74 protein-coding genes, 1 tRNA gene, 1 rRNA gene and 4 pseudogenes are annotated in these 109,697 nt (G+C 71.1%); 28 read left to right on the top strand and 52 right to left on the bottom strand.

What is annotated here, in order from left to right; all coding sequences use genetic code 11:
* Nucleotides 1-75 precede the first annotated feature (75 nt).
* Nucleotides 76-498: pseudogene (locus BKD26_RS33650) on the top strand (DEAD/DEAH box helicase); the annotation flags it as partial.
* 84 nt (nt 499-582) lie between these two features.
* Here the strand turns inward: BKD26_RS33650 and BKD26_RS33645 are convergent.
* The 5 genes from BKD26_RS33645 to BKD26_RS33625 form a co-directional block, all read right to left on the bottom strand.
* Nucleotides 583-2,610: a recombinase family protein gene (locus BKD26_RS33645; protein WP_084906114.1), complete on the bottom strand. Its 2,028-nt coding sequence runs from the start codon at nt 2,608-2,610 to the stop codon at nt 583-585.
* A gap of 310 nt (nt 2,611-2,920) precedes the next feature.
* Nucleotides 2,921-6,025, bottom strand: coding sequence for a DUF3962 domain-containing protein (locus BKD26_RS33640; protein WP_084906112.1), 3,105 nt, complete (start codon nt 6,023-6,025; stop codon nt 2,921-2,923).
* Between the two features lie 31 nt (nt 6,026-6,056).
* Nucleotides 6,057-9,722: a hypothetical protein gene (locus BKD26_RS33635; protein WP_084906110.1), complete on the bottom strand. Its 3,666-nt coding sequence runs from the start codon at nt 9,720-9,722 to the stop codon at nt 6,057-6,059.
* Nucleotides 9,715-10,908 (bottom strand): HU-CCDC81 and SPOR domain-containing protein, encoded by a 1,194-nt coding sequence (locus BKD26_RS33630; RefSeq protein WP_084906108.1) that lies wholly within the window; start codon nt 10,906-10,908, stop codon nt 9,715-9,717. The genes BKD26_RS33635 and BKD26_RS33630 overlap by 8 nt, the downstream gene beginning before the upstream one ends.
* Entirely contained in the window at nt 10,905-12,572 is a 1,668-nt protein-coding gene (locus BKD26_RS33625) for a PD-(D/E)XK nuclease family protein (RefSeq protein WP_179166800.1), read from the bottom strand. The genes BKD26_RS33630 and BKD26_RS33625 overlap by 4 nt, the downstream gene beginning before the upstream one ends.
* Nucleotides 12,573-12,868: 296 nt before the next feature.
* On the opposite strand from BKD26_RS33625, the gene BKD26_RS33620 reads away from it, so the two are divergent.
* Nucleotides 12,869-14,314: a serine/threonine-protein kinase gene (locus BKD26_RS33620; RefSeq protein ID WP_084906106.1), complete on the top strand. Its 1,446-nt coding sequence runs from the start codon at nt 12,869-12,871 to the stop codon at nt 14,312-14,314.
* Nucleotides 14,315-14,385: 71 nt separating this feature from the next.
* On the opposite strand, the gene BKD26_RS33615 is transcribed toward BKD26_RS33620, so the two are convergent.
* Nucleotides 14,386-16,467 carry an N-6 DNA methylase gene (locus tag BKD26_RS33615; protein ID WP_084906104.1) on the bottom strand — a complete coding sequence of 694 codons (2,082 nt, stop codon included), beginning with the start codon at nt 16,465-16,467 and terminating at the stop codon, nt 14,386-14,388.
* A gap of 397 nt (nt 16,468-16,864) precedes the next feature.
* Nucleotides 16,865-19,024 carry a RecQ family ATP-dependent DNA helicase gene (locus BKD26_RS33610; protein ID WP_084906130.1) on the bottom strand — a complete coding sequence of 720 codons (2,160 nt, stop codon included), beginning with the start codon at nt 19,022-19,024 and terminating at the stop codon, nt 16,865-16,867.
* Between the two features lie 198 nt (nt 19,025-19,222).
* On the opposite strand from BKD26_RS33610, the pseudogene BKD26_RS33605 reads away from it, so the two are divergent.
* Together BKD26_RS33605 and BKD26_RS33600 are read left to right on the top strand one after the other, a co-directional pair.
* Nucleotides 19,223-21,007, top strand: a pseudogene (locus BKD26_RS33605) (helicase-related protein); the annotation flags it as partial.
* A gap of 217 nt (nt 21,008-21,224) precedes the next feature.
* The gene (locus tag BKD26_RS33600; RefSeq protein ID WP_084906102.1) at nt 21,225-21,854 is read left to right on the top strand and encodes a hypothetical protein; all 630 of its coding nucleotides are present in this window, start codon (nt 21,225-21,227) and stop codon (nt 21,852-21,854) included.
* 540 nt (nt 21,855-22,394) lie between these two features.
* Here the strand turns inward: BKD26_RS33600 and BKD26_RS33595 are convergent.
* From BKD26_RS33595 to BKD26_RS33585, 3 genes are all read right to left on the bottom strand, one after another.
* Nucleotides 22,395-23,042: a hypothetical protein gene (locus BKD26_RS33595; RefSeq protein ID WP_084906100.1), complete on the bottom strand. Its 648-nt coding sequence runs from the start codon at nt 23,040-23,042 to the stop codon at nt 22,395-22,397.
* Nucleotides 23,043-23,170: 128 nt separating this feature from the next.
* Nucleotides 23,171-23,881, bottom strand: coding sequence for a ribonuclease HII (locus BKD26_RS33590; RefSeq protein ID WP_084906098.1), 711 nt, complete (start codon nt 23,879-23,881; stop codon nt 23,171-23,173).
* Nucleotides 23,882-24,024: 143 nt separating this feature from the next.
* Complete coding sequence (locus BKD26_RS33585) at nt 24,025-24,651, bottom strand: TetR/AcrR family transcriptional regulator (protein WP_084906096.1); 627 nt, start codon at nt 24,649-24,651, stop codon at nt 24,025-24,027.
* A 136-nt stretch (nt 24,652-24,787) separates the two neighbouring features.
* Here BKD26_RS33585 and BKD26_RS33580 point away from each other — a divergent pair, with 136 nt between their 5' ends.
* A complete protein-coding gene (locus BKD26_RS33580; protein ID WP_084906094.1) occupies nt 24,788-26,350 on the top strand; it encodes an MFS transporter in 1,563 nt (520 codons plus the stop codon).
* Between the two features lie 49 nt (nt 26,351-26,399).
* On the opposite strand, the gene BKD26_RS33575 is transcribed toward BKD26_RS33580, so the two are convergent.
* The 4 genes from BKD26_RS33575 to BKD26_RS33560 form a co-directional block, all read right to left on the bottom strand.
* Nucleotides 26,400-28,037 (bottom strand): DUF4173 domain-containing protein, encoded by a 1,638-nt coding sequence (locus BKD26_RS33575; protein ID WP_084906091.1) that lies wholly within the window; start codon nt 28,035-28,037, stop codon nt 26,400-26,402.
* 328 nt (nt 28,038-28,365) lie between these two features.
* Entirely contained in the window at nt 28,366-29,280 is a 915-nt protein-coding gene (locus BKD26_RS33570) for an ADP-ribosylglycohydrolase family protein (RefSeq protein ID WP_084906089.1), read from the bottom strand.
* Nucleotides 29,281-29,293: 13 nt separating this feature from the next.
* Complete coding sequence (locus BKD26_RS33565) at nt 29,294-29,953, bottom strand: histidine phosphatase family protein (protein ID WP_084906087.1); 660 nt, start codon at nt 29,951-29,953, stop codon at nt 29,294-29,296.
* A 108-nt stretch (nt 29,954-30,061) separates the two neighbouring features.
* A complete protein-coding gene (locus tag BKD26_RS33560; RefSeq protein ID WP_084906084.1) occupies nt 30,062-30,667 on the bottom strand; it encodes a YdbC family protein in 606 nt (201 codons plus the stop codon).
* Nucleotides 30,668-30,789: 122 nt separating this feature from the next.
* Here BKD26_RS33560 and BKD26_RS33555 point away from each other — a divergent pair, with 122 nt between their 5' ends.
* Complete coding sequence (locus BKD26_RS33555; RefSeq protein ID WP_084906083.1) at nt 30,790-31,749, top strand: DUF1152 domain-containing protein; 960 nt, start codon at nt 30,790-30,792, stop codon at nt 31,747-31,749.
* A gap of 75 nt (nt 31,750-31,824) precedes the next feature.
* Nucleotides 31,825-32,355: a TerD family protein gene (locus BKD26_RS33550; RefSeq protein WP_084906081.1), complete on the top strand. Its 531-nt coding sequence runs from the start codon at nt 31,825-31,827 to the stop codon at nt 32,353-32,355.
* Between the two features lie 83 nt (nt 32,356-32,438).
* Here BKD26_RS33550 and BKD26_RS33545 read toward each other — a convergent pair whose 3' ends face one another.
* Nucleotides 32,439-35,327 carry a vitamin B12-dependent ribonucleotide reductase gene (locus BKD26_RS33545; protein ID WP_084906079.1) on the bottom strand — a complete coding sequence of 963 codons (2,889 nt, stop codon included), beginning with the start codon at nt 35,325-35,327 and terminating at the stop codon, nt 32,439-32,441.
* Between the two features lie 153 nt (nt 35,328-35,480).
* Nucleotides 35,481-35,993 carry a transcriptional regulator NrdR gene (gene nrdR, locus BKD26_RS33540; protein ID WP_073755433.1) on the bottom strand — a complete coding sequence of 171 codons (513 nt, stop codon included), beginning with the start codon at nt 35,991-35,993 and terminating at the stop codon, nt 35,481-35,483.
* Nucleotides 35,994-37,232: 1,239 nt separating this feature from the next.
* Here nrdR and lexA point away from each other — a divergent pair.
* Nucleotides 37,233-38,018, top strand: coding sequence for a transcriptional repressor LexA (lexA, locus tag BKD26_RS33535; protein WP_073755434.1), 786 nt, complete (start codon nt 37,233-37,235; stop codon nt 38,016-38,018).
* 141 nt (nt 38,019-38,159) lie between these two features.
* Here lexA and BKD26_RS33530 read toward each other — a convergent pair whose 3' ends face one another.
* From BKD26_RS33530 to BKD26_RS33510, 5 genes are all read right to left on the bottom strand, one after another.
* Nucleotides 38,160-40,139, bottom strand: coding sequence for an ATP-dependent DNA helicase (locus tag BKD26_RS33530; protein WP_084906077.1), 1,980 nt, complete (start codon nt 40,137-40,139; stop codon nt 38,160-38,162).
* 37 nt (nt 40,140-40,176) lie between these two features.
* The gene (locus BKD26_RS33525; protein ID WP_084906128.1) at nt 40,177-41,955 is read right to left on the bottom strand and encodes an IucA/IucC family protein; all 1,779 of its coding nucleotides are present in this window, start codon (nt 41,953-41,955) and stop codon (nt 40,177-40,179) included.
* A gap of 270 nt (nt 41,956-42,225) precedes the next feature.
* Entirely contained in the window at nt 42,226-42,969 is a 744-nt protein-coding gene (locus BKD26_RS33520; protein WP_084906075.1) for a GNAT family N-acetyltransferase, read from the bottom strand.
* A gap of 41 nt (nt 42,970-43,010) precedes the next feature.
* Entirely contained in the window at nt 43,011-44,897 is a 1,887-nt protein-coding gene (locus tag BKD26_RS33515; protein ID WP_084906073.1) for an IucA/IucC family protein, read from the bottom strand.
* A gap of 31 nt (nt 44,898-44,928) precedes the next feature.
* Nucleotides 44,929-46,296 (bottom strand): diaminobutyrate--2-oxoglutarate transaminase family protein, encoded by a 1,368-nt coding sequence (locus BKD26_RS33510; protein WP_084906071.1) that lies wholly within the window; start codon nt 46,294-46,296, stop codon nt 44,929-44,931.
* Between the two features lie 276 nt (nt 46,297-46,572).
* Here BKD26_RS33510 and BKD26_RS33505 point away from each other — a divergent pair, with 276 nt between their 5' ends.
* The gene (locus BKD26_RS33505) at nt 46,573-47,748 is read left to right on the top strand and encodes a hypothetical protein (protein WP_084906069.1); all 1,176 of its coding nucleotides are present in this window, start codon (nt 46,573-46,575) and stop codon (nt 47,746-47,748) included.
* Nucleotides 47,749-48,002: 254 nt separating this feature from the next.
* Nucleotides 48,003-49,187, top strand: a complete 1,185-nt coding sequence (locus BKD26_RS33500; RefSeq protein WP_084906067.1) for a hypothetical protein — start codon at nt 48,003-48,005, stop codon at nt 49,185-49,187.
* 69 nt (nt 49,188-49,256) lie between these two features.
* On the opposite strand, the gene hflX is transcribed toward BKD26_RS33500, so the two are convergent.
* The 6 genes from hflX to miaA all read right to left on the bottom strand — a co-directional run bounded on the left by hflX (nt 49,257) and on the right by miaA (nt 58,354).
* Complete coding sequence (hflX, locus tag BKD26_RS33495) at nt 49,257-50,750, bottom strand: GTPase HflX (RefSeq protein ID WP_084906065.1); 1,494 nt, start codon at nt 50,748-50,750, stop codon at nt 49,257-49,259.
* Between the two features lie 188 nt (nt 50,751-50,938).
* Nucleotides 50,939-52,453 (bottom strand): M1 family metallopeptidase, encoded by a 1,515-nt coding sequence (locus BKD26_RS33490; RefSeq protein ID WP_084906063.1) that lies wholly within the window; start codon nt 52,451-52,453, stop codon nt 50,939-50,941.
* An 81-nt stretch (nt 52,454-52,534) separates the two neighbouring features.
* A complete protein-coding gene (locus tag BKD26_RS33485; RefSeq protein ID WP_241518974.1) occupies nt 52,535-55,141 on the bottom strand; it encodes an HD domain-containing protein in 2,607 nt (868 codons plus the stop codon).
* A 163-nt stretch (nt 55,142-55,304) separates the two neighbouring features.
* Nucleotides 55,305-56,177, bottom strand: a complete 873-nt coding sequence (gene dapF, locus BKD26_RS33480; protein WP_107418090.1) for a diaminopimelate epimerase — start codon at nt 56,175-56,177, stop codon at nt 55,305-55,307.
* A 664-nt stretch (nt 56,178-56,841) separates the two neighbouring features.
* A complete protein-coding gene (locus BKD26_RS33470) occupies nt 56,842-57,408 on the bottom strand; it encodes a DUF1129 domain-containing protein (RefSeq protein ID WP_241518973.1) in 567 nt (188 codons plus the stop codon).
* Between the two features lie 7 nt (nt 57,409-57,415).
* Nucleotides 57,416-58,354 carry a tRNA (adenosine(37)-N6)-dimethylallyltransferase MiaA gene (miaA, locus tag BKD26_RS33465; protein ID WP_084906055.1) on the bottom strand — a complete coding sequence of 313 codons (939 nt, stop codon included), beginning with the start codon at nt 58,352-58,354 and terminating at the stop codon, nt 57,416-57,418.
* 251 nt (nt 58,355-58,605) lie between these two features.
* Between miaA and BKD26_RS33460 the strand changes: the two genes are divergently transcribed.
* Entirely contained in the window at nt 58,606-58,779 is a 174-nt protein-coding gene (locus tag BKD26_RS33460) for a gliding motility protein (protein WP_347106070.1), read from the top strand.
* 36 nt (nt 58,780-58,815) lie between these two features.
* Entirely contained in the window at nt 58,816-59,070 is a 255-nt protein-coding gene (locus BKD26_RS33455) for an antitoxin (RefSeq protein ID WP_073755447.1), read from the top strand.
* Between the two features lie 78 nt (nt 59,071-59,148).
* On the opposite strand, the gene BKD26_RS33450 is transcribed toward BKD26_RS33455, so the two are convergent.
* The 3 genes from BKD26_RS33450 to BKD26_RS33440 all read right to left on the bottom strand — a co-directional run bounded on the left by BKD26_RS33450 (nt 59,149) and on the right by BKD26_RS33440 (nt 62,206).
* Entirely contained in the window at nt 59,149-59,874 is a 726-nt protein-coding gene (locus BKD26_RS33450) for a class III extradiol dioxygenase subunit B-like domain-containing protein (RefSeq protein ID WP_084906051.1), read from the bottom strand.
* Between the two features lie 152 nt (nt 59,875-60,026).
* Complete coding sequence (gene miaB / locus BKD26_RS33445) at nt 60,027-61,517, bottom strand: tRNA (N6-isopentenyl adenosine(37)-C2)-methylthiotransferase MiaB (protein WP_179166803.1); 1,491 nt, start codon at nt 61,515-61,517, stop codon at nt 60,027-60,029.
* A gap of 50 nt (nt 61,518-61,567) precedes the next feature.
* On the bottom strand, nt 61,568-62,206 hold the full coding sequence (locus BKD26_RS33440) for a TetR/AcrR family transcriptional regulator C-terminal domain-containing protein (RefSeq protein ID WP_084906047.1): 639 nt from the start codon (nt 62,204-62,206) through the stop codon (nt 61,568-61,570).
* A 136-nt stretch (nt 62,207-62,342) separates the two neighbouring features.
* On the opposite strand from BKD26_RS33440, the gene BKD26_RS33435 reads away from it, so the two are divergent.
* Nucleotides 62,343-63,887, top strand: a complete 1,545-nt coding sequence (locus BKD26_RS33435; RefSeq protein WP_084906045.1) for an APC family permease — start codon at nt 62,343-62,345, stop codon at nt 63,885-63,887.
* A gap of 401 nt (nt 63,888-64,288) precedes the next feature.
* Nucleotides 64,289-65,443, top strand: a complete 1,155-nt coding sequence (locus tag BKD26_RS33430; RefSeq protein WP_084906043.1) for an agmatine deiminase family protein — start codon at nt 64,289-64,291, stop codon at nt 65,441-65,443.
* Here the strand turns inward: BKD26_RS33430 and BKD26_RS33425 are convergent.
* Entirely contained in the window at nt 65,415-66,824 is a 1,410-nt protein-coding gene (locus BKD26_RS33425; RefSeq protein WP_084906041.1) for a cytochrome P450, read from the bottom strand. The genes BKD26_RS33430 and BKD26_RS33425 overlap by 29 nt on opposite strands.
* 216 nt (nt 66,825-67,040) lie before the next feature.
* On the opposite strand from BKD26_RS33425, the gene BKD26_RS41750 reads away from it, so the two are divergent.
* Both BKD26_RS41750 and BKD26_RS33415 read left to right on the top strand, forming a co-directional pair.
* Complete coding sequence (locus BKD26_RS41750) at nt 67,041-67,880, top strand: hypothetical protein (RefSeq protein WP_084906124.1); 840 nt, start codon at nt 67,041-67,043, stop codon at nt 67,878-67,880.
* Between the two features lie 78 nt (nt 67,881-67,958).
* Entirely contained in the window at nt 67,959-68,957 is a 999-nt protein-coding gene (locus BKD26_RS33415) for a TAXI family TRAP transporter solute-binding subunit (protein ID WP_084906039.1), read from the top strand.
* On the opposite strand, the gene BKD26_RS33410 is transcribed toward BKD26_RS33415, so the two are convergent.
* Both BKD26_RS33410 and BKD26_RS33405 read right to left on the bottom strand, forming a co-directional pair.
* Entirely contained in the window at nt 68,947-70,350 is a 1,404-nt protein-coding gene (locus BKD26_RS33410; RefSeq protein ID WP_084906037.1) for a HAMP domain-containing sensor histidine kinase, read from the bottom strand. The genes BKD26_RS33415 and BKD26_RS33410 overlap by 11 nt on opposite strands.
* Before the next feature lie 15 nt (nt 70,351-70,365).
* Nucleotides 70,366-71,112: a response regulator transcription factor gene (locus tag BKD26_RS33405; protein ID WP_084906035.1), complete on the bottom strand. Its 747-nt coding sequence runs from the start codon at nt 71,110-71,112 to the stop codon at nt 70,366-70,368.
* Between the two features lie 284 nt (nt 71,113-71,396).
* Here BKD26_RS33405 and BKD26_RS33400 point away from each other — a divergent pair, with 284 nt between their 5' ends.
* From BKD26_RS33400 to BKD26_RS33370, 7 genes are all read left to right on the top strand, one after another.
* On the top strand, nt 71,397-72,182 hold the full coding sequence (locus BKD26_RS33400) for an amino acid ABC transporter ATP-binding protein (protein ID WP_073755456.1): 786 nt from the start codon (nt 71,397-71,399) through the stop codon (nt 72,180-72,182).
* A gap of 65 nt (nt 72,183-72,247) precedes the next feature.
* Nucleotides 72,248-73,171: a glutamate ABC transporter substrate-binding protein gene (locus tag BKD26_RS33395; RefSeq protein WP_084906122.1), complete on the top strand. Its 924-nt coding sequence runs from the start codon at nt 72,248-72,250 to the stop codon at nt 73,169-73,171.
* Between the two features lie 268 nt (nt 73,172-73,439).
* Nucleotides 73,440-74,087 carry an amino acid ABC transporter permease gene (locus BKD26_RS33390; RefSeq protein ID WP_084906033.1) on the top strand — a complete coding sequence of 216 codons (648 nt, stop codon included), beginning with the start codon at nt 73,440-73,442 and terminating at the stop codon, nt 74,085-74,087.
* Nucleotides 74,084-74,998 carry an amino acid ABC transporter permease gene (locus BKD26_RS33385; protein WP_084906031.1) on the top strand — a complete coding sequence of 305 codons (915 nt, stop codon included), beginning with the start codon at nt 74,084-74,086 and terminating at the stop codon, nt 74,996-74,998. Before BKD26_RS33390 ends, BKD26_RS33385 begins: the two co-directional genes overlap by 4 nt.
* Before the next feature lie 195 nt (nt 74,999-75,193).
* Complete coding sequence (locus BKD26_RS33380) at nt 75,194-76,792, top strand: FAD-dependent monooxygenase (protein ID WP_084906028.1); 1,599 nt, start codon at nt 75,194-75,196, stop codon at nt 76,790-76,792.
* Nucleotides 76,793-76,989: 197 nt separating this feature from the next.
* The gene (locus tag BKD26_RS33375; RefSeq protein ID WP_084906026.1) at nt 76,990-77,535 is read left to right on the top strand and encodes a cysteine dioxygenase; all 546 of its coding nucleotides are present in this window, start codon (nt 76,990-76,992) and stop codon (nt 77,533-77,535) included.
* The gene (locus tag BKD26_RS33370) at nt 77,532-77,912 is read left to right on the top strand and encodes a rhodanese-like domain-containing protein (RefSeq protein ID WP_347106064.1); all 381 of its coding nucleotides are present in this window, start codon (nt 77,532-77,534) and stop codon (nt 77,910-77,912) included. The genes BKD26_RS33375 and BKD26_RS33370 overlap by 4 nt, the downstream gene beginning before the upstream one ends.
* Nucleotides 77,913-78,397: 485 nt before the next feature.
* On the opposite strand, the pseudogene recX reads toward BKD26_RS33370, so the two are convergent.
* The 4 genes and pseudogenes from recX to BKD26_RS33350 form a co-directional block, all read right to left on the bottom strand.
* Nucleotides 78,398-79,108 (bottom strand): annotated as a pseudogene (recX, locus tag BKD26_RS33365) (recombination regulator RecX); the annotation flags it as partial.
* 16 nt (nt 79,109-79,124) lie between these two features.
* A pseudogene (recA, locus tag BKD26_RS33360) lies at nt 79,125-80,111 on the bottom strand (recombinase RecA); the annotation flags it as partial.
* A gap of 208 nt (nt 80,112-80,319) precedes the next feature.
* Entirely contained in the window at nt 80,320-81,492 is a 1,173-nt protein-coding gene (locus tag BKD26_RS33355; protein WP_107418088.1) for an AI-2E family transporter, read from the bottom strand.
* Between the two features lie 225 nt (nt 81,493-81,717).
* Entirely contained in the window at nt 81,718-81,912 is a 195-nt protein-coding gene (locus BKD26_RS33350; RefSeq protein WP_084906019.1) for a DUF3046 domain-containing protein, read from the bottom strand.
* Nucleotides 81,913-81,991: 79 nt separating this feature from the next.
* Between BKD26_RS33350 and BKD26_RS33345 the strand changes: the two genes are divergently transcribed.
* Nucleotides 81,992-82,900 (top strand): hypothetical protein, encoded by a 909-nt coding sequence (locus BKD26_RS33345; RefSeq protein ID WP_084906017.1) that lies wholly within the window; start codon nt 81,992-81,994, stop codon nt 82,898-82,900.
* A 40-nt stretch (nt 82,901-82,940) separates the two neighbouring features.
* Here the strand turns inward: BKD26_RS33345 and BKD26_RS33340 are convergent, their stop codons facing one another.
* The 3 genes from BKD26_RS33340 to BKD26_RS33330 are packed head-to-tail and all read right to left on the bottom strand — an operon-like array spanning nt 82,941 to nt 84,856.
* Nucleotides 82,941-83,249: an AzlD domain-containing protein gene (locus tag BKD26_RS33340; RefSeq protein ID WP_084906015.1), complete on the bottom strand. Its 309-nt coding sequence runs from the start codon at nt 83,247-83,249 to the stop codon at nt 82,941-82,943.
* Nucleotides 83,246-83,959 (bottom strand): AzlC family ABC transporter permease, encoded by a 714-nt coding sequence (locus BKD26_RS33335; RefSeq protein ID WP_084906013.1) that lies wholly within the window; start codon nt 83,957-83,959, stop codon nt 83,246-83,248. The genes BKD26_RS33340 and BKD26_RS33335 overlap by 4 nt, the downstream gene beginning before the upstream one ends.
* A gap of 36 nt (nt 83,960-83,995) precedes the next feature.
* On the bottom strand, nt 83,996-84,856 hold the full coding sequence (locus BKD26_RS33330; protein ID WP_084906011.1) for an AraC family transcriptional regulator: 861 nt from the start codon (nt 84,854-84,856) through the stop codon (nt 83,996-83,998).
* Between the two features lie 135 nt (nt 84,857-84,991).
* Here BKD26_RS33330 and BKD26_RS33325 point away from each other — a divergent pair, with 135 nt between their 5' ends.
* From BKD26_RS33325 to BKD26_RS33315, 3 genes are all read left to right on the top strand, one after another.
* Complete coding sequence (locus BKD26_RS33325) at nt 84,992-89,611, top strand: ATP-dependent helicase (RefSeq protein WP_084906118.1); 4,620 nt, start codon at nt 84,992-84,994, stop codon at nt 89,609-89,611.
* A 74-nt stretch (nt 89,612-89,685) separates the two neighbouring features.
* Nucleotides 89,686-90,489: a DNA-formamidopyrimidine glycosylase family protein gene (locus tag BKD26_RS33320; protein ID WP_084906009.1), complete on the top strand. Its 804-nt coding sequence runs from the start codon at nt 89,686-89,688 to the stop codon at nt 90,487-90,489.
* 31 nt (nt 90,490-90,520) lie between these two features.
* A complete protein-coding gene (locus BKD26_RS33315; RefSeq protein WP_084906007.1) occupies nt 90,521-91,288 on the top strand; it encodes an SDR family NAD(P)-dependent oxidoreductase in 768 nt (255 codons plus the stop codon).
* Here the strand turns inward: BKD26_RS33315 and BKD26_RS41745 are convergent.
* From BKD26_RS41745 to BKD26_RS33265, 10 genes are all read right to left on the bottom strand, one after another.
* The gene (locus tag BKD26_RS41745) at nt 91,236-91,490 is read right to left on the bottom strand and encodes a hypothetical protein (RefSeq protein ID WP_084906005.1); all 255 of its coding nucleotides are present in this window, start codon (nt 91,488-91,490) and stop codon (nt 91,236-91,238) included. The genes BKD26_RS33315 and BKD26_RS41745 overlap by 53 nt on opposite strands.
* A 115-nt stretch (nt 91,491-91,605) precedes the next feature.
* Nucleotides 91,606-92,091 (bottom strand): DNA starvation/stationary phase protection protein, encoded by a 486-nt coding sequence (locus tag BKD26_RS33305; RefSeq protein WP_084906003.1) that lies wholly within the window; start codon nt 92,089-92,091, stop codon nt 91,606-91,608.
* 162 nt (nt 92,092-92,253) lie between these two features.
* The gene (locus tag BKD26_RS33300) at nt 92,254-92,637 is read right to left on the bottom strand and encodes a helix-turn-helix transcriptional regulator (protein WP_019889909.1); all 384 of its coding nucleotides are present in this window, start codon (nt 92,635-92,637) and stop codon (nt 92,254-92,256) included.
* Nucleotides 92,638-92,746: 109 nt separating this feature from the next.
* Nucleotides 92,747-93,268 (bottom strand): CinA family protein, encoded by a 522-nt coding sequence (locus BKD26_RS33295; RefSeq protein WP_084906001.1) that lies wholly within the window; start codon nt 93,266-93,268, stop codon nt 92,747-92,749.
* Nucleotides 93,265-93,972, bottom strand: coding sequence for a CDP-diacylglycerol--glycerol-3-phosphate 3-phosphatidyltransferase (gene pgsA / locus BKD26_RS33290; protein WP_084905999.1), 708 nt, complete (start codon nt 93,970-93,972; stop codon nt 93,265-93,267). The genes BKD26_RS33295 and pgsA overlap by 4 nt, the downstream gene beginning before the upstream one ends.
* Nucleotides 93,969-95,447, bottom strand: coding sequence for a 30S ribosomal protein S12 methylthiotransferase RimO (rimO, locus tag BKD26_RS33285; RefSeq protein WP_084905997.1), 1,479 nt, complete (start codon nt 95,445-95,447; stop codon nt 93,969-93,971). The genes pgsA and rimO overlap by 4 nt, the downstream gene beginning before the upstream one ends.
* A 262-nt stretch (nt 95,448-95,709) precedes the next feature.
* Nucleotides 95,710-96,522 carry a helix-turn-helix domain-containing protein gene (locus tag BKD26_RS33280; RefSeq protein WP_084906116.1) on the bottom strand — a complete coding sequence of 271 codons (813 nt, stop codon included), beginning with the start codon at nt 96,520-96,522 and terminating at the stop codon, nt 95,710-95,712.
* Nucleotides 96,523-96,809: 287 nt separating this feature from the next.
* Nucleotides 96,810-99,614 (bottom strand): DNA translocase FtsK, encoded by a 2,805-nt coding sequence (locus tag BKD26_RS33275; RefSeq protein ID WP_241518972.1) that lies wholly within the window; start codon nt 99,612-99,614, stop codon nt 96,810-96,812.
* Between the two features lie 137 nt (nt 99,615-99,751).
* Complete coding sequence (locus BKD26_RS33270) at nt 99,752-100,435, bottom strand: response regulator (RefSeq protein WP_073755476.1); 684 nt, start codon at nt 100,433-100,435, stop codon at nt 99,752-99,754.
* A gap of 244 nt (nt 100,436-100,679) precedes the next feature.
* The gene (locus tag BKD26_RS33265; RefSeq protein WP_241518971.1) at nt 100,680-106,220 is read right to left on the bottom strand and encodes a HAMP domain-containing protein; all 5,541 of its coding nucleotides are present in this window, start codon (nt 106,218-106,220) and stop codon (nt 100,680-100,682) included.
* A gap of 283 nt (nt 106,221-106,503) precedes the next feature.
* On the opposite strand from BKD26_RS33265, the gene BKD26_RS33255 reads away from it, so the two are divergent.
* Nucleotides 106,504-109,155, top strand: a complete 2,652-nt coding sequence (locus BKD26_RS33255; RefSeq protein WP_084905991.1) for a SpoIIE family protein phosphatase — start codon at nt 106,504-106,506, stop codon at nt 109,153-109,155.
* A gap of 59 nt (nt 109,156-109,214) precedes the next feature.
* Here BKD26_RS33255 and BKD26_RS33250 read toward each other — a convergent pair.
* Both BKD26_RS33250 and rrf read right to left on the bottom strand, forming a co-directional pair.
* Nucleotides 109,215-109,287 (bottom strand) — tRNA-Thr (locus BKD26_RS33250).
* Between the two features lie 203 nt (nt 109,288-109,490).
* A 5S ribosomal RNA gene (rrf, locus tag BKD26_RS33245) occupies nt 109,491-109,607 on the bottom strand.
* Between the last annotated feature and the right edge of the window lie 90 nt (nt 109,608-109,697).

Genomic DNA, 109,697 nt, shown 5'->3' with positions numbered 1-109,697 from the left:
CAGTCAGACCCTGAGCCACGACCACCGGAACCCGCTACGAGTATCAATGTCAGACCCGTGCTGTTGCATGGAGGCATGGAGCACACGAGCAACGCAGGACCCAGCACGCTTCGCGCGGCCGCCGATGCCGTGCTCGCCCGTCTCGTCGGGGACGCCGGCGGTGCCGCACGGCTGCGCGAGGACCAGTGGCGTGCGATCGAGGCTCTGGTGGCGGACAAGCGGCGAGCGCTCGTCGTGCAGCGCACGGGCTGGGGGAAGTCGGCCGTGTACTTCGTCGCGACCTCACTGCTGCGTGAGCGGGGAAGCGGTCCGACGGTGATCGTCTCGCCACTGCTCGCGCTCATGCGCAATCAGGTGGAGGCGGCGGCCCGGGCCGGTATCCACGCCCGGACGATCAACTCCTCCAACACCGAGGAGTGGGAGACGATCCAGCAGGGGGTGGCCGAGGGCACGGTGGATGTGCTGCTGGTCAGCCCTGACGAACTGCCTTCTCCAAACTCGGGCTCTGCACACTCTTCAGCGGGCTCGGCCGGAACCCAGCACGCTGGGCCCCGCTCCAGCCGCACAACGCATTTTCACAGGTCAACACTCCAGTATCACCGGCAAGTTGAACACCTTGGCCGTGGTGTCACCCCAAGACGTTTCCGTCCCCGTGCTCACGCTCTGCCTGTTGTTCAATAGGTGCTGCGGCTCGAAGATGCACTCGATCCGCATGGTCAGCTCGGACAGCGCAGGCAGTGCTGTGCTCTCGACTGCCGCGAGGTCCTGTATCGCGTTCGCCCAGAAGCCGGATTGGCGCCAACGGGCCGAGTAGGTCCGCAGAGTCGCTGGTTCACCAAAGAGCGCCGGGAGGTCGCTCCGGGGGGTGCCCGTGCGAACCTTGTAGAGGATTCCTGCCATCACCAGCCGGGGGCTGACGCTCCGGGGCTTATGGGTGATCATTGGCTCGATCCTTGCCCATCCCTCGTCGGTCAGTAGCGGGACTGGTAGCTGTCTCTCGACAAACCATGCCGCCAGCGCGCACGGTTGCCCCTTACGTCCGCGTCGAGGAGGCTTCAGGAGGGTCACCTTGGCGTCGACCGCGGCCAGGAACTTCTTCTGCTCCTCTAGCGGAAGATGGTGCAGAGTCCGGCGCGCCATCGCCGCCAGCTCAATCAGCTGGGCAGACCTCACCTGTGCCGTCCCTGCTTCCGCCAGCTGGGCGGTCATCTTGCTCCTCGACGCGAGCAGGACGTCGAGTTCGGCCTGCAGAGGTGCGATCGCACGCTCCACCGCCTTCTCCGACTCCGCCAGAGACAGGTCACGCGCGGCGACATCCTTCGCGGCTACGCCGATGGCAATGGCGACAGCCCGCCTCTGGTTCCTAACCTGTCGGTCGAGTTCCGTTCTGCGTTCCTCAAGTCCTTCACGCTGACCAGCGCGCATCCCGGTCCGGTCTCCCGCTGCGGCCTTGAGTCTCTCGGCGTCACTGAGGAACGTCCTCACCTGTCGCCACGTCTGTTCTTCGACCGGGTCGGCGGCCAGGTAGGGGCACGAGCAGGTGGGCGCGCCGACGTATGCCTCGCTCCGCCCTTGACACCTGTACGCCGGAACCCGGCCGATCGTTCCGCCACCGATGTAGCGCTTGCCACAGGGGCTGACGATGCGGCCGGTGAGGGGGTAGACACGGGCCTTCTGCGGCGTGCGGACCGGATGCCTGCTGGCGGCCCTGACCTCCGCGACCTCGGCGGGGGTGAAGACAGGTGGCAGAGGAATGACCACTGGATCTCCGTTCGCAGGCCGGCCGTCGTGATCGCGCTTCACCCCGTTTGAGCCCCGGAACGCCTGCCGCGCCTCCAGCACAATGGGGCTGAGCACCTGTTGACGCAGACTGTGGCCAGCCCACGGCCGGCCGTCCCGCTTCGCAGAGCCCTCGCCGTTCAGCGCGACCGCCGCCTTGCCCCAGTCACGCAGCGCAACGAACAACGACTGCCCTCGGCGCAGGGCACATGCCTCATGCTTCGCCCCGCAGTCTCTGCTGTCGGGGCACTCGTCGAGGACCAGACGGCCGCCGACGACGCGGTACCCGTAGGGCACCTTGCCGCCGACGTATCCTCCAGCCTCTGCCTTCTCCTGGATCCCGCCCTGGGTGCGCTCGCGGATGATGTCCCGCTCGTCCTCGGCGTAGTCGGCATCCTTGCGCATCTTGCTCTCCCCTTCGGGAGTGCTGTTGTCGTAGTCTCGCTTGACCACGGCAACGAAGACGCCGATCTCCTGGAGTTCCCAGACCCACTTCCAAAACGCGCGCCCGGTATGACCGATAGCACGGCCTTCGTTGACGACGACGATGTCGAAGGGACGCGGCGCCTTCCGCGCATCCTCCATCAGCCGCCGCAGAGCCGGACGTTCATAGGCTTCCAGCGCCCCTGAGACGCCCTCATCTACGAAGGTTCCAACGTGTTCCCAGCCCCTTTGACCGATGTACGCGCCCGTCTTCTTACCCGAGTACGCGATGCCGTAGCCCTTGGCCTGCTCCTCCGTGGACACGCGCAGGTAGTCCACAACCCTCAGCGCTCTCCGGTCCAAACGCAGGCGGGCCGCCACAACGGCCGTTGCATCAGGGTTTTGCACGTCAGATCCGTTACCCCGATGAGTACGTCACGAAAACCTCGGCAGGCGAGCAGCTGGCAGGCCGCTCTAAGGGCTCACAGGGAATCAACCAGCTGTTTCCATTCGGTCGCTCGTGGTGCGAACTGGGCACATCAAAGGAAGCCCGCGATGAACTCGCGGCGGAGTACGCGGTGTTGCTCCCGAATCCGGATGAACGGCAGCAGAGTCTGCTGACGTGGGCGGGTGATGGTACCCGAAGCCTGCCGCACGTATTCTGAATCGATGTCACCGGGCAGAGCACGGTCCTCTGATTCCGACTCTGCCCGTTCCTTCATGAGAACAGCGCGAGTTGCTCGTCCTCAGGGGCTTGCGCGAGACCGGGGTCCTCCGCGTATTCCGGATCCACGTCTGCCGGTTCGGTGTCTGCCTCCTCAGTGATCAAACCCAGCGCCGCGACTACACGCTGCCCATCGACGATGCTCTCCGCCTTGTCAGCAGCTGACTCCTCCAGAGAGGTCTCATCGACCTCGCCCTCTCCCTCGGCGACCGTTGGCAGAACGTAGTGCTGGGCGAGGCTCGCCAGGTGCAGGGGTAGTGGCAGTGAGAGTGCGTCCAGGTAGTCGGGAGCCTGGCGGAGCTGGTGCACAGCAAGGGCAAGGGCTTCGGGCGAGTCGCCGGCGTCCGGGTGGCAGCCCAAGACCGCGATTTCCACCAGCCCGGGGTTCCAGGCGGGGATGTGCGTGTCGATGGTGGGTTTGCCCTTGTTGGGGCCCTGACGCAGAGGCCGGGGAGCGATCTTGTCGGCCTCGACGGCGGAGTCCCGGAAGGTGCCCGCCTTGGGAGTGGTGCTGTAGAAGATCCGCCCCGAGGACCGGATCGCGTCTTCGTCTTCCGTCCACAGCCCCTGGGGCAGGCCGTTAACCTCGCCAGGAGCCGCGTTACCCCACCATTGAGGGGTCTCCCGACCCGCTGCGGTGCGTACGCGGACCAGCCGGAGGTCGGGGTCGAGCCCAACCGGCTGCGCGTGCCCGGTCTTGATCAGGTCTCGTTCGGTTTGGCTGTCCTGAAGCCACGGCCAGTGCAGCCGACTGTTCTGGGAATGAGTCAGCAGGACGGTCGGTCGGCCGCGGAGGGACCTGATCATCTTCTGGAGGTAGCGGGCGGTGGCCTTGCGCTGCTGGTCCATGTTCTGGTGCCAGATGCGGTACTTCGAACGCTGTCGGGGTACGAAGACGGAGGCTTCGGAGACCGGGGCGGTGTCGGCCTCGGCGGGTTCGCTCACCTCAGGAATCTCGGCCGTCTTGACCAGGCCGAGGAGGAAGCGTGGGTAGGGAATCCAGCGTCCCGTCCGCTCGTCCCAGCCAGCGACCGCGGCCAGGCCGCTGCCCGGTGCGAGCGGGGTCACCATGACGGCGACCGGGGTGTGGAGGGGAAGCCGTGTGGGTCCGTCCTTGCGTCGCTTGACCATGTATGTGGCGACGTAGCGCAGGTCCGCGGGAAGCGCCTCGCCGAGCGTGTGCTCGGGCAGGACGCGCACGCCGTACTGGCGCAGGGCGTCCTCCCATCCTGAGTGGACCCGGTGCAAGAGGTTCTTCTCGGTGTTGTGCCCCTTGGCCTTCTTGGGGACGAGAGCGAACTGTGTGAGCACGCCCGCATCCGCGCAGCCCAGGCGGAGGGCGTACTTGGGGTCGTCCAGGCGGTGGGCGAAGTCCTGACGGCGGTCGATCTCCACGAGTGCGAAGCTAGGGCAGAGCGGGTCGGCGCCATCCTTGGTGAGGAACTCCTCGGCCGCCTTCCGCCGAGTGTTGATGCCCGTCTCCAGGGCCTTGCCCCTTGGGCGCGCCTTGGGGTCGATGCCCAGGGTGTCGGTGATGCCACCTGTGGTGCGCAGGCAGCGAAGGCGAAGGGTCAGTTCCGGGGACTTCCATTCGAGGACGACCGGGCTTCCGGGCGCAGCCAGCTCGTATGCCTCCTCGGCGTTGGCGGGCGCCGGTCGGCCGCCGTCACCGTCCAGCCCGAGGACATCGGCGACGGCCTCGATGGCCGCGTCCCGGAAGGAGGGGCTCTGCCACAACAGTCGAGCCTCGACGACCGCCGCGTCTCCGCTCCCCTCAACCGCTTCAGAGAGGTCCTGGCCCTCGTTGATCCTGGCTGCCACCGCCAGTGCAGTCCGGCGAGCAAGGGCTTCACGTTCAGCCTCGGCGGCCTTCTCGGTCGCCTTGGGCTTGGGCCGGGCGTTGGCGGGGGCGCTGGAGCCGGCGCTCGCCCGGCTGAGGGAGGAGACCCGGCGCATCTGCTCGGGCAGCGCTTGTTCGGCCCATTCGACGATCTGTGAACGCTGGTGCGACATGAGGCCGGTGCCGATGCCATGGGCACCCATGTGTGTGCTGTGGACAACCGAGGCTCGGGTGCCTTCCCCGTCGCCGATCCATTCCTCGGGTTCGGTGAGCAGGCTGTCCGGGTCGGGGAAGGGGCGGTTGAGTGCCAGCCTGCCCAGGATCTGGGCGGGTCCGTTGTTCTTCCAGGCGTAGTCCTGAGTCCCGCGGTCCCAAGTCAGACGCGCCACCGCGTAGCGGTCGCTGCTGGGTGTGCCGGGCAGCCAGGGGATGCCCGGCAGCAGATATACGGAGGTGTCGCGGCCGTACGGCAGCCGCAGCCGCTGCTTCTTCGCATCGAGGCGAGTCGCCCAGCGGCGCACTCCGGTGTGCAGGTGGAGGCGCGGGCGAGGGTCGAGGGGGACGGAGTGCAGCGAAATGTTGATCACGATGGAGAACCACCACTCGCGCCCCTTGACCACGTGCGAGAGGGGCTGCGAGAGGAGCTCCGCCCCTTGCTGGCGCGGTCCTCGTGGCACGGCTCGGAAGTGCAGGCTGCCGGCGCTGTGCTCGTAGGGGCCGAGAGCGAGGATGCGCCGGGCCAGAGCATCGGTCGCGAGCTGGTACTGCCGGTCGCGCGGGGCTGCGGTTCCGCCGTCGGTCGTGGGGCAGCCGAGTAGGTCGACGGTGACGTCCTGCCACTGCGGCGGGCAGGCGCGCAGTGCCGTGTGCGTGTCCAGGACGGCGCGGTAGTGCTCGGGCTCGGCACGGATGTCCTGGAGCCAGGAGCCATTCAGCCGGTCAAGGGTGTCTCCCGGCAGGGGGTGGGGGACGTCGTGCGGGGCGTACAGCCAGAAGTCCTCGGCCTGCTGGAGCGGGTCGCGGGGGCGTCCCCGGACGATCAGTTCGGGGGCAAGGCTCTGTAGTACTCCGTTGAAGCGGGCGACGGGCGCGGTTCGGTAAGGGTCGGCTTCGGGGTCGCGTCCGAGGTTGCAGAGCTCCAGGATGCTCGAGTGCCACTGTTCGGGAAAGGGCAGCGCGCGGTATCGGGCGGTCCAGGGGGTGGCGTCGGGCTTGAGGAGGTAGGCGGCCCGGCTGGTGTCACGGTATTTGGCGGCCATGGGACTCCACGGTCTCCTTCGGTTCTCGGGGTCAGTTTCCGGCGCTCAGGCCGCACAGGGCGTCGTAGAGGGGGTGGTAGAGCGTGCGTACCAGGGCGGGGTCGGCGGGGTCGGGGAACGATTCGGGTGCGGTCTCGTCGTCGAAGTAGGGCGCGAGGACGTCGCGGAGCTTGATCAGCAGTCCGTCGTCGTTGCGCCGGCGTCCGCTCCGGGTCGCCGCGGCGGGCGGAGCCCCGGCCTCGGCAAGGGCGGGGGCGAAGGCCGCGTCGACAAATACGACACGGGCGGGCACTCCGCCTCGCACCAGTCGGCCGATGACCTGCCAGATGGTGACGAGTTGGTCCCAGGCGAAGGACGTCTTCTCCGCGTCGCTGAGCCGGGAGTAGATGTAGCGTCGGGAGAGCAGGCGGCGCCATTCCTTCCGGGCGGCGAGGCGGAAGCCGAGCCCAGCGGCGTCCAGATCCGCAGCGTCGGCTACGAGCTTGCCAAAGGTTCCCGCTTCGGGATCCGGCTGGTCGCGGACGAACCTGGTGACCCAGTCGTTGACGGCGAAGACAGCCAGAGAGAGGTCGTCGGGGCGCGGGTGGGGGCGGGCGAGGAAGAGCACGGTCCCGAAGGCGGCCTTGTGGCTCTGGTTGAGGATGTTGTGACCGCGCTCGATCGCCATCAAGGGGGCGACCAGGACTTCGGCGTCCTCGTCCTTGGCGAAGGCTGCCAGGTCGCCTCGTCGTACGGCGGAGGCACTGGTGAAGTCGTCCGTGGCCGAGTCACCGGGGCCGGTGTGGTCGAGCTCTGCCTTGTCGGAGGCAAGTACGCGGACTTTGCCACGCCAGCGGGGCATGCGTTCAAGGAGGTCGGCAGCGGTCCTGGCGTCGTGGTAGCTGCCGACCAGGAGCAATGCCCGCCGGCGTTCGCCGTCCTCGATCTGCCGGAGTTCCCGGTCCAGGAGCGATGTGCTGCCTGGGGCCGACTTCCCGAGTTGGGTGACCATCTGGGCCAGAACCCGTTCGCGGGTGTCGAGTTTGGCTCCGGAGAGGGTGAGCGGGGTTCCTTCGCCGTCGTAGAGGAACAGCGTGCTGAAGCGGGTCTGCCGGATGGAGTCGACGGCGGCCTGGTGGGGTTTGAGGATCGCCTTGACGGGCGCCATGACGTGTGCGCGGGTCGATGTACCGGCCCAGCTGGTGCCTGACATGAGCACCACGTGTGGTCCGGGTCGGCCCGCGGCGGGGTCGGCCCCCAGTGCGGGAAGGGTGAGCAGGAGTTCCCGGCCGACGCCGGCGCACCGGAAGAAGCGGAGGGTGCCGCTGCGGTGTTCGTCGCCTTCCGGCCCTCGCTCCGGGTCTTCGGGCAGGTACTGGAATCCGAGGACGTTACCCATGGGGGCTTCCGGCACGACCGGTGCGTAGTCCAGGGGCGGTCTGCGGGAGAGTTCGTTGTCGGCGGTGTCCAGGTGGAGGGCCGCCTCGGCCTGCGGCCACAGGAAAGTGACGCGTTCGAGGCGCTGATGCAGTGCGGCCAGTACCAGGGTGAACTCGAGGCGCCGTGTCGCCCGTTCCAGCCAGGGCTCGGTCCCCCAGGAATCCACGGGGTCCCGGTCGGGCTTCCCCGGCCCCGGCGCCTCTTGTCGCAGTGAACCGTCCATGATGGGCGACCCTGTGAGCAAGACATCGAGGACGGAGCGGACACGCTGGCTGGTCGCCGTCTGGTCGAGGTTGTGCAGGAGATCTCCGGCCCTGCGGATCAGGGTGTCGGTGAGTTCACCGTGCGGGCCGCGATCACCGAGTGGGTCGTCGCGGAAGGCATCGAGGGCCTGGGTCACCTCGCTGCGGCGTGCGTCCCATGCCTCCGTGCCCGGGGTGCGCGGTGAGGCGAGACCGTCGGAGTCGCCGTCGGAGTCGTACACCTCGGTGTCGGAGGAGATCCCGTCTAGGACGGATCCATCGACGTGCGGCCGCGGGTACCACTCATTGATCAGTTTCTCCTGGAGGGTCCAGGCGCTGAAGTATTCGATGTCCGCCCACTCACGGAGGTCGTCCTCGGTGATCAGCCTGCGGTAAAGGCGGTTGGCGGCGATGTGCACGAGGTCCAGGGAGGCCGACCATCGTTCGACGTCGCGTGCCGAGAGGGGAAGTCGGCCCTGCCGGGCCAATTCATCGATCTTGTGAATGCCGAGCCGGTCGAGCCAGGATTCCGGGCCTCGCACGATCAGCGTCGCGGACGGGGCAAAGGCGGTGTCGAGCTGCATCTGTACGCGGTCCGCTTCGTCGACGATGACGATGTCGCTGCGTAGGCAGGCGAGTTCGAGGTGCCTCAAACGTTCCGCATTGAGGTGGTTCGGGACGGCGCTCTGCAGCAAGCTGGCGGGGTTGGCCACCCAGATCAGGGCGTCGACCAGCTCTCGGTCGGTGGCGTGTCGGGGGCAGACGCTCCACACCGGACAGCCGTGGTCGGACCGGGAGGTCTCAGGGTCCGTCCCCCCTGCGCCTTTCTCTATCTGCCGCGCGGATTCATCGTGCCGGTACACGGGCATCGGGATGTCCTCAGCGGCGGTTGGACCGGGCGTCTTGACCGGGCGCAGTTCCGTACAGGGGGCGTCGACGTAGCGTAGGGGTTCGGCCGCTTCCAGTCCGCGCTGTGCGTCGAGGACGCACACCGTGCTCAGGTCGTCGAAGGCCGGATCGTCGTGCTGGAGCAGGGAGGCTTGGCCGCGTGCGGCGAGTCGGCGGTGCAGCCGGGACGCGTGCTGCTCGCGGGTGGTGCCACCAATGACGGGGGCGGCCTTCAGCCCCAAGTCCCGGAACTGGCCGACCAGGGTGAGCTGTTCGGCGACATCGCCGACGACGAGAGTCGTACGCAACCCCTTGCGCGCACCCCAGACGGCGATGAGATTCATCAGGGTGCTCTTCCCCGCGCCCACCATGCCGACCAGATGGAGCAGCTGGTCCAGGCGCAGTGTTGTCGTCTTCTCGAAGTGCAGCCCGTCGGTGGAGAGGACATCGAGCTGCAGATCCTCCAGGCGTCGCACCCATTTCCCGGAGGGGAGACCGCCGGCGGTCTCGGACTCCTCCATCCAGCGTGCCGTTTCCGCGAGTTCGGCCAGTGGGATGTCCAGGGGCCGACCTGCGGTGTCCGGGACCCGGCCCAGGTCGTGGCCGGCGGGCGGAGGGAAGCACAACTGCTCGGGGATGGTCACGGAGGCCGGCCGGTGTCGCTCGGTGAAGCGGGCCTGGCCCGCCGGGGCAGGCGGCAGCAGGCGCTGGTCGAAATCCGGAAGCCTGGACAGCGCACGCTCGAACTTGCCGAAGCGGTCGCCTGCGACCGTCGGCTCGACCCGCCGCGCCGGCCCTCCCCCCTCGGGCAGTCGGTATCCACGGAGCCGTTCGGGTAGCTGGGCATACGTCTCCAGGCACTGGTGCCACATGCGTCGGCGGCGCAACTTCCACAGAAGGTGGCGCGCCACGTCCAGCCGGTCGCGCTGGGCCGGCGTGGTCACGAGGCCCGCGGCTACGGCGAAGGGGTAGCCGCCCAAGAGGGTGTAGACGCCTCGGGCGTCGCGGGACGGGTCGAGGGTCTCCATCAGGTAGAGGCCGAGCTCCACCTGGCAGAGCAGGGAGGGGTTCACATCCTGATGTTCCTGGGGCCAGACCGGCTCCAGGGCTTTGGCCAGTGGCTGGTACCACTCGCTGCTGTTACGCACGGGGCGATCCGTTCGTCGGTGTGGAGTCCATCAGGTGAGGGCCGCCTTCCCCTCGGAGCCGGGCGGAGGCGAGTGCGACGAGCCGATCGTCGGTGAGCAAGAGCAGGCCCTCGGCCGTGGCAGGCCGGTTTCGCCGGTACGTGCCGAGGTAGTCGCGATGGGCTTCGGCCTGTTCTCGGGGGACCACCCAGCACGACTCGTCGTAGGGCGGCTCCGGGCGGACGGGTTTCGCGGCACGGCCGAGCAGACCGGGATGTTTCCAGTCCTTGACATCGATGGCCCAGACGTGCCCGTCGGGGAAAGTCACGCGCAAGTCGTAGGCGTCGAAGCCCGGCCAGAGCTGGACTTCGAGTCCGAGCGCGCTCAGCCTGGCCTCCAGTTCGACCTCGGCGCGCCCGGGGCTGGTGACGAACTGCCTGAGCGGCCGCACGAGCTGCAGCAGCCCAGCCGCGTCCGCCCCGGCCAAGGTCCGCCCGTGCGGCGGCGCGCCTCGTCGGCGGCACCGGTCACGTTCGCACCACCATGATGCGCCGCCCGCGACCGGAGTGAGCAGGGTCAGGCAGCGACCGCAGGTGACGTAGGTTCCCTCGTCTTCGTAGGAGGCCGGAACCGCCGCGTAGCACTGGTCCAGGAGTTCTTGCACGGGGGCAAGGAACAGGTCGGTCTCGGTCTCGAACCGTTCCACTCCAGTGAGCACCGGGCGTTCCACCAGGAGCTTCCGGAAGGCTACGTAGGACTCGGGCGACGACGCCTTGCGGCACAGGCGCATCGCCGTGTGGATGACCTCTCGGTCGAATTGGGCGGCACCGGCGTCCTTGCCTCTGATCCACCACTCGTGGCACAACTGGGTGGGAACTAGCGCCTCGGGGTCCACCAGGTAGTCATCCGGCCCGAAGGCATCCGGCGGCAGGTCGAGGGGCCAGTCCTCCAGGGGACGGCTGTGGCACCAGAAAAGCAGTTCCGGGAGGCTGCGGGGGATCTCCTCGACACCTCTGAGGAGGCAGGCGAGGACGGTCCGGTCGAGGGCGCGCTGGGCTTCGGCCGGGTAGGGCAGCCTGAAGGAGGAGAGCGATCCGAGGTCGGCGAGCTGGATTACCGCGCCGGCCAGAGTACGGACGAGCCGTACGTCGGGGAAGTCGAGCCAGTCGCCGCGCTGGGCTGTGTGGGTATCAGAGGCCGTGGTCATCGAGGCTCCTGCTCCGTCGTGGCGAGATGTTCGATTCCCGGGTGACACCATTCGAGGGCTTCGCAGCTGCCGCAGTGCCGGCCTGGAGTGGTCGGGTAGTCCTGATCCTGGGCCCAGGGCTGGGCGAGTTGCGCGACCACTTCTCTCGCTTCGTCGACGGTCCCCGGGCGCGAGGGATCCAGCTCTTCAAAGGTCACGTCGTCGGTGTGCAGCAGTTCGAGCTCCACCCTGGAGCGCGCCACGTCACCGCCCAGGACCCCGGCGGCCAGCATCAACACGCCGAGCGCCAGCTGGGGATAGCGCTTCAACAGCGGCTCCCCTTCATAGAGGTACCCGCTCGCGGTCTTGGTCTCCCGCCAGATCCAGCCCCCGCGACGGGTGTGAAGCAGATCGGGGGTGGCTATCAGAACGAGATCGAGTTCGGGGTCATAACAGACCGCCTGGTACTGCACACGCACCTCTTCGTACGCGGCAAGGCCATCTAGCGGGCAGTAGAAGGCGTGCTGTTCGAGCATGGCGGCGCCGTCGAGTGCTTCCTGACCGCTCAGGTGCAGGCCGCCCGCGCCCCAGGATGCCGGGTCCGCCGGACCGGAGAGCGCCTCACAGCTCCGGTAGGGCTTGCTGCCGTGCCGTTGGTTCAGGATGTCGTCAACCACGCGGCCGCGTCGTACCTCCGGGCTCTCGGGTTTCGAGGAGCGCAGTTTGAGCTGCCGGGTCATGTGGTATTTCGCCGGACAGTCCCGGTAGGCGCGCAGATCAGTGACCGAGGCGCTGCGTCGTGGCCGCTGGGGTTTCGGTAGTGTGATCCGCAGCAGTTCCGGAGTGCGCGGGAGTGTCTCGCAGCCGGTCATCGCCTTGCAGTCGACGCAGCCGGATCCGGGGCGAGCCCCGGTGCCGTCGATGGCTTGGAGGAGCGCGGGCCACCCCTCCGCCGTAAAGTGCTGCCGTGCCTGCTGCCTGTTCCAGTCGAGTAGCTCCTTGCGCTTTCCATCTCCACAGCCGAATTCGATGACCCTGACCTGTGTGGGCAGGTTGGTGCGGAACGGCGGAAGCTTGTCGAAGGGGACCGGAGTGTGTCGCTTCCGCCAGCCCCCGCCCGCGGGACGCCCCCGGGCCGCGACGTACGCGGCTACAGCTTTCTCCCCCTCAGGGCGATCGTCCTTGGCAGCGCCAAAGGTGAGCAGCCACAGATCCCTGGTGGAGCCGTCGACGGCCGCGTAGCGGCGTCCCCAGGCGGCCATCTCATAGGTGTCCGCGCCCCGGGCGTCGACCGGCCCAGGGTCCTTGCCAACCACCCAGGTGTCACGGACCGGGACGGTGAGCGTGAGGCCGGCTGCCTGGCGGGCGTGTTGGTCCGCCGCCCTGGCCTCCAGATAACGCCGGACCGCCTCGACCGACCAGGACAGGAGCAGAGGGTGCGACGCGCGACGACGGTAGAGCCCGAACGTTCCCTTCGTACGCCAGAGTTCTCCGATTACCCACTCCGGATCGTTACGCTCGTGTTCAATCAGGTCGAGCGCATCCATAAAGACCTTGAGAGTGAAGTCCTGAAATTTTGCGACGAGTTCGGGCGGTTCCGGATCTGCGATCAACATCGGGCGGGCGTCGCTGCTGCGCTTCGTCGGGCAGTCTCGTGGGTCGAGCCGCGCAGCGCCGAGGTTCATACGTACCAGCCTGGTGTCACCACTGGTTCCGGCGGGGCGCGGCCAGTTACTCATGTGCTCCTCCAAGCGGTACGGCAGGGCGGCCCGACGCGACACCATCGAGAGCGGCTTGCCGGGTGTCGGGCGACTCCAGCATGACACACGACAGCTGTGAACTCAGTCCATGCACGAAATCGTTCTCGATCGCTTTACACTGGGCGCATCCGCCACGCAACGGTCCGGCGGAACCGGAAACCCCATCACCGTCGCGCCTCTCTTCGTGACGGACGAGGGACGCTTCGGAGGCAAGGGGCGGCATGAAGAAGGACGACGTGCTGGGCGGCCGGTACAAGCTGCGCAAGCACCTGGGCAGCGGCGGCATGGCCGTGGTCTGGCAGGCGGAGGACCTGCGGGACGAGAGGCTAGTGGCCGTCAAGTGCCTGCGCACGAACAGCGATCTTCTGGACTCACTGGACGAAGACGAGGCGCACGACGAGCTGGGGCGCATGCGTGGCCGGTTCCGGCGCGAGGGCGCACTTCTCGGACGCATGCGCAACAGGAGCATTCCCGAGCTGTACGACCAGGGATCCCACGGCACCGAGCCCTACCTCGTCATGCGCTTCGTCGACGGCAAGCCCCTGCACCGCTTCCTGGACCAGTACACCCCCACCGTCGGCGTCGCCGCAGCCATCGGAGTCCAGATCGCCGAGGCGCTGGCCTGCGCCCATGACGTTCCGGTCGTGCACCGTGATCTCAAGCCGTACAACTTGATCATCGACGAGAGCGGTGTGGTCGTCCTCATCGACTTCGGCATCGCCAAGCCACTCTGGCCCGGCGTCACGGACTACACCCAGCACGGTTCCACTGTGGGCAGTAGGGGGTACGAGGCCCCGGAACAGATCCTGGAACGCCAGATCACCCCGAAGACCGACCTATACGCGCTGGGTTGCATCCTTTACCACCTGCTGACCGGCCACCCGCCGTTCTCCGGGGACGGCTTGAAGCACCAGCACGTGAAGGACGCTCCGATCCCGCCGACCTGCCACGTCGGGCACATCCCGGCGGAGCTGGAGGCTCTGGTGCTGAAGTTGCTGGCGAAGGAGCCGGAGGACCGGCCGGTTGACGCCCGCGCGGTCGCGGAGGTGCTGCGGAAGTACGCGCCGCGCCCGGGGGACGCCGCCCCTTCCCCTCGGTTGGAGCCGGACCCTACGCGTCCGTTGCGCCTGCCGGCTGAGTACGACCTGCCCGCCGCGCCTGCGGCACCGGCGATCGCGACCAGGCCAAACAGGAGGCACCGCGCTTCCGGGTTCCTCAGCCGCAGGGTGTTTCAGGAGCTCACCGCCGAGGCCGAGACCGAGATCGATGTCGGTGAGCCCGCGAGCGCGGTCGACAGACTGGCGGAGCTGCTGCCGGCCGCCCGCCGGGACTGGGGCGCCTTCGACCCAGGGGTCCGGGCGGCCCTCCGCGTGGCCGCGAACGGCATGCGCATTGCCGGGCGCTGCAAGGAGGCGATCGCGCTCTACGAGGATCTGGCCGTGCGGGCGGAGGGCAGCGTGAGCCCGAACGATTTGGCCGACTACCTGGAAGGCACGCTCGGCGCGGCGGAGTGCCGTATCCCGTTCGGCGACCTGCTCCCTGCGGCATCGGCGCTGGCCCTGGTGCTTGAAGAGCTGCCCCGCGTCACCGGCCCTCGCGCCCAGGTGCTGGCAGAGCGATGTCACGACGTCGGTATCGAGCTCGACGAGCTGGGCTACGAGATGTAGGCGGACGATCTGGCGCGGGTGCCCCTCCGCACTCGCTTAGATGATGCGGGACCGGCAGGCTCACCGGGCGATCAGTGCAGCCTTCCCGCCGCGAGCCCGTCCCCGAGGCCCCGGACAAGGCCCTCGCCCACCGCCGCAAGGGAGCGAAGTGACTCCTCCAGTGCAAGCAGTCCCCTGAAGGCCGCCGCGTAAGGCCGCTGTTCGGTGAGAGAAAGCTGGAGTACCTGCAATTTACGTACGTCGATGCGGGCCGAACTGGAGGTGTGGGAGCCGGCCTGCCGCGCGTTGGCCGGAGCTCGCAGGCAGCCCGCGAGAAACCAGGCGTCGAGCAGTTCGGGGTCCGGGTGCAGCGCGTATAGCTGCGGCCCGAGCACCAGGGGCGTGTCCACCTGGACCCATACGCGATAGGCCCGTTCGACGCCCACCACGACAACGTCCCCGGGCTCGGCCACGGTGAGCGCGCCGGTTCTGGCACCCTTCTCCACCACGGCCCTGGCAAGCCAACCGCCCGGCCCCCCTCCCTGCACCAGGTCGGGAACGCTCAGGACTGGCACTGCACCGTGCGGAAGTGCATCGCCGTGCAGGAGCTCGCCTGGAAGCGTCTGCCCCTGCCGCAGCTTGAGCGCGTGGGCGCGGTCCAGGTCCGAGACCATAACCGTGGATGCGGCATCGCCGCCCCCCGTCAGGTCGATCGCGGCGAGGGTACGGGAATGACCGCGCACCTCGTCGAGCAAACCATCCAGGCGCCCCCAGGATTCATGGAGCTTTACCTGGGCCTCCATGGCCGTCTCCGGCACGTAGCGCGCGGGCGTGAGATCCGTCTGCTCGTCGAGCAGGTCCATCACGGGGACGGTGACGCACCCCTCGGGCAGCCGCTCCCCCGCTCCCGCCTGCTGACCCTCGGACCAGGAGTGGGCCTGTACCGCGTCAAGGACCTGACCGCTCAGCCGTGGCCAGTCGATACCCTGAGCTCCCCGGACCGTGCCCTGCGAGGTCGCCGCGTCGAGCAGGAACAGCCGCTCACCCGGAGCCGTCCCGCCGTCGGAGGCGGGCGCCCGGAGAATCCACAACTGGAGTGAGACGCTATGCGGTTGCGCGGCTCCGGCTGGCAGCGCGACGACTCCCCGCAGCGCGCGTGTGCGCAGCAACGCCCCGCGGATGCGCCTACCCGCACGCCGGGAGGCCACCGCCGGCGGCAACAGGAGTACGGCGACACCGCCGGGCGCCAGGCGGGCCAGCGCATGCTCAACCCAAGCGAGTTCGGGCTCTGTCCTCGGTGGCAGGCCGTAGACCCAGCGGGGGTCGGTGGCCAGTTCCTCATGACCCCAGTCGCGCGCGTTGAATGGGGGGTTGCACAGGACGACGTCGGCCCGCACGACACCGTGCGGGTCTGCGCGGAGCGAATCTCCCGCCCTGATCTCCGTGCCCACCCCTCCCACGTCTGCGCGGGCAAAGCCCAGCCGGGCGGCTGCCAGCGCGGCAAGCACCGGGTCGAGGTCGGTCCCGAGGAGCGCTGGCGCCGTGGAGTTGGCCTCGGCCCCACGCTCCCCCATGCTCTCACCGGCGGCCAGGAGCAGCCCACCAACGCCACATGCGGGGTCGAGGACGGTAATCCGCGCATCCGTGCCCCCTGGTCCTCCGGCCCTGACAGTCAGAGCGATGTCCGCCATCAGCCGAGCGAGTGGGGCCGGAGTGGTGCTGACCTGCCGCACATGGGCGTCGAGCCAACGTGAAAGCAGGAAGTCGAAGGTCGCACGGCCTCCTTCGTGGCGTGCGGCATCGACCGTCTCGTCCACCACACGGACGGCCTCTTCCGGAAGGAAGGACTGCTCGGGCACGGCCTGGTCCGCGCCCTCCGCGGCGAGAAGGCGGCGCCCGGCTTCCGCGAGTGCCGCACCCATGACCGCACGTTCACCCAGCGCCTCATAGTGCGGCCACAGCCGCTCACGCAGCCCGATCCGCTCAATCTTTCCATGGGCGTAAAGCCATCGTTCGACGTCGGCCAGAGAGAACTGCGGGCTGGTGTCCGTTCCGCCGACCGGTGTTGGGAACGAGTCGTGGCGGCGCCGCCAGTTACTCACCGCCGCTCGACCCACACCCGCGATGCGCGCGATTCCCGCGAGAGTGACGGGCGCGTCGATGGAGTCTGGCATGCGCTTCTCCGAGCGGGGGCGATTTTCGGACGGACCGGCACCGGATGTCACCGTATCTCAGCCACCCTACAACAGGAGTCAATCATTGACTGAGTTCACAGACATTCTGTCGATCACGACATTGTCCGGCTCCTGCCGCCCCTACACGGGCGCAGAATAGGCAATCAGGGAAGGCATCGAGCACCAACCGCGGCGAACGCTACGCCACTGAGGAGCCTCCGGCCGCGGCCTCGCCCAGCATGTGCTGCGCCATGTGCCCGCGAACCTCCGCTCCGTCCGGGGTGCTCGACGATCCAGTCGGCCGCACGACTCAAGCTCCGGTTCGAGCGCGAGATGGGCGGCCGTCGCGGCGTTTGACCACGCCAATGCCGACGTCGCCCTCACAGCGTGGGGAAGCTCAGCCCGCCGCAGCGAGGACCATCGGAAGGACCTGTGCACTACCTGCCTGGCGGAGTAGGCGGGCGGCGACTGCGAGGGTCCAGCCGGAATCGGTGTAGTCGTCGACGAGCAGGACGGGGCCGGAGGAGCCGGCCAGCGAGACGGCCAGCTCCTTGGAGACGGTGAAGGTGCCGGACAGCGCCCTGAGACGTTGGGCAGAGTTGCTGCGGCGTGCTGCATGCGCGCCGCTCGACCCGGCGTAGGTCAGAGTGCCGAGGTAGGGCAGGCGCCCGATGGCCGCGATTCCCTGGGCTAGGGAGCCGACCAGTTGCGGGCGGGACAGGGACGGCACAGCAACGATCCCCACCGGCCGGGCGGAGGCGTCCGGGACGTTCGGTGCCCAGCCACCCGGCGAGCGCGCCCAGTCAGCGAGGACCGCCACTGCGGCCTTCAAAACGTCGTCGGGGACCGGACCGTCGGGGGCGTTCTCGGCCAGAAGGGGGCGCAGGCGGTTGCCCCATCCGATGTCCGAGAGCCGGCCCAGGGCGCGTCCGGTGGAGCACTGCTCGCCGACGGGGATGCGGCCCTTGAGGTCGATGCCAAGGGCGGGCATGCCGGTCGGCCACATCCGGCGCGGCTCGACCTCCACTCCCGGGCGATCCAGTTCCTTCTCGGCCCCCGTCAGCGCCTCGGTTGAGACAGAAGAGCCGATCCAGGCGCCAGCACAGTTATCGCACCGGCCGCACGCAACCGCGCCTTCGTCGTCCAGCTGCTGGCGCAAGAACTCCATCCGGCACTGGGAGGCGCTGACGTAGTCACGCATGGCCTGCTGCTCCGCCGCCCGCTGCCGCGCCACCCAGGCATACCGCTCGGTGTCGTACACCCAGGGCTGCCCGGTGCTCTCCCAGCCGCCCTTGACCCGCTTGACCGCACCGTCCACGTCAAGGACCTTGAGCATCGTCTCCAGCCGAGTGCGCCGCAGATCCACCGCCGCCTCCAGGGCCGGCACGGACAGCGGACGCCCCGCGTCGGCGAGGGCCGTAAGGGTCTGGCGGACCTGGGCCTCGGGCGGGAAGGCAGTGTCGGCGAAGTAGCGCCAGATCGCCTCGTCCTCCTGGCCCGGCAGCATCAGCACCTCCGCGTGCTCCACCCCACGCCCCGCGCGGCCGACCTGCTGGTAGTACGCGATGGGGGAGGACGGCGACCCGAGGTGAATCACGAAACCGAGGTCGGGCTTGTCGAACCCCATGCCCAGCGCGGACGTGGCCACCAGCGCCTTGACCCGGTTCTGCTGCAGGTCGGCCTCGGCCTGGAGCCTGTCGGCGTTCTCCGTCCGCCCCGTGTACGAGTCCACCTTGAACCCGCGCTGCCGCAGGAAGGCTGTGGCTTCCTCTGCCGCTGCCACGGTCAGGGTGTAGACGATCCCGGAGCCCGGCAATTCGTCCAGATGCTCGGCCAGCCACGCCAGCCGGTGCGCCGCGTCAGGCAGCCGCACCACGCCAAGCCGCAGACTGTCCCGCTCCAGCGAGCCCCGCAGCACCAGGGCCTCGCCCGCGCCGGTGCCCAGCTGCTCGGCGACGTCCGCCGTCACCCGCGCATTCGCCGTCGCCGTCGTGGCCAGCACCGGAACCCCCGGGGCAAGATCCCCGAGCATGGCCCGCAGCCGCCGGTAGTCGGGCCGGAAGTCGTGACCCCAGTCCGAGATGCAGTGCGCCTCGTCGACCACCAGCAGACCGGTCGTAGCCGCCAGCTTGGGCAGCACCTGCTCCCGGAAATCTACAGAATTGAGACGCTCCGGACTCACGAGGAGAACGTCGGTCGCACCACTCTCGATCTCCTCGTAGATCGAGACCCACTCCTCCGGATTCGCCGAGTTGATCGTCCGCGCCCGGATACCGGCCCGCTCCGCCGCCTCCGCCTGGTTACGCATCAGCGCCAGCAGCGGCGAGACGATCACCGTCGGCCCGGAGCCACGCCGGCGCAGCAAAGCAGTGGCGACGAAGTACACCGCCGACTTACCCCACCCAGTGCGCTGCACCACCAGGGCCCGCCGACGCTCCTCCACCAGGGCAGCCACCGCCTGCCACTGGTCCTCCCGCAGCCGCGCCGAACCCCCCGGGTCGCCGACCAGCTCAGCGAGGATGGCATCGGCTTCAGCGCGGAGCTCCAGGTTGTCCATGCCCCCATGCAACCCGATGGGACTCACAATCGGCGAATCCACTCAGCGCAACAGATATCTCATGGAGGGTGGCGCCTGCCACGCACCGATCGAGGATAGCCAGGGGTGAGCGCTCGGCCACGACCACCCCCAACCGGAACGTTTGCCCAGGTCAGGGTGCCAGTTCCGCCTGGAATTTGAATGCCTTCCCAGTTCTGTAGCCCCGAGCGGCTCAACAACCCGGACTTCCGTGATCAGGTTCTGCCGCGGCTCGCCGCCGCCACCGGTCTGCTGGTGGTCGACGAGGCGCACTGCATCTCGGACTGGGGTCACGACTTCCGGCCCGACTACCGGCGGCTGCGGGCCATGCTCGGGGATCTTGCCCCGGGGGTTCCGGTGCTGGCCACGACGGCGACGGCGAATGCGCGGGTGACGGCGGACGTCGCCGAGCAGCTGGGCACCGGCGCGGGCACGGACGCGCTCGTCCTGCGCGGCCCGCTGGACCGGGAGAGTCTGAGCCTGAGCGTGCTCCAGCTGCCGGACGCGGCACACCGCCTCGCCTGGCTGGCCGACCACCTCGGGGAGCTGCCCGGCTCGGGGATCATCTACACGCTCACGGTCGCGGCGGCGGAGGAGGTGACCGCCCATCTGCGCCAGTGCGGCCACATCGTGGCCTCGTACACGGGCCGCACGGAGAACGCGGACCGTCAGCAGGCCGAGGAGGACCTGCTGGCCAACCGGGTCAAGGCGCTGGTGGCCACGTCAGCGCTGGGCATGGGGTTCGACAAGCCGGACCTGGGCTTCGTCGTGCACCTCGGCTCGCCCTCCTCCCCCATCGCGTACTACCAGCAGGTGGGACGCGCCGGCCGTGGCGTGGAGCATGCGGAGGTGCTGTTGCTGCCGGGCAAGGAGGACGAGGCGATCTGGCAGTACTTCGCCTCGGTCGCCTTCCCGCCCGAGGAGCAGGTGCGCCGCACCATCGATGTGCTCGCGCACGCCGACCGGCCGCTGTCGCTGCCGGCCCTGGAGCCCCTGGTCGAGCTGCGCCGCACCCGCCTGGAGACGATGCTCAAGGTCCTCGATGTCGACGGTGCCGTGCGCCGGGTGAAGGGCGGCTGGACCGCCACGGGACAGCCTTGGTCGTACGACTCCGAGCGGTACGCGTGGGTCGCGCGGCAGCGGGAGGCGGAGCAGCAGGCAATGCGTGAGTACGCGTCGGCGACGGGCTGCCGGATGGAGTTCCTGCGGCGGCAGCTGGACGACGAGGAGGCGGCTCCGTGCGGGCGCTGCGACAACTGCTCGGGTCCCCGGTTCGACGCCAAGGTGTCGGCGGCCGCGCTGGACGCGGCGCGCGGGGAGCTGGGCCGGCCCGGTGTGGAGGTCGAGCCGCGCAAGATGTGGCCGACCGGGCTGCCGGCGGCCGGGGTCGACCTCAAGGGGCGTATCCCCGCTGGTGAGCAGTCGTTCTCGGGGCGGGCGCTCGGGCGGCTCTCCGACATCGGCTGGGGCAACCGGCTGCGCCCGATGCTGGCGCCACATGCCGCGGACGGTTCCGTACCGGACGACGTGGTGGACGCCGTGGTGCGTGTGCTGGCCGACTGGGCCAAGGGGCCGGGTGGTTGGGCGTCCGGGGCGCCGGACGCGCCGCCGCGGCCGGTGGGGGTCGTCACCGTCGCCTCGCACAGCAGGCCTCGGCTGGTGGGCTCGCTGGGCCGGCGGATCGCCGAGGTGGGCAGGATGCCGCTGCTCGGCTCCGTCGAGTACGTACCGGAGGCGGCGGACGCCCGGATCTCGCGGACCAACAGCGCGCAGCGGGTGCTTGGCCTGCACCGGGCCCTGACCGTTCCGCCCGCGCTGGCCGAGGAGTTGACGTCGGCCGGTGGGCCCGTGCTACTGGTGGACGACCTTTCGGACAGTGGCTGGACGCTCGCGGTGGCGGCGCGGCTGCTGCGCCGGGCAGGAGCGGAGGGGGTGTTTCCGCTGGTCCTCGCCGTTCAGGGATGACGGGACGCGTCATCGGGGAATTGGCTGGGCAGGATATGAGTGCCATACCAGCCCATTCCAGGCAGCAGCCCCAATTGCTCGTTGCCGCTTGCCCGTTCCGCCAGCAAGAATTGGAATCCGCTCCCCGCACGGTCCGTTCGCGGTCCGGAAGGGCTGTGCCGGTGCGTCCCTCACTCGACCCTGCCCGCTCTGTGGGCGCGTATGCGAAGGGAGGACCGTGACCTTCGGATTCGCTTCGTCCGCAGCCACCTCGATCAGCACGCCCGCCGACTCCGCCAGCCGCCTCGCCCGAATGCTCGAACCCGCCGAGTGGGCGGCAGCCGGAATCCCGCTGCTCCGCAACCCGCGCGAGATCGTCAGCGGCCTGCACGCCCGCCACCGACCGACGCCCGCCACCGCTGTCGTCGCCGTCCTCGACCACGAGGAACGGCTGACCGCCAGTGCCTCGTTCGCACGCCGCCCCGTGCCCGCGGACGGCTGGGAGTTCCGCAACTCCCTGCTCGCGCACCTCCGCAGGGTCATACCGCACGACCTGCGGCGCCGCACTCCGGTGCGTACCGCCGTCCTGCTGTACTGCCGTGACGGCGACGAGCGGTGGACGGAGGAGGACGGTGCGTGGATGTGGGGGCTGCGGGACGCCTGCACCCTGCACGGGCTGCGCTGCGGCGCGTACATCACGCTGACCCGCGGCGGCTGGCAGGTGCTGGGCGAGGGCCGGGGTGGCCGACGCCCGCACTCGGCCTCGACGCCCGGCGACCTGGCGGACGCCTCGGCCGACGAGACACTGCCGGCCCCGCGCACCGCGAGCGGCGCGGCGGAGCCGTTGCGCCGTACAGCGGCCCGCTGACGCGCCGGCACGGAACAGACCGGTACGACGAACCGCTGACGAGCCGCCCCCTGCTGCGACCGGCCCGCAAAGGCCGGTCACGGTGGCCCGGACGATGCCCGGTCAGGGCCTGGGGTCCCGTCGCGGCCACGGCACACGGCACACGGCACACGGCGTACGGTCACGTGGACGCCACCCGCACGGCCACGGCACACGGCCGCAGCGGACGGTCGCCTGTCACGCCACGCGCACGGCCATGGCGTACGGCCGCGGTGCGCCGTCATGGCGTACGGCCACAGTGCACGGTCACGGCACACGGTGACGGGCAAGGCGCCCGATCATGGCAACCGGCCATGTGGCCGGTCACGCAGCCGCCGCGCGGGCGGTCGGCAGCCGACCGGCCCGGGGACCCGCCCGGCACCCAACGCCCCGCCACCATCACCACACCACCCACAGCGACCGGCCATGCCGAACCGCCGCATGGGCCGGCGGCCCTGGCACCGGCGCCCCGGAATGGGGCGACGCAGTGCCAGGCGTGGGCTCCTGGCGAGGCCGTACGGCTCAGACTCCGGCGCCGAGCACGGAGTTGATCCGCTGCGGGTCGCCGCACACGATCAGCAGCGCGCTCGCCCGGGCCAGCGCCGCCGGCAGGGCGCGGGCAGCCGCGTCGTCGCCGCCGCCGTTGACCGCGACGACCACCACCGGGCGGGCCGACGCGCGCTCCACGGCGGCCGCGTCCGCGAAGAACACGTCGTCACGGGCGTCGTGCTGCGCCCAGTAGGACGCGTCGCCGAAGGACAGCTCGTGGGTTGCCCACGGGTGCTGCTCCCCGGTGGTCAGGACGAGGATGTCGCCCGGTGTACGGCCGGTCTCGAGCAGCAGGTCGACCGCCTCTTCGGCGGCGTCGAGCGCGCCGTCCGTGGGAGCGGGGATCATCTGGACCTGCGGTTGGGTCGGCGACGAGGACCGCGGCACGGAACGATTCTCCGGCCGGGGCGTCGGGGGCTGCGTCGCACTTGTGTGCTGGCGCGGCGACACCGGAGGCGTGGGCCGGGCCGGGCCGGGGCCAGGACGGCCGGGACGCGGCGAGGCCGCGGAACGCGGACCGGGTACGGGTCGGGGGGTCGACGCGGGGCGGCCGGCGGCCGGAGTGGCGCGGGGACCCTGGGCACTCTCGTGAATCTGAGGCTCCTCGGGGATGAGAGGCATAACTGGATGTCTATCAAACGCCGGTGCGAGTGGCACCGGCGGGTGGCGCATACATGCGACGCGTACGGATGACGCATACACGCGACGCTTACATGCGGCCTGCTGTTGGGCGGGGAGCTGCCGGGCGTTCAGAAGTCGAAGCCGAGTTGGCCCCCGCTTTCCAGTTCGGCCGCCTCCGCGGAGATGCGGATCTTCTTGAGGTGCCGCCACTGGGGCAGCGCGTCGAGGTACGACCAGCTCAGCCGGTGGTACGGCGTGGGGCCCCATTCCCGGAGGGCCGCTTTGTGCACCGGGGACGGGTAACCGGCGTTGTCGCCGAAGCCGAAGACTGCGTACTGGGCGGACTCCGCCGCCAGCTCGGCCATCATCGCGTCCCGCCGCACCTTGGCAAGCACCGAGGCCGCCGCGACCGCGATACAGGACTGGTCGCCCTTGATCACCGTACGGACCCGCCACGGCCGGCCCAGGTAGTCGTGCTTGCCGTCCAGGATCACCGCGTCGGGGCGGACGGGAAGGGCGTCCAGGGCGCGGCCGGCGGCCAGCCGCAGTGCCGCGGTCATCCCGAGCTCGTCGATCTCCTCCGGAGAGGCGTGCCCGAGAGCGTGCGAGGTGACCCACTTCTCCAGCTCCTCGGCCAGCTCGGCGCGGCGCTTGGGGCTGAGGAGTTTGGAATCGGTCAGTCCGACGGGTGGTCGGCGCAGTCCGGTGACAGCGGCACAGACCGTGACGGGACCGGCCCACGCCCCGCGTCCGACCTCGTCGACTCCGGCGATGATCTTGGCGCCGGTGGTCGCTCTGATCGAGCGCTCGACGGTGTGGGTGGGTGGTTCGTACGGCATGGCGCCAGACAGGTTACGCCGCCCGACCCCGCCCGCGATACCCGGATTGGGATCCTCATGCCGGGCGGCGCACACGGCCGCATGCCGGGCAGCCGTCCGACGGGGAGCCCCGCCGCCCCGCGGGCGACTTCCGGCCGACCCCTTCAGCCGGTCGGCGGCCGCAGGAGCGGAATCATGACCCGGTCGACCATCTCCGCCATGTCCGCGTCGGTCCATTCACTCCCGCACATCTTTGATCGGTACATCATCATGGCCGGCCCCACGTCGACAACCATGGCGTCGGTCGCGTCGGGCCGGACGTCACCACGCTGGATTCCACGGCGTACGACCTCCCTCATGAGGCGGGTGGAGGGCTCGATCACTCCCTTGAGGATCAGCCCATGGAACCGTTCGGCTGTCACAGCATCGCATTCGTGAATCACCGAGCGGAGCGCGAGACCGGGCTTGGAGTACATCGCGTCGCGCATCCGGAGGCCGAGCCGGTAGAGGTCCTCCCGGACGCTGCCATGGTCGGCGGCCTCGTCGAACGTCGGGAGTCCGGTCTGCAGCGCTTCAGCGACCAGGTCCTCCTTCGAGGGCCAGCGGCGGTAGACGGCGGCCTTGCCCGTCTGGGCCCGGGCCGCGACACCTTCCATGGTCAGCCCGTTCCAGCCGACCGTACTCAACTGCTCCAGGGCGGCATCCAGGATCGCCCGCTCCAGTACGGCACCCCGGCGCCGCAAGGACACCGGCCGCGGCCGGGCGGCGGCCGACGAGCGCGTAGTAACCATCAACAACTCTCCATCGAGGCGGCTCGGTTGGCGACGGCAGCGGACAGTGAACGATTGCGTTCACTGACGGGGATTCACTACCGTTGGCGAGACAGTGAACGGCTGCGTTCACTAACTCGCTCATGGGGGATCCATAGTGACAACCTCTCCATTGGAGACACGGAGCAAGCCGGGCGCCGCCCGCCGGGAGGGGCGCCCCGGAATCGCCCTCACCGTCATCGCCGCCTGTCAGTTGATGGTCGTGCTGGACGCGACGATCGTGAACATCGCGCTTCCCCACATCCAGGACGCGCTCTCCTTCTCGACCACCGACCTCTCGTGGGTGCTCAGCGCGTACACCCTCACGTTCGGCGGACTGCTGCTGCTCGGCGGCAGGGCGGGGGACATCCTGGGGCGCCGCCGGGTCTTCATGACCGGAATCCTCATCTTCACCTTCGCCTCCCTGCTGGGCGGTTTCGCCCAGGAGCCGTGGCAGTTGCTCGCGGCACGCGCGCTCCAGGGGGTGGGCGGGGCGATAGCCTCGCCCACCTCGCTCGCCCTCATCACCACCACGTTCCCGGAAGGACCGGAGCGGAACCGGGCGTTCGGGGTCTTCGCCGCCGTCTCGGCGGGCGGCGGCGCGATCGGGCTGCTGGCCGGCGGGATGCTCACCGAGTGGCTCGACTGGCGCTGGGTCCTCTTCGTCAACGTACCGATCGGCGTGCTGATCGCCGTCCTCACGCCGCTCTACATCACCGAGTCGGAACGCCGTCCCGGCCGCTTCGACGCCGCGGGCGCGCTTACCTCGACGGTCGGCATGGCCTCCCTCGTGTACGGATTCATCCGCGCGTCCGAGGAGGGCTGGCGCGACACGCTCACCATCGGCTCCTTCGCCGCGGCCGTCGTGCTGCTGGCCGCCTTCGGGGTCATCGAATCGCGGGCGCGCGAGCCCATCACGCCGCTCAGGATGTTCGCCGACCGGAACCGATCCGGTACGTACGTCATCATGCTGAGCCTGTCCGCCGCCATGTTCGGCATGTTCTTCTTCATCGTGTTGTTCGTGCAAAACGTGCTCGCTTACAGCCCGATCGAGTCCGGGCTCGCCTTCCTGCCCGTGACAGTGGCGATCATCACGGGAGCGGGGCTCTCGCAGCGCCTCCTTCCGGTGCTCGGTCCGAAGCCGTTCATGGTGACGGGCGCGGCGATCACGGGCGTGGGGCTCTTCTGGCAGACGCTCATCTCACCGGACAGTTCGTACGTGGGCGGGGTCCTCGGTCCGATGCTGCTGTTCGGCTTCGGCATGGGGCTGAACTTCGTGACCCTGACGCTGACGGCCGTCTCCGGCGTCGCGCAGTACGAGGCGGGCGCGGCCTCCGGTCTGCTCAACGCCTCACAGCAGGTGGGTGGTTCCCTGGGCCTGTCCATCCTGGTGACGGTTTTCGGCACGGCGAGCCGGGAGGAGGCCGAGAAGCAGGTCCCGGCCTTCATGGCGGACGCCACTCCTCAGCAGCGGGAGCAGTTCGCGGCCACCCACGAACTCCCCCCGCCGTGGGGGCATGACGTGCTGACGGCAGGGATCTCGACGGCGTTCACGGCCGCGGTGGGCATGGTCGGCGTGGCGCTGCTCACCGCGTTGATGGTGATACGGGTCCGAAAGAGCGACCTGGAGGCGCTCAACGGCACATCGGCGGCGGCCGGACCGGTCGGGCCGGGGGTGTAGTCCGGGGGGTAGTCCCGGCCCGGGGTGACGTGCGCCGGCCGCCGGCCGCCTAGTAGTCGTGCTCGTCGAATTCGTCGTCGTAGCCGTTGCGCTGCGGTGTGCAGGAGTAGCCCGTGACCGGGACACCGCGCTTGTCGAGGATGTCCTGGGCACGGGTCTCGCCCCGGCTCACCGCGTACCAGGGCGTCTCGTCGGCGTCCAGGTTCCGCGCGATGTTCACGAGGGCGCAGGAGCGCAGGGGCTCGGGCAGCCGGTCGAGGGCGGGGACGGCGTCGGCCGACAGGCCGTCCAGATAGCCGATGTCGATCTTCCCGGTCCTCTCGTAGCGCTGTACGTTCCGCTCGGCGACGAGCCCGTCCGGCGACACGAGCCCGAAGGTGAGGACGCCCGCCGCCGCGCTCACCGCGACGGCGCGCGGCAGGTGCAGTCGGCGCGCGCCGAGAACACCGGCTGCCATGATCAGTACGATCACCAGGCCGAGCCACAGTTCCATGGCGGCCACCGAGACCCTGAGCCGGGTGAGCCCGTACGCGTCGACGTACAGATCCATGCGGCGCAGCGCGGACGCCACCACGACCAGGGTGAGCAGGCAGAGGGTGCCGAGGACGGAGCGGACCAGAGTGCGGTCGCGGGCGCCGTCACGGGGAGCCCAGCGGAGGGCCAGGGCGATGACGGCGAGGGTGAGCAGGGTGGCCCACAGGAGTTGCCAGAAGCCCTGGCGTGCGTACTCGGCGTAGGTGAACCCGGTCTGGCTCAGCACCTTCTTGTACCCGCCGAAGAGCACGGCGAGCTGGACGGCGTTGAAGACGGCGAAGAGCAGGTTGAGCACGATGAGCGGAAGCGCCCATTCGAGGCGGGCCCGGGGCCGGCCCGGGCGTGCCTTCAGGCGGTCCCATCGCAGCGGGGCGGCGGCCGTACGGGCGGCGGCGAGCGCGCCGACCAGTCCCAGGGCGAACAGGAGGGAACGCCAGGGCCCGTCGGTGACCGACACGTCCGGCGTCAGCGAGCCGAGCAGGTCGGCGAAGGCGGCGTCGGCGCCCGCGAACAGGGCGCCGAACACGATCAGCAGGCCCACGGCCACCCCGATCGTACGCAGCACCGGGCCCACCCGGCCCTGGGCGCCGCCGGTCCGCTGACGCAGTCCGCGCCAGGCCCAGACGAGGCCGGGACCGATCGAGTCGACGAGACCGATGGGGCTGAAGAGGATGCCGCGCCAGTTGCGGCTGCCGTGCAGGGCGAGCGACGCGAGGCCCACGGCGGAGACGACGGCGAGGAAGGTTGGCCAGCCCGCGTCGCGCAGGGCGGGTACCACCAGCAGCGCGAGGCCGCCCAGGCCCCAGACCACGGTCCAGGGGCGGGGGCGCCGGCCGGCCGCGATGGCGGCGAAGTAGGCGGTGAGGGTGGCCGGTACGGCGACGATCAGGAGGTTGAGGCCGAGACCGTCGCCGAGCAGGAGCGCACTGAGGACGGCGGTGGCCAGGGCCGACCAGAGCGCGGCGGCCGGTATCGGGGCGGGCGGGCGCGGACGGATGCGCGTCAGCCAGGTCCCGACCGGCGGCGGTGCGGCGGGCCGGAGCCCCGGCTGGGCGGTGGCCGGCCTCCCGGGCACTGTTCCGGCGCGGGTGCGGGCGTCGCAGAGGGCGGTGCCGGGGGCGTTTCCGGGGGCAGCGCTGGGTGCCTTCTCCATGGAAGGCGGGGCCTGCGGTTCTTGCGGTGGCTGTGGGCCCTCAGAGGCCGACGAGTCCTGGGAGGACTGCGGGGACTGCGGGGACTGCGGGGACTGCGGTGATGGCGACGGCGGTGATGGCGGTGATGGCGATGCGGACGGCGTGTCTGGCACGGGACCCCCTCCCGACCGGGGCCCGCACACGTCGAAGCGGCAGTGTCGTACGGTCCCGGTGTCTGGTCAGCGCGCGCTTGTCATGATCAAGGCGGCGGCGTGGCCGAAAGGGTAGCCCGGAAGCCGGGCTGTTCCTGTTCGTCCTCCGCCCTGTGGCAGGACCGTGACACTTCCGTCAGCGGCCGGCCGGACCGGCGGGCAGCCAGTCGGGCAGCGCCTCGGTCCGGTCCAGCCACTCGGCCGGCGGAGCCCCGGCAGCCGTGGCGGCCACCACTCCCCCGGCGATGGCGCACGTCGTGTCGACGTCCCCGCCGACCTGCGCCGTGGTCCAGAACGCCCGCTCGTAGTCGCCCAGCGCGCGGGCGGCCGACCAGAGCGCGAACGGCACCGTGTCGTGCGCACTCGTACGCCGACCGCTGCCGAGCACCGCCGCGACCGTCGCCGCGTCGCCGTAGTCGAGCATGTCCCGGGCGCGCCGCAGCCCCGCACCCACCGCGCTGCGCGGCACGAGCGCGACGACACCGTCGAGCAGCTCCTCCGGCTTGGGCGGCCCGGCCGGATCGGCCGCGAGGGCGGCGGCGGCCGCGACCGCCATGCATCCCACGACGGCTTCCCGGTGCTGATGGGTGGTGTACGAGGAGATCTCGGCCTGGTGCGTCGCCTGCTCCGGGTCGTCGGCGTACCAGGCGCCCAGCGGGGCGATGCGCATGGCGGCGCCGTTGCCCCAGGAGCCCTGCCCCTTGAACAGTCCGGCGGCCAGTTCCCGCCAGTCGCCGCCCTCGCGGATCAGCCGGAGCATCCGGTTGACGGCGGGCCCGTATCCGCGGTCGAAATCGTGGTGCTCGGCGAACGAGCGGGCGAGCGCGTCCTGGTCGATGCGGCCGTGCTCGGCGAGCACGGCCAGCACGGAGCAGGCCATCTCGGTGTCGTCGGTCCACTGCCAGGACCCGGGCGGCAGCTCGCGCCGCTTCAGCAGTGGATAGTTGGCAGGTACGAAGAACTGGGAGCCCAGGGCGTCTCCCACGGACAGCCCGCGCAGGCTGGCCAGGGCGCGGTCGAAGCGCCGGTCGGAAGAGGAATCAGCGGTCATCGCAACTGCCACTCTATCCGGTGGTGCCGTACGGTTCGGGGGTCCGCCAGCGCTCGAAGGGCCGGTCCAGCGTGTACCGCCCGTTCTCGCCGAGCAGCAGCATGCGGGTCTCACCGTTGCGCGGGTTGGACAGCGACTCGAAGTCCGCGACCGTCCAGTGGAACCAGCGCATGCAGAACAGCCGCATGGTGAGGCCGTGGGTGACCAGCAGGACGTTCGGCGGATGGTCGGGCGCCTCGAAGCTGCGGTGGAGGCTCTCCAGAAAGGCCCCGACCCGGTCGTACACGTCCGCCCCGGACTCGCCCTGGGCGAACCGGTAGAAGAAGTGCCCGTACGCGTCCCGGTACGCCTTCTGGAGCCGGACGTCGTCCCTGTCCTGCCAGTTTCCCCAGTCCTGCTCGCGCAGCCGCGGTTCCTCCCTGACCCGTACCAGGGCCGGGTCCAGCCCGAACAGCTGGAAGGTCTCGTGGGTGCGACGGTACGGCGAGATGTAGACGCTGACCCGCTCGTCGCCGAACAGTGCCCGCAGCCGCTCGCCCGTCTCCTCGGCCTGGCGCCGCCCCCGCTCGGTGAACCTCAGCGCGTGATCGGGCTCGCGTTCGTACACGGTGTCATCGTCATTGCCCTCCGATTCACCGTGCCGTACGAGAACGATGCGCCGCGGTCGTGCCATGCCACGACCCTAGATGGCCCGTACCGGCCGGGCTCAGCCGGCCAGGTGTCCGGACTCCATCCGGCGTACGAGCCGCCACGACCGCCCGCACGCGTGCGTGCCCCCGCCTCACACCGTCCAGGCCGCTTCCAGGTCCACGACGTCCCCCGTCAGCGCCGCCACGTCCGCCTCGATCTGCGCACGCAGCGCGAGCCGCTCCACGCGCTCCGTGCGGTACTTGCCGTGCTCGGCCGCCGACCGCCACATCGACAGGACCAGGAACTCGTTCCCCGGCGCTTCCCCGAACAGCCCCCGAAGCATCCCCGGAGACCCCGCCATGGCCGGGTTCCACACCTTCTCCTGCATGAGCGCGTAGTGCTCGACCCGCTCCTCGTGGATCCTGCTGTGCGCGACGCGGACGACGTCGGCGTCGGTGAAGCGGGGCTCGAACCCCGTCTTCACATCGAAGCGGTGGTCGAACAGCTTGACCTGTATGTCCTTGTACGTGCCCGACTGTGCGGCCGCCAGCCTGTCGTGCGAGCGCGCCATGAACGAATCGTAGAAGGGCCGGCTCTCCCAGAAGGCGAAAACATGGGCGACACCGGGTCGGCTCCGGCTCCAACCACCGCCCTGCCCACGGAATCCCGGCTCACCCAGCAGCCCCGCCCACTTCCGCTGCCCCCGCTCGAACCCACGACGGTCCACCACGGTGCAGCGAATCCACTTGACCAGCACCGCGCCATCGTACGGCGCCGGGCGTGGCACCGGTCCCGGTCTCGCGCACTGCCCCCCCATCGGCCAACGGCCGTGGCACATACGTCCGGACGCGGTTCGAACGACCCCGGCACAATGACCGGATGACCGCCCTGCACATCAACCCCCTCTTCGCCCGCCTCGAATCCGCCGAACGCATCCTCATCGCGGGCGCCGGCGGCGGCTTCGACATCTACGCGGGGCTCCCGCTGGCGCTGTCACTGCGCCACCAGGGCAAGGAGGTCCACCTCGCCAACCTGGCCTTCAGCGCCGTGGAGGGCCTGCCCCTCGATTCCTGGCTCGCGCCCGACGTCGCCGTGGTCACCCCCGATTCGGCGCCGCATCAGACGTACTTCCCGGAACGCACCCTCGCCGAATGGCTGGCGCTGCACGGTTTCCCCAGCACCGTCCACGCCTTCGCGCGCGTGGGGGTCCAGCCGCTGCGTGCGGCGTACAAGGCGCTGATCGAGCACTACGGGATCGACGCGGTCGTCCTGGTCGACGGCGGAACCGACATCCTCATGCGGGGCGACGAGTCCGGTCTTGGCACCCCGGAGGAGGACTTGACCAGTGTCGCCGCCCTCGCGGGCCTGGATGTGCCCGAACGCCTCATCGCGTCGATCGGTTTCGGTGTCGACGCGTACCACGGCGTCAGCCATGGCCTGGTGCTGGAGAACATCGCCGCCCTGGAGAAGGACGGTGCCTATCTGGGTGCCTTTTCCGTTCCGCGTACGACACGTGAGGGTGCTCTTTTCGTGGACGCGGTCGCGCACGCGCAGAGCCGTACGCCCGACGTCCCGAGCATCGTCAACGGCTCCATAGCGGCCGCTGTCCAGGGCTCTTTCGGGGACGTCCAGTTCACCTCCCGTACCCGTGGCAGTGAACTGTTCATCAACCCCCTCATGTCGATCTACTTCGCCTTCGAGCTGGAGGGCGTGGCCCGCCGCTGTCTGTACCTGGACCGTATCGAGGACACGCATCTCATCCGTCAGGTGAGCAGCCGTATAGAGGCCTTCCGGGAGGAGGTCCCCCGGCAGCGTCCGTCACGCCGGATCCCCCACTGAGTCCGCGTGACACCATGGGCAAGGAGCTGTGTGCCACGGGCAGTTGGCCTTGCCCGTACGAGAGAGGGGAATCCCGTGAGCAGTGCCAACAAGGGGGTCGGCAAGGTCGAGGTGACACTCAAGTGGGATCCGAGCCCCGCGGGCGTCTCCGACCATGATCTCGACATCATCGCCGCCGTCTACCGGGCCGAGGACCCCTATGGCGCCCCGGTGTATCTGGTGCACTTCGGCAGCCGTTCGCCGGACGGGACCATCACCCTCCAGAGGGAAAGCCGCACCGGCCAGGGCTTCGGCTTCGACGAGGCCATGACCCTGGAGCTGAACCGCCTGTCACCGGCCTACGCGCGCGTGGTGGTGGGCGTGGCCATACAGCAGGGCGGCGGACGCACCACGTTCTCCGACATCACCAATGCCCTGGTGCTGGTGAAGGAGGGCTACCGGGAACTGGACAGCTACGACTTCGCGGACCTCCGCGATGCCACGGCCGTGACCGTGGTGGAGTTCTTCCGCGACGGTACGAGGGGATGGGGCTGGCGCCGTGCCGTGCGGGGTTTCGACGCCGACCCGCAGTCCTTCACGGAGCTGATGGGCGCGAAGCCGGCCTGAGCCGCGCATACAGAGCGGGAGAGTCGGAACGAACGTCCGGCTCTCCCGCTCTGCTCAGTCAGTCAGCACCCGTGCGTCAGCCGTCAGCTGCAGCCGCTGGTCGAGCCGCAGCCCTCGCAGATGTAGCAGGAACCGGCCCGCTGCATCTTCGTACCGCACGAGAAGCACAGCGGCGCGTCCGCGCTGATGCCCAGTTGCATCTCGACGAGCTCCGCCGAGGTGTGCGCCTGCTGGGGCGCCGGTGCCTCGGCCTTCGGCGCGGCGGCCACGGCCTTCGGGGCCTCCTGCTGGCGCGGGGCGGACTGGGCCAGGCCCTCGACGTCCACCTCGTCGTCGGCCGGCTCGTACGAACCGGTCTCCAGGTGGCGCTGACGCTCCTCGGCCGAGTGGATGCCGAGCGCCGAGCGGGTCTCGAAGGGCAGGAAGTCCAGCGCCAGGCGGCGGAAGATGTAGTCGACGATCGACTGCGCCATCCGCACGTCCGGGTCGTCCGTCATGCCGGCCGGCTCGAAGCGCATGTTGGTGAACTTCGAGACGTACGTCTCCAGGGGCACGCCGTACTGGAGACCGACCGAGACGGCGATGGAGAAGGCGTCCATCATGCCGGCGAGCGTCGAGCCCTGCTTCGACATCTTCAGGAAGACCTCGCCGAGACCGTCGTCAGGGTAGGAGTTGGCGGTCATGTAGCCCTCGGCGCCGCCCACCGTGAAGGAGGTGGTGATGCCGGGACGGCCCTTGGGGAGGCGCTTGCGGACGGGGCGGTACTCGACGACCTTCTCGACCGCCGCGCGGATCGTCTCCTCGGCCTTCTCGGTGACCTCGGCCTTCTCCTGCTCCTTCTTCTTCGCGGAGAGGGGCTGGCCGACCTTGCAGTTGTCGCGGTAGATGGCGAGCGCCTTGACGCCCATCTTCCACGCCTCGAAGTAGACCTCCTCGACGTCCTCGACAGTGGCCGTCTCGGGGAGGTTGACCGTCTTCGAGAGCGCGCCGGAGATCCACGGCTGGATGGCGGCCATCATGCGGACGTGGCCCATCGCGGAGATGGAACGCTCGCCCATGGCGCAGTCGAAGACCTCGTAGTGCTCCTGCTTGAGGCCGGGGGCGTCGATCACATTGCCGTGCTCGGCGATGTGGGCGACGATCGCCTCGATCTGCTCCTCCTGGTAACCCAGGCGGCGCAGCGCCTGCGGCACGGTGCCGTTGACGATCTGCATCGAGCCGCCGCCGACCAGCTTCTTGAACTTGACCAGCGCGAGGTCGGGCTCCAGGCCGGTGGTGTCGCAGGACATCGCCAGACCGATGGTGCCGGTCGGGGCGATCACGGAAGCCTGGGAGTTGCGGAAGCCGTTCTTCTCGCCGAGGCGGAGCACGTCCTGCCAAGCTTCCGTGGCGGCGGCCCAGATCGGCGTGTCCAGGTCGTCCATGCGGACGGCCTTGGCGTTGGCGTCGGCGTGCTGCCTCATGACGCGCTTGTGCGGCTCGGCGTTGAGGGCGTAGCCGTCGTACGGGCCGACGACCGCGGCCAGCTCGGCGGAGCGGCGGTACGAGGTGCCCGTCATCAGCGAGGTGATGGCGCCGGCGAGCGCACGGCCGCCGTCGGAGTCGTACGCGTGGCCCGTCGCCATCAGCAGGGCGCCGAGGTTGGCGTAGCCGATGCCCAGCTGGCGGAAGGCGCGGGTGTTCTCGCCGATCTTCTGGGTCGGGAAGTCCGCGAAGCAGATGGAGATGTCCATCGCGGTGATGACCAGCTCGACGACCTTGGCGAAGCGCTCGGACTCGAACGACTGGTTGCCCTTGCCGTCGTCCTTCAGGAACTTCATCAGGTTCAGCGAGGCGAGGTTGCACGAGGTGTTGTCCAGGTGCATGTACTCGCTGCACGGGTTCGAGCCGTTGATGCGGCCGGACTCCGGGCACGTGTGCCAGTGGTTGATGGTGTCGTCGTACTGAATCCCGGGGTCGGCGCAGGCCCAGGCGGCCTCGGCCATCTTGCGGAAGAGGGACTTGGCGTCGACCTCCTCGATGACCTCGCCGGTCATACGGGACGTCAGGCCGAACTTGCCGCCCTCCTCGACCGCCTTCATGAATGCGTCGTTCACGCGGACCGAGTTGTTGGCGTTCTGGTACTGGACGGACGTGATGTCGTCGCCGCCAAGGTCCATGTCGAAGCCCGCGTCACGCAGGGCGCGGATCTTCTCCTCTTCCTTGACCTTGGTCTGGATGAAGTCCTCGATGTCGGGGTGGTCGACATCCAGGATGACCATCTTGGCGGCACGGCGGGTGGCGCCACCGGACTTGATCGTTCCGGCGGAGGCGTCGGCGCCACGCATGAAGGAGACCGGGCCGGAGGCGTTGCCACCGGAGGAGAGCAGCTCCTTGGAGGAGCGGATACGGGAGAGGTTCAGGCCGGCGCCGGAGCCGCCCTTGAAGATCATGCCCTCTTCCTTGTACCAGTCGAGGATCGACTCCATGGAGTCGTCGACGGACAGGATGAAACAGGCGGAGACCTGCTGCGGCTGGGGCGTGCCGACGTTGAACCACACCGGCGAGTTGAAGCTGAAGACCTGGTGCAGGAGGGCGTACGCCAGTTCGTGCTCGAAGATCTCGGCGTCGGCCGGGGTGGCGAAGTAGTTGTAGTCCTCACCGGCCTTGCGGTAGGTCTTCACGATCCGGTCGATCAGCTGCTTGAGGCCGGTCTCGCGCTGCGGGGTGCCGACGGCCCCGCGGAAGTACTTGCTGGTGACGATGTTGACCGCGTTCACCGACCAGAAGTCGGGGAACTCGACGCCACGCTGCTCGAAGTTCACCGAGCCGTCGCGCCAGTTGGTCATGACGACGTCACGACGCTCCCACACGACCTCGTCGTACGGATGCACGCCAGGGGTGGTGTGGATGCGCTCGATACGCAGACCCTTGCTCACCTTGGATCCCTTGGTACGGGACCCTCGTGCCGGGCCGCTCGCCGTCTCTGTCATGCCGCCTCCCATATACGGGCAAAAACACCCTGAAGTGCCCAGATCTTCCCAAGGCACGGTTTCTGTCTGTTGTCACGGGCACCACGCACAGCACCTGTGACACGTCAATTGCCGCTCAGCGGCTGATCGCCGGTCGCTCGCCGGTCCGGACGATCAGTCGGCGGCGACCGCGGGAACCGGGACCTCTGGGGTCGCACCGGTCCCGCTTTCCTCCACGGGGGGCCGCCGCTCGCGGAGCTCCGCGATGGCGGCCTCGAAGTCTTCGAGTGAGTCGAACGCCCGGTACACGGACGCGAAGCGCAGGTACGCGACGAGGTCGAGCTCCTGCAGCGGGCCGAGTATGGCGAGTCCGACGTCGTGAGTGGTCAGTTCCGCGCTGCCAGTGGCACGCACCGCCTCCTCGACCCGCTGGCCGAGCTTCGCGAGAGCGTCCTCGGTGACCGGCCGCCCCTGGCACGCCTTGCGCACCCCGGAGATGACCTTGGTGCGGCTGAAGGGTTCCGTGACCCCGCTGCGCTTGATCACCATGAGGGACGCGGTCTCCACCGTGGTGAAACGGCGGGAGCAGTCGGGGCACTGGCGGCGGCGGCGGATGGCCGTCCCGTCGTCGGTGGTGCGACTGTCGACGACACGACTGTCGGGGTGCCTGCAGAAGGGGCAGTGCATCTCCCAACCCTCCTTCACAGCACGACTGAATAGCCTCGTCAAGGCCCGTCAGAGCCCCTCGAAGCAGCCACAAGCATAGGGGATGACCACACCCCCAACAGACCGGGGACCACAACTTGTGGGTGGCCGGGTCAATCCAACCACTAGATCTGGGGTCCAGCCGTCTTTTCGGCCCACGGCGCGTGTCGCGCACCCCGTCATCGCCGACCGGCCGAGAGCCTACGGGAGGGGCGCGGCGCCACGGATTCCGGGGGCGGGGTGACAGCCCGGGCGGCCTACCGGAGATCAGGCCGGGCCGCCCTCGGGTCACATCGGGCCGCCTCAGGCCACGTCGGGCCGCCTCAGGCCGCCTCAGGCCGCCGAGGGGATCAGCATGGGCGGGCGCCCGCCGGGCCGCCGCCGCGGAGACAGCGGCCGGGGCCGGAGGCCCGACTGGGACGCCCACGGACGACCGGGGACCACCACAACCGCCGGGCGCCGCCGGGCGCCGCCGGATGCCGCCGGGGTGCCCGGGGTGCCGCGCCCGGGGTGCCGCAGGGCATCGCCGGGTACCGCCCCGGGGCCTTTTCGGACGTCGCCGACGGTGCCGCCGGGCGCCGGCGCGGCGCCGCCGTGGAAGGCGCATCGGGACCGCTCGGTGGACCCGCCATGGAGACGGGTGCGGGTGCCGGCGGAATGACCCCGAAGTGACCGTGGAGATCACTGTGAAGATCACTGGGAAGATCCCCGCGGGGCCGACTGGGAATACCCGCCGGGTATGGGCGGCCTCGCCCGGACACCCGGGGAGCCTCCTGGAGGTGGCGGATTCTCGCAGCGCCTGGGTGATCGCCTTCCGGTCACCGCGGCAATCGCTCGGCGGACATTTCCGAAGATCACCCGGCGGAACGCCGTGGGATTACCGTATGGGACCACCCGGCGGGCCGCAGGAGAGGGCGCCCCCGGCCATCCTGCGGGTTCACCCGGGCAGAACGCCCGACCGCGCTCGATTCCCGCCCCGCCCCACCCGGCGCCGGCGGTGGGCGTTACCGTGATGGCCTGAATTGCCACCGCACAAGAGGCTCACGAGGCGCCAGAGGCCCCCACGAGCCATAGTAAAGATCACCAAGCGATCGCACATACACCTAGTCACACGCACACGTAAGCCAATCTGCGATTTTTCACTCGAACGTGTGTTTGGCGCAACCTTTCGAAAGCAACTACCGTTGTCCAGCTAGGGAGACCATTTCGAGAGGGGCCGACGTGACCACCACCGCAGACAGTGCCACCATCACTGCCCAGGACCGTTCCCAGAGCCGACTCGAGCCGGTGCATGCCATGAACGAAGTAACCACGAGCGCGGAGGGGCCCAAGCCCACGCGCTCGCTGCCCGGGCGACCTCCAGGCATCCGGGCGGACAGCTCCGGGCTGACGGACCGGCAGCGGCGGGTCATCGAGGTCATTCGGGACTCGGTGCAGCGACGCGGTTACCCGCCGTCGATGCGCGAGATCGGCCAGGCGGTGGGGCTGTCCAGCACCTCGTCGGTCGCGCACCAGCTGATGGCACTGGAGCGCAAGGGGTTCTTGCGCAGGGACCCGCACCGGCCCAGGGCCTATGAGGTCCGCGGGTCCGACCAGCCCAGCACCCAGCCCACCGACACCACGGGCAAGCCCGCCGCGTCGTACGTCCCACTCGTCGGCCGTATCGCGGCCGGCGGCCCCATCCTCGCCGAGGAATCGGTCGAGGACGTGTTCCCCCTCCCCCGCCAGCTGGTCGGTGACGGCGAGCTGTTCGTACTGAAGGTCGTCGGCGACTCGATGATCGAGGCCGCCATCTGTGACGGCGACTGGGTGACCGTGCGCCGCCAGCCCGTCGCGGAGAACGGCGACATCGTCGCCGCGATGCTGGACGGCGAAGCCACGGTCAAGCGCTTCAAGCGGGAGGACGGCCATGTCTGGCTGCTCCCGCACAATGCGGCGTACCAGCCGATCCCGGGTGACGAGGCGACGATCCTCGGCAAGGTGGTGGCGGTACTGCGGCGGGTGTGACACACCTCGCCGGCTCCGACCGGGCCCCGGGACCCACTGCGCCGGTCCCGGGGTCTGCTTGCGCGCGCACGGCTCCCTTGCCCCGCCGGTCCCGAGCCGGTGAACCGGCGGGACCGGCCGGGACCGGGCAGGGCGTAACCGTTACGCGTCGGCCGCCTTGGCGGCGGCATCGATCGCGGAAAGGGAGCGGCGCACCTGGTTGCGGTCCGTGGTGTACCAGAAGTCGGGCAGCGAGGCCCGCAGGTAGCTGCCGTACCGGGCGTTCGCCAGGCGGGGGTCCAGAACGGCGACCACTCCACGGTCGCCCGTGGCACGGACCAGCCGCCCCGCGCCCTGCGCCATGAGCAGCGCCGCGTGCGTCGCCGCGACAGCCATGAAGCCGTTTCCGCCCGCCTCCTCCACCGCCTTCTGGCGGGCGCTCATCAGCGGGTCGTCGGGCCTGGGGAACGGGATGCGGTCCATCACGACGAGCTGGCAGTTCGGCCCGGGAACATCGACGCCCTGCCAGAGCGAGAGCGTGCCGAAGAGGCAGGTCTCCGGGTCATTCGCGAAGTTCTTGATCAGTTCGCCCAGCGTGTCCTCGCCCTGGAGCAGGATCGGCTTGTCGAGCCTGCCACGAAGCTCCTCCGCCGCGGCCTGGGCGGCCCGCATGGACGAGAAGAGGCCGAGCGTACGGCCGCCGGCGGCTTCGACGAGCTCGGCGAGCTCATCCATCATGTCGCCGCGGCTGCCCTCCCTGCCCGGGGTGGCCAGGTGCCTGGCGACGTACAGGATCCCCTGCTTGGGGTAGTCGAACGGCGAGCCGACGTCGATGCCCTTCCAGACCGGTACGTCCTCGTCCTCCGTGCCGACCGTGCCCTCGGGGGGAAGCCCGAGGGAGGCGCCGACACCGTTGAAGTCGCCGCCGAGCTTGAGCGTGGCGGAGGTGAGGACGACGGACCGCTCGGCGAAGAGCTTCTCGCGCAGCAGGCCGGAAACGGACAGCGGCGCCACCCGCAGCGACGCCCCGAAACGGTCGTGGCGCTCGTACCAGACGACATCGTACTCGGAGCCCTGGGTGATGCGCTCGGCCACGTCGTGCACGGTCTCCACGGACGCCTTGGCCTGCTTGCGGACCGCGTCCTCGTCCTGGACGGACTTGTCACGCGTCGTACCGAGGGACGAGATGACCGCGCGCGCCGCGTCGCGCAGCGCCATCAGCGCGTACGCGAGGTCCTCCGGGATCTCCTCCAGGCGGCCGGGCAGGGCCAGCTCCATGAGCCGCTCGAAGCCTTCGGCGGCCGTCTGGAGCTGGTCGGCGACCTTCTCGTCGACCAGTTTGGCCGCCCGGCGCACGGCACGGTTGACCTGCCCGGGCGTGAGCTCGCCGGTGGCGACGCCGGTGACCCGGGAGACCAGCTCGTGAGCCTCGTCGACGATCAGGACGTCGTGCTGCGGGAGCACCGGGGCGCCCTCGATCGCGTCGATGGCGAGCAGGGCGTGGTTGGTGACCACGACATCGGCGAGCTTGGCGCGCTCCCGCGCGGCCTCGGCGAAGCACTCCGCTCCGTAGGCGCACTTCGACGCGCCCAGGCATTCGCGGGAGGTGACGGAGACCTGCGACCAGGCCCGGTCGGAGACGCCGGGCGTCAGGTCGTCCCGGTCCCCGGTCTCCGTGTCGTCGGACCAGTCACGCAGGCGCAACAGGTCCTGGCCGAGCTTGCTGGTGGGCGCGGCTGTCTCGAACGGGTCGAAGAGGCCGTCCTCCTCTTCCTGCGGAACGCCCTCGTGGAGGCGGTGCAGGCAGAGGTAGTTCGAGCGCCCCTTGAGCATGGCGAACTCCGGGCGGCGCCGCAGCTGCGGATGCAGGGCGTCGACCGTGCGCGGCAGGTCGCGTTCGACGAGCTGCCGCTGGAGGGCCAGCGTCGCGGTGGCGACCACCACCCGGTCCCCGTGCGCCAGCGCGGGCACCAGGTATCCCAGGGACTTTCCGGTGCCGGTGCCGGCCTGGACCAGCAGGTGGGAGCCGTCGTCGATGGCCTGCGCAACGGCCTCGGCCATGGTGACCTGGCCTGGCCGTTCCACGCCGCCGACGGCGGTGACGGCGGCGTGGAGGAGCTCGGGGAGGGATGGCTTCGTCATAGCCAGTCCACCCTACGGCGCGCCACTGACAATCGGATCACGCGAGCGGATTGGGGACGGTGCCGTGAATGGCGGCGTGCGGCCGCTCGGAACGGTCGCGGTAGCCGTCCAGGTGCAGCCGGTTGCGGTTGAGGCACAGCCGCTCGATACGCGGCGTGAGCAGCTCGAACAGCTCGTAACGGTCCTTGAGCTCCGGGAAGCGCGCCTGGTGCCGCAGGATTTCGGCCCGTACGAGTGACCAGAAGTCCTCCTCCGGTACTCCCAGTTGCTCTTCGCACAGGGGCGCCAGGAAGCGGAAAACGCCGACGAAGAGGCCGGAGTGGATGAACTGGGTCAGGAATCCGGGCTCCTCGGTCAGGAGGACGGCCCGTACGTCGTCCGGCATCGTGTCGTGCTCGGGCAGCGGCCGGGCGCTGACGTTGATGTCGTCGACGAAGTCCTTGATCGCCAGCCGTACGGGGATGTCATGGTCGTCGAAGACGACGATGGCGTTCTCGCCGTGCGGGGAGAAGACGGTGCCGTAGCGGTAGAGGAAGTGCAGGAGGGGTGGCAGCAGGGCGGCGAAGAGGTGGCGGAGCCAGGCTTTGGGGGTCAGCCCTGACCGGGCCACCAGTTCGGCGGTGAAGGCGCGGCCCCGGGGGTCGGTGTGGAGGAGGGACGCGAGGGTACGGGCGCGTTCGCCGGGCGGCAGGCACAGCGGTTCACGCCAGATCGCGCCGAGCAGCTCCTTGTACTGGTACGGGGCCTCGGGGAGGTGGTCGTACAGCGGGTGCTCGACCGTGACGGAGGCGACCTCGCCGAGGAGGATCACGCCGCAGTCGTCGCGCAGGAACGGATCGGCGTCCCGCAGTGCGTGCACCCAGGCGGTGACGGCGGGAGCGGCCAGGGTGCGTTCGGTCGGCAGTCCGCGCCATACGAGGGTGTTGAGGACGGACAGCGGCAGCTTGACGCTGAACCGGTCGGGCCGGCTGACGTTGAGGAACGTACGAATCGACTGCTGCGGCAGCCGCAGATCGCTGTCGGCGGGGAGCGGCACGATCGCGCCCTCGGCGACGGCGGGCGCGTAGAGCGGCAGCAGCACCTCGTCCCACTGCCAGGGGTGCACGGGGAGGTAGAGGTACGTCGCGGGGTCGAGGCCGCGGGCGCGGAGTACGGCGGCGAAGGTGTCGCGGACGGCCGGGGCGAGCTCGCGGTCGTAGAGGTGCGCGGGGGTGTCGAGTGCGGGAACCCCGCGGTAGGCGGCGAGCGCGGTGCTGACGGCGATCCAGGGCAGCGGGGCGGGTCGGCGTGCTTCGGGCGCCCATTGGACCGCGTCGGTGGCGGAGAAGCCGATGCGGCCCTTGTTGAAGACGATCCACGGGTGGCCGGTCTGATGGCCTTCGAGTTCCGCGTAACCGAGGTCGGCGAGCCGGTCGGCCGGGAGGGCGCTGTGGTCCAGCCGTACGTCGGCGGCGAGGGTGATGGTCAGCTCGCGGAGGAGGTGGCCGAGCGTGGCTCCGTCCAGGCGGAGGAGGCGGCGGGCCCGGGCCAGGAAGTCGAGTGGGTCGGTGTAGGGGTGGCCGTCGCGGGTGATCGAGTGGGGGTCGACCCGCCAGCTGCCGTAGGCGGTCCGGCGCGCCGCGAAGGCGAGGGCGGAGCCGTCGTCGAGTCTCAGCGTGTACGGGTCGGTCGGTGGCCGTCCGTCCGGCGTGTGCCGTGGACCGGTCCGGCTCCGGTCGGCTGCGTGACCGGCCCGGGAGGCGGCCGAGTCGCCGTCCGGCGCGGTGGGTGGCCGGGTCGGCTCGATGATCTCCTCGTAGGCGAATTCGCCGAGCATCTTCGCGAGGAGGCGGCGGGAGGCCCGGGCCCACGCCTGCGGATTCAGCTCGGGCGGCGCGGCGGCCGGAGCCGGCGGCACCGGATGCGCCGGCGGGGTGGCCGGGGCCGTCGGGGTGGTCCGGGCCGGCGGCGCTGCGGGCGTCGGCGGGGCGGGCTTCGGCGGGGCGGGCGGCTCCGCGGAGTCATGGGTGGCAGGGGGTTTCGGCACGGGGACTCCTCCGGGTGGAACCGATGCGGGTCGAGCGGTGTATGTAAAGCAGCAGGCTGTTCACAGCAGGTGTCGCAAGGCGCGGTCGCGGATCATGAGGGCAGCTCGCTTGTCGGGAAGGTCGAGTTCGGCGGAGAAGCGGAAGCCGGCGCTCAGAAAGGCCGAGACGGAGGGGGTGTTGCGGATGTCGGGTTCGGCGATGACACGTGCGCAGCTGGGGCGGTTGTCGAGGACGAGGTCGGAGACGGCTCTGAGCAGGGTGGTGCCGACGCCCCGGCCGCGGTCGGCGACGCCTCCGACGAGGAGGTGGATACCGGTGTCGTGGGGTCGGGCCGGATACTGGCGGGCCAGCGGGTCGAGGTCGGCGCGGTAGATCTCGAAGTAGCTCACGGGAGTACCTCCGAGCACGCCCAGGCACGGCACGCTGCGTCCGTCGCCGTCGAGTTGGGCGCGTAGGTGGGCGTCCGTGACGGACTCGGGTCCGGCCAGTTCCCAGAACGCGGCGACCGCGGGGTCGTTCATCCACCGGCTGATCAGCGCGAGGTCGCGCGCGATGCGTACGGGGACGAGTTGGAAGTGACCGAGGGGGGTGGGGGCAGGGCCCCAGCCGGCGACGGTGTCGAGCAGATCGTCGACGCCGCCGTCCAGCGGCTGGTGTCCGGTGGCCGGGCCGTCCGGGCCGTCCGGGCCGAACAGCATGATCAGCTCGTCGGGCAACCGCAGATCCAGGGTGTCCTCCGTGCCCACGCCGGCCGGCGCGGGGGAACTGGGTCCGGTGTCGGAGCTCGCATCGGTGGGAGGCACGGGGCGCTGTCCTCTCGGCGGTTCGGGTGGTGTGTGGTGTGTCAGCGACGAAGGGGGTTGGCGATGGTGACGTAGACGGACTGGGTGTCCACGGGGCCGACGAGCTCGTCGAGACCGTTCAGCCGGGTCATGAGGTTGGCCTTGCAGCGGAGGGTCGGGCTGTCCAGGAGGCGGGTGGGCAGGGGTGAGCCAAGACCGGTGGCCGTGGTGAGGAACTGGCGGAAGGCGGCGAGGAGGAGGCGTTCGTCGGCGAGGCGCTGCGCGCCGAAGGCCCCGATCAGGCCGAGGACATTGTTGATGCCGAGGTAGTAGGCGAAGCGCTCGTCGGTGACGTCGTCGGAGACGAAGGTGTCGCTGTGGGTGCCGATGCCCGGGAGTCGGCGCTCCAGGGCGGCGCGGTGGGACTCGCGGAAGTAGTAGCCCTGGTTGTCGCGGTAGCGGCCGCCGCGGGGCCAGCCGTCGGGGTCGAGGATGACCAGGGTGTTCTGCTGGTGGGCCTCCAGGGCCACACCGGCCGTGCCGTCCAGCCAGAGGACGGGGCGGACGACCTGGTCGAGGTAGCGCAGGAACCACTCGGCGGCGACGGCTCCGGTGGGCCGGCCGGTGCGGGCGGCGAGCCGGGACACCGTGACGGCCAGGCGCGATCGCATCCGGGGCCTTCCGGGCCAGGGCCGCGGGGCGGTGAGGCTCGCGATGCAGACGGCGTCGTCGCCGAGGCCGAAGGGGTTGTGCCGGAGCATCACGTCGAGTCCGGGGACGGGCTCGCCGGACGGGGTGTCGACGGCGAGCCACGCCGGGTCGCGCACGATGTCGAAGCCCGGGTGGGCGGCCTGCCACTCCTTGGCGAGGCCGGTGCGCAGCAGGCGGTGCACTTCGACGCCGCGGTGGAGTTCCTTGCGCAGGTTCTCCCGGCGGGAGTTGGTGATGCGTACGCCGAGGGACAGCTTGAGCATGGCGGGCGCGCCCGGCCGGTGGACGGTTCGGACGGAGGAGGTGGGGTGCCAGGGGTCGCCGTGGGGGCCCAGGTCGTGGAGGAGGCCGGCGGAGAGGAGTTCGGTCACGGCGGGGCGGTGGAGCAGTTCGCGGGCCTGCCAGGGGTGCAGGGGCAGGGCTGCGGTGTTGTCGGGGAGGGTGAGGTCTCCGGCGAGGCGGGAGGTGAGTTGCCCGGCGGTCAGTGTGCGGCCCTGTTCGGTCCAGGCCGAGTCGGTGGCGAGTACGGACCGGTCGACGGCCACCCAGTGCAGGGGGAAGCAGCCGTTCAACTCGGGTGAGTACAGCCTGGCTTCGGATTCGGAGAGACCTTCGCGGCTCTTGGGCGTGGGATGGAGGGGGTGGCCCAGCAGCAGGGACTGTTCGGCGGTGAGGAAGAAGTCGGCGTCGGCGGCGGGGCCGGGGTGCTGGCGCCGGTGGGTGATGAAGTCGGCGGTACGGCGGATGGAGTCGGCGACCCGGCCGACCAGGTCGGCACCCTCCCGGTGGTCGCCGACGGGACCCGACTCACGGCTGAGAAGGGCCGCGACGGTCACCGCATCGGCGGACGGGGCGGTGGGCGGAGCGCCTTCGAGGGCGGGCGGGCCGAAGCGGTGCCAGCCGGTGGGTGACCAGTAGTGGACGGGGACGAGGAGGGCGGTCCCGCTGGCGTCGAGGGGGACGCGCAGGGTCTTCCCGGCCGGTTGGGGGAGGTTCTTCTCCCGTACCCAGCAGCGGAGGAGGTTTTCGACGGTGGCCGCGTCGGCGGCGTGGTGCGCGTCCGGGTGGTCGAGGTGGTCGGCCTCAAGGCGGTCGTGGGCCGGGCTGGGCCCGGGCAGGTCTTCGTACCCGCCCGAATGCTGGCGCGGCACTGTTGTCGACTCGCCCGGGCGGGGGCGGCCGGGGGCGGAGGGAGGGCCGTCGGCGCCAGGGGCTTCGGGTACGGGGGTGGGGTTCACGGAGGGGTCTTTCTGGTGAGGAGGTTCGGGTTCAGCGGGACGGTCCTGGGTCGCTCGGGCGGGAGGGGGTGCGCTCGGCGGCGGCCAGGGCGTCGGCGAAGCGGTCGAGGACGGCCACCGCCTGTTCGTCGGTGAGCGTCAGGGGAGGGAGGAGGCGTACGACGGCGCTGTGGCGGCCACCGAGTTCGACGATGAGCCCGCGCTGGAGGCACTCGCGCTGGACGGCCGCGGCGAGGGCGGGGTCGGGGGGCGGAACGTCGGCGGTGGTGTCCGGGGCGACGAGCTCGATGCCGATCATCAGGCCCCGGCCGCGCACGTCCCCGACGCAGGGGTGGGCGGCGGCCAGGCCCTGGAGCTGTCCCAGCATGCGCGCGCCGAGGGTCGCGGCGCGCTCGGCGAGGCGGTTCTCGCGTACGAAGGCGAGGGTGGCCGCGCCGGCCGCCATGGCGAGCTGGTTGCCGCGGAAGGTGCCCGCGTGGGCGCCGGGCTGCCAGACGTCCAGCGCCGACCGGTAGACGATGACGGCCAGGGGAAGGGAGCCGCCGATGGCCTTGGACAGGACCATCACATCGGGGACGACGCCGCTGTGCTCGACCGCCCAGAACGCGCCCGTGCGGCCGACGCCGGTCTGCACCTCGTCGGCGATCAGCGGGATGGAGCGGTCGGCGGTGATCCGTCGCATCCGGCGCAGCCAGGTGTCGGGCGCGGGGATCACACCGCCCTCGCCCTGGACGGGTTCGAGGATCATCCCGGCCGGTGTCGGGACGCCGGACTTGGGGTCGTCGAGCAGGCTCTCGGTCCAGCGGGCGGCGATCTCGGCGCCGCGCTCGCCGCCGACCCCGAAGGGGCACCGGTAGTCGTGCGGGAAGGGCAGGCGGGTGACCCGTACGTCAGTGGCGCCGCCGGAGGCGGCCAGGGCGCCGGCCGTCATGCCGTGGTACGCGCCGGTGAAGGCGAGCAGGCCGCGGCGGCCGGTCGCGTTGCGGACGAGTTTGAGCGCCGCCTCGACCGCGTCCGTACCGGCCGGTCCGCAGAACTGGATCCGTGCGTCGTCGGCGAGCCGGCGTGGGAGCGTGGTGAACAGCTCGGTGGTGAAGGCGTCCTTGACCGGGGTGGCGAGGTCGAGGACGTGCAGCGGGGCGCCGGAGGCGATGACCTTCTTGATGGCCTCCAGGACCACCGGGTGGTTGTGACCGAGGGCCAAGGTTCCCGCTCCGGAGAGGCAGTCGAGGTAGCGTCGCCCGTCGGCACCCTCGATCGTCAGGCCGCGTGCCCGCACCGGGACGATGGGCAGGGAGCGCGCATAGGTGCGGGCGGCCGATTCGCGCAGTGACTGGCGGCGCAGGATCCCTTCGTGCGCGGACGTCGGTGCCACCGGGGCTGATTCGGTCACGGCCACGGTTTCGGGTCCTCCCGGTCACGGTTGCGTTGCTCATCGGTAGGTGACTCGTCCGCCGCAAGGCGGCGACGAGCGCCGACCTTGTGTCCCCCGTGCGTACCAACGACGACATGTGGTCGGGATCACGGCCGCCGCGAAGATCCTTGGGATGGGGGAACCGCGGCCCTGCCGCGTGCCGTCCCCAACGGCACCGGCATAGTGGGGGGCTGCACTCCGGTGCCGAAGTTCAGCCGAATACAGACGTGTTCTGTCACGAAGTCCCAGGGGGATCACAACATGCGACCCATTCGTCCGCTGCTCGCCGCAGCCTCCGTCGCCGCGGCGCTGGCGCTGACGGCCACTGCCTGTGGCCCGAGCGAGGACAACGCGGGCGGTGAGCCGACCGCTTCCGCGAGCCAGACGTCCGACGGCAAGATCACGATTCCGGACGATCTGAAGGACCGGCTCAAGGAGCACGGGATCGATCTGGACAAGTGGAAGAACGGCGAGTGGAAGAACTGGGACAAGGACACATGGCTGCGTGAGGCCAAGGACTTCGTCAACCCGATCATCGAGGACCTGTGGGACCCGGACCGGATGAGGGACGCCGAGCAGCCTGAGAGGCCGGTCGAGGACGGCGACATCTCCGGCGACGAGGGCGTCACGGACCCGACGCCCGAGCCGGTCGAGGCGACGGCCGTGAAGGCGCCGTACCACTCCAGTGTCCCGGAGGCCGGCAAGGTCCTCTTCGACGGCCCCGAGGGCTCGATGGTGTGTTCCGCGACGGTGGTGAAGGACCCCGCGAACCCTGGCAAGTCCAACCTGGTGTGGACCGCGGGCCACTGCGTGCACGCGGGCAAGGACGGCGGCTGGTACCGCAACATCGCGTTCGTCCCCTCGTACAACGACAGCGGCAGGACCGGCGCGGAGCTGGAGAACGCGACCCGTGAGGACATCGCTCCGTACGGCGTGTGGTGGGGTGACTGGGCGCAGACCTCCGAGCAGTGGATCTCCCAGGGTGCGGCCACCGGTGGCCAGGGAGCTCCGTACGACTACGCGGTCATCCACGTGACCCCGGAGAAGGGCGGCAACGGCAAGTCGCTGGAGGAGACGGTCGGTTCGGCGCTTCCGGTCGAGTTCAACGCTCCGGCCGCGCCGAAGATCACCGACATGGAGGCGACGGGCTACCCGGCGGCGCCGCCGTTCGACGGCCAGCAGATGTTCCAGTGCGCGGACAAGCCGGGCCGGCTGTCCCTCGATGCGGCCCAGCCGACGATGTACCGCATCGGCTGCACCATGACGGGCGGTTCCTCCGGCGGCGGCTGGGTCGCGCAGGGCCAGGACGGTAAGCCCGCGCTGGTGTCCAACACCTCCATCGGCCCGGTGACGGCGGGGTGGCTGGCCGGCCCGCGCCTGGGCGACGAGGCGAAGGGCATCTACGAGGCGGTCAGCAAGAAGTTCGCGGGGCGGTAAACAGCGGTAGCAAAGGGCCGGCCCGTCGAAGGCCGGCGGGCCGGGCGTTTCGGTGGTGTACGAAAACGCCCGGCCCCAGCGGCGCCGCCCGGTGGAGACTCCGTGCAGGTCACCGTGGGTGGCAACTACCCCTGGCGGAACCGGCATAGAGTAGGGGCGCATTCTCACGCGGGCGGTCCCGGAAGACCGCCCGTCTTCGTGACAGGTCCATGGCATTTCGTATATGCACATGCGTTATCAGGGGGAATCGTTTCATGCGATCGCGATCCATACGCCGCCCACTCCTGGCCGTCACCGGCCTGGCCGCGGCTCTCACGCTGACGGCCACCGCCTGTGGCCCCACCGAGGACAAGGCGGCCGACACGCCGGCCACGACGAGCCCCGCCGACGGTCAGGGCGGCGGCGACACCGAACTTCCCAAGGACATCGCCGACAAGCTCAAGGAGCACGGCGTCGACCCGGAGAAGTGGAAGAACGGCGAGTGGAAGAACTGGGACAAGGACACGTGGCTGCGTGAGGCCAAGGACTTCGTCAACCCGGTGATCGAGGGGCTGTGGAAGCCCGAGCGGATGCGGTCCGCCAAGTCCCCGCAGAAGACGATGGCCGCCGGTGCCGTCCCGGGCGACCAGGGCGCCACCGACCCCGAGCCCCGGCCGGTCCAGGCCGTGGCGGAGGAGAAGCCCTACCACCAGAACGCCGCGCCGGTCGGCAAGGTCTTCTTCGACGCCCCCGAGGGGTCGATGGTCTGCTCCGCGACCGTCGTCAAGGACCCCGAGAACCCCGGCAAATCCAACCTCGTCTGGACCGCGGGCCACTGCGTGCACGCCGGCAAGGCCGGCGGCTGGTACCGCAACATCGCCTTCGTCCCCGCCTACAACGACCTGGGCAAGTCCCCGGCCGCGCTGGAGAAGGCCCGGCCGCAGGAGGTCGCCCCCTATGGCGTCTACTGGGCGGACTGGGTCGCGACCTCCGGCGAGTGGATCTCGCAGGGCGGCCCGACCGGCGGCGAGGGAGCCCCGTACGACTACGCCGTGATGCACGTGAAGCCGGAGAACGGCACCAAGTCCCTGGAGGAGACGGTCGGGGTCGCACTCGACGTCGACTTCAACGCCCCCCAGGCGGCGAGCATCCCCGCGATGGGCGCCTGGGGCTACCCGGCCGCCCCGCCGTACGACGGTGCGCTGATGCACAAGTGCGTCGACCTCCCCGGCCGCCTCACCCTGACGCCCGGTACGCCGACCATGTGGCGGATCGGCTGCACCATGACCGGCGGTTCCTCCGGCGGCGGCTGGTTCATCGAGAAGCCGGGCAAGAAGCTGGCGCTGGTGTCCAACACCTCCATCGGCCCGGTGACCGCGGGATGGCTGGCCGGCCCGCGCCTGGACCGGGGCGCGGAGCAGATCTACACGATGATGAGCGAGAAGTTCGCCGGCCAGTAGGCCACCAGTGAGCCCGAAGGCCCGCCCCCTCACGAAGAGGGGGCGGGCCTTCGGTCGTTCACCTGGACGTCAGTGCGCCGCCGGGACGTACGGCGCCAGGAACGCGGCCAGTTCCTCGTGCACCCGCGCCTTGAGCAGCGTGCCCTCCGGCGTGTGCTCCTCGGAGAGGACCTCGCCCTCGGCGTGCGCGCGCGAGACCAGCGCGCCCTGCGTGTACGGCAGGAGCACCTCGATCTCGACCCGCGGGCGCGGCAGCTCGGCGTCGATCAGCGCGAGCAGCTCGTCCAGGCCCGCGCCGGTCCGCGCCGACACCGCGATCGAGTGCCGCTCGATGCGCAGCAGGCGCTGCAGTACGAGCGGGTCGGCGGCGTCCGCCTTGTTGATGACCACGATCTCGGGCACGTCCACCGCGCCCACGTCGCGGATCACCTCGCGCACGGCGGCCAGCTGCTCCTCCGGCGCCGGGTGCGAGCCGTCCACCACGTGCAGGATCAGGTCGGAGTCGCCGACCTCCTCCATGGTGGAGCGGAACGCCTCGACCAGGTGGTGCGGCAGGTGCCGTACGAACCCGACGGTGTCCGCCAGCGTGTACAGGCGGCCGCTGGGCGTCTCGGCCCGGCGCACGGTCGGGTCGAGGGTGGCGAACAGCGCGTTCTCCACCAGCACGCCCGCGCCCGTCAGCCGGTTCAGCAGGGACGACTTGCCGGCGTTGGTGTACCCGGCGATGGCGACCGACGGCACCTTGTTGCGCCGCCGCTCCTGCCGCTTGATGTCACGGCCGGTCTTCATCTCCGCGATCTCACGGCGCATCTTCGCCATCTTCTCGCGGATCCGTCGCCGGTCCGTCTCGATCTTGGTCTCACCGGGGCCACGGGTGGCCATGCCGCCACCGCCGCCGCCACCCATCTGCCGGGACAGCGACTGACCCCAGCCTCGCAGCCGCGGCAGCATGTACTGCATCTGCGCGAGCGCGACCTGTGCCTTGCCCTCACGGGACTTGGCGTGCTGGGCGAAGATGTCGAGAATCAGGGCGGTCCGGTCGACCACCTTGACCTTGACGACGTCCTCGAGGTGGATCAGCTGGCCTGGGCTGAGCTCACCGTCGCAGACGACGGTGTCGGCCCCGGTCTCGAGCACGATGTCACGCAGCTCGTCCGCCTTGCCCGAGCCGATGTACGTGGCCGGATCCGGCTTGTCGCGGCGCTGGATCACTCCGTCGAGGACCAGCGCACCCGCCGTCTCGGCGAGCGCGGCCAGCTCCGCGAGGGAGTTCTCCGCGTCCTGCACGGTCCCCGAGGTCCATACGCCGACCAGCACCACACGCTCCAGGCGCAGCTGCCGGTACTCGACCTCGGTGACGTCCTCGAGCTCGGTGGAGAGACCCGCCACGCGGCGCAGCGCCGCGCGCTCGGAGCGGTCGAACTGGTCGCCGTCCCGCTCTCCGTCGATCTCGAAGCTCCAGGCGACGTCCTCTTCCATCAGGGCATCGGCCCGAAGGCTCTCGGTGCGGTTCTTGTCCGCGAAGCTCTGCGCGTCCTGGGAAGGGGATGAAGAGGAGGTCATTGGATCCTTACGTCGTGGGAGTACTCGGGCGGCTCAAGCGCCTCGAGCGGGAAACACTCGGTACGTCAGTCACAACGCGTGACTCCCCCGGATCATTCCCGGGGCGGGCCCTGGGCATTCCAGGGGCCCGGCAGCGCCGCCGACCCCTTGATGGTCGCACGGTACGGCCGGGCCCGTCACGCGGGTTTTCAGCGCTTGGCGGCGGAGGTCGGCGCCTTCGTGGAGCCCTTCGCCGGGGCCTTGCTGCTCCACTCCGGGTGGCCCGGCATCCTCGGGGTGCGCTCCCCGTAAAGCCAGCCCTTCATGAACCCGGTCAGGTCCCGCCCGGCCTCCTCCGAGGCGAGGCGTACGAAGTCGGCGGTGCTCGCCGTCCCGTGCGCGTACTGCGTCACCCAGCGCCGCTCCAGCCGCTCGAAGGCGTCCTTGCCGATCTCCTGCCGCAGCGCGTACAGGACCAGGGCGCTGCCGTCGTAGACGACCGGCCGGAACAGGCTGATCTTCTGGCCCGCCGCGGGCGGCCTGGGTGCGGCCGGCGGCCCGCCCGCCGCACGCCAGCGGTCGGAGTCGGCGTACGCCTGGCGCATGCGCCGCTCCAGGGGCTGGTTCGCCGTCTCCTCCGCGTACAGCGCCTCGTACCAGGTGGCGTGTCCTTCGTTGAGCCACAGGTCGGCCCACCGGCGCGGCGAGACGCTGTTGCCGAACCAGTGGTGGGCCAGCTCGTGCACCATGATCGATTCGACGAACCACTTGGGGAGGGTGCCGCGGGTGAACAGCGAGCGTTCGAAGAGGGACAGCGTCTGGGTCTCCAGCTCGAAGCCGGTGTCGGCGTCGGCGACGAGCAGCCCGTACGTCTCGAAGGGGTAGCGGCCGACCTTGCGCTCCATCCACTCCAGGTGGGCGGGGGTCCTCTTCAGCCAGGGTTCCATCCGCTCGACGTCGGCGGACGGCACCACGTCGCGTACGGGCAGGCCGTGCGGGCCGGTGCGGTGGACGACGGTGGAGCGGCCGATGGACACCTGGGCCAGCTCCGTGGCCATGGGCTCGCTGCCCCGGTACAGCCAGGTCTGGATGTCACCGGTGAGCGCCCGGGCGACCCTGCGCCCGTTGGCGACCACGGTCAGGTCCTTGGGGGCGGTGACACGGAAGGTGAAGTACGCCTTGTCGGCGGGGTGGTCGTTGCCGGGGAAGACGCGGTGGGCGGCGTCGGCCTGGTTGGCCATGGCCAGTCCGTCGGCGGTACGGACCCAGCCGCCCGCGTTCCTGGGGCCGGCCGGGTCGCTGGTGTGGGTGACGGCGATGCGTACCTGTTCGCCGGCGCGGACGGCCTGTGACGGCTCGATCACCAGGTCCTCGCCGGTGAGCGCGAACTCCGCGGGCCGGCCGTCGACCTCGACGGTGCGGACGGTGCCGTGCGTGAAGTCCAGGTTGATGCGGTCGAGCCGGTCGGTCGCCCGCGCCTCGATCTTGGTGACGGCGTCCAGCGGCTTGCTGTTGTCGCCCCGGTAGGTGAAGGCGATGTCATACGAGAGGACGTCGTACCCGGGGTTCCCGAGCTGCGGGAAGAGCGGGTCGCCGATGCCGAGCGGCTGCGGTGAGGGCAGCGCCGCGCCGATCAGCCCCGCCGAGGCCGCTGCCACCAGGGCCACGCGGAGGCGTCGGGGCGCGCGGCGCGCGGTGCGAGGTGCACGTGATGTGAGGGACATGGAGCAACCGCTACCAGCGCGCCGACCCGGCAACGCGACGGCGCGCGCCCCGCGCACCCGAACGGAGCCGAGGGCAGCGGCTCACCCGGTGGCGGCCGCCGGCTGCTGGGCGCGGCTCACGTCGTACACGCCGGGTACGTCGCGCATGGCGCGCATCAGGGCGGGCAGCTCGGCGGCGTCGGGGAGCTGGAGCGTGTACGTGTGGCGGACGCGCTGCTCGCTGGGCGGTTCGACGGTGGCCGAGACGATCGCCGCGCCCGCCGTGGCGATGGCCTCCGTGAGGTCGGCGAGCAGCCGTGGCCGCCCGAACGATTCGGCGACCAGGGTGACCCGGCACTCGGCCGCCTCCCCCCACCGCACCTCGACCGGCACCCGCCCGGCCGCCTCCATGCGCCGTACGGCGGGGCATCCGGCCCGGTGGACGGTGACGTTTCCGCCGCGTACCGGAAAGCCGGTGACCGCGTCGGGCGGCACGGGTGTGCAGCAGCGGGCCAGCCGCACGGGGGCGTCCGGCAGGTCGACGACGACGGCGTTCGCCGCGGCGTCCCGCGCCCGGGGGTCGGCGCTCACGGTGGTGGCGGGCGCACGGGGGGCGGCCGCCGGCACGTTCACGCCCTCCGGATGCGCCGCGAGCCAGCCGCTGATCGCGATCCGCGCGGCCGGGGTACGCGCGTACTTCAACCACTCGGGCGACGGCCCGGAGGCGGGGTCGTCGGCGCCGGGGACGCTGTGGGCGGGAGCGGGGACCCCGTGGGCGGGGCCTCGGTGGGCGGGGGCGTCTTGAGCGCAGGCACCCCGCGCAGGGTCACCGTGCGGTGGGGCCCCGTGGGCACCCTCGTGGTGGGCACAGGCTCCCTGCGCGGCCACCCCGTGCGCGGCGGTGTCGTGGGCGCGCGCCTCATGGGTACGGCACCCATCGGCGCAGCCGTCGTCGGTGGGAGCTCCGTCGGCGCGGGCGCCGTGGGCGCAGCCTCCCTGCGCGGCTCCCCCTCGCGCGTCGGCACCGTGGGCGCGCGCCTCGTGCGTACCGCACCCGTGGACGCACGTGTCTTGGCCCGTACCGCCGGGCGCCCCGGCGCATTGGGCGGGGTCCTCGGGGGGCAAGTCCGGGGCGGGTCCGACGTGCGTGGGGCCCGCGGGGGCGGGGCCGTGGCCTGGTCCGTCCCCGGGGCGGTCCCCCGGCTCGCCCCGTGCGAGCAGCAGCTGCACCGTGTCCCCGTCGTTCAGGACCGTCCCGAGCGCCGCCAGGCGGCCGTTGACGCGCGCGCCGACGCAGGTGTGGGCCGCCTCGCCGTACTGCGCGTACGCGGCGTCCACGCACGTCGCACCGGCCGGCAGCGCGAGCGTGCCGCCGTCGGAGCGGAATACGGTGATCTCGCCGTCCTGGGCGAGGTCGGCGCGCAGCGAGGTCCAGAAGGTGTCGGGGTCGGGGGTGGCCTGCTGCCACTCGAGCAGCCGGGAGAGCCAGCCGGGCCGGGTCGGATCGGTGCGCTCGCCGTCCTCGGCGGGAACCGCGGGGTCGGCGCCCTCGGCCGGCGCCGCGTACGGGTTGCCGAGCGCGACGACGCCCGCTTCGGCGACCTTGTGCATCTGGTGCGTACGGATGAGGACTTCGGCGACGGCTCCGTCGGGCGCGGCGACGGCGGTGTGCAGCGACTGGTAGAGGTTGAACTTGGGCGCGGCGATGAAGTCCTTGAACTCGGAGATCACCGGGGTGAAGCAGGTGTGCAGCTCGCCCAGCACGCCGTAGCAGTCCGCGTCCTCACCCACCAGGACGAGCAGCCGCCCGAAGTCGGTGCCGCGCATGTCGCCGCGCTTGAGCCGGACGCGGTGTACGGAGACGAAGTGGCGTGGCCGGACGAGCACTTCGGCCGGGATGCGGGCCTCCCTGAGGACCGCCTTGACGTCGTCGGCGATGGCGGCCAGCGCGTCCACAGCGGTGGCGTTGCCGGCGATGAGGGCGCGGGTGTTCTCGTACTCGGCGGGGTGGAGGATGGCGAAGACCAGGTCCTCCAGCTCGGTCTTGAGGGCCTGTACGCCGAGCCGTTCGGCGAGCGGGATGAGGACGTCGCGGGTGACCTTGGCGATGCGGACCTGTTTCTCGGGGCGCATCACGCCGAGGGTGCGCATGTTGTGCAGCCGGTCGGCGAGCTTGATGGACATGACGCGTACGTCGTTGCCCGTCGCGACGAGCATCTTGCGGAAGGTCTCCGGCTCGGCGGCGGCCCCGTAGTCGACCTTCTCGAGTTTGGTGACGCCGTCGACGAGGTAGCAGACCTCGTCGCCGAACTCCTCCCTCACCTGATCCAGGGTCACGTCCGTGTCCTCGACGGTGTCGTGGAGGAGGGACGCGGTCAAGGTGGTGGTCTCGGCGCCCAGTTCGGCGAGGATGAGGGTGACGGCGAGCGGGTGGGTGATGTACGGCTCGCCGCTCTTGCGGAACTGGCCCCGGTGCGAGGACTCGGCGAGCACGTACGCCCGGTGCAGGACGGCCAGGTCGGCGTCCGGGTGGTGGGCGCGGTGCGCCTCGGCGACGTGGCTGATCGCGTCGGGCAGCCGGTCCCGTGTGCCGGGACCGAGCAGTGCGGCGCGGCCGAGCCTCCGGAGGTCGATCCTCGGGCGGCCGCGCCGACGGCTGGGCGCGGGGTTCGTGGCCTCTGCACTCAGGTTGGTGGCCTCTGCGCTCATGGGCACCTCCGACGGCGTCGACCGGCGGTGGGACGGGCAAGGCATGCCCGCCGGGCCGGTGCTTGATGCTACCGAGCCCACCACGTAGCGCTGACCTGCTCTCGCTCAGCGTGAACCGGATCACCCATTCGAGCGAAGGCTGCGCAAAGGTTCAGGGGGACGTTCAGACGAGCGCGGAGGCGAACCAGGCCGGGTCGATGCGGCCTTCGGCGACGATGACCGCGGGGCCGGTCATCTCGATCTCACCGTCGGGGCGCTCGGTGATCAGCAGCGTGCCGCCGAGGACGTCCACGGTGTACGTGACCGGCGTCCCCGTCTCGGCCGGGTCGGCGCCGTCGCGGCGGGCGGCGGCGACGGCCACCGCGCACGCGCCCGTGCCGCACGAGCGGGTCTCGGCTGCGCCGCGCTCGTGGACGCGCATGGCCACGTGGTGGGGGCCGCGGTCGACGACGAACTCGATGTTGACGCCGTACGGATAGACCGCGGCGGGGGCGTACGGCGGCTCGGTGAACAGATCACCGGCGTGGTCGAGGTCCTCGACGAAGGCCACCGCGTGCGGGTTGCCCATGTTCACGTTCCGCGCGGGCCAGCTGCGGCCGCCGACGGTCACGGTGACGCCGTCCTCGGGGAGCCGGGCGCGGCCCATGGAGACGGTGACGTCACCGTTCTTGGCGAGGTGGACGCGCTTGACGCCGCCGCGGGTGGCGACGGCGAGGTCACCGGCGGTGACGTGCCCGGCGTGCTGGAGGTAGCGGGCGAAGACCCGGACGCCGTTGCCGCACATCTCGGCGACCGAACCGTCGGCGTTGCGGTAGTCCATGAACCACTCGGCCTCGCCGGCCATGTCCCGCGCCTCGGGGTGGGCGGCCGACCGGACGACGTGCAGCAGCCCGTCGCCACCGATGCCGGCCCGGCGGTCGCAGACGCGGGCCACGACGGGGCCGGGCAGGTCGATGGTGTTGTCCGGGTCGGGCACGATCACGAAGTCGTTCTCGGTGCCGTGGCCCTTGAGGAAGGCGATGGGCGCGGTGGTCACGGGATCGGTGGTCACGGGATCAATCGTACGGGTGGGGTCCGACACCCGACGGCTCAGCCCGCACCCCCGGGCCGGGCCCCGGCCGCCGCTGCGAGGGAGGGGCCGTCACGGGCCGGGGCGGTCGGCTCCAGCGGGCCCGGCGCCGCCGGCCGCTGCGGGCCGCCCGGGCGGTTCGCCGCTGCTGTCTCGGACAACCGGGCCGGGGCGCGGCTCCAGGCCGCCGGGCCACCGGCCTGGACGGCGGGGACTCATCGGCCGGGGGGTAAGGCCATCCGGGGCCCGGGCCGTCGGCCACCGGCGCGGACGGCGGTCAGGCCTCAGCGGCCGGGAGGTCGGGCCGTCCCAGACCCGGCCGGCCGGCCCGCCTCAGACCCAGGGGTCGGCCCTTCTCAGGCCCAGAGGTCGGTCCCTCCCAGGCCCAGGGGTCGGCCCTTCTCAGGCCCAGAAGTCGATCCCTCCCAAGCTCAAGGGTCGGCCCGTCCCAGGCCCAGGGGTCGGCCCCTCCCAAACCCGGGCGATCGGCCCCTCCCAGGACCGGGCGGTCGGCCGCTGGGAAGCAGGCCGTCAGACCGGCCAGGCCGTCGGGACGCCGGCGCGGGCAGGGGGGCCGGCAGGGGTCCGCGCCGGCTGCCGTGCCCGGGCGGCGTTCACCGCGCTGCGGGCGTCAGCGGAGGCGGGCGACGCGCCAGACGGCGAGGATCACCGGGACGGCGACGCCGACGGCGTACAGGACGATCACGCGCCAGTCGGGGCGTTCACCGGAGCCGCGGGCGGGCAGGCCCGGCCAGGTGTAGCCGACGCGGCGGGCGGCCATCATGCCCCAGCCGGCGGCGCAGCCGCACAGCAGCAGGCCCAGCATGGCGAGGACCGCGCCGCCGTCGCCCGAGCCGAAGGCGAGGGGGAAGCCGAACATCAGCGAGCCGATCACGGCGAGGCCGACGATGGGGGCGAGCTGCCAGATGCGCAGCTTGCGCTGCGGGCGCAGTTCGACCTCGACCTCGTCGGGGGTGATCTCCGGGGTCCCGTCCTCGTTGAGGTCGGGACCGTCCGGGCTCAGGCCCGGTGCGTCACTGGCCACCTGGGGCTCGTCCGGTGCTTCCTGGTGTTCTCTGTCACGAGGGCCGGCCTCCATCGCCACGCGCCCTCCCAACTCGGATCCACTGGTCGATCGATGCTCGATGATGGCACGCCCCCGACCGCCGGAATGACGGGCAGGGCGTCCCGATGCCATCACGTGATCAGGCTGTAACCGCTCGTTCGACCAACGCCAGCGCCTGATGCGGAAGTTCCGCACGGTGGGTGGCGGCGCCGCTCAGCCAGTGCACGCGCGGGTCACGCCGGAACCACGAGTCCTGTCGGCGCGCGAAGCGTTTGGTGGCGCGTACGGTCTCGGCGCGCGCCTCCTCCTCGGTGCACTCGCCCGCGAGCGCGGCGAGTACCTGCTGGTAGCCGAGCGCGCGGGAGGCGGTGCGGCCGTCGCGCAGGCCGCGGGCCTCCAGGGCGCGGACCTCGTCGACGAGTCCCGCCTCCCACATCCGGTCCACGCGCGCGGTGATCCGCTCGTCGAGCTCGGGGCGTTCGACGTCGACGCCGATCTGGACGGTGTCGTACACCGAGTCGTGACCGGGGAGGTTGGCCGTGAAGGGCTTGCCGGTGATCTCGATGACCTCCAGGGCGCGTACGATCCGGCGGCCGTTGCTGGGCAGGATGACGCGCGCGGCCTCGGGGTCGGCGGCGGCGAGGCGGGCGTGCAGGACGCCGGAGCCACGCTCTTCGAGCTCGGCCTCCAGGCGGGCGCGGACGGCCGGGTCGGTGCCGGGGAACTCCAGGGTGTCGATGGCGCCGCGTACGTACAGCCCGGAGCCGCCGACGAGGACGGGCGTACGGCCGGCGGCGAGCAGCCGGTCGATCTCCGCGCGGGCCAGCCTCTGGTACTCGGCGACGCTGGCGGCCTCGGTGACGTCCCAGATGCCGAGGAGGTGGTGCGGGATGCCTCCCCGCTCCTCGGGCGTCAGTTTGGCGGTGCCGATGTCCATCCCCCGGTAGAGCTGCATGGAGTCGGCGTTGACGACTTCACCGCCCAGCTGCTGGGCGAGGTGGACGCCCAGATCGGACTTTCCGGCCGCGGTGGGACCGACGACGGCGATGACCCGCGGGGCGGGAGCTGCACTTCTCACTGTCCCAGTCTCGCAAACCTCCAGGCCGGTCCCCGAACGAGTTACGTGACGGCATGACATCGGCGTCGTTGCCTGTTGCGAGGTTCCGACCGCCGGTTTACGGACCGGCTCCACCGGGCGACGCAATGGGACGCTCCGGACGGCGCGGAATTTCGCCCACACGAGTACGCTATGGAGTAGATATGGGCGTTTTTGCACGGTTTCGCCGGCGTAAGGAGTCTGCCGAGGCCTCGTCCCAGGAGACGGCGGCCGTGACGTCGGCCGGCGAGTCGGTGGACGCCGCGGAGGAGACCGCGGAGGCGTCGGGCACGGCGGAGGCGGACCAGCCGAGGGAGGCCGCGGCCGCCGAGGGTGTGGAGATTCCCAAGCAGCAGTCGGCCGAGGAGGCGGCGGACAACGAGGCCGGCGAGGGCGCCCGTAAGTAGGATCCTTACGACGGTTACTCCGAGGGAAGGTGCCCCATGGGCTTCCTGGATTCGTTGAAGGCCAAGCTCGCCCCTGCCAAGGAGAAGGTCTCGGACCTCGCGCAGCAGCATGAGGGCAAGATCGACCAGGGGCTGGAAAAGGCCGCCAGGATGGTCGACCAGAAGACCAAGGGCAAGTACAGCGACAAGATCGAATCGGGTACGGGCAAGGCCAAGGACGCCTTGGGCCGGATCGCCCACAAGGACGACGGCGGTACGTCCACGACACCGCCGGCCCCACCGGCCTCCTGACCTCGTTCAGCCGGCCACGGCACGACGGACGGCCGCGAAGCACGATGGTGTGCTTCGCGGCCGTCCGTCGTCGTCCTCCTAGGACCAGGCGGCGACGAAGTAACCGACGCCGTACGGGGCGTCCTCGTAGAGCAGACGCCCGTCCAGGCCCGCGCCCTCCGCGGCGCCCGCCAGGACCTGCCAGGGCGCCCGGCCGGCCGCCTTCAGCTCGTACGCGAAGTGCTCGTCCAGCGCCGCGAGGGCACCCGTGTCGGCCGATCCCAGCGCCCGGGCGGCCCGCTCGTCGAAGGCGGCGGCGCGGTCGTCGAAGTACCCCGGCGCCTTGACGCTGCGGCACGCGCTGCCGTCCCCCAGCACCAGCAGGGCGACGCGCCCGGCCTGCGCGGCCAGCTCGCGCCCGGCCTCGGTGCACCGGGCCGGCTCGAGCCGCTCGCTCACGGCGAGGCCCTCGACCGGGGCGTCGGCCCAGCCGGTGCGGGCCAGGAGCCAGGCGCCCACGGCGAGCGACGGGGGCAGCGGCCCCGCACCGGCGGGCCAGGATCCGGTGCCGGCCTCCGTACCGAGCCGTACGTCGACGTCCACGCCGAAGCCCCGGAAGTCCCCCACCGCCCCCGCCGGGTACCGCTCCAGGCCCTGCTCCGCCCCCGGGCCGACCACGATCAGCCGGTCCGGGCGCGAGGCGGCGAGCACCGCGAGCGCGTCGGAGCACGCCGTGCGCGCACCGTCGAGCTCCGGCGCGGCACCGGCGGCGACGTCGGGCACCAGGAGCGGGGGGCAGGGGCAGACGGCGGCGGCGACAAGCATGATCCGCAGCGTAGCCGGTGAGGCCCGTCAAAGGCCCCGCCGAACCCCCGCAGGCCCCGCCGGCCCCACCCCCCGAACCCCCGCAGGCCCCGCCGGCCCCACCCCCCGAACTCCCGCAGGCCTCGCCGGCCCAGCCCGCCGAAAGCGCCGGGTCAGCCGACCGTGCAGCCGCCCGTGACCGGGGGCAGCGGGGCCGGGGCGCCGATCTGCGGCAGGCCCAGCATGACGCCCGCGGGCTTGGCCGCCTCGGCGGCGTTGCGCTTCTCCCAGGCGTCGCCCGAGCGGGTGCGGCGTACGTGCGCCGTCGGGCCCTCCGCCAGGAGGTGGTGCGGGGCCGCGTAGGTGATCTCGACGGTCACCACGTCGCCCGGGCGCACGTCCTGCTCCGGCTTGGTGAAGTGCACCAGGCGGTTGTCGGGCGCACGGCCGGACAGGCGGTGCGTGGCACCGTCCTTGCGGCCCTCGCCCTCCGCGACCATGACCTCAAGGGTGCGGCCCACCTGCTTCTTGTTCTCCTCCCAGGAGATCTCCTCCTGGAGGGCGACCAGACGCATGTAGCGGTCCTGCACGACCTCCTTGGGAATCTGCCCCTCCATGGTCGCCGCCGGGGTGCCGGGGCGCTTGGAGTACTGGAAGGTGAAGGCCTGCGCGAAGCGCGCCTCGCGCACCACGTGCATGGTCTGCTCGAAATCCTCCTCCGTCTCACCGGGGAAACCCACGATGATGTCGGTGGAGATGGCGGCGTGCGGGATGGCCTCCCGCACCTTGCTGATGATCCCCAGGTAGCGCTCCTGGCGGTACGAGCGGCGCATCGCCTTCAGGACGGTGTCCGAGCCGGACTGCAGCGGCATGTGGAGCTGCGGCATCACGTTGGGCGTCTCGGCCATCGCGGCGATCACGTCGTCCGTGAAGTCGCGCGGGTGCGGGGAGGTGAAGCGGACGCGCTCCAGGCCCTCGATCTTGCCGCAGGCGCGCAGCAGCTTGCTGAAGGCCTCGCGGTCGCCGATGTCGGAGCCGTACGCGTTGACGTTCTGGCCGAGCAGGGTGATCTCGGAGACGCCCTCGGCGACCAGTGCCTCGATCTCGGCGAGGATGTCGCCGGGGCGGCGGTCCTTCTCCTTGCCGCGCAGCGCCGGGACGATGCAGAAGGTGCAGGTGTTGTTGCAGCCGACGGAGATGGACACCCACGCGGCGTACGCGGACTCGCGCCGGGTCGGCAGCGTGGAGGGGAACGCCTCCAGCGACTCGGCGATCTCGACCTGCGCCTCCTCCTGGATGCGGGCGCGCTCCAGGAGAACCGGCAGCTTGCCGATGTTGTGGGTGCCGAAGACGACGTCGACCCACGGCGCCTTCTTGACGATGGTGTCGCGGTCCTTCTGGGCCAGGCAGCCGCCGACGGCGATCTGCATACCGGGGCGCTTGGTCTTCATCGGGGCGAGTCGGCCGAGGTTGCCGTACAGCTTGTTGTCGGCGTTCTCGCGCACCGCGCAGGTGTTGAAGACGACGACGTCGGCATCGCCGTCGGAACCCTCGGGAGCGCGTACGTACCCGGCGTCCTCCAGCAGGCCCGACAGACGCTCGGAGTCGTGAACGTTCATCTGGCACCCGTAGGTGCGTACCTCGTACGTCTTCAAACCGTCCACTACTCCGCCAGCCACGTCGTTACCGCTCACCCGTCAAGGGTAAGGGGTCCTCACCGGCCAGGGGTGACGACGGCGGAGAGGCCGTCGAGGAGGAGGGCGAGGCCCGTCTCGAAGCCGCGGTCGTCGAGGCCGGGCAGCCCCGAGGGGTCGGCGTCGGCGTCTTCGAGGGCGGCGGCGAGGGAGGGGTAGGCCGGGCGGTAGCCGTTCGGGGGGCGGGTGAAGCCGGCGGTGAAGGTCTCCAGGGCCGAGCCGAGGACCAGGTAGTCGAGCGCGGCGGCGACCTCGGCCGCCTTGGCGGGGGTGCAGCCGATACGGATCAGGGCGGCGATCAGGGTGTCGTAGCCGCGCAGGGCCTTGTCCGCCTCCACGCGGCGCCGGGCCACCAGGGCGATCATGTGCGGGTAGCGGAGGTACACGCGGCGGTAGCCGCGGGCGTAGGCGGCGATGCCCTCACGCCAGCGCGGGTCGTCGAGCGGGGCGAGGTCGATCTCCTCGTTGATCCGCTCCAGTGCGGCGTCCAGCAGATCGTCCTTGGACGCCACGTGGTGGTAGAGCGAGGCCCCGCGCACTCCCAGGCGCTGTGCGAGGGCCCGCATGGTCAGGGCTTGGGGGCCCGTCTCCTCGAGGAGTTCGAGCGCCGTGCGCGCGATGCTCTCGCGGCTCAGCAGTGGCTGGCTCGGTCGGCCCATCGCGGTGCTCCCCCTCTTCCCGTCGCCAGGTTACCGGGCGGGAGGGGTTCACATTCGGCCAGTGGCGCGTTAAGTTCCCCGCACCCCGATACCTAACAACGTTAGATTTAGAACGCCGAGCCGCCGAGGTGAACCTATGACGCCGACCCCACCCGAACCTCCAGCCCTGGACAGTGACGCCGCACGCCTCGGTGACCTGGGCTACCGGCAGGAGCTGCGCCGCAGCCTCGGCATCCTGGGGAACATCTCCATGGGCTTCGCCGTGGTCTCCCCCGTGGTGGCCCTCTACGCGGTGGCCATGGTCGGCACGACCGTCGCGGGTCCCGCCTGGATCTGGGCGCTGCCGGTGGTGCTCGTCGGCCAGTGCCTGGTCGTGAACGTCTACTCCGAGCTCGCGTCCCAGTGGCCGCTCGCGGGCGGCCCGTACCAGTGGAGCCGCCGCCTGCTGGGGCCGGCCTTCGGCTGGATGGGCGGCTGGGTGTGGCAGTTCGCCGTGATGTTCGGCAACACCACCGTGGCGTACCTCGCCTCCCCCTGGGTCTTCGCCCTGTTCGGGATCACGCCCTCACCCGGGGCGATGGTGGCGGTGGCCGTCTCGATCCTGCTCGGCTGCATGCTGATCAACGCGTACGGCATCCGGGTGCTGAGCTTCATCGTGTCCCTGGGCATCGCCGCCGAGGCGGTCGCGTCCGTCGTCGTCGGCTTCTCCCTGCTGCTGTTCTTCCGGGAGCACGACTTCGTCCTGTTCACGGACACCATGGGCGCCGAGGCGCTGTCGGGCGGTTCCACCGCGCTGGGCTTCCTCGCCGCGATCGCCGTGGCCGGCTGGGCGTTCATCGGTTTCGACGCCTGCGTCTCCACCTCCGAGGAGACCAAGGACGCGGGCCGGCAGGTGCCTCGCGCCATGTGGTGGGCGCTGCTCAGTGTCGGCGCGGTCGTGATCCTGAACGCGATGGCGGTCGCCCTGTCCCACCCCGCCCCCGAGAAGGTCGTCCTCGGCGAGGACATCGACCCGGTGACCACGGCGGTGGTGCACTCCTTCGGGTCCTGGTCCGACAAGCCCTTCGTGGCCGTCGTCCTGGTCGGCTTCCTCGCCTGCGCCATGGCGTCCCAGGGCGGCGCGGCACGCGGGCTGTACTCCCTGGCCCGGGACGGCGTCTTCCCCTTCTCCCGGCAGGTACGGAAGGTCAACAGCCGCCAGGCGCCCATCGGTGGTCTGGTCGCTTCCACCCTGGTCAGCGGTACGGCGCTGCTGCTGGGCCTCGACGCCACCGCCATCGGCAGCCTGATCGCCTTCGGTACGGCGGCGACCTTCCTGCCGTTCTTCCTGACGTCGCTGGCCGCGCTGGTCGCCCGCCTGCGCGGCACGTGGGTGCCCTCCGGTCACATCCGGCAGGGCAGGAAGGGCACCGTCCTCAATGCGCTGGCCGTGCTGTGGACCGGCTTCGAGGTGGTCAACGTCTGCTGGCCGCGCGCCATCCTCGCCCCTCCGGGCGCCCCCTGGTACCAGATCTGGGCCGGGCTCATCGGCACCGCCGTGATCATCCTCGCCGGGCTGGTCTACCTGGTCACGAAGCGCCCGCAGGACAAGATCCGCGAGGGCGGCGACCGGCCGGCGGCCACCGGCTCCGGCGCGCCGGACGCGGATCCGACCGCCGCGCTCGCGGCCGACGCCTCCTGACGGCGGCGCGGCACGCCCGCGCCCGCGCCCGCCGAAGCGCCCCGGCGCAGACCGTCACCCCGCGCGGCGCGCCTCGCTGAGCCCGGTGTCCGCGGTCCGACGCGGTGTGACGCGCCCTGCGGCCCGACGCCCGGCGTAACCGAGCTGGGCAACACGGAACGGCGCCGGTCCCCGCGACCGGAGGTCCCGCGACCCGATGCCCAGCGACCCGATGCCCAACGACCTGGTGGCGCGGCCACAGGCCCAAGGCGACGCCAAGCGACCCGAAGGCCCGGCGCCCGGGCGACGCCCCGCACCCCCGGCGCCCCCGCACCCGCCGGACGCGCCCCCGCGCCGGTACCCGCGCGCATCCCCGTACCCGCCCCCCAGTCACGTACCACCCAGCCAAGAGGAGAGACGAGATGAGCCTGCCCCGCACCCACCGCGTCCCGCAGCTGAGCAGAAGGGTCTTCGGCGGCGCGGCCCTGACAGCCGCCGCGGCCGCCCTGCTCGGCCCCGGCCGTGCCGTCGCCGCCGCCTCGACCGCCGTGACCGCCAACGAGGAGACGACCATGTTCCACGCCCCCGCGGAGTGGGAAGCGCACTCCGGCTGTGTCATGGCCTGGCCCTGGGACCCGGCCGTCGGCTGGGGCGGGCTGCTGCGCGACGTCCAGGCCGAGATAGCCGGCATCGCCCGGGAGATCGCCCGCTTCGAGTCCGTCCTCATGGTCGCCGAGCCGGGCCGGGGCGCGGAAGCCCGCGCCCAGTGCGGCAGCACGGTCACCGTCATCGAGTACCCGATCAACGACTGCTGGACGCGCGACACGGGCCCCGTCTTCGCCGTCGACGCGGGCAGGACGCAAAAGATCGGGCTGGACTTCCGGTTCAACGGCTGGGGCGAGAAGTACCCGTACGACAAGGACGACCTCCTCCCGGTCGGCGTCTGCGACCACCTGGGCGTACCGCGCAAGGCCGTCGACCTGGTCCTGGAGGGCGGGGCGGTCATCACGGACGGGCAGGGCACGCTCATCACCACCGAGGAGTGCCTGCTCCACCCCAACCGCAACCCCTCCATGAGCCGCGCCGAGATCGAGGCCGCGCTGCTGGCGGCGTACGGAGCGAGCAAGGTCGTCTGGCTGCCGTACGGGCTCCACAACGACGACATCACCAACGGTCACGTCGACCTCGTCGCCGCCTACCTCGGCCCGGCGAAGGTCCTCCTCCACACCCAGCCCGACGCCACGAGCCCCAACCACGCCCGGATGGCGGCCAACAAGGCGGTGCTGAACAACGCCACGGACGCGCGCGGGCGCCGGTTCGAGATCGTGGAGCTCCACCACCAGCCGCACTACCGGCTGAACGGGCTGCTGGTGGAGACGTTCAGCTACACCAACTACTACGAGACCGGCGGCAGCGTCGTCGTACCCCTGTCCGGCGAGCCGGCGGACGCCCTCGCCCTCGCCCAGTTCCGCACCCTGTTCCCCACCCGCGAGGTCGTCGGCGCCAGGGCGCGCATCCTGGGCTGGGGCGGTGGCGGGGTCCACTGCGTCACGCAGCACGTCCCGAGGACGCAGTAGCGCGGAGGGTGGCGTTCAGGGGGGCCGACGGCTGGAGCAGCAGGCCCACCCGGGGCGCCACCTCCCCGGCCGGGAGGTCGAGCCGGAAGCGCTGCGCGAGGGTGGCCAGCAGCAGGACGGCTTCCACCTGGGCGAACCGGGCGCCGAGGCAGGTGCGCTGGCCGCCGCCGAAGGGGTACCACGCGTGGTCGGGTACGGCGTGGCCGGGTACGGCGTCAGCGCCTCCGGCGTCCCAGCGTTCGGGCCGGAACGCCTCCGGGTGCGGGAACCAGCGTGGGTCGCGGTGGGTGGTCCACGGGCTGCACCAGACGATGGTGCGGGCCGGGACGCGGGTGCCACCGAGGGTGGCGCCTTCGCGGGCGACGGCCGCGAGGAGCCAGGCGGGCGGGTAGAGCCGCAGGGCCTCCTTGACGATCTGCTGGGCCCAGGTGAGCCGGTCGTAGTCGTCGATGGTGGGGGGACGTCCGGCCAGTTCGCGGTCGAGTTCGGCGTCGAGGCGGTGCCGGACGGAGGGGGACGCCGAGAGCAGGTACCACATCCAGGTCAGGGCGGTGGACGTCGTCTCGTGCCCGGCCGCCCACAGGGTGACCGCCTCGTCGCGCACCTCCCGGGGCGACAGCGGCCGGCCGTCCTCGTCGCGGGCCGCGAGGAGCCGCCCCAGCAGGTCGTCCCGACCCCCGTCGACCTCGGCTCCCTCGCCCTCGGCGGCCTCCCGCAGCCGCGCCCTGATGAGCCGGTGCACTTCGGCGTCGATCGTGGCCACGGCCGCCCGCAGCCGCTGCCGCGCCGGGGTGGTGACCCAGCCGGGCATGAACAGGCTCACGCTCCGCAGTTCGGCGCCGATCACGTGCTCGGCCACGTTCATGGCGTCGGCCAGTGCCCGGGTCGCGTCGCCCAGGTCGTTGCCGAACAGGCAGCGCAGCACCACCCGTTGGGTGATGAGCGCCATCTCCCGGCGTACGTCGATCCGCTCGCCGTCCCGCCACTGATCGGCCGCCGACCGGGCACACTCGACCATGGTCGCCGCGTACGCCTTGACCTGACGCGGCCGTACGGTGGGCTGGACCAGCGAGCGCTTGCGGCGCCAGTCGTCGCCCTTGCTCATGATCACGCTCTGGCCGACGACCCGCTTGAACGCCCAGCCGATCTCCAGGATGTCGTACGCGCTCTCACGGGCGCCCAGCAGCTCCGTGATGTGCTCGGGGTGGGACACGAACAGGCTCTGCCGAGGCCCCAGCGACCAGCGCACGGCGTCCCCGAACTCGTCCCGCAACCGCGTAAGGAACGCCAGCGGATCCCTGCCGAACTCCGGGAGGTTGCCCAGTACGGGCAGGCCACGGGGCCCGGGTACGGGGGTGAGGGGAACGCTGCACGTGGTCACATGGGCTCCAGCGGTCGGGCTCGCGCTCTACGGCGGTACGCGGTACTCGACACCCTTAACGCGGCAGGCTCCGTGAGGTGGCGACCGGCCGCCCACCACGGCTCAGCGGCCCAGCGGCCCAGCGCCCCCGGGACGGCAACGCCAAGTGACGGAGCACGGGGCGCCGAGGAGAAAATCCGTGCCCTTCAGTGCGCCTGCCATGGAACGATGCGCGTCGTGACGGAGACGACCCCCTATGACCAGGCCCGCGACCAGTTCTCCCGGTCCGCTTTGGCGCGCCTCGTACTGTGCGACCGCGCTGTCCGCTTGGCCGAGACCGCTGGAAACCTGGCGGTCACTCGCTACGACGCGTACACCGCCCTGGGAGGTCGTGTCAGTGAGGCCCTGTCCTTGGTCCGGCTTGCGGAGCGGCTCCTGGTCGGCGCCGTGATCTACGAGCGCGAGCGTGGGAGTTCCTGGGAGGACATAGCCCGGTACCTGGACATGGACAGCGCTGCGGCAGAGGAACGCTTCACCCCCGAAATCGATCGATGGAACACGGCATTCGTGGTGCCCTATCACGTGGACGAGACCGGCCGTAAGCGCATCCCTCAGCTACCGACGGCGGCGTACGACCCCAAGGACGCGTGCAGGCGGCTCGACCTCTGGGCGCACTTGCGCCTGATCGTCGAGGACAAACGGGCCGTGAGTGCCGGCCTCCGTGTGAGCTTCCCGACGGACGACACAGCCGACCCGTCGCTGCGCGACATCGGCGGATGGATATGGCAGCGGAACCTGGCCGCGTTCATGGAGCTGCTGTCCCGATATGTCGACAGTGACTTCGACGAGACCGACATGGACCGGTTGGCACTCGGCCTGGAGGCAACCGATGACGAGGACCCGGACGGCTGGTTCGCGTACCCGCTGATCGGGTCCACGGCCTCGCTGGAGGTCCGGCTGGCGAACTCCGTCGGCAGCGACGTACTGTCCGTCGTCGTCGCGGGCGCCTGGTCCGCCGCACTGCGCCTGCGGATCGACACCCTCATGTCGGCTCTCTCCGCCGACGCCCAGCCCTGAGGCCGGTTGCCGGCAGCGAGCCGAACCGTTGTACGCCGGGCCTGGTCATCGCCGGGAGTGAGCTGGCAGGATCGCGCCATGCTCCAGGTCCTGTCCCGCATCAGCCGCCGCCGCGCCCTCCGGGGGTCGGCGGTGGGTCTCGTGGTGCTGGGCCTGCTCCTGTGGTGGCTGGTGCCCACCGGGGCGCCGTCCCCGCGCGGGAAGGTCACCTTCAGCACCGGCGTACCGACCGGGGTGTACCAGCGGTACGGCGAGCTTCTGGAGGAGGCGCTCGGGCACAATGTGCCGGACGTGGCCATAACCCTGCTCAATAGCGAGGGCTCCGGGCAGAACCTCGCCCGGCTCGCGTCCGGGGAGGCCGACTTCACCATCGCGACGGCCGACGCGGCGGCGACGTACATCCGGGACAGCCGGCCGGGCGCGTACGCGCTGCGCGGCTGTGCGCGGCTGTACGACGACTATGTGCAGCTGATCGTGCCCAAGGGCTCGAAGGTGCGCTCCACCCGCGATCTGCGGGGCCTGCGGGTCGGGGTGGGGCAGGAGGGGTCGGGCGTACGGCTGATCGCGAACCGGCTGCTCCAGGCCGCCGGAATCGATCCGGCCACGGGGATCAAGGCCGTCTCGGCCGGGATCGACACCATGCCGACGCTGCTGGAGCAGGACCGGCTGGACGCGTTCTTCTGGTCGGGCGGCCTTCCCACCAGCGCCGTGCAGAAGCTGTCGGAGCGCTTCCCGATCCGGCTCGTCCCGCTGGAGGGCGACCTGATCAACCGGGTGCACGAGGGCAGCGGCAACGGCCGCCACTACCGCTCGGCCGTCGTACCCGCCGACGCCTACGCCCTCGCCCAGGAGGGCCGGCAGGTCGAGACGGTCGCCGTGGCCAACCTGCTCGTCACCACCGACCGTACGGACCCGGCGCTGGTGGAGGCCTTCACGCGCACGGTGATCCACAGCCGGGACCGGATCGGCCGCGAGGTGCACCCCGCGCAGCTGGTCGACCTGCGGACGGCGCTCTACACCGACCCGCTGCCACTGCACGAGGGAGCGCGGCGCTACTACCGCTCGGTCAAGCCCTAGCCGTTTCGGGCTGGGTGCGCGGGACGCTGACCGTGACGCGCAGGCCGTGCGGCTCGTGGTGGGAGTACGCGATCGAGCCGCCGCCCGCCGCGAGCAGGGCGCGCGAGATGGACAGGCCGAGGCCCGAGCCCTTGACGTTCTGGTGCCGGTTGCTGCGCCAGAAGCGGTCGCCGACACGGGCCAGCTCCTCGTCGGTCAGGCCGGGGCCGCGGTCCGTGACCACGATCGTGGAGGTGTCGCCGTCGGCGGCGACGGTCACGGTGACCTCCTCCCCGGCCGGGGTGAACTTCAGCGCGTTGTCGATCACGGCGTCCAGGGCGCTGGAGAGCGCCACCGGGTCGGCCCAGGCGGTGACGGCCGAGCCGCACCCGGTCAGGCGGACGCCCTTCTCGTCGGCGAGCGGCCGCCAGGCGGCGACGCGCTCACCGGCCAGCTCGCCGATGTCGGTGAGCCGCAGGTCGGCGGGGGCGTGCTCGGCCAGGGCGAGGTCCAGCAGGTCGTCGAGGACCTGGGCCAGGCGCTTGCCCTCGGTGCGTACGGAGGCGATCTCCTCGTTGCCGGGCGGCAGTTCCAGCGCGAGCAGCTCGATGCGCAGCAGGAGCGCGGCGAGCGGGTTGCGCAGCTGGTGCGAGGCGTCGGCGACGAAGGCGCGCTGTTGCTCCAGCACCTCTTCGACGTTGTCCGCCATCTCGTTGAACGACCGGGCCAGGCGCCGTAGCTCCGGGGGGCCGCCGGCCGCCGCGACCCGGGAGTTCATCCGGCCGGTCGCGATGTCGTGCGTGGCCGCGTCCAGGACCCGGACGGGCTTGAGCACCCACCCGGTGAGCCGGAACGCCGCGCCGACCGCCAGCAGCATGGCGGCGACCTCGCCGGCCGCGATCAGCAGCCAGCCGTGCAGGATGCGCGAGCGCAGCTGGCCGGTGGGCGAGTCGGTGAGCACGACGGCGACGACGTCCCCGTCCCGTACGACCGGTGAGGCGACCGCGAGGCGGGCGTGCGGCTGCCAGGGCCAGACCTGGGGCGGGTCGTGGCTGCGGCGGCCCAGCAGGGCCTCGCGGAAGGCGCGGCGGGGCTCGCCGCTCTCGGGGACGTCCCAGTCCTTGGGGGCGCGGGCCATGGCGGTGGTGTCGCGGTAGAAGACGCCGACCTCGATCCCGTACACCTCGTGGTAGCGGACGAGTTCGCCCTGGAGGGTGGACTGCCGCTCGTCTATGCCGGCGCCGCGCTCGGTGACGAACTGGGCGAGTGCCGCGAAGCGGGCGGTGTCGTCGATCCGGTCGACGACGACGGTCTGCTGCTGGGCGGCGGCGAGGCTGGCCGCGAGGGGGAAGCCCAGCGCGAGCAGCACGCCCGCCATGAGGACGAGGAGCAGCGGGAGCAGACGGGTGCGCACAGGGGCTTCAGGGCGTTACGCGGCCGGCGCGACCAGGCGGTAGCCGACGCCGCGCACGGTCTCGATGAGGGCGGGCATCCGCAGCTTGGCGCGCAGGGACGCCACATGCACCTCCAGGGTGCGGCCGGTTCCCTCCCAGCTGGTGCGCCAGACCTCGCTGATGATCTGCTCCCGCCGGAAGACGACGCCGGGCCGCTGCGCGAGCAGGGCGAGCAGGTCGAACTCCTTGCGGGTGAGCTGGACCTCCGTACCCGCCACGCTGACCCTGCGGGTGGACAGCTCGACGGTGACGGAGCCGAGGCGCAGCGGCGCCGCCTCGTCCGTACCACCCGTACCGCCCGTACCGCCCGTACCGCCCGTACCGCTGTTGTCGTCGGCGTCCGCGGGGCCGGAGCGGCGGCTGACGGCGTGGATGCGGGCGAGCAACTCGCCCGTGTCGTACGGCTTGACGACGTAGTCGTCGGCGCCGAGGTTGAGCCCGTGGATCCGGGAGCGGACGTCGGCCCGCGCGGTGACCATGATCACCGGCGTGGAGGTGAGCTTCCGGATCTTGCCGCACACCTGGTAGCCGTCCTGGTCGGGCAGGCCGAGGTCGAGGAGTACGACGCCGAAGGGCGCCCGTCCGGCGTTGGCGGCGGGCAGCACGGCCTGGAGCGCCTCCTCGCCGTTGCGGGCGTGGGTGACGTCGAACCCGTGCTTCCTGAGGATCGCGGACAGGGCCGCGGCGACATGGTCGTCGTCCTCGACGAGCAGCAGTCTCATGGCCCCCCTCCGAAAGGTGCGATCGCTTTGGTGACCATACGGCCACTTGGGCATGAACGCCGATGTACGCCCTGCCAGTCAAGAGGGTTCCGGGGGCATCCGGGTTTCCGTTATGCACCCGTACTCCGGACCGCCGTCCCGGAGCCGCCCCGAGCCCGTCCCGTTCACGCATAGTGTCCGGTTGCAGCCGGATCGTTATGCTCAATTTCCGCTCAGATGTAATGACGCTGGTCGCACTGCGTGATTAGTGTCCTCCCAACCGAGGAGGACGGAGCAAGAAGCCGATGAGCGGAGTGTCAGTGACCAAGGGCGCGGAGGACGCCGTACCGACGGCGAGCGACCTGGTCGTGCTGAGCAACGTCAACAAGCACTTCGGCGCGCTGCATGTGCTCCAGGACATCGACCTGACCATCGCCCGTGGCGAGGTCGTGGTCGTCATCGGACCGTCCGGGTCCGGCAAGTCCACGCTGTGCCGCACCATCAACCGCCTGGAGACGATCGACTCGGGCAGCATCACCATCGACGGCAAGCCGCTGCCACAGGAGGGCAAGGAGCTCGCCCGGCTGCGCGCCGACGTCGGCATGGTCTTCCAGTCGTTCAACCTCTTCGCGCACAAGACGGTGCTGGAGAACGTCATGCTGGGCCAGGTCAAGGTCCGCAAGGCGGACAAGAAGGCCGCGGAGCAGAAGGCCCGGACGCTGCTCGACCGGGTGGGCGTCGGCTCCCAGGCCGACAAGTACCCGGCGCAGCTGTCCGGCGGGCAGCAGCAGCGCGTCGCGATCGCCCGGGCCCTGGCGATGGACCCGAAGGTGATGCTCTTCGACGAGCCCACGTCGGCGCTCGACCCCGAGATGATCAACGAGGTCCTCGAGGTCATGCAGCAGCTGGCGCGGGACGGGATGACGATGATCGTCGTCACCCACGAGATGGGCTTCGCCCGGTCCGCCGCGAACCGGGTCGTCTTCATGGCGGACGGCCGGATCGTCGAAGAGGCGACGCCGGAGCAGTTCTTCAGCAGTCCGCGCAGCGACCGGGCCAAGGACTTCCTGTCGAAGATCCTTCACCACTGACGGATCCCGCCGGTACCAGCGGCGACGACGACGACCAACGAACCACGACATAAGGGATGTTCACCATGAAGCTCCGCAAGACGGCCGCGCTGGCCGTTGCTGTGCTCGCGCTGACCGCGACCGCCTGTGGTGGCAAGGAGGGCTCCGCGGGCGACAAGCCGGGCGGCGTCCAGCCCGGCGCCACGAACGCGCCGGCCCTGCCGAAGTACGTCGTCGCGACGAACGTCGACCTGAAGGGCTCGGCGACGTTCAAGGCCGCCAAGGAGCGCGGCAAGCTGATCATCGGCTCCAAGGCGGACCAGCCGTACCTCGGCTTCGAGGACCAGGCCACCAAGAAGCGCTCCGGCTTCGACGTCGAGATCGCCAAGATGATCGCCGCCGACCTGGGCTTCACCGAGTCCCAGATCGAGTGGAAGACGGTCGACTCCAGCACCCGTGAGACCGCCATCTCCAAGGGCCAGGTCGACTACTACGTCGGTACCTACACGATCAACGACAAGCGCAAGGCGCTGGTCGGCTTCGCGGGTCCGTACTACAAGGCCGGCGCCGACCTCCTGGTCCGCAAGGACGAGACCGCGATCACGGGTCCGGAGACCGTCCGGGGCAAGAAGGTCTGCTCCATCACGGGCTCCACGCCGCTGCAGGAGATCAAGAAGCCGCAGTACGGCGCCGAGACCACCGAGCTCGGCAAGTACTCCGACTGCGTCCAGCAGCTGCTCACCAAGCAGGTCGACGCGGTGACGACGGACGACGCGATCCTCAAGGGGTACGCCGCCCAGAACCCGACCAAGCTGAAGGTCGCCGGCAAGCCGTTCACCCAGGAGCCGTACGGCATCGGCATGAACAAGGACGACAAGGTCCTGCGCGACGCGGTCAACACCGCGCTGGAGAACCGGATCAAGGACGGCACGTACAAGAAGATCTACGAGGCCACCCTCGGTCTGTCCGGCTCGGCCTACACCGCGCCGCCGGCGCTCGAGCGCTACTGATCGCCCCGCTTCACGACGAAGCGCCCCGTACCTGAGGTGTACGGGGCGCTCCGCCGCCCGTGCTCCGCGCGCGTCGCCCGCGCGAGCACGTCCGCCCCACGGGCACGTCGACCGCACGGGCACGTCGACCGCACGCCCCACGTACCGCACGCCGTACCGCACGCACGCCGTACCTCGCACACGCTGCCCCGCACGCACCCTGACCCGCAAGCACCTTGACCCGCACGCACCTTGACCGCCAGCCGCTGACCGCCGACGCGGAGACCCCATGAACGTACTGCTCGACCACTTCTCAGAGTTCCGCGACGGCTTCATAGGAACCGTGTCGATCACCGCCGTCAGCACCGCCATCGCGCTGGTCCTCGGCATCGCCATCGCCGGTTGCCGGGTCTCCCCCGTCCCGCCGCTGCGCTGGTTCGGCACGGCGTGGGTCACCCTGCTGCGCAATACGCCGCTGACGCTGCTGTTCCTGGTGACGACGTTCGTGGTGCCCGAGATCCTCTTCCCGGGCATGAGCGCCTTCGTCCTCGGCTCGATCGCGCTCGGCTTCTACACCTCCTCCTTCATCTGCGAGGCGGTCCGCTCCGGCATCAACACGGTGCCGCTGGGCCAGGCAGAGGCGGCCCGTTCCCTCGGCATGACGTTCTCGCAGACGCTGCGGCTGATCGTGCTGCCGCAGGCCACCCGTACCGTGCTGCCGCCGCTGAGCTCGATCCTCATCGCGCTCACCAAGAACTCGGCCATCGCGGGCGCCTTCAGCGTCACCGAACTCTTCGGCTGGCAGAAGCTGATGAGCGAAGAGGGCTACGACATCATCCCGATCTTCATCTGGGTCTCCCTCGCCTACCTGGTGGTCACCTTCTCCATCAGTGGTGTCTTCCGATTCCTTGAGCGCCGCCTGGAGGTCGCCCGATGAGCGCCAGCGTTCTCTTCGACGCCCCCGGCCCCAAGGCCGTCATCCGCAACCGCGTCTACGCCGTCCTCGGCACCGCCGCCATCGTGGGGCTGCTCGCCGTCGTGATCATGCGGCTGGGCGACAAGGGGCACCTCGCCCCCGAGATGTGGGACATCTTCAACTACGCCGGTATCCGGCAGAACATCGCCGACGCCGTCCTCGCCACCCTGAAGGCCTTCGGCATCGCGGCCGTCGGCTCACTCGTACTGGGCGTGCTGCTGGCCGTCGCGCGGCTCTCCGACCACAAGCCGGTCCGGTGGCTGGCGACCGGCTTCATCGAGCTGTTCCGCTCCATCCCGCTGCTGATCACCATCTACGCCGTATGGGTCGGTTTCCTGACCGACTACTCGATGTGGGCGCTGGCGGCCGGCCTGTCGATCTACAACGGCTGCGTCCAGGCCGAGGTGCTGCGCGCCGGCGTCAACTCCGTGCCGAAGGGCCAGCGGGAGGCCGCGTACGCGCTCGGCATGAGCAAGACGCAGGTCATGACCACCGTGCTGCTGCCGCAAGCCGTCCGGGCGATGCTGCCGACGATCATCAGCCAGCTGGTGGTGACCCTCAAGGACACCTCGCTCGGCTTCATCATCCTGTACCCCGAGCTGCTCCAGACGGCCCGTCTGATCGCCTCCAACACGCAGGTCAACGGCATGTACCCGTACGTGTCGACGATCGTGGTGATCGGTGCCATCTACGTCGCGATGTGCCTGGCGCTGTCCGCGCTCGCGACCTGGATCGAGAAGCGCGGGCGCCGCGCCAAGACGGGCATCGGACCGGCCGACCCGGCCGGAAGCGCGGCCGTGCTGGCCGGCGACGCCGGTAACGCGGCGGGGCTCGGCACCTTCCCCGACGTGCCCGGGATCTCGAAGGACTGACGGTATGTGACATCATCCGGGTGTCTTGCGCGGTGTACGGGGGCAGTGGCGTTCGCGCCGCTGCCCCCGTCACTTGACGCAAGCAGCGGCAGTGGGTTGCATACGTTCTGTGATCACGTCGCGTCGGGCTCCAGCCGCACTGTCCCGTGTTTCCCCTGCTCACCGCATGGCCGTACGGGCCTCAGGAGCCATGTCGTGGACCCGGTGATCGTGGTCGGCGCCGGTCCGGTCGGGCTGGCGCTCTCCCTCGCCCTGGCCGCGCAGGGCGTACCCTCCGTCGTCCTGGACGAGGGCCCCGGCAAGGACGAGCCGCGCGCCTCGCGCACCGCCGTACTGCGCCCGGACACGGCGGCGTTCGTGGAGCGCCTCGGCTGCGCCACCGTACGGGACGAGGGGGCGCGCTGGACCGGCTGGCGGTCGATGCGCCGCAGGCAGCAGATGCGGCACGTCGAGTTCGGACTAGACGCCCCGTCGCCGCTGCACATCCCGCAGCACGCCCTGACGCGCGGGCTCCGGGAGGCCATCGCCGCGCTCCCGGACCCGGACCTGGTGCGGGTGGTCACGCACAGCCGCCTGGACGGCATCGAACAGGACGCGCACGGCGTGACGGCGCACACGCGCGGGGCCGGTGCGACCTCGTGGCGCGGCAGTCACCTGGTCGGCTGCGACGGGGCCCGCTCGACCGTGCGCAAGCTGCTGGGCGTCCGTTTCCCGGGGCGTACGGCGGTGGAGCGGCACGCGGTGGCCGCCCTGCACGCCGAACTACCCTGGCCGGACGAGGCCTTGCTGCACCGTCAGCCGCCGTGGCGCGGCGTGGGCGAGGAAGTCACGGCCCGGCCGCTGCCGGACGGCGCGTGGCGGCTGGACTGGCTGCTGCCACCGCGCGGTGACCTGGTGACGCCCGACGCGCTGGTGTCCCGGATCCGCGAGACGCTGGCCGGCTGGTGCGGTGCGGCACCGGCGTACGACCTGGTCGACACCGGCGTCTACACGCTGCACCACCGGCTCGCGAAGCGGTGGCGCGTGGAGCGGGCCTTCCTCGCCGGGGACGCCGCCCACCTGCTGGGCGCGCTCGGTACGCAGGGGCTGGACGAGGGGCTGCGGGACGTCGAGAACCTGGCGTGGAAGCTGGCGCTGGCCTGGCGCCACGGGGCGTCGGAGGCGCTGCTGGACAGCTACCAGGCCGAGCGGCGCACGGCGGTCGCGGCCCGGCTGCGGGCGGCCGACCAGTCGTTGCCGGTGCTGCGCGGTGCGGGCGGGCTGCGGACGTATCTGCGGGGCGGTGGGCATGACGCGCTGCTGATGGACGGGCACGTGGGGCGCGGCCCGCTCGGTGCGCCGCCCGCGTACCCGCACTCCCCCCTCGCGCCCTCGTACGCCGAGGCGCACACGAGCGTCGGTACGCCGCCCGGTGCGCCGGTGGCGGACGTGCGGGTCACGGCTCCGGAGGACGGCACCACCGCGCGGCTGCGGGACCGGCTGGGCCGGGGCAGGCTCCTGGCGGTGCTGGTCGCGCCGGGTACGGGGGTGTGGGACCGGAGGCACTGGATGTCCGCGGGCGTGATGCCCCGGCTGGTGGAGGCGGTGGCCGGTCTTCCGGTCGAGGGTGAGGTGTTGGTCACGGAGGCGTACCCCGGGGCGGCCGCGCACACCGTGCTGCTGGTGCGGCCCGACGGGCATCTGGCGGCGGCCTTCACCGGGGTCCGGCCGGCGGAGCTGCACGCGGCGGCCGACGCGGTGCGCGGCGGTGCGCCGTCGCCCGAGCACAGCGACCGGACGGCCGACGTCAATTGACGTGATGGGGAGTACGTGCTGTACTCCCGATCATGAACGGCACCGATGTGCGCCTGTGGCGGAGGGTCCATATGGACCTGGTCCGCTATGCGGGCTGCGTGTGTCGTCGGTCCTGCTGAACTCGCTCTTTTCCTTTACGCGCCGTTTGCCGTGCGCGTTTTCCGCGACTTCATGTCCAGGACCCAGGACGGTTTTCCATGTCCCAGTCTGTCTCCCCCTCCCCCTCCCCCTCCGCATCTGTGGTCGCCGATGTGCCAACGGCTGCCCAGCTCCTCGACTTCGTCCGCCGCACCGCGGCCGACCCCGCGCTGATCTCCTCCCTCCCGCTCGACCCGGAGGGCCGCACATGGGTGCGGCTCGACGGGCCGGGCGGCAGCGAGGCCTGGCTCATCGGCTGGCCGCCCGGCACCGGCACGGGGTGGCACGACCACGCCGAGTCGCTCGGCGCCTTCGCCACGGCGCGCGGCGCGCTGAGGGAGAACTCCCTGTCCGTGCGGCTGCCTTCGGGCGGCTGGCGGTCACTCGAACTGAACGAGGGCGTCGACCGCGAGCGCCTGCTGCGGGCGGGCGAGGGGCGGGTGTTCGGCCGGCACCATGTGCACGAGGTGCTGAACGAGTCGCCCGCGGAGCACGCCGTGTCGGTGCACGCGTACTACCCGCCGCTGCCGCTGATCCGGCGCTTCAGCCGTACCGGCCCGGTGCTGCGTCTGGAGCAGGTCGAGCGTCCGGAGGACTGGCAGTGACCATCGACGAGTTGCTGGAGCAGGTCCGGGCGGGGCTGGACCGGGTGACCCCGGGCGAGGCCTTCGCGGCGGCCGAGGCGGGTGACGCGCTGCTGGTGGACATCCGGTACGCGGCGCTGCGCGAGCGCGACGGGCTGATCCCCGGGGCGCTGGTCGTGGAACGCAACGAACTGGAGTGGCGCCTCGACCCCCAGGGCAGCCACCGCGCCCCGGAGGCGGTGAGCCACGACCTGCGGGTCGTCGTGGTGTGCGACGAGGGGTACGCCTCGTCCCTGGCGGCCGCGTCCTTGCACCAGCTGGGCCTCCACCGCGCGACCGACCTCATCGGCGGCTTCCAAGCCTGGAAGGCGGCGGACCTCCCGGTCACCGCCCCCTGACGCCCCGGCCGCCTCGGCCCTCCACGTCCCTGGCTGCCCCGCGTACCACTCGCGAGGCAGGCCACCGAAGCCGAGCCACCCCGCCGGGTCCCCCCTCTCCCCCCGCCTCGACGCCCCCTGCTGCCATGCCCCCGCCGAGCCGCCCAGGTCACGGGACGCCGGGCGCGAGCGGCCGACCGGCGCGGAAGCCCACCGGGGCGCGCGGCCTACCAGGCACGTGGCCGGAGTGGGCGCGGGGCCCTCCAGGCGCTGGCGCCGGGCGCGGCTCCACCAGGCGCGGGCCCTACGCAGGCGCAGATGCCAGGTGCGGCCGGAGCGGGCGCGGGGGGCCCTCCAGGCAGGGGTGACGGGCGCGCCCGAGCCAGGCGCGGGCCCGACCAGGCGCGGGCCCGACCAGGCGCGGAAGCCAACCGGAGCGCGCGGCCAGACCGGTACGGAGGCCGATCGGGACGTGCGGCCCAGCAGGCGCGCGGGGCGCCGGCGGGTCAGAGGCCCTCGTAGGGCAGGTCCTCCGTGTCCTCGCCCTCCGCCTCCAGCGCCTGCCGGACCACCCGCAAGGCCATGCCTTCCGGGTAGCCCTTGCGAGCGAGCATGCCCGCGAGGCGGCGGAGGCGGCGGTCGCGGTCGAGGCCGCGGGTCGACCGGAGTCTGCGGGCCACCAGCTCGCGGGCCGTCTCCTCCTCCTGCTCGGAGTCGAGCTGACCCACCGCTTCGTCGATCAGCTCGGCGTCCACCCCCTTGGTGCGCAGCTCCCGCGCGAGGGCACGGCGGGCCAGGCCCCGGCCGTGGTGCCGGGACTCCACCCACGCTCCCGCGAAGGCCGCGTCGTCGATCAGGCCGACGTCCTCGAAGCGGGAGAGGACCTCGTCGGCGACCTCGTCCGGGATCTCACGTTTGCGCAACGCGTCCGCGAGTTGCTTGCGGGTGCGCGGGGTCCCGGTGAGCAGGCGCAGGCAGATCGCCCGCGCCCGCTCAGCCGGATCCTGGGGCGACAGCTCCTGCTCGGCCCTCGACGAGTCGGTGCTGTCGCCCGGCCATTCGGTGCGCCGGACCACGGGGTCAGGCCTTGGCGGCCGCGGTCTTGGTCGCCTTGGTGGCCTTGGCCGCCGGGGCCGGAACCGACTTCGCCGGCTCGTCCGAGGCCGCCGCCGCTCCCGTCGCTCCCGCCGCGTCCGTGCCGGGCTCGGCCGCCGGGGCCTCGGGCCGGACGCCGACGCCCAGCTTCTCCTTGATCTTCTTCTCGATCTCGTTGGCGAGGTCCGGGTTGTCCTTCAGGAAGTTGCGGGCGTTCTCCTTGCCCTGGCCCAGCTGGTCGCCCTCGTACGTGTACCAGGCGCCCGCCTTGCGGACGAAGCCGTGCTCGACGCCCATGTCGATCAGACCGCCCTCGCGGCTGATGCCCTGGCCGTAGAGGATGTCGAACTCGGCCTGCTTGAACGGCGGCGCGACCTTGTTCTTGACGACCTTGCAACGGGTGCGGTTGCCGACCGCCTCCGTGCCGTCCTTGAGGGTCTCGATACGGCGGATGTCGATACGCACCGAGGCGTAGAACTTCAGCGCCCGGCCACCCGTCGTGGTCTCCGGCGAGCCGAACATCACACCGATCTTCTCGCGGAGCTGGTTGATGAAGATCGCCGTGGTCTTGGACTGGTTGAGCGCGCTGGTGATCTTCCGGAGCGCCTGGCTCATCAGACGGGCCTGGAGACCCACGTGCGAATCGCCCATCTCGCCCTCGATCTCCGCGCGCGGCACGAGCGCCGCCACGGAGTCGATGACGATCAGGTCGAGCGCGCCGGAGCGGACCAGCATGTCCACGATCTCCAGGGCCTGCTCGCCGTTGTCGGGCTGGGACAGGATCAGGTTGTCGATGTCGACGCCGAGCTTCTTCGCGTACTCGGGGTCGAGGGCGTGCTCGGCGTCCACGAACGCCACCTGGCCGCCGGCCTTCTGCGCGTTGGCCACGGCGTGCAGGGTGAGGGTCGTCTTACCGGAGGACTCCGGGCCGTACACCTCCACCACGCGCCCGCGGGGCAGCCCGCCGACGCCGAGTGCGACGTCCAGCGCGGTCGACCCGGTCGGGATCACCTCGATGGGCTCGTTCGGCCGCTCGCCGAGGCGCATCACCGCGCCCTTGCCGAATTGCCGTTCAATCTGTGCGAGCGCGGCGTCGAGCGCCTTCTCGCGGTCGGTTCCTGCCATGGGTTCCACCCGGTTTGCTTGAGTCGATCGCTTCACGTCAAAGACGCTAACCCCTGCCACTGACAATGGGCCCCGACGTCCCTCCGACCTGTGGACAACTCAGCGGCCGACACCTCGTCGCCCCCGTAATTCCGGGCCGGAACCCCCATAAGAATGGATGTTCGATTTTGCTGTCAAGCGAGCCACACCGGTCCGCCGCGGGGCGTCGTCACACCCGCCCGCACCCGCGTCCGGCGCCGTCGCGTGGCGGTGCCCCGGCGCCCGGTTCCTGTTCCTTCTTGGCGCCGAGGGCCCGCTGCACCCGGGCCAGGACGGCCTCACCGTGCCGCCGGTGGCCGTGCACCCGCGGGTCCTCCGTCACGTCGTACCGCTTCACGTACGCGCCGAGGAACGCCTGGAGGGTCGCGACCGCAGGGATCGCGATGAGCGCGCCGACCGCGCCGAGCAGCGCGGTGCCCGCCACGACCGACCCGAAGGCCACCGCCGGGTGGATGTCCACGGTCTTGGCGGTGAGCTTGGGCTGGAGCACGTAGTTCTCGAACTGCTGGTACACCACGACGAACGCCAGCACCCACAGCGCGTACCAGGGGTTCTCGGTGAAGGCGATCAGCATCGGCAGCGCGCCCGCCAGGTAGGTGCCGATGGTGGGGAGGAACTGCGAGACCAGACCGACCCACACGGCCAGCGCGGGCGCGTACGGCACCGCCAGGAACTCCAGCAGGACGTAGTGGGCGACGCCGGAGATCAGGGCCATGAGCCCGCGCGAGTACAGATAGCCGCCGGTCTTGTCGACGGCGATCTCCCACGCGCGCAGCACCTCGGCCTGCTTGGCGGGCGGCAGGACGGAGCACAGGGCCCGGCGCAGCCGCGGACCGTCGGCCGCGAAGTAGAACGAGAACAGGAAGATCGTGAGTAGCTTGAACAGCCCGCCGAGCACGGTCGCCGAGACGTCCAGAACTCCGCTCGCGCTGTTCTGCACGTACTTCCGCAGCCAGTCGGAGCGCAGCAGGCTGTCCTGGGCCTCGACCCGGGACAGCTCGGTGTGGAACGTGTGGTTGATCCAGTTGATCAGCGAGTCGAGGTACCGGGGGAAGTCCTCGACCATCTCGATGATCTGGCCGGCCAGCATCGAGCCGAGCAGCACGACGAAGCCGACACCGACCGCCAGGACCGCGAAGAAGACCAGGAAGGTGGCGAGGCCGCGGCGCATTCCCCGGGCGGCCATCCGCCCGACGGCGGGTTCGATCGCCAGCGCCAGGAAGAAGGCGATGAGGATGTTCAGCAGCAGGCCGATGAGCTGATGGAACGCCCAACTGCCCAGCTGGAAACAGGCGTAGAGGGCGAGGGCCAGGACCATGGCCTTCGGGAGCCAGCGAGGCATGCGGGCGGCGGGGTGCCCGCCGCCGGTCGACGTGGTCGCCGTCGCCGCCGCGGTCCTGCTCGGCGGCACGGCGGCCGGGTTGGTGGCCGGTGACGCGGGTTCGCCCGTCACCGGCTCGGTGGTCGTCGTCTCTGTCTCGTCAGTCGGGGCCACGGGCCAAGTCTCCCGTACGGCTGTGACACTCGGCCGGCCAGCCCGGAGATCACCGCTTCAGCACACGACCGCTCACCGCTTGTCGGCGGGGACGTCCACGGCCGCGCAGACCGCCCGCCACACGTCCTTCGCCTCCCACCCCGCGTCCAGCGCCTGGTACACCGTCCGGCCGCCCAGCTCGGACATGACATGGTCCCGAGCGAAGGACTCGGCGTACGCCTCACCGAAGTGGTCCGCCATCCGCTCCCAGAAAATCGTCAACCGCATGCCTCAAGTATCCCGCTCCTGAGAGTGCAGCCCTGTCCACGCCGCTTGCCGAAAGCCCTTTCCGCCCTACGGTCGGAACATGGCTGGAACTCCCCTCTCGCGCGCCGAGCACTTCATCTGGCTGACGGCCCGCGTGCTCGAACAGCGGCGGTTCGCTTACCACTTCCTGGGCGGTGGCGCCGACTCCGTGGAGGCCGCCCTCACCGCGTACCTCAACGAGGACGGGGGCTACGGACACGCCCTGGAGCCGGATCTGCGCGGACCCGTCAGCCAGCCGCTGCACACCGCTCACGCACTGCGGGTGCTGGACTCCATCGGCCGCTGCGGCGGACTGCGCGTGGACCGCATCTGCCGCTACCTGACGGGCGTGACCACCCACGACGGGGCCCTTCCGGCCCTTCACCCCTCGATCCGGGGCTATCCGGTCGCTCCGTTCATGCCGGTCGTGGACGACCCGCCCAGTGACCTGCTGGCCACCGGCCCGGTCGTCGGGCTCCTCCACCGCAACCAGGTGTGGCACGCGTGGCTCTTCCGCGCCACGGACTTCTGCTGGGCCGCCGTCGACGCGCTGGAGAAGTCGCATCCGTACGAGATCCAGGCCGCCGTCGCGTTCCTGGACGGGGTTCCGGACCGTGCCCGCGCGGAGGCCGCCGCGGACCGGCTCGGCCGCCTGGTGCGGGAGCAGCGGCTGGCGGTGCTGGATGCGGACCGCGTCGACGAGTATCCGGTCGCGCCCGGCTACGCCCCGGGCGAGCATCACTTTCCGCACGACTACGCGCGCGTGCCGGACTCGCTCGCCCGGCACTGGTTCACGGACGAGGAGATGGACCGGTCCCTGGACCGCCTCGCGGCCGACCAGGAGGAGGACGGCGGCTGGCCGGTCAGGTGGCGCCAGTGGGCGCCGGGCACGGCCCTGGAGTCCCGCCCGATCGTGACGATCGAGGCGCTGCGTACGCTGCGGGCGCACGGCCGCCGGATCGGCGGCTGATCCCGGAGAGCCGCGCCCCTTGCCGCCGGTCCCGGGGCCCTCAGCCGCCTACGGCCCGTACACCCGCCGTCACCGCCACCGCGGCGGCGACCACGACCAGGAAGGGCGCGCGCAGCACCAGGGCGAGCGCCGCCGCGGCGAGGCCCGCTCCCCGCGCGTCGACGACGAGCGCGCTGTTGCTGCCGAAGGTGTGCTGCGCCGTGAGCGCGGCCAGCAGCGCGACGGGCAGCAGCGCCGACAGCCGCTGCACCAGCGGCCGCTCCAGCGTCCCCGCGGGAACCAGGAGCCCGATCAGCTTGAGGAGGTAGCAGCCGGCGGCGGTCAGCCCTATGGCGATCCAGATGGTCAACGGTCTGTCCCCTTCTCCCCGGCGGGGCCGGTCTTGCGGCCCTCGCACCACAGCACGACGGGCGCGGCCAGTGCCGCGACCAGTACCGGCACCCCGGCGGGCAGCACCGGAAGGAGGCCCAGCCCGAGGACGACGGCGATCGCGGCGACCGCCCGCTCGGTGGCCGTCCGCAGCATGGGCGCCAGAAGGGCGAGGAAGACGGCCGGCCCGGCGGCGTCCAGTCCCCACGCGTCGGTGTCACCGATGGCCTCGGCGCCCAGCGCCCCGAGGAGCGTGGTGAGGTTCCACAGCGCATAGAGGGTGATCCCGGTGACGGTGAAGCCGAGACGGGCGGCCCGCCGGTCCGGCTGGGCGAGCGACACGGCCGCCGTCTCGTCGATGACCCAGTGGGCGGCGAGCGGCCGTACGGACCGGGGCAGGGCCAGGAGCTGTGACAGCCGCAGCCCGTAGAAGGCGTTCCGGGTGCCGAGGAAGAAGGCGCCCGCGGCGGCGGTGAACGGATTCCCGCCGGCGGCCAGGGCTCCGACGAGCGCGAACTGCGAGGCGCCCGTGAAGACCAGCAGGCTGAGCGCGCAGCTCTGGAGCAGGCCGAGCCCGGCCCCGGCCGAGGTCACGCCGAACGCGAAACCGGAGAGTCCGACGGCCACGCCGACGCCGAGCGCGTCCCGGACGACGGCACGGTCGGGCTTGGTCGCGGGCGGTATGCCCATCTGTGTGAGTGCTGTCTGTTCTGTCACGCCCCGAGGCTACGAACGGGGAAGCTTCCCGGTCTTGTACGTTCTTGCACGCTCGCGCTGGTAGGCGCCCGGCGGCACCCCGACGATCCGGGTGAAGTGCCGGTTCAGGTGCGGCTGGTCGGTGAACCCGACCGCGACGGCGGCGGCCGCGGGCGCCGTGCCGGCCTCCAGGAGGTGGCGAGCGGTGCGTACACGGGCATTGGTGAGCCAGGTGTGGAGCGGCATGCCGTAAGCGGCCTTGAAGGCGCGCAGCAGTGCGAAGGGGCTGGTGCCCAGTTCCCGCGCGAGCTGTTCCAGGGACGGCGGCTGGGCCATCCGCTCCTGGAGGAGCTCCCTGGCCCGGGAGGCCGTGCGGGCCCCGGCGGCGAGTGGTTCGCGCCGCGGCAGCGACTGGCCGTGGCGGCGCAGCAGCCGGGCCACGGCGATCCGCAGCAGGCTGTCGGCGGCGAGCGCGTTGCCCTCCTCGGCCGCCCGGTGCACCGCGCGGATGAGCTGGGCGGTGTCCTCGTCCTCGACGATGGTCTCGGCGAAGCCGGCGGTGCCGCGCAGTGTCGCCTCCTCCTCCGCGATCGCGGCGACGAGCTCCGACGACGGGTAGAGGGTGGCGTACGACCAGCCTTCGGGCACTCCGGCGTGAGCGGAGTGCGGCACCTCGGGGTTGATCATGACGACGGTGCCGGGGCGGGCCCGGATGGTGCCCTCCGGCATGATCACGTCCTCGACGCCACGCCGCACCGCGCCGAGGACGAACCCCTCATGGCTGTGCCGGGTGAAGGAATGGCGTACGTAGCGGGCGCGGAGCAGGTCGAGCCCGGGCACACCGGGGTACTGCCAGTGCCTGGCCCATTCGCCTTCCCGCCCGCTCGCCATTCCTCCATTCTGGCTTCCACTCGCGCGCCGCCGGCCTGCACCTCCACGTCCCGGACAGCCCGGTGAGGGTGCTGGACAGGCCGCCGGCACGGCCGCCGCGCCGGATTGTCAGTGGTGGGGTGCACGATGGTGGACATGGTCAGGACTGCGCTCGACTCCTTCTCCCCCGCGACCCGCGGCTGGTTCACGGGGGCCTTCAGCGCGCCCACCGCGGCCCAGGAAGGGGCCTGGCGGGCGATCGGCGAGGGCTCGGACGTCCTGGTCGTCGCCCCGACCGGGTCCGGCAAGACGCTGGCCGCGTTCCTCGCTTCCCTCGACCGGCTCGCGTCCACGCCGCCACCCGCCGACGCGAAGAAGCGCTGCCGTGTGCTGTACGTGTCTCCGCTGAAGGCTCTCGCCGTCGACGTGGAGCGCAATCTGCGCAGTCCGCTGACCGGCATCCGCCAGGAGTCCGTCCGCCTCGGCCTGCCCGAGCCGGACGTGCGGGTCGGCATCCGCTCGGGCGACACGCCGGCCGCCGAGCGGCGGTCGCTCGCCACCAGGCCGCCGGACATCCTGATCACCACGCCGGAGTCGCTGTTCCTGATGCTCACCTCCGCCACGCGGGACGCGCTCTCCGGCGTGGAGACGGTGATCCTGGACGAGGTGCACGCGGTCGCCGGTACGAAGCGGGGTGCCCATCTCGCACTGTCCCTGGAGCGGCTGGACGAGCTGCTGCCGCGCCCGGCCCGCCGCATCGGGCTGTCCGCGACGGTCCGCCCGGTGGACGAGGTCGCCCGCTATCTGTCGCCGCAGCGGAAGGTGGAGATCGTCCAGCCGGTCTCGGGCAAGGAGTTCGACCTGTCCGTGGTCGTCCCGGTCGAGGACCTGGGGGAGCTCGGGGGGTCGCCCGCGACGGAGACGGACCAGGCCGAGCGGCCGTCGATCTGGCCGCATGTCGAAGAGCGGATCGCCGACCTCGTGCAGGCACACCGGTCGACGATCGTCTTCGCCAACTCCCGCCGGCTGGCCGAGCGGCTGTGCAACCGGCTCAATGAGATCGCCTACGAGCGGGCCACCGGGGAGGCCCTCCCCGAGGACCAGTCCCCCGCCGAGCTGATGGCGCAGTCCGGTGCCGCGAAGGGCGCCCCGCCGCTGCTCGCGCGGGCGCACCACGGCTCGGTCTCCAAGGAGCAGCGGGCCCTGGTCGAGGAGGACCTCAAGGCGGGCCGGCTACCGGCCGTTGTCGCCACCTCCAGCCTGGAGCTGGGCATCGACATGGGCGCGGTGGACCTGGTCGTCCAGGTCGAGTCACCGCCGTCGGTGGCCTCCGGCCTCCAGCGCGTGGGCCGCGCCGGGCACCAGGTGGGCGCCGTGTCGACGGGCGTGGTGTTCCCCAAGTACCGCGGCGACCTGGTGCAGGCGGCCGTGGTCACCGAGCGGATGCGGGCCGGCTCCATCGAGTCGATGCGGATCCCGGCCAATCCGCTCGACGTGCTGGCCCAGCAGCTGGTCGCCATGGTCGCCCTGGACACCTGGCAGTTCGACGACCTGCTCGCCGTGGTCCGGCGGGCCGCGCCGTTCGCGTCGCTGCCCGAGGCGGCGTTCACCGCCGTCCTGGACATGCTCGCCGGGCGTTATCCGTCCGACGCGTTCGCGGAGCTGCGCCCGCGCGTGGTGTGGGACCGCGTCGCCGGTACGGTCACCGGCCGCCCGGGGGCGCAGCGCCTCGCCGTCACCTCGGGCGGCACGATCCCCGACCGGGGCCTGTTCGGGGTGTTCCTCGCGGGCGCCGACCCGAAGAAGGGCGGCGGCCGGGTCGGCGAGCTGGACGAGGAGATGGTGTACGAGTCGCGGGTCGGCGACGTGTTCACCCTCGGCACCTCCTCGTGGCGCATCGAGGACATCACGCGCGACCGGGTGCTGGTCTCCCCCGCGCCCGGTGTGCCGGGCCGGCTCCCGTTCTGGAAGGGCGACCAGCTGGGCCGTCCGCTGGAGCTGGGACGTGCGGTGGGCGCGTTCCTCCGCGAGGTCGGCTCGCTGGCACCGGACGACGCGCGGCTGCGCCTGCTGGCGGCGGGCCTGGACGCCTGGGCGGCCGACAACGTCCTGGCGTACCTGGACGAGCAGCGCCAGGCGTGCGGCCATGTGCCGGACGACCGGACCATCCTGGTGGAGCGGTTCCGCGACGAGCTGGGCGACTGGCGGGTGGTGGTGCACTCGCCGTTCGGCGCGCAGGTGCACGCCCCGTGGGCGCTGGCGCTGGGCGCCCGGCTCTCCGAGCGGTACGGCATGGACGCCCAGGTCATGCACGCCGACGACGGCATCGTGCTGCGGCTGCCCGACGCGGACCTGATGGGCCTGGACCTGCTCGACCAGGACCCGGCCGCCCCCGGCCTGGAGTACGACAACGACAAGGCGCCGGTCGGCGCCGCCGACGTCCTGTTCGACAAGGGCGAGGTCGACCAGATCGTCACCGACCAGGTCGGCGGCTCGGCGCTGTTCGCCTCCCGCTTCCGGGAGTGCGCGGCCCGCGCCCTGCTGCTGCCGCGCCGCACTCCCGGAAAGCGCACGCCGCTGTGGCAGCAGCGCCAGCGCGCCGCCCAACTGCTCCAGGTGGCGAGCGAGTTCGGCTCGTTCCCCATCGTCCTGGAGGCGGTCCGCGAGTGCCTGCAGGACGTCTTCGACGTCCCCGGGCTGCGGGAGCTGATGGGCGACATCGAGTCCCGCCGTGTCCGGCTGGTCGAGGTCACCACCCCCGAGCCGTCCCCGTTCGCCCGCTCACTGCTGTTCGGCTATGTGGCCCAGTTCCTGTACGAGGGTGACTCCCCGCTCGCCGAGCGGCGGGCCGCCGCGCTGTCCCTGGACTCGCGGCTCCTGGCCGAGCTCCTGGGCCAGGCGGAGCTGCGCGAGCTGCTGGACGCGGACGTCCTGACGGAGCTGGAGAGCGAGCTCCAGTGGCTCGCCGAGGACCGCCGCGTCAAGGACGTGGAGGGCGTCGCCGACGTGCTGCGCGTCCTGGGCCCTCTCACCGACGCCGAGTTGGTGGAGCGCGGCGCCGACCCGGACTGGCCCCGGCACCTGGCGAAGACCCGGCGGGCCATCCGCGTCCGTATCGGGGGCGCCGACCACTGGGCGGCCGTCGAGGACGCGGGCCGGCTGCGCGACGCCCTGGGCACGGCTCTCCCGGTCGGCGTCCCGGAGGCGTTCACCGAGCCGGTCAAGGACCCGCTCGGCGACCTCCTCGCGCGGTACGCGCGTACGCACGGCCCGTTCACGTCCACCCGGGCCGCCGCCCGGTTCGGTCTCGGCACCGCCGTCACCGACGGCGCCCTGCACCGCCTGGCCGCCGCCGGGCGCGTCGTCCAAGGCGAGTTCCACCCGTCCGGCATCGGCCAGGAGTGGTGTGACGCGGCCGTACTGCGCCGGCTGCGCCGCCGCTCGCTCGCCGCCCTCCGGCACGAGCTGGAGCCGGTCCCGCCGGCCGCGCTCGCCACCTTCCTGCCCCAGTGGCAGCACCTGGGCAGCAACAGCCTGCGCGGCGTCGACGGGCTGGCCCGCGCCATCGAACAGCTCCAGGGCGCACCCGTCCCCGCTTCCGCCCTCGAAAAGCTGATCCTCCCCTCCCGCGTCACCGGCTACGGCCCCGCCATGCTCGACGAGCTCACCACCACCGGCGAGGTCCTGTGGGCAGGAGCGGGCGCCCTCCCCGGCAAGGACGGCTGGGTCTCGCTCTACCTCGCCGACGCCGCGCCCCTGCTGCTCCCACCGCCCCACCCCCTGGAGCTCACCGCCCTCCACGAGTCGATCCTGACGACCCTGTCCGGCGGATACGGCCTGTTCTTCCGCCAGATCGCCGACCAGGTCCGCGCCACCACCCACCCCGACGCCACCGACCCACAGCTCGCCGACGCCCTGTGGGACCTGGCCTGGTCCGGCCGGCTCACCAACGACACCCTGGCGCCGCTGCGCTCCCTGCTCGGCTCCGGCCGTACGGCGGGCTCCACCGCCCACCGCGCCAAGCGCACCGTCCCCCGCGGCCGGTACGGCACGCTGACCGCCGCCGCCCGCCCCGCCTCCCGCTCCGGCCCGCCCACCGTCAGCGGCCGCTGGTCCCTCCTCCCGCCCGCCGAGCCTGAGCCGACCCACCGCGCCCACGCCCTGGCACGGACCCTCCTGGACCGGCACGGTGTGGTCACGCGCGGCGCGGTGGCCGCCGAGGGCGTGGAGGGCGGCTTCTCGGCGACGTACCGCGTCCTGTCGGCCTTCGAGGACACCGGCCAGGCCCGCCGCGGCTATGTCGTCGAAGGCCTGGGAGCCGCCCAGTTCGCCATCGACGGCGCCGTCGACCGTCTCCGCGCGGCGGCCACCGCCCGCGACCGCGCCGACACCACCGCCGCCCCGCGCGCCGTCGTCCTCGCCGCCGCCGACCCGGCCAACGCGTACGGCGCCGCGCTGTCCTGGCCCGAGCCCCCCACCGGCGCCGGCCACAAACCCGGCCGCAAGGCAGGCGCCCTCGTCGTCCTCGTCGACGGCGAGCTCACGCTCTACATGGAACGCGGCGGCAAGACCTTGCTGTCCTGGCCCACCGAACCGGACGCCCCGGCCCTCCAGGCGGCCGCCGACGCCCTCGCGGCAGCCGCCCGCGCGGGCTCCCTCGGCACGGTCACCGTCGAACGGATCAACGGCACCGCGGCCCTCACCTCCCCCCTGTCCCGAGCCCTGGAGGCGGCCGGCTTCCATGCCACGCCACGAGGCCTCCGCCTCCGCGCCTGACCACACACCGCCCGGACCCGCCTCCCAGCCCGCCACGACCCCGACGCCCGCCACACGTCCCGCATCATGGACCCATGCCCGAAGGAGACACCGTCTGGCTGACCGCCCGTCGCCTGCACACCGCCCTGGCGGGCAAGCTCCTGACCCGCTGCGACCTCCGGGTCCCGCGCCTGGCCACCGCCGACCTCACCGGCCGGACACTGCTGGACGTCACCCCGCGCGGCAAGCACCTCCTCACCCGTATCGAGGGCGGCCTCACCCTCCACTCCCACCTCCAGATGGACGGCGCCTGGCGCCTGTACGCACCCGACGAGCGCTGGAGCGGCGGCCCCGGCCACCAGATCCGGGCCATCCTGGCCACCACCACCCACACCGCCGTCGGCTACCGTCTCCCGGTCCTCGGCCTGATCCGCACCATCGACGAGCCGTCCGTCGTCGGCCACCTCGGCCCCGACCTCCTGGGCCCGGACTGGGACGCGGAGGAAGCGGTACGCAGGGTGTGCGCCGACCCCGCCCGCCCTCTCGGCGAGGCGCTGCTGGACCAGCGGAATCTCGCGGGCATCGGCAACGTCTACAAGTGCGAGCTCGCCTTCATGGCCCGGGTCACACCCTGGCTCGCGGTCGGCGACCTCCCGCCGGGCGTTCCCGAACGGCTGGTCTCCACCGCCCACCGTCTCCTGGAGGCGAACAAGGAGCGCTTCGACCGCCGGACGATCCTCACCACCGACCGCCCCGACCGGAAGCTCTACGTCTACGGCCGCAAGAACCAGCCCTGCTACCGCTGCGGCACCCCCGTCCGCCGCAAGGAGGAGACCGGACGGGACCGCATCTCCTACTGGTGCCCGGGCTGCCAGTCCGGTCCGGCACCCAGCAATTGACGGACCGTCAGCTCAGTCGTACCGTCCCGGCATGGCCTTCTCGCCGTACGACCTCACCGGCCGCACCGCGTTCGTCACCGGGGCCGCCGGCGGCATCGGCCGCGCGACCGCCGTACTGCTCGCCAGGGCGGGCGCCACCGTCCACTGCGCCGACCGCGACGAGACCGGCCTCAGCGGAACGCTGACCCTCATCGGCGAACAGGGCGGCACGGCCCACGCGCACACCGTCGACGTGACGGACCGCGCCACACTCCGGGCCGCGGTGGAAAGCGCCGGGCCACTCCAGGTCATGGCCGCCATCGCGGGCATCATGCACACCAGCACGGTCCTGGAGACGACGGACGAGGACCTCGACCGCGTGTTCGCCGTCAACTTCAAGGGCGTCCTGTACGCAAGCCAGGAGGCGGCCCGCTCCATGATCACGCATGGCGTGCGGCGGGGCTCCATCGTCACGATGGCGTCCGGCGCGGTGGACGCGGCGAGCCAGGGCCTGCTCTGCTACAGCGTCTCGAAGGCCGCCGTGGTCCAGCTGACCCGGACGCTGGCCACGGAGGTGGGACCGCATGGCATCCGCGTCAACGCCGTCGCGCCCGGCTGGGTCCGCACACCCATGACACAGCGCCATGGAGCCGACCGGCAGGAGCACGTCGAGGCCGCCATGGCGCGGATGTCCCCACTCGGCCGGGTGGGTGAGCCGGAGGACATCGCCCACACGGTCCTCCATCTGGCCTCCGACGCCTCATCCTTCACGACGGGTCAGATCCTGCGCCCCAACGGCGGCGTGGCCATGCCCTGGTAGCACGTGGGGCGTAGCGAGGCGTACGGGCCGAGGCCACATGCACGGGAAGCAGGCTCAGCCCCCAGCCGCCCGCCGCCATGGTCCCCTCGACGAGCCCCGCCTGACCGGGCACCAGCGCCAGTCTCAGCACCGCCCACCACCACAGCCCGCCCAGCACCAGCGCGAGCGCGAGCGCCAGCAGCGGAACCCGTCGCCGTACCATGCCGCCTCCTCCGGTCGACGCTAGACCGGCACGATCACATGGCGGGAGGGCGTACCGATGCGTGCCTCCAGCGCACGCCGGGCGCACCGGTACGCCCCCATCCAGCCCTGGCCGCTTAGGGGTTGTCCGCCTGACGGCTCTCCGCCTGGAACATCCAGGCATGCTTCTCGAGGTCCGCGGTGAGCCCGATGAGCAGATCCTGCGTCACCGGGTCGGGCTTGTCGGTCGCCTCGATCCGCTCCCGCATCCGCCCGACCACGGTCACCAGCGCGTCGACCATGATCCTGACCGCTTCGTCGTCCTTGATCCAGCCCGTCGGCACGTTCTTGATCGCCGTGCTGGACGCGACCGTGCCGGCTCGCCCGTCCGGGGTGACGCCCAGCGCCGAGGCTCGCTCCGCCATGACGTCGGAGTGCTGGCGGGCGGTGGTCACGACCTCGTCGAGCTGGAGGTGAATGGAGCGGAAGCGGGGCCCGACCACGTTCCAGTGGACCTGCTTGGCCACCAGGGACAGGTCGACCGCGTCCACCAGGGCACCCTGCAGGGCCTCGCCCACCACCTTCAGGTCGGCGTCGGACAGCGGGCTCTTCACGACAGACATCCGAAAATCCTCCGTTCCCGGCGTGCGGCGGGAGCGCACGCCCGTCCACCATTGCACATAGGACCTAAAACGGGCATTCGGGGTAAACGAAAGCCCCGGTCGACCATTCGGGTACCCGACCGGGGCTCAGCTCAAAACGTAGCTCCCACAACGCGAGAGCGCTCAGGCGGCGACGACGTCCACCGCCTCCGCAGGTGCCTTGATCGTCACCCGCTCCGTCGGCACACCCGCCACCGACGTCACGGACACAGAATTGAGCATCGGGCGTACTGGTGCCGGCACCGGCTCACTCGCCGCTGCCGATTCGGCCAGCTCAGCCAGCGAGAGCTCGTCGCTCACCTCTCGCATGAGCTCGGACATCCGTACGTCAAGCGCGTCGCAGATCGCGGAGAGCAGCTCGGAGGAAGCCTCCTTCTGCCCCCGCTCCACCTCGGAGAGATAGCCGAGCGATACTCGGGCGGACGAGGAGACTTCGCGCAGAGTACGGCCCTGGCGCTGGCGCTGCCGACGCAGCACGTCACCCAACAGGCGACGGAGCAGAATCATCGGTGGCTCCCTCCTCGGACCGTGTAGCCGCATCCTTCACGCCCCACCGTACCGCCTCGCGCTGCGGCCGTGCGGGGAGCGATGACGTGTTCACTCAGGGCTGCAAACATCAGTTCCCCCCGTTCCGTTCCGTATCCTGTGCCCGCACGTTCTCCGAGAGTTCGTCCGCGAGCAGTTCCAGCACGCTCCGTACACTCTCTCTACGGATTTCCGCGCGGTCGCCGTTCAATCGCAGTGCGACGACTTTCCCCGCACCGAGGGGCCCGCCGACCGGCCCACAGACCGCGACGTACACCGTGCCCACGGGCTGTCCGTCCTGTGGTTCGGGCCCCGCGACACCGGTCGTCGCGATCCCCCATCCGGCCCCCAGCCGGGCCCGTACACCTGCCGCCATCTGCAGCGCGACCTCCGGATCGACGGCCCCTCGCTGCGCCAGCAGCGCCGCGTCGACGCCGAGCAGGTCCTGCTTCAGCGCGGTCGCGTACGCCGTGACCGACCCCCGGAAGGACTTCGAGGCACCGGGCACGGACGTCAGTTCCGCGGCCACGAGGCCCCCCGTGAGCGACTCCGCGACAGCGACCGTCTGATTACTCTCCGCAAGGAGTGCCAGAGCGCGCGCTGCCGTCCTCATCGCCCCGACTCCCCCTCCGAACGCTCCGGCGAGCGCTCCGCGCGTTCCGGCGAGCGCTGAGCGCGCTCCGCGGCAAGCCCCTGGCGTCGCAGGACCACCGCCTGCCGCACGTAGTCGAGCCCGGTCACGACCGTCAGCACGACGGCCACCGCCATCACCCAGAAGCGGAGTGTCGCCAGAGGCCCGGTCAGCGCCAGAACATACATCCCCACCGCGGTGCCCTGCGCCAGGGTCTTCATCTTGCCGCCGCGACTGGCCGGAATGACTCCATGCCGGATCACCCAGAACCGCATCAGCGTGATGCCCAGCTCACGGAAGAGGATCACTCCGGTCACCCACCAGGGCAGGTCCCCGAGCGCCGACAGGCAGATCAGCCCGGCCGCCATGATCGCCTTGTCGGCGATCGGGTCGGCGATCTTCCCGAAGTCCGTGACCAGGTTGTACGCGCGTGCCAGGTGCCCGTCGAAGATGTCGGTGATCATGGCGACGGCGAACGCCGCCCACGCCCAGGCGCGCCAGGCCGGGTCGTACCCGCCGTCCTGGAGCATGAGCACCACGAAGGCCGGCACGAGCACCAGCCGCACCATGGTGAGGATGTTGGCGATGTTCCACAGGCTGGCCTGATTGACGGCCGCAGCGCCCAGCTTGCCGCCGGGCGCCGGCCTACCCGTACCGCCCGCAGCGGATGCCGGGGCTCCGGTCATCTGCCTGCCTCCTCAAGGCACTGGGCGACCAGGTCGACGCCCTCCGTGCCGACGACCTTGGCCGTGACCATCCGGCCGGGCACCAGGCCCCCGGCCGCCGTGAAGACCACCTGGCCGTCGGTCTCGGGCGCCTGGTGCGCGGCGCGCCCGACGGCGCCGTCCCCGTCCGGCGTCCCGTCCACCGACTCGACCAGTACCTCCAGGGTCTCGCCGAGCCGCTCCTCCGCGCGCTGGGCGGTCAGCTCCTCCGCGAGCCGCGACAGGTGGGCGAGCCGCTCGTCGACGACCTCCTGGTCGAGCTTGTTCTCGTACGTGGCGGCTTCCGTGCCGTCCTCGTCCGAGTACCCGAAGACGCCGATCGCATCGAGCCGGGCGTGCGTGATGAAGCGTTCCAGCTCCGCGAAGTCCTCCTCGCTCTCGCCGGGGAAGCCGACGATGAAGTTGGACCGCACACCGGCCTGCGGGGCCTTGCCACGGATGGTGTCCAGCAGTTCCAGGAACCGGTCGGTGTCCCCGAAGCGCCGCATCGAGCGCAGCACGTCGGGAGCCGAGTGCTGGAAAGACAGGTCGAAGTACGGCGCGACCTTCTCGGTCGACGTCAGGACGTCGATGAGCCCGGGCCGCATCTCGGCGGGCTGCAGGTAGCTGACGCGTACGCGCTCGATCCCGTCGACCGCCGCCAGCTCCGGCAGCAGGGTCTCCAGGAGGCGGATGTCGCCGAGGTCCTTGCCGTACGAGGTGTTGTTCTCGGAGACCAGCATGATCTCCTTCACGCCCTGCTCCGCCAGCCAGCGGGTCTCCCCCAGGACGTCCGACGGCCGCCGCGAGACGAAGGAGCCGCGGAAGGACGGGATGGCGCAGAACGAGCAGCGGCGGTCACAGCCGGAGGCGAGCTTCACCGAGGCGACCGGGCTGGTGTCGAGCCGGCGGCGCAGCGGGGCGCGCGGCCCGGACGCCGGGGCGACGCCCTCGGGGAGGTCCTCCGGGGCAGGCGCGGGCTCCTGGGAGTGGCCCGGCAGGGCGACCTGGGCGGCCGCCTCCTGCCGCTGCACGGGGCTCAGCGGCAGCAGCTTGCGCCGGTCGCGCGGGGTGTGGGCCTCCACGCTGCCGCCGCTCAGGATGGTCCGGAGCCGGTCGGAGATGTCGGTGTAGTCGTCGAAGCCCAGTACCCCGTCCGCCTCGGGCAGCGCCTCGGCGAGCTCCTTGCCGTACCGCTCGGCCATGCAGCCCACGGCGACGACGGCCTGGGTGCGGCCGTGGTCCTTGAGATCGTTGGCTTCGAGCAGGGCGTCGACGGAGTCCTTCTTGGCGGCCTCGACGAAGCCACAGGTGTTGACGACCGCGACATCCGCGTCGGCGGCTTCCTCGACGAGCTCCCAGCCGTCCGCTGCCAAGCGGCCTGCGAGCTCCTCCGAGTCCACCTCGTTACGGGCGCAGCCAAGAGTGACAAGGGCGACGGTACGGCGTTCGGGCATGGACTCAAGACTACTTTGTCCCGGCGACACCCCCGCCGCTCAGGGGTCACACCCCCGCACCATCGGCGGGCACCCCCCGCTGCCCGCCCCCGAAAACCACCCGACCCGGTGGTCCGCGACCCCACGCCACCCGGCCCGACGCCACCGGCCCCGGCCACCCGGCCCGACGCCACCGGCCCCGGCCACCCGGCCCGACGCCACCGGCCCCACGCCCCCCACTAGAGCGGCGCACGCCGCGCCCGCCCCCGGGCGGGCCGGACCGTCACCCGACCTGCGGGTCGCCCTTCTCGTACGACAGGCGCTCGACCTGACCGTCCTCGAACTCGTCCTCGACCTTCTTGCCGTTCACGAAGAGCTCGATCGCCCCGGCGTTGCCCAGGATGAGGTCCAGCCGCTCGTCGTCCTGGAAGGTCTTGGAGTCGCCCTTCAGCAGCAGCCCGTCGAACAGCAGCTTGCCGTCGCGCGCCTTCGCCGAGATCCAGCTCTTGTCGTCCTTCGCGGTGAGCTTGACCGTCACCTTGTCCTTGGGGACGGCCGCGATGGCGCTCTCCGACGGCGCGGGCGGCGGGGCCACGGCCTTGGGCGGCTTCGGCTTCGTGGTGGCCTTCTGCGCCGGAGCCGGGCCCTCGGCCACGTTGTTGCTCCGGGATCCGCCCCCCTCGCCGTTGAACAGGGTGAAGCCGACGAAGCCGATCACCGCGACGATCGCGGCGACCATGGCGGCGGTCCAGTTGGGCCGCCGCCGCTCCGGGCGGATGCGTTCGGCCTCGAACAGCGGCGCGGCGGGCGTCGGCGACGGGCGGCCGCCGTGCTCGGCGTCGTACTGCTCGACCAGGGCCGCGGAATCGAGCCCGACCGCACGCGCGAGCGTACGGATATGGCCACGGGCGTACACGTCGCCGCCGCATCGCGAGAAGTCGTCCTCCTCGATCGCGTGCACGATCGGGATGCGGACGCGCGTGGAGGTGCTGACCTCCTCGACCGTCAGGCCGGCGTCGATCCGTGCCTGCCGCAGCGCACGGCCGATCGAGGGCCGGTCGTCCTCAGGAGCGTCGCCCGGGACATCCGGGACCAGCGCCTCTGAGGCCTCGCGGTCCGGGAGAGCGTCGTCGGGAGTCGAAGGCCGGTCGTCTTCGGGGGAGTTGCCGATGGACACGAGGGCGCCTTTCGAGCGTGTAACCACCTGCTGGAGGTTCAGTCTATGGGTGGTACGAAAGGGTGGAGCAACCGGGCGGACGCACTTTGTACGCCATCGGAATGGCCGCGCGTCCGAGGGGCGGACAGCTATTTTCCGCCCTTCCCTCCAACTTGACGTACGGAAGGGGGAAACGGTTGCTCACGTTTCCCTAACGAGTGAGAGTCCTACGAGTCGGACTCCCCACGGATGACAGCGAGTACTCCATCCAGCTCATCCGGTTTGACAAGGACGTCCCGCGCCTTGGATCCCTCGCTCGGGCCGACGATGTTGCGCGACTCCATCAGGTCCATCAGCCGGCCCGCCTTGGCGAAGCCCACGCGCAGCTTGCGCTGGAGCATCGAGGTCGAGCCGAACTGCGTGGAGACGACCAGCTCGGCGGCCTGGCACAGCAGGTCCAGGTCGTCGCCGATGTCCTCGTCGATCTCCTTCTTCTGCTTGCCGCCGACCGTGACGTCGTCCCGGAAGACCGGCGCCATCTGCTCCTTGCAGTGCCGTACGACCGCCTGGACCTCTTCCTCGGTGACGAAGGCGCCCTGCATACGGATCGGCTTGTTGGCTCCCATGGGCAGGAACAGGCCGTCGCCCTTGCCGATGAGCTTCTCGGCGCCCGGCTGGTCCAGGATGACCCGGCTGTCGGCGAGCGACGAGGTGGCGAAGGCGAGGCGGGACGGCACGTTCGCCTTGATCAGGCCGGTGACGACATCGACCGACGGCCGCTGGGTGGCGAGCACCAGGTGGATGCCGGCGGCCCGCGCCAGCTGCGTGATGCGGACGATCGCGTCCTCGACGTCCCTGGGCGCGACCATCATCAGGTCGGCCAGCTCGTCGACGATGACCAGCAGGTACGGGTAGGGCTGGAGCTCGCGCTCGCTGCCCTCCGGCGGCTTGACCTTCCCGGCCCGTACGGCGGCGTTGAAGTCGTCGATGTGCCGGTATCCGTACGCCGCCAGGTCGTCGTAGCGCAGGTCCATCTCCCGCACGACCCACTGGAGGGCCTCGGCGGCCCGCTTGGGGTTGGTGATGATCGGCGTGATCAGGTGCGGGATGCCCTCGTACGCGGTCAGCTCGACCCGCTTGGGGTCGACCAGCACCATCCGTACGTCCTCGGGGGTCGCCCTTATCATCACCGACGTGATCAGGCAGTTGATGCACGACGACTTGCCGGAGCCGGTGGCACCGGCGACCAGGATGTGCGGCATCTTCGCCAGGTTCGCCATCACATAGCCGCCCTCGACGTCCTTGCCCAGCGCGACCAGCATCGGGTGGTCGTCCTCGGCGGCGTCCGCGAGGCGCAGCACGTCGCCGAGGTTGACCATCTCGCGGTCGGTGTTGGGGATCTCGATGCCGACGGCGGACTTGCCGGGGATCGGCGAGATGATCCGTACGTCGGGGCTGGCGACGGCGTACGCGATGTTCTTCGTCAGCGCCGTGATCCGCTCGACCTTCACGGCCGGGCCGAGCTCCACCTCGTACCGGGTGACCGTCGGGCCGCGGGTGAAGCCGGTGACGGCCGCGTCGACCTTGAACTCCGAGAAGACGGTCGTCAGCGACGCCACGATCGCGTCGTTGGCGGCGCTGCGCGTCTTGCCGGGGCCGCCGCGCTCCAGCAGGTTCAGCGACGGCAGGGCATACGTGATGTCCCCCGAGAGCTGGAGCTGCTCGGCGCGCGCCGGCAGCCCCTCCGGCTCGTCACGGACGGGCGCGGGCTTGGTGAGGTCCGGTACGACGCCGCCCGGCGGCTCCGCCTCGCGGGCAGGATCCCGCGCGGGCGGTACGGAGGCGGGGTCACCGGCCCGGGCGCGGCGCGCGTCCCGCTCACGGTCGCCCGTGACATCCCGCGTCAGGTCGGCGACCAGCGGCGAGGGCGGCATGCCGTTCAGCACGGCCCCGTCCAGCGCGGCAGCGGCGGCCGCGGCGACGTCCACGGCGTCCATGGGCCGGTCGAAGTCGGCGGGCTCGGGGGATGCGGGCGCCGCCTTCCGGGGCCGCCTGCGCCGCGTGAGCGCCTCGGTCTCGGCCTGGTCCGGGTCGTACGACTCGTACGCCCCGGGCCCGGCACCCCGCCGCCGCGACCGGGCGGGCAGCGCCTCGCGCCACTGGTCGTCGTACCGCTCGTCGTCCTCGCCCGCCTCCCGTACGCCGGGCTCGACGAGGCCCAGCCGCGCGCCGAGCGCCCTCAGGCGCTGCGGGATGGCGTTGACGGGCGTCGCCGTGACGACGAGCAGCCCGAAGACGGTGAGCAGCACCAGCATGGGGACGGCGAGGACCTCGCCCATCATGAAGATCAGCGGCTTGGAGGCGCCCCAGCCGATCAGTCCGCCGGCGTCCCGCACCGCCTCGCTGCCCTGATCCCGCCCGGGGGAGCCGCAGGCGATGTGGACCTGGCCGAGTACCCCGATGACGAGCGCCGACAGCCCGATGACGATCCGCCCGTTGGCCTCGGGCTTCTCGGGGTGGAGGATCAGCCGGATGGCGATCGCGCCGATGAGCAGCGGGACGATCAGGTCGAGCCGGCCGAAGGCGCCCGTGACGAGCATCTCGACCAGGTCGCCGACCGGGCCCTTGAGGTTGGCCCAGGTGCCGGCGGCCACGATCAGGGCGATGCCGAGGAGCAGCAGGGCCAGGCCGTCCTTGCGGTGCGCCGGGTCGAGCCCCTTGGCGCCGCGCCCTATGCCCCGGAACATGGCGCCGACCGCGTGCGCGAGGCCCAGCCAGAGGGCGCGCACGACCCGGTACACGCCCCCGGTGGGCGACGGTGCCGGTTTGGGCGCGGCCTTCTTCGTGGGCGCCTTCTTGGCGGGCGCCCTTTTGGCGGCGTTCGCGCGCTTGGCGGGCGCGGTCTTCTTCGCGGGAGGCTTCCCCGGGACCGCCGGGGCCGCCTTCTTCGCAGCGCCGGTCGTACGGCCGGCGCGCGGCTTCGCGGTGCCCGCCGTGCCCTGGGAACCCTTGCCGGACGTACGTGAGGCCATGGTGGTGAGGTTACCGGTGTGGGGCGCGGTGGACACGTGTGCCCACCGCTTCACCCGTTCGTGTCGTCCTGGACGTTACGAGGAGCTGACGCCCGTTCAACGACGGGCGCCACGCCCCATGAGCCGGCGGCCGGAGGTCAGTTCTGCGCCGGCAGCGTGGGCGATCCGCCGCCCCCGGTGCCCGGTTCCAGCGCGTCCAGCGCCCTGCGCAGCCCGGTGAGCTTGCGCTCCAGGTGCGCGGCGGTGGCGACGGCCGCGGCGTCCGCCGAGTCGTCGTCGAGCTGCTTGGACAGCGCCTCGGCCTGCTCCTCAACTGCCGCGAGCCGCGCGGACAGTTCCGCCAGCAGCCCTGCGGACTCCTTGGCGGCTCCGTCCTGGCCGCCGCCGCCTTCGAGCTGGAGCCGCAGGAGCGCGGCCTGCTCGCGCAGCTGACAGTTCTTCATGTACAGCTCGACGAAGACCGAGACCTTGGCGCGCAGCACCCAGGGGTCGAAGGGCTTGGAGATGTAGTCGACGGCCCCCGCCGCGTACCCCCGGAAGGTGTGGTGCGGGCCGTGGTTGATCGCCGTCAGGAAGATGATCGGGATGTCCCGTGTCCGTTCCCGACGCTTGATGTGCGCGGCGGTCTCGAAACCGTCCATACCCGGCATCTGGACGTCCAGCAGAATGACCGCGAAGTCGTCCGTCAGCAGCGCCTTGAGTGCTTCCTCCCCTGACGATGCCCGCACCAGCGTCTGATCGAGCGCAGAGAGGATGGCCTCCAGCGCCAGCAGATTCTCCGGTCGGTCATCGACCAGGAGGATCTTGGCCTTCTGCACCATGGCCCGTCCTCCTCGCCCCGGCAGTTGGCCGGGCGCCGCCCCAGGGGACGACTCCCTTGCGCCGTCCGTCCTTGTGCCGGTCATGGTAGCCGCACCCCGCCTGTCACCACACCCTGTCACCGCGATGTCACTGTGCACGTAGCAGAAACGCGGTGGGAGACCAGAAGGTTCCCCGAATACCGCCCTCTCACACGCTTTCGACCACAGCCAGTCAGCAACTCGCCAGGATTCGGCCCTCCTCTGCTCACTCTCCGCGCATCCACTGCTCCATGACCGAGAGCAGATGATCCGGATCCACCGGCTTCGTAACGTAATCGGAGGCGCCCGACTCGATCGCCTTCTCCCGGTCGCCCTTCATCGCCTTCGCGGTGAGCGCGATGATCGGCAGGCCGGCGAACTGCGGCATCCGGCGGATCGCCGTTGTCGTCGCATAGCCGTCCATCTCGGGCATCATGATGTCCATCAGTACGACCGTCACATCGTCGTGCTGCTCCAGGACTTCGATGCCCTCACGGCCGTTCTCCGCGTACAGCACCGACAGCCCGTGCTGCTCCAGCACGCTGGTGAGCGCGAAGACATTGCGGATGTCGTCGTCGACGATCAGCACCTTCTCGCCGTGGAACTCGAAGCTGCGCCTCGGCTCGTTCGCCTCCTGCCCGGCCGCCCCCCACGCGTCCGAGGCCGCGGAGGCCCCCGAAACCCCGGCACCCGACGGCCCAGAAGATCCGGAAGCCGCCCCGGGCTGGCCCGGCAGCGCGGTCCGCTGCTCCGCCCCGCCCAGCGCCGCCCGGCGCCGGTGCCGGAACAGCGCGCCGGAACTGGAGCGCCGCTCGGACCGCTCGGAGTGTTCCGCACCGGCACCCGAAGCCGCCTGCCCGTAGCCCCCGTGCCCCTCGTGCACGTCCAGTACGCCGTCCTCGGCACCAGACGGGTGGAGGTCCAGGCCGGGGCCGTGCCCGTAGCCCTGCGGGGGCAGCTCGCTCGGGTGCAGCGGCAGGTACAGCGTGAACGTCGAGCCACGGCCCGGTTCGCTCGCCGCGTGGATCTCGCCGCCCAGCAGCCGGGCGATCTCCCGGCTGATCGACAGCCCCAGCCCCGTACCGCCGTACTTGCGGCTGGTCGTGCCGTCCGCCTGCTTGAACGCCTCGAAGATCACCCGCATCTTGCTGGCCGCGATCCCGATCCCGGTGTCCGTCACCGAGAAGGCGATCAGGTCACCCTCCGGGTCACGCAGCGAACCGGCCTCCAGCAGCTGCTCCCGGATCGACTGCGGCACGTCCGCCTTGGCCGGCCGGATCACCAGCTCGACCGCCCCGCTGTCGGTGAACTTCACCGCGTTCGACAACAGGTTCCGCAGCACCTGGAGCAGCCGCTGCTCGTCGGTGTGCAGCGTGGCGGGCAGCTCCGGGGAGACCCGTACGGAGAAGTCGAGCCCCTTCTCGGCGGTCAGCGGCCGGAAGGTCGCCTCCACGTAGTCGACCAGCTGCACCAGCGCGATCCGGGTCGGGCTGACATCCATCTTGCCCGCCTCGACCTTCGACAGGTCCAGGATGTCGTTGATCAGCTGGAGCAGGTCCGAACCCGCCCCATGGATCGTCTCGGCGAACTCGACCTGCTTGGGCGACAGGTTCCCGTCGGCGTTGTCGGCGAGCAGCTTCGCCAGGATGAGCAGCGAGTTCAGCGGCGTACGCAGCTCGTGCGACATGTTCGCCAGGAACTCCGACTTGTAGCGCATGGATACGGCGAGCTGCTCGGCCCGCTCCTCCAGCACCTGCCGGGCCTCCTCGATCTCGGTGTTCTTCACCTCGATGTCGCGGTTCTGCTGCGCCAGCAGCTCGGCCTTCTCCTCCAGTTCCGCGTTGGAGTCCTGAAGGGCCTTCTGGCGGTTCTCCAGCTCCGCCGACCGCTCGCGCAGCTGCTCGGTCAGCTCCTGCGACTGCTTCAGCAGCACCTCGGTCTTCGTATTGACGCTGATGGTGTTGACGCTCGTCGCGATCATCTCGGCGATCTGGTTGAGGAAGTCGCGCTGGATCTGGGTGAAGGGCTGGAACGACGCCAGCTCGATCACACCCAGGACCTTCCCCTCGAAGAGCACCGGCAGCACGACCACATGCGCCGGGGCCGCCTCACCGAGCCCGGAGGAGATCTTCAGGTAGCCCGGCGGCACATTGACCTGGATGGTCCGCTTCTCTTCGGCCGCCGTACCGATCAGCGTCTCGCCCGGCCGGAAGGACGTGGGCATCGCTCCCGACGAGTAGCCGTAGCTGCCGCGCATGACCAGCTCGTACGAGCCGTCCTCGTCCGCCCCGATCTCGCCGCCGGCACCCGTCGGCAATGCCAGGAAGAACGCGCCGTGCTGCGCCGAGACGACCGGCGTGAGCTCGCTCATGATCAGCGAGGCCACGTCGTCGAGGTCCCGGCGGCCCTGCATCAAGCCGGAGATACGGGCCAGGTTGCCCTTGAGCCAGTCCTGCTCCTCGTTGGCGAGGGTGGTGTCGCGCAGGTTGGCGATCATCGTGTTGATGTTGTCCTGGAGGACCTGGATCTCGCCCGCCGCGTCCACGTCGATCTTCAGGTTCAGGTCGCCGCGGGTCACCGCCGTGGCGACGGCCGCGATGGCGCGCACCTGGCGGGTCAGGTTCCCGGCCATCTCGTTCACCGACTCGGTCAGGTCCCGCCAGGTGCCGTCGACGTCCCGCACGCGGGCCTGGCCGCCGAGGATGCCCTCCGTACCCACCTCACGGGCGACTCGCGTCACCTCCTCCGCGAAGGAGGACAGCTGGTCGACCATCGTGTTGATGGTGTTCTTCAGCTCCTGGATCTCACCGCGCGCGTCGATGTCGATCTTCTTGGTGAGGTCGCCCTTCGCGATGGCGGTGGTGACCGTGGCGATCTGGCGCACCTGACCGGTCAGGTTGGACGCCATCGAGTTCACCGACTCGGTCAGGTCCTTCCACGTACCGGAGACGCCCGGCACCCGGGCCTGGCCGCCCAGCTCGCCCTCCGTACCCACCTCACGGGCCACTCGCGTCACCTCGTCGGCGAACGAGGACAGCGTCGTCACCATCGTGTTGACCGTGTCGGCCAGCTCGGCGACCTCGCCGCGCGCCTCGACCGTCACCTTCTTGGTCAGATCGCCGTTGGCGACGGCCGACGACACCCGCGAGATGTTCCGCACCTGCGAGGTCAGGTTGTTGGCCATCACGTTGACGTTGTCGCTCAGGTCCTTCCAGATGCCGGTGACGCCCCGCACCCGGGCCTGGCCGCCGAGGATGCCCTCCGTACCCACCTCACGGGCGACTCGCGTCACCTCGTCGGCGAAGTTCGACAACTGGTCCACCATCGTGTTCACGGTGGTCACCAGGTCGAGGATCTCGCCCCGCGCATCGACGGTGATCTTCTTCGACAGGTCACCCTTGGCGACCGCCGTCGTCACCTCGGCGATGTTGCGCACCTGGGAGGTGAGGTTGTTCGCCATCGAGTTGACGGACTGGGTCAGGTCCTTCCAGGTGCCGGAGACTCCCTGCACCTCCGCCTGACCGCCCAGGATGCCCTCGGTACCCACCTCGCGGGCCACCCGGGTCACCTGCTCGGCGAAGTTGGACAGCTGGTCCACCATCGTGTTGAGGGTGTTCTTCAGCTCCAGGATCTCGCCGCGCGCGTCCACGTCGATCTTCTGCGACAGGTCACCCCGCGCCACCGCCGTGGCGACCTGCGCGATGTTCCGCACCTGAGCGGTCAGGTTCCCGGCCATGCCGTTCACCGAGTCCGTCAGGTCCCGCCACACACCGGCGACGCCCGGCACCTGCGCCTGCCCGCCGAGCCGCCCGTCCGTACCCACCTCGCGGGCCACCCGGGTCACCTGCTCCGCGAACGCGGACAGCTGGTCGACCATCGTGTTGATGGTGTTCTTCAGCTCCAGGATCTCGCCGCGCGCGTCCACGTCGATCTTCTGCGACAGGTCACCCCGCGCCACCGCCGTCGTCACCTGCGCGATCTGACGCACCTGGGAGGTGAGGTTGCCGGCCATGAAGTTGACGGAGTCGGTGAGCTCCTTCCACGTACCAGACACACCCGGTACGCGCGCCTGCCCGCCGAGCCGGCCCTCCGTGCCCACGTCCCGCGCCATCCGCGTCACCTGATCGGCGAACGACGACAGCTGCGCCACCATCGTGTTGACGGTGTTCTTCAACTCCAGCATCTCGCCCGCGACATCGACCGTGACCTTCTGCGACAGGTCACCGTTCGCGACCGCCGTCGTCACCTGCGCGATGTCCCGCACCTGACCGGTGAGGTTACGGAACGCCGTGTTCACCGAGTCGGTGAGGTCCTTCCACGTCCCGGCCGCCCCCGGCACCTCCGCCTGACCACCCAGCCGGCCCTCGACACCGACCTCCCGCGCCACACGGGTCACTTCGGAACCGAACGCCGACAGCTGGTCCACCATCGTGTTGACGGTGTTCTTCAACTCCAGCATCTCACCGGCCACATCGACCGTGACCTTCTGCGACAGGTCACCGTTCGCGACCGCCGTCGTCACCTGCGCGATGTCCCGCACCTGCGTGGTCAGATTGCGGAAGACGGTGTTGACCGAATCCGTCAGGTCCTTCCACGTACCCGCCGCACCCGGCACCTGCGCCTGACCGCCCAGCAGCCCCTCGGCGCCGACCTCGCTCGCCACCCGCGTCACCTCGTCGGCGAACGTACGCAGCGTCTCGGTCATCTGGTTGATCGTGTCCGCGAGCTGCGCCACCTCACCCCGCGCGCTCACCGTCACCTTCTGCGACAGGTCGCCGTTGGCGACGGCCGTCGTCACCTCGGCGATACCCCGCACCTGGGACGTCAGGTTGCCCGCCATCGTGTTGACGGAGTCGGTCAGGTCCTTCCAGACCCCGGCCACGCCCGGCACCTCGGCCTGGCCGCCCAGCTCGCCCTCCGTACCCACCTCACGCGCGACCCGCGTCACTTCGGAACCGAACGCCGACAGCTGGTCCACCATCGTGTTGACGGTGTTCTTCAGCTGGAGCATCTCACCGGCCACATGGACGGTGACCTTCCGCGACAGATCACCCTTGGCGACCGCCGTCGTGACGAGAGCAATGTCACGCACCTGAGCAGTCAGCCGGTACGCCATGGTGTTGACCGAATCCGTCAGGTCCTTCCACGAACCCGACATACCGCGCACCTGCGCCTGGCCACCCAGCTTGCCCTCGGTACCGACCTCCAGCGCCACCCGCGTCACCTCGTCGGTGAACGCCGACAACTGGTCGACCAGGTTGTTCACCGTACGGGCGACCTTCAGGAACTCGCCCCGCAGCGGCCGCGCCGACCCGTCCGTACCCTCCGAACGCAACTCCATCCGCTGCTCGAGGTCACCCTCCGCAACCGCCGACAGCACCCGCCCGACCTCCGAGACCGGCCGCGTCATGTCGTCCACCAGCGCGTTCGCGGCCTCGATGGCCTGCGCCCACGCGCCCTCGCTGGCCCCGACCTCCAGCCGCTCCGACAGCTTGCCCTCACGCCCGACCATCCGCCGCACCCGGGACAGCTCACCGGTCAGATGCAGCTTCCGGTCGGCGACCTCGTTGAAAACGGCGGCGATCTCCGCCATCACGCCGTCACCGGTCACGGTCAGGCGCTTACGGAAATTGCCGTCCCGCATCGACACCAGGGCCGCCAGCAGCCGCTCCAGGGCAGCGGCATCCACCTCGACGGTCCCACCACTCCGGGGCCGTCCGCCCTTCGCGCGCGTGCTACCGCCCCGCGCCGTCACGCCAGACTCCACCGTGTCCCTCCCGAAGGGGTTGACCGTACTGCTCGGGCATTGCCGCTCCCTCTGCCGCCGGAAGCCTTCCCAGTGTTTCACCACGACAGAACCAGGCCATAACAGTTCGGCAGCTTCGCATAACGTCCCCGCCCTCGGGGGACGGAAACAGCGGTGACCACCATCCGCCCGGACAGCGAAGGTAAGTAACCTGGCATCCGGCTGTCCAACCGCCCCGGTCCGCCCGGCAGGGGCGGCGCGACGCTGTACGACCACCGGGCACCGGGGAGGGGCAGGGCCGATCATGGCAGAGCCGGGCGTAGAGACGCGTACGAGGAGTTCTGTGATCACCGCTCGGGCGGCCGCCACCTTCGAACCCGTGGGACGGTCCGTGGCGACCGCCCGGGCCTTCGTCCGGGACACCCTCCAGGGCTGGGGGTACACCGACGTCGTCGACGACGCGGTGGTCCTGACCAGCGAACTCGTCACCAACGCCGTCATCCACGCCGGCACCGCCGCCGACGTCCTGTGCCTGCGCACGGAGAACGGCGTACGCATCGAGGTCGCCGACCGCTACCCCGAGCGCGAGGTCCCCCTCCAGGGCACCGGCCGCTCCCTGGGCAGCCCCGACCGCGAGAACGGCCGAGGACTGCTCCTGTGCGCCGCTCTCGCGTCCCGCTGGGGCGTGGAGTACTCACCCACCCACAAACAGGTCTGGTTCCAGCTGGACCTCCCTGAGCGCCCCGTAGGGACCCGCTCCGCCGGCCCCGTCCTGCCCACCGACCTCCTCCCGGTCGCCGACGACCGGGTCCGCGTCGCCGTCGCCCAGATCGACCGCCACGGCACGATCACCGCCTGGAACGAGGACGCCGAGCACCTCTTCGGATACCCCGCCGACCAGGTCGTCGGCAAGCCGCTGGGCGACTTCGCAGCCTGGCCCCACACCCCCGGCATCGGCACCGGCATCGCCGAGGCCCTCCGCCTCTCCCGCTGGGAGGGCAGCTACGGCATCCGCGGCACCGACGGCCGCGTCATCCCCGTCTACGCCTCCCACCTGCGCGTACGCGACACCCAAGGCGAGCCGTCCACCGTCTGCCTCCTCGTACGGGACTACGAACGCGCCGTCCTCCAGTCCCCGCAGCGCACCCCCGTCGACTCCAGCAACGAGAGCCGCACCACCGACCCGTTCGAGGTCTTCATCGGCTCCCCCGCCCCCGACGACCTGGACGGCCTCCTCCAGCGCACCGTCGAACGCGCCCGCGACATGCTGGACGGCGACGCCGCCTTCCTCCTCCTCGCCACCGACGACGAGACCGAGCTGGAGGTACGGGCCACCACGGGCCTCCCGTCCGCCCGCCAGCGCTTCGCCCGCGTCCCCGTCGAAGCCGCCGGCACCGGCCGCTACTCCTCCGCCCGCATGCCCGCCGTGCATGAGGACCTCTCGGCCGTCCCCGGCTCCGTCCCGCTCCTCAACGGCACCGGCATGCGCTCCGTCGTCACCGTCCCCCTCAAGGTCGAGGGCCGCCTCACCGGCTCCCTCGGCGTCGCGGCCGAAGCACCGGGCCGGTACTCGAACGAAGAGGCCCTCCGCCTCCAGTTCGCCGCCGACCGCATCGCCCTCGCCGTCGAATCCGCCCGCCTCGGCGAGCTCGAACGCCTCCGCCGCGGCTCCCTCAGCTTCCTCGTCGAGGCCTCCGACCTGCTCGCCGGCACCCTCGACCGCGACCAGACCCTGGCCCTCATGGCCCAGATGACGGTCCCCACCCTTGCCACCTGGTGCGCCGTCTACACGATCGCCGACCCGACCTCGGAGCCGTACCTCTCCTACGTCCTGCACGAGGACGAGGAGCGCATCGACGGCCTCAAGGCCCTCCTCTCCAAGATCGCCCCTCCGGAGCCCGTCCCGTCCCCCGGAGCCCGCGTCTGGACCGCCCCAGCGGACGCCGCCCACCAGGCCGCCCTGCGCACCTCCATGCGCGAGCTGGGCCTCGCCTCCTCCCCCGTGTCCTCCGGGATCGGTACGACGCTGGCCACGGCCGCCGCGGTCGGCGGCGAGACCGTCGTCCTCCCCCTGGTCGCCCGCAACCGCGTCATCGGCATGCTCACCCTCGGCAAGCCCTCCGACGACCACTTCCGCCAGGAGATCCTGGAGCTCGCCGAGGACCTCTCCCGCCGCGCCGCCCTGGCCCTGGACAACGCCCGTCTGTACTCGGAGCGCATGGCCATCAGCCAGTCCCTCCAGCGCAGCCTCCTGCCCCCGGGCCTCCCCCAGATCCCCGGCGTCGAGGTCGACGTCATCTACCGAGCGGCCGGCGAGGGCAACGAGGTGGGCGGCGACTTCTACGACCTCTTCCCGATCCGCGACAACGCGTACGGCTTCGCCATCGGCGACGTCTGCGGTACGGGCCCGGAAGCGGCCGCCGTCACCGGCCTGGCCCGCCACGCCCTGCGCCTCCTGGCCCGCGAGGGCTTCGGCGGCCCGGCGGTCCTGGAGCGCCTGAACGCCGCGATCCTCGACGAGGGCGCCCGCAGCCGCTTCCTCACGCTCCTGTACGGCGAGCTGTGGCCCCAGGAGGACGGCAGCGCCCTCCTCAAGGTCGTCTGCGCCGGCCACCCGCTCCCGCTGCGCCTCCGCCAGGACGGCACGGTGGAACCGGCCGCCGACCCGCAGCCGCTCCTCGGCGTCATGGAGGACCTGGAGCTGTACGAGCAGACGGTCACCCTCGACCCGGGCGACGTCCTCCTGTGCGTCACGGACGGCGTCACCGAGCGCCGCGAGGGCAGCCGCATGCTGGGCGACGACGGCCTCGCCGAGGTCCTCACCACGTGTACGGGCCTGACGGCCGGCGCGGTCACCGCCCGCATTATGCGCGCGGTCGAACGCTTCGCCGCGGAACCGCCCTCCGACGACATGGCCATCCTCGCGATGCGCGTCCCAGAGCCTCACACAGACTGACCGGGCTGAACGCAAAGAAGGCCCCCGCCACAAGGGCGGGGGCCTTCTTCATTTATCTGAGCCCCCAAACGGAATCGAACCGTTGACCTTCTCCTTACCATGGAGACGCTCTGCCGACTGAGCTATAGGGGCCGGCTTGCCGCTTCGAGGTTTCCCCCTCGGCAACGGGATAAAGCATACCCCGAACGAGCGGGGATGCCCAACCGAGACTGACGACTGGCACACCATCAAGTGCCGGTGGCGCCAGGCGAACTGAGCCCCCCTCACGTCCCGCCGCTGAAACGCAAAAAAGCCTCAGGCCCCGGACTTTGTCCGGGGCCTGAGGCTCAATAATTGTTCGGCGGTGTCCTACTCTCCCACAGGGTCCCCCCTGCAGTACCATCGGCGCTGAAAGGCTTAGCTTCCGGGTTCGGAATGTAACCGGGCGTTTCCCTAACGCTATGACCACCGAAACACTATGAAGATGTCGAACTTCTACCGGCAACGGGAGTTCGTTACTTCAGAACTAACACAGTGGACGCGAGCAACTGAGGACAAGCCCT

It is taken from the genome of Streptomyces sp. CB03238 (assembly GCF_002099185.1).
Classification (GTDB): Bacteria; Actinomycetota; Actinomycetes; order Streptomycetales; family Streptomycetaceae; genus Streptomyces.
This window is presented reverse-complemented; position numbering and strand designations above follow the sequence as displayed.

Excerpts from the sequence above, each read along its gene's own strand:
- BKD26_RS33620 (WP_084906106.1), top strand. The coding sequence starts at position 12,869 with ATGAAGAAGGACGACGTGCTGGGCGGCCGGTACAAGCTGCGCAAGCAC.
- BKD26_RS33615 (WP_084906104.1), bottom strand. The coding sequence starts at position 16,467 with ATGCCAGACTCCATCGACGCGCCCGTCACTCTCGCGGGAATCGCGCGC.
- BKD26_RS33570 (WP_084906089.1), bottom strand. The coding sequence starts at position 29,280 with ATGACCGCTGATTCCTCTTCCGACCGGCGCTTCGACCGCGCCCTGGCC.
- BKD26_RS41745 (WP_084906005.1), bottom strand. The coding sequence starts at position 91,490 with ATGGTACGGCGACGGGTTCCGCTGCTGGCGCTCGCGCTCGCGCTGGTG.
- BKD26_RS33585 (WP_084906096.1), bottom strand. The coding sequence starts at position 24,651 with ATGGTTACTACGCGCTCGTCGGCCGCCGCCCGGCCGCGGCCGGTGTCC.
- BKD26_RS33355 (WP_107418088.1), bottom strand. The coding sequence starts at position 81,492 with ATGCCTCGCTGGCTCCCGAAGGCCATGGTCCTGGCCCTCGCCCTCTAC.
- BKD26_RS33270 (WP_073755476.1), bottom strand. The coding sequence starts at position 100,435 with ATGGTGCAGAAGGCCAAGATCCTCCTGGTCGATGACCGACCGGAGAAT.
- BKD26_RS33530 (WP_084906077.1), bottom strand. The coding sequence starts at position 40,139 with ATGACGAAGCCATCCCTCCCCGAGCTCCTCCACGCCGCCGTCACCGCC.
- BKD26_RS33400 (WP_073755456.1), top strand. The coding sequence starts at position 71,397 with ATGAGCGGAGTGTCAGTGACCAAGGGCGCGGAGGACGCCGTACCGACG.
- BKD26_RS33255 (WP_084905991.1), top strand. The coding sequence starts at position 106,504 with ATGGCAGAGCCGGGCGTAGAGACGCGTACGAGGAGTTCTGTGATCACC.
- BKD26_RS33625 (WP_179166800.1), bottom strand. The coding sequence starts at position 12,572 with ATGAACCTCGGCGCTGCGCGGCTCGACCCACGAGACTGCCCGACGAAG.
- BKD26_RS33490 (WP_084906063.1), bottom strand. The coding sequence starts at position 52,453 with ATGTCCCTCACATCACGTGCACCTCGCACCGCGCGCCGCGCGCCCCGA.
- BKD26_RS33545 (WP_084906079.1), bottom strand. The coding sequence starts at position 35,327 with ATGACAGAGACGGCGAGCGGCCCGGCACGAGGGTCCCGTACCAAGGGA.
- BKD26_RS33350 (WP_084906019.1), bottom strand. The coding sequence starts at position 81,912 with ATGCGGTTGACGATTTTCTGGGAGCGGATGGCGGACCACTTCGGTGAG.
- BKD26_RS33320 (WP_084906009.1), top strand. The coding sequence starts at position 89,686 with ATGCCCGAAGGAGACACCGTCTGGCTGACCGCCCGTCGCCTGCACACC.
- BKD26_RS33415 (WP_084906039.1), top strand. The coding sequence starts at position 67,959 with ATGCTCCAGGTCCTGTCCCGCATCAGCCGCCGCCGCGCCCTCCGGGGG.
- BKD26_RS33435 (WP_084906045.1), top strand. The coding sequence starts at position 62,343 with ATGACGCCGACCCCACCCGAACCTCCAGCCCTGGACAGTGACGCCGCA.
- BKD26_RS33470 (WP_241518973.1), bottom strand. The coding sequence starts at position 57,408 with ATGGCATCGGGACGCCCTGCCCGTCATTCCGGCGGTCGGGGGCGTGCC.
- BKD26_RS33505 (WP_084906069.1), top strand. The coding sequence starts at position 46,573 with ATGCGACCCATTCGTCCGCTGCTCGCCGCAGCCTCCGTCGCCGCGGCG.
- BKD26_RS33430 (WP_084906043.1), top strand. The coding sequence starts at position 64,289 with ATGAGCCTGCCCCGCACCCACCGCGTCCCGCAGCTGAGCAGAAGGGTC.
- BKD26_RS33485 (WP_241518974.1), bottom strand. The coding sequence starts at position 55,141 with ATGAGCGCAGAGGCCACCAACCTGAGTGCAGAGGCCACGAACCCCGCG.
- BKD26_RS33525 (WP_084906128.1), bottom strand. The coding sequence starts at position 41,955 with ATGCTCGGCGAATTCGCCTACGAGGAGATCATCGAGCCGACCCGGCCA.
- BKD26_RS33390 (WP_084906033.1), top strand. The coding sequence starts at position 73,440 with ATGAACGTACTGCTCGACCACTTCTCAGAGTTCCGCGACGGCTTCATA.
- BKD26_RS33455 (WP_073755447.1), top strand. The coding sequence starts at position 58,816 with ATGGGCTTCCTGGATTCGTTGAAGGCCAAGCTCGCCCCTGCCAAGGAG.
- BKD26_RS33595 (WP_084906100.1), bottom strand. The coding sequence starts at position 23,042 with ATGCCTCTCATCCCCGAGGAGCCTCAGATTCACGAGAGTGCCCAGGGT.
- BKD26_RS33305 (WP_084906003.1), bottom strand. The coding sequence starts at position 92,091 with ATGTCTGTCGTGAAGAGCCCGCTGTCCGACGCCGACCTGAAGGTGGTG.
- BKD26_RS33385 (WP_084906031.1), top strand. The coding sequence starts at position 74,084 with ATGAGCGCCAGCGTTCTCTTCGACGCCCCCGGCCCCAAGGCCGTCATC.
- BKD26_RS33375 (WP_084906026.1), top strand. The coding sequence starts at position 76,990 with ATGTCCCAGTCTGTCTCCCCCTCCCCCTCCCCCTCCGCATCTGTGGTC.
- BKD26_RS33630 (WP_084906108.1), bottom strand. The coding sequence starts at position 10,908 with ATGACCACGGCCTCTGATACCCACACAGCCCAGCGCGGCGACTGGCTC.
- pgsA (WP_084905999.1), bottom strand. The coding sequence starts at position 93,972 with ATGACCGGAGCCCCGGCATCCGCTGCGGGCGGTACGGGTAGGCCGGCG.
- BKD26_RS33275 (WP_241518972.1), bottom strand. The coding sequence starts at position 99,614 with ATGGCCTCACGTACGTCCGGCAAGGGTTCCCAGGGCACGGCGGGCACC.
- BKD26_RS33315 (WP_084906007.1), top strand. The coding sequence starts at position 90,521 with ATGGCCTTCTCGCCGTACGACCTCACCGGCCGCACCGCGTTCGTCACC.
- nrdR (WP_073755433.1), bottom strand. The coding sequence starts at position 35,993 with ATGCACTGCCCCTTCTGCAGGCACCCCGACAGTCGTGTCGTCGACAGT.
- BKD26_RS33640 (WP_084906112.1), bottom strand. The coding sequence starts at position 6,025 with ATGGCCGCCAAATACCGTGACACCAGCCGGGCCGCCTACCTCCTCAAG.
- BKD26_RS33610 (WP_084906130.1), bottom strand. The coding sequence starts at position 19,024 with ATGGACAACCTGGAGCTCCGCGCTGAAGCCGATGCCATCCTCGCTGAG.
- BKD26_RS33300 (WP_019889909.1), bottom strand. The coding sequence starts at position 92,637 with ATGATTCTGCTCCGTCGCCTGTTGGGTGACGTGCTGCGTCGGCAGCGC.
- rimO (WP_084905997.1), bottom strand. The coding sequence starts at position 95,447 with ATGCCCGAACGCCGTACCGTCGCCCTTGTCACTCTTGGCTGCGCCCGT.
- BKD26_RS33575 (WP_084906091.1), bottom strand. The coding sequence starts at position 28,037 with ATGGAGAAGGCACCCAGCGCTGCCCCCGGAAACGCCCCCGGCACCGCC.
- hflX (WP_084906065.1), bottom strand. The coding sequence starts at position 50,750 with ATGACCTCCTCTTCATCCCCTTCCCAGGACGCGCAGAGCTTCGCGGAC.
- BKD26_RS33590 (WP_084906098.1), bottom strand. The coding sequence starts at position 23,881 with ATGCCGTACGAACCACCCACCCACACCGTCGAGCGCTCGATCAGAGCG.
- BKD26_RS33330 (WP_084906011.1), bottom strand. The coding sequence starts at position 84,856 with ATGGCGAGCGGGCGGGAAGGCGAATGGGCCAGGCACTGGCAGTACCCC.
- BKD26_RS33500 (WP_084906067.1), top strand. The coding sequence starts at position 48,003 with ATGCGATCGCGATCCATACGCCGCCCACTCCTGGCCGTCACCGGCCTG.
- BKD26_RS33335 (WP_084906013.1), bottom strand. The coding sequence starts at position 83,959 with ATGGGCATACCGCCCGCGACCAAGCCCGACCGTGCCGTCGTCCGGGAC.
- BKD26_RS33325 (WP_084906118.1), top strand. The coding sequence starts at position 84,992 with ATGGTCAGGACTGCGCTCGACTCCTTCTCCCCCGCGACCCGCGGCTGG.
- BKD26_RS33440 (WP_084906047.1), bottom strand. The coding sequence starts at position 62,206 with ATGGGCCGACCGAGCCAGCCACTGCTGAGCCGCGAGAGCATCGCGCGC.
- BKD26_RS33395 (WP_084906122.1), top strand. The coding sequence starts at position 72,248 with ATGAAGCTCCGCAAGACGGCCGCGCTGGCCGTTGCTGTGCTCGCGCTG.
- BKD26_RS33295 (WP_084906001.1), bottom strand. The coding sequence starts at position 93,268 with ATGAGGACGGCAGCGCGCGCTCTGGCACTCCTTGCGGAGAGTAATCAG.
- BKD26_RS33555 (WP_084906083.1), top strand. The coding sequence starts at position 30,790 with ATGACCGCCCTGCACATCAACCCCCTCTTCGCCCGCCTCGAATCCGCC.
- BKD26_RS33450 (WP_084906051.1), bottom strand. The coding sequence starts at position 59,874 with ATGCTTGTCGCCGCCGCCGTCTGCCCCTGCCCCCCGCTCCTGGTGCCC.
- BKD26_RS33565 (WP_084906087.1), bottom strand. The coding sequence starts at position 29,953 with ATGGCACGACCGCGGCGCATCGTTCTCGTACGGCACGGTGAATCGGAG.
- BKD26_RS33345 (WP_084906017.1), top strand. The coding sequence starts at position 81,992 with ATGGCTGGAACTCCCCTCTCGCGCGCCGAGCACTTCATCTGGCTGACG.
- BKD26_RS33405 (WP_084906035.1), bottom strand. The coding sequence starts at position 71,112 with ATGAGACTGCTGCTCGTCGAGGACGACGACCATGTCGCCGCGGCCCTG.